Annotated in this window: 110 protein-coding genes and 3 pseudogenes (2 of these 113 only partly in view); 61 read left to right on the top strand and 52 right to left on the bottom strand. The window is 71.9% G+C overall.

What is annotated here, in order from left to right:
- Positions 1-1,272, top strand: partial view of an amidase gene (locus AB8735_RS22955; RefSeq protein WP_372409056.1) — the 3' portion only. Its footprint begins 93 nt before the window's first position; only the last 1,272 of its 1,365 coding nucleotides appear in the window; the start codon falls outside the window, past its left edge; its stop codon occupies positions 1,270-1,272.
- A 16-nt stretch (positions 1,273-1,288) separates the two neighbouring features.
- On the opposite strand, the gene AB8735_RS22960 is transcribed toward AB8735_RS22955, so the two are convergent.
- On the bottom strand, positions 1,289-1,990 hold the full coding sequence (locus AB8735_RS22960) for a FadR/GntR family transcriptional regulator (protein ID WP_372409057.1): 702 nt from the start codon (positions 1,988-1,990) through the stop codon (positions 1,289-1,291).
- A gap of 128 nt (positions 1,991-2,118) precedes the next feature.
- Here AB8735_RS22960 and AB8735_RS22965 point away from each other — a divergent pair, with 128 nt between their 5' ends.
- The 6 genes and pseudogenes from AB8735_RS22965 to AB8735_RS22990 all read left to right on the top strand — a co-directional run bounded on the left by AB8735_RS22965 (position 2,119) and on the right by AB8735_RS22990 (position 6,249).
- Positions 2,119-2,622 carry a gluconokinase gene (locus AB8735_RS22965; RefSeq protein ID WP_372409059.1) on the top strand — a complete coding sequence of 168 codons (504 nt, stop codon included), beginning with the start codon at positions 2,119-2,121 and terminating at the stop codon, positions 2,620-2,622.
- Positions 2,623-2,650: 28 nt separating this feature from the next.
- A complete protein-coding gene (locus AB8735_RS22970; protein WP_372409061.1) occupies positions 2,651-4,048 on the top strand; it encodes a GntP family permease in 1,398 nt (465 codons plus the stop codon).
- A gap of 176 nt (positions 4,049-4,224) precedes the next feature.
- Positions 4,225-5,166: a Scr1 family TA system antitoxin-like transcriptional regulator gene (locus tag AB8735_RS22975; RefSeq protein ID WP_372409062.1), complete on the top strand. Its 942-nt coding sequence runs from the start codon at positions 4,225-4,227 to the stop codon at positions 5,164-5,166.
- Positions 5,120-5,239, top strand: a pseudogene (locus AB8735_RS22980) (DUF397 domain-containing protein); the annotation flags it as partial. The gene AB8735_RS22975 and the pseudogene AB8735_RS22980, both read left to right, overlap by 47 nt.
- Positions 5,197-5,466: a DUF397 domain-containing protein gene (locus tag AB8735_RS22985; protein WP_372409064.1), complete on the top strand. Its 270-nt coding sequence runs from the start codon at positions 5,197-5,199 to the stop codon at positions 5,464-5,466. The pseudogene AB8735_RS22980 and the gene AB8735_RS22985, both read left to right, overlap by 43 nt.
- A 459-nt stretch (positions 5,467-5,925) precedes the next feature.
- Positions 5,926-6,249 carry a hypothetical protein gene (locus AB8735_RS22990; RefSeq protein ID WP_372409065.1) on the top strand — a complete coding sequence of 108 codons (324 nt, stop codon included), beginning with the start codon at positions 5,926-5,928 and terminating at the stop codon, positions 6,247-6,249.
- A gap of 9 nt (positions 6,250-6,258) precedes the next feature.
- Here the strand turns inward: AB8735_RS22990 and AB8735_RS22995 are convergent, their stop codons facing one another.
- Entirely contained in the window at positions 6,259-6,894 is a 636-nt protein-coding gene (locus AB8735_RS22995) for a hypothetical protein (RefSeq protein WP_372409067.1), read from the bottom strand.
- 545 nt (positions 6,895-7,439) lie between these two features.
- Between AB8735_RS22995 and AB8735_RS23000 the strand changes: the two are divergent.
- Positions 7,440-7,982, top strand: a pseudogene (locus AB8735_RS23000) (DUF1707 domain-containing protein).
- 46 nt (positions 7,983-8,028) lie between these two features.
- Here AB8735_RS23000 and AB8735_RS23005 read toward each other — a convergent pair.
- The 4 genes and pseudogenes from AB8735_RS23005 to AB8735_RS23020 form a co-directional block, all read right to left on the bottom strand.
- Positions 8,029-8,504, bottom strand: a pseudogene (locus tag AB8735_RS23005) (GNAT family N-acetyltransferase); the annotation flags it as partial.
- 147 nt (positions 8,505-8,651) lie between these two features.
- A complete protein-coding gene (locus AB8735_RS23010) occupies positions 8,652-8,837 on the bottom strand; it encodes a hypothetical protein (protein ID WP_372409069.1) in 186 nt (61 codons plus the stop codon).
- Positions 8,834-8,980, bottom strand: coding sequence for a hypothetical protein (locus AB8735_RS23015; protein WP_372409070.1), 147 nt, complete (start codon positions 8,978-8,980; stop codon positions 8,834-8,836). The genes AB8735_RS23010 and AB8735_RS23015 overlap by 4 nt, the downstream gene beginning before the upstream one ends.
- A gap of 36 nt (positions 8,981-9,016) precedes the next feature.
- Positions 9,017-9,238, bottom strand: coding sequence for a hypothetical protein (locus AB8735_RS23020; RefSeq protein ID WP_372409071.1), 222 nt, complete (start codon positions 9,236-9,238; stop codon positions 9,017-9,019).
- Between the two features lie 239 nt (positions 9,239-9,477).
- Here AB8735_RS23020 and AB8735_RS23025 point away from each other — a divergent pair, with 239 nt between their 5' ends.
- Positions 9,478-10,452, top strand: coding sequence for a multiprotein-bridging factor 1 family protein (locus tag AB8735_RS23025; RefSeq protein ID WP_372409073.1), 975 nt, complete (start codon positions 9,478-9,480; stop codon positions 10,450-10,452).
- Between the two features lie 24 nt (positions 10,453-10,476).
- On the opposite strand, the gene AB8735_RS23030 is transcribed toward AB8735_RS23025, so the two are convergent.
- Positions 10,477-12,195, bottom strand: coding sequence for an amidohydrolase (locus AB8735_RS23030; RefSeq protein ID WP_372409074.1), 1,719 nt, complete (start codon positions 12,193-12,195; stop codon positions 10,477-10,479).
- Between the two features lie 94 nt (positions 12,196-12,289).
- Entirely contained in the window at positions 12,290-13,723 is a 1,434-nt protein-coding gene (locus AB8735_RS23035; RefSeq protein ID WP_372409075.1) for an FAD-dependent monooxygenase, read from the bottom strand.
- 81 nt (positions 13,724-13,804) lie between these two features.
- On the opposite strand from AB8735_RS23035, the gene AB8735_RS23040 reads away from it, so the two are divergent.
- Positions 13,805-14,449 carry a TetR/AcrR family transcriptional regulator C-terminal domain-containing protein gene (locus AB8735_RS23040; RefSeq protein WP_372409076.1) on the top strand — a complete coding sequence of 215 codons (645 nt, stop codon included), beginning with the start codon at positions 13,805-13,807 and terminating at the stop codon, positions 14,447-14,449.
- A gap of 167 nt (positions 14,450-14,616) precedes the next feature.
- Here the strand turns inward: AB8735_RS23040 and AB8735_RS23045 are convergent, their stop codons facing one another.
- Genes AB8735_RS23045 through AB8735_RS23055 form a run of 3 tightly spaced genes read right to left on the bottom strand, consistent with a single transcriptional unit; the run spans position 14,617 to position 18,043 of the window.
- Positions 14,617-15,726, bottom strand: coding sequence for an acyltransferase family protein (locus tag AB8735_RS23045; protein WP_372409078.1), 1,110 nt, complete (start codon positions 15,724-15,726; stop codon positions 14,617-14,619).
- Positions 15,723-17,081, bottom strand: a complete 1,359-nt coding sequence (locus AB8735_RS23050) for a polysialyltransferase family glycosyltransferase (RefSeq protein WP_372409079.1) — start codon at positions 17,079-17,081, stop codon at positions 15,723-15,725. The genes AB8735_RS23045 and AB8735_RS23050 overlap by 4 nt, the downstream gene beginning before the upstream one ends.
- A complete protein-coding gene (locus tag AB8735_RS23055; protein WP_344023742.1) occupies positions 17,078-18,043 on the bottom strand; it encodes a glycosyltransferase family 2 protein in 966 nt (321 codons plus the stop codon). Before AB8735_RS23055 ends, AB8735_RS23050 begins: the two co-directional genes overlap by 4 nt.
- A gap of 187 nt (positions 18,044-18,230) precedes the next feature.
- Here AB8735_RS23055 and AB8735_RS23060 point away from each other — a divergent pair, with 187 nt between their 5' ends.
- From AB8735_RS23060 to AB8735_RS23110, 11 genes are all read left to right on the top strand, one after another.
- Positions 18,231-19,571, top strand: coding sequence for a DUF6716 putative glycosyltransferase (locus tag AB8735_RS23060; protein ID WP_372409080.1), 1,341 nt, complete (start codon positions 18,231-18,233; stop codon positions 19,569-19,571).
- A gap of 83 nt (positions 19,572-19,654) precedes the next feature.
- Complete coding sequence (locus AB8735_RS23065; RefSeq protein ID WP_372409082.1) at positions 19,655-20,869, top strand: cytidylyltransferase domain-containing protein; 1,215 nt, start codon at positions 19,655-19,657, stop codon at positions 20,867-20,869.
- A gap of 55 nt (positions 20,870-20,924) precedes the next feature.
- Positions 20,925-21,875: an N-acetylneuraminate synthase family protein gene (locus AB8735_RS23070; RefSeq protein ID WP_344023737.1), complete on the top strand. Its 951-nt coding sequence runs from the start codon at positions 20,925-20,927 to the stop codon at positions 21,873-21,875.
- A complete protein-coding gene (locus AB8735_RS23075) occupies positions 21,872-23,038 on the top strand; it encodes a hypothetical protein (RefSeq protein ID WP_372409086.1) in 1,167 nt (388 codons plus the stop codon). Before AB8735_RS23070 ends, AB8735_RS23075 begins: the two co-directional genes overlap by 4 nt.
- Positions 23,039-23,170: 132 nt before the next feature.
- Positions 23,171-24,436, top strand: a complete 1,266-nt coding sequence (locus tag AB8735_RS23080) for an amidohydrolase (RefSeq protein ID WP_344023783.1) — start codon at positions 23,171-23,173, stop codon at positions 24,434-24,436.
- A gap of 132 nt (positions 24,437-24,568) precedes the next feature.
- The gene (locus AB8735_RS23085; RefSeq protein WP_372409088.1) at positions 24,569-25,603 is read left to right on the top strand and encodes a BMP family protein; all 1,035 of its coding nucleotides are present in this window, start codon (positions 24,569-24,571) and stop codon (positions 25,601-25,603) included.
- 162 nt (positions 25,604-25,765) lie between these two features.
- Positions 25,766-27,367 (top strand): ABC transporter ATP-binding protein, encoded by a 1,602-nt coding sequence (locus AB8735_RS23090; RefSeq protein ID WP_372411894.1) that lies wholly within the window; start codon positions 25,766-25,768, stop codon positions 27,365-27,367.
- Positions 27,364-28,470, top strand: a complete 1,107-nt coding sequence (locus tag AB8735_RS23095) for an ABC transporter permease (protein ID WP_344023731.1) — start codon at positions 27,364-27,366, stop codon at positions 28,468-28,470. Before AB8735_RS23090 ends, AB8735_RS23095 begins: the two co-directional genes overlap by 4 nt.
- Positions 28,467-29,756, top strand: coding sequence for an ABC transporter permease (locus AB8735_RS23100; RefSeq protein WP_344023729.1), 1,290 nt, complete (start codon positions 28,467-28,469; stop codon positions 29,754-29,756). Before AB8735_RS23095 ends, AB8735_RS23100 begins: the two co-directional genes overlap by 4 nt.
- Positions 29,753-30,151 (top strand): cytidine deaminase, encoded by a 399-nt coding sequence (locus tag AB8735_RS23105; RefSeq protein ID WP_344023728.1) that lies wholly within the window; start codon positions 29,753-29,755, stop codon positions 30,149-30,151. Before AB8735_RS23100 ends, AB8735_RS23105 begins: the two co-directional genes overlap by 4 nt.
- A gap of 95 nt (positions 30,152-30,246) precedes the next feature.
- Positions 30,247-31,530, top strand: a complete 1,284-nt coding sequence (locus AB8735_RS23110) for a thymidine phosphorylase (protein WP_344023726.1) — start codon at positions 30,247-30,249, stop codon at positions 31,528-31,530.
- Between the two features lie 265 nt (positions 31,531-31,795).
- On the opposite strand, the gene AB8735_RS23115 is transcribed toward AB8735_RS23110, so the two are convergent.
- Entirely contained in the window at positions 31,796-33,088 is a 1,293-nt protein-coding gene (locus AB8735_RS23115; RefSeq protein ID WP_372409090.1) for an MFS transporter, read from the bottom strand.
- 36 nt (positions 33,089-33,124) lie between these two features.
- On the opposite strand from AB8735_RS23115, the gene AB8735_RS23120 reads away from it, so the two are divergent.
- The gene (locus tag AB8735_RS23120; RefSeq protein WP_372411895.1) at positions 33,125-34,165 is read left to right on the top strand and encodes a LysR family transcriptional regulator; all 1,041 of its coding nucleotides are present in this window, start codon (positions 33,125-33,127) and stop codon (positions 34,163-34,165) included.
- 4 nt (positions 34,166-34,169) lie between these two features.
- Here the strand turns inward: AB8735_RS23120 and AB8735_RS23125 are convergent, their stop codons facing one another.
- Positions 34,170-34,925, bottom strand: coding sequence for an alpha/beta hydrolase family protein (locus tag AB8735_RS23125; protein WP_372409093.1), 756 nt, complete (start codon positions 34,923-34,925; stop codon positions 34,170-34,172).
- A 182-nt stretch (positions 34,926-35,107) separates the two neighbouring features.
- On the opposite strand from AB8735_RS23125, the gene AB8735_RS23130 reads away from it, so the two are divergent.
- Positions 35,108-36,235 carry an adenosine deaminase gene (locus AB8735_RS23130; RefSeq protein ID WP_344024616.1) on the top strand — a complete coding sequence of 376 codons (1,128 nt, stop codon included), beginning with the start codon at positions 35,108-35,110 and terminating at the stop codon, positions 36,233-36,235.
- A 177-nt stretch (positions 36,236-36,412) separates the two neighbouring features.
- Positions 36,413-36,859: a hypothetical protein gene (locus tag AB8735_RS23135; RefSeq protein WP_344024614.1), complete on the top strand. Its 447-nt coding sequence runs from the start codon at positions 36,413-36,415 to the stop codon at positions 36,857-36,859.
- 201 nt (positions 36,860-37,060) lie between these two features.
- Here the strand turns inward: AB8735_RS23135 and AB8735_RS23140 are convergent, their stop codons facing one another.
- From AB8735_RS23140 to afsQ1, 4 genes are all read right to left on the bottom strand, one after another.
- Positions 37,061-37,627, bottom strand: coding sequence for a VanZ family protein (locus AB8735_RS23140; protein ID WP_372411896.1), 567 nt, complete (start codon positions 37,625-37,627; stop codon positions 37,061-37,063).
- Positions 37,628-37,695: 68 nt separating this feature from the next.
- Positions 37,696-38,286, bottom strand: coding sequence for a hypothetical protein (locus AB8735_RS23145; RefSeq protein WP_344024610.1), 591 nt, complete (start codon positions 38,284-38,286; stop codon positions 37,696-37,698).
- Positions 38,283-39,971: an ATP-binding protein gene (locus AB8735_RS23150; RefSeq protein WP_372411897.1), complete on the bottom strand. Its 1,689-nt coding sequence runs from the start codon at positions 39,969-39,971 to the stop codon at positions 38,283-38,285. The genes AB8735_RS23145 and AB8735_RS23150 overlap by 4 nt, the downstream gene beginning before the upstream one ends.
- Positions 39,869-40,546, bottom strand: a complete 678-nt coding sequence (gene afsQ1 / locus AB8735_RS23155; protein ID WP_199893074.1) for a two-component system response regulator AfsQ1 — start codon at positions 40,544-40,546, stop codon at positions 39,869-39,871. Before afsQ1 ends, AB8735_RS23150 begins: the two co-directional genes overlap by 103 nt.
- 210 nt (positions 40,547-40,756) lie before the next feature.
- Between afsQ1 and AB8735_RS23160 the strand changes: the two genes are divergently transcribed.
- Positions 40,757-41,479 (top strand): SigE family RNA polymerase sigma factor, encoded by a 723-nt coding sequence (locus AB8735_RS23160; RefSeq protein WP_344024607.1) that lies wholly within the window; start codon positions 40,757-40,759, stop codon positions 41,477-41,479.
- Positions 41,480-41,617: 138 nt separating this feature from the next.
- Here AB8735_RS23160 and AB8735_RS23165 read toward each other — a convergent pair whose 3' ends face one another.
- Positions 41,618-42,295, bottom strand: coding sequence for a uridine kinase (locus AB8735_RS23165; protein ID WP_372409094.1), 678 nt, complete (start codon positions 42,293-42,295; stop codon positions 41,618-41,620).
- An 85-nt stretch (positions 42,296-42,380) separates the two neighbouring features.
- Between AB8735_RS23165 and AB8735_RS23170 the strand changes: the two genes are divergently transcribed.
- On the top strand, positions 42,381-42,863 hold the full coding sequence (locus AB8735_RS23170) for a hypothetical protein (protein ID WP_344024605.1): 483 nt from the start codon (positions 42,381-42,383) through the stop codon (positions 42,861-42,863).
- 60 nt (positions 42,864-42,923) lie between these two features.
- On the opposite strand, the gene AB8735_RS23175 is transcribed toward AB8735_RS23170, so the two are convergent.
- Genes AB8735_RS23175 through deoC form a run of 3 tightly spaced genes read right to left on the bottom strand, consistent with a single transcriptional unit; the run spans position 42,924 to position 46,232 of the window.
- Positions 42,924-43,808 (bottom strand): aldehyde dehydrogenase family protein, encoded by an 885-nt coding sequence (locus AB8735_RS23175; RefSeq protein ID WP_344024604.1) that lies wholly within the window; start codon positions 43,806-43,808, stop codon positions 42,924-42,926.
- Positions 43,801-45,237 carry an aldehyde dehydrogenase family protein gene (locus AB8735_RS23180; protein ID WP_344024603.1) on the bottom strand — a complete coding sequence of 479 codons (1,437 nt, stop codon included), beginning with the start codon at positions 45,235-45,237 and terminating at the stop codon, positions 43,801-43,803. Before AB8735_RS23180 ends, AB8735_RS23175 begins: the two co-directional genes overlap by 8 nt.
- Before the next feature lie 2 nt (positions 45,238-45,239).
- Positions 45,240-46,232, bottom strand: a complete 993-nt coding sequence (deoC, locus tag AB8735_RS23185; protein WP_372411898.1) for a deoxyribose-phosphate aldolase — start codon at positions 46,230-46,232, stop codon at positions 45,240-45,242.
- A gap of 239 nt (positions 46,233-46,471) precedes the next feature.
- Between deoC and AB8735_RS23190 the strand changes: the two genes are divergently transcribed.
- The 5 genes from AB8735_RS23190 to AB8735_RS23210 all read left to right on the top strand — a co-directional run bounded on the left by AB8735_RS23190 (position 46,472) and on the right by AB8735_RS23210 (position 50,568).
- Positions 46,472-47,398, top strand: a complete 927-nt coding sequence (locus tag AB8735_RS23190) for a hypothetical protein (protein ID WP_372409096.1) — start codon at positions 46,472-46,474, stop codon at positions 47,396-47,398.
- A gap of 144 nt (positions 47,399-47,542) precedes the next feature.
- Positions 47,543-48,178 (top strand): PH domain-containing protein, encoded by a 636-nt coding sequence (locus AB8735_RS23195; RefSeq protein WP_344024599.1) that lies wholly within the window; start codon positions 47,543-47,545, stop codon positions 48,176-48,178.
- 88 nt (positions 48,179-48,266) lie between these two features.
- Positions 48,267-48,950 (top strand): DUF6585 family protein, encoded by a 684-nt coding sequence (locus AB8735_RS23200; RefSeq protein WP_372409098.1) that lies wholly within the window; start codon positions 48,267-48,269, stop codon positions 48,948-48,950.
- Positions 48,951-48,988: 38 nt separating this feature from the next.
- Positions 48,989-49,348: a VOC family protein gene (locus AB8735_RS23205; protein WP_372409101.1), complete on the top strand. Its 360-nt coding sequence runs from the start codon at positions 48,989-48,991 to the stop codon at positions 49,346-49,348.
- 158 nt (positions 49,349-49,506) lie between these two features.
- Entirely contained in the window at positions 49,507-50,568 is a 1,062-nt protein-coding gene (locus AB8735_RS23210) for a hypothetical protein (RefSeq protein WP_372409103.1), read from the top strand.
- Between the two features lie 7 nt (positions 50,569-50,575).
- Here AB8735_RS23210 and AB8735_RS23215 read toward each other — a convergent pair whose 3' ends face one another.
- A complete protein-coding gene (locus AB8735_RS23215; protein WP_372409106.1) occupies positions 50,576-51,379 on the bottom strand; it encodes a MarR family transcriptional regulator in 804 nt (267 codons plus the stop codon).
- Positions 51,380-51,692: 313 nt separating this feature from the next.
- Between AB8735_RS23215 and AB8735_RS23220 the strand changes: the two genes are divergently transcribed.
- From AB8735_RS23220 to AB8735_RS23260, 9 genes are all read left to right on the top strand, one after another.
- Entirely contained in the window at positions 51,693-52,211 is a 519-nt protein-coding gene (locus AB8735_RS23220) for a DUF6879 family protein (RefSeq protein WP_372409108.1), read from the top strand.
- 163 nt (positions 52,212-52,374) lie between these two features.
- On the top strand, positions 52,375-52,566 hold the full coding sequence (locus AB8735_RS23225; RefSeq protein ID WP_344024840.1) for a hypothetical protein: 192 nt from the start codon (positions 52,375-52,377) through the stop codon (positions 52,564-52,566).
- Positions 52,550-53,074 carry a DUF6879 family protein gene (locus tag AB8735_RS23230; protein WP_344024585.1) on the top strand — a complete coding sequence of 175 codons (525 nt, stop codon included), beginning with the start codon at positions 52,550-52,552 and terminating at the stop codon, positions 53,072-53,074. The genes AB8735_RS23225 and AB8735_RS23230 overlap by 17 nt, the downstream gene beginning before the upstream one ends.
- Positions 53,071-53,901: a helix-turn-helix transcriptional regulator gene (locus AB8735_RS23235; protein WP_344024582.1), complete on the top strand. Its 831-nt coding sequence runs from the start codon at positions 53,071-53,073 to the stop codon at positions 53,899-53,901. The genes AB8735_RS23230 and AB8735_RS23235 overlap by 4 nt, the downstream gene beginning before the upstream one ends.
- 33 nt (positions 53,902-53,934) lie before the next feature.
- The gene (locus AB8735_RS23240) at positions 53,935-54,207 is read left to right on the top strand and encodes a hypothetical protein (RefSeq protein ID WP_344024580.1); all 273 of its coding nucleotides are present in this window, start codon (positions 53,935-53,937) and stop codon (positions 54,205-54,207) included.
- Positions 54,208-54,261: 54 nt separating this feature from the next.
- A complete protein-coding gene (locus tag AB8735_RS23245; protein WP_344024578.1) occupies positions 54,262-54,492 on the top strand; it encodes a DUF397 domain-containing protein in 231 nt (76 codons plus the stop codon).
- 80 nt (positions 54,493-54,572) lie between these two features.
- Positions 54,573-55,055 carry a hypothetical protein gene (locus AB8735_RS23250; RefSeq protein ID WP_372409111.1) on the top strand — a complete coding sequence of 161 codons (483 nt, stop codon included), beginning with the start codon at positions 54,573-54,575 and terminating at the stop codon, positions 55,053-55,055.
- Positions 55,056-55,204: 149 nt separating this feature from the next.
- Positions 55,205-55,813, top strand: coding sequence for a hypothetical protein (locus tag AB8735_RS23255; RefSeq protein ID WP_372411899.1), 609 nt, complete (start codon positions 55,205-55,207; stop codon positions 55,811-55,813).
- A gap of 168 nt (positions 55,814-55,981) precedes the next feature.
- Positions 55,982-56,629 (top strand): hypothetical protein, encoded by a 648-nt coding sequence (locus tag AB8735_RS23260; protein ID WP_372409112.1) that lies wholly within the window; start codon positions 55,982-55,984, stop codon positions 56,627-56,629.
- 53 nt (positions 56,630-56,682) lie between these two features.
- Here the strand turns inward: AB8735_RS23260 and AB8735_RS23265 are convergent, their stop codons facing one another.
- The 5 genes from AB8735_RS23265 to AB8735_RS23285 all read right to left on the bottom strand — a co-directional run bounded on the left by AB8735_RS23265 (position 56,683) and on the right by AB8735_RS23285 (position 60,789).
- Positions 56,683-57,096, bottom strand: coding sequence for a type II toxin-antitoxin system VapC family toxin (locus tag AB8735_RS23265; protein ID WP_372409113.1), 414 nt, complete (start codon positions 57,094-57,096; stop codon positions 56,683-56,685).
- Positions 57,078-57,362: a hypothetical protein gene (locus AB8735_RS23270; RefSeq protein WP_372409115.1), complete on the bottom strand. Its 285-nt coding sequence runs from the start codon at positions 57,360-57,362 to the stop codon at positions 57,078-57,080. Before AB8735_RS23270 ends, AB8735_RS23265 begins: the two co-directional genes overlap by 19 nt.
- A 100-nt stretch (positions 57,363-57,462) precedes the next feature.
- Complete coding sequence (locus tag AB8735_RS23275; protein ID WP_372409116.1) at positions 57,463-59,151, bottom strand: phospho-sugar mutase; 1,689 nt, start codon at positions 59,149-59,151, stop codon at positions 57,463-57,465.
- Between the two features lie 294 nt (positions 59,152-59,445).
- A complete protein-coding gene (locus AB8735_RS23280) occupies positions 59,446-60,261 on the bottom strand; it encodes a purine-nucleoside phosphorylase (protein ID WP_344024566.1) in 816 nt (271 codons plus the stop codon).
- 90 nt (positions 60,262-60,351) lie between these two features.
- On the bottom strand, positions 60,352-60,789 hold the full coding sequence (locus AB8735_RS23285) for a gamma-glutamylcyclotransferase (protein ID WP_372409119.1): 438 nt from the start codon (positions 60,787-60,789) through the stop codon (positions 60,352-60,354).
- Between the two features lie 130 nt (positions 60,790-60,919).
- Between AB8735_RS23285 and AB8735_RS23290 the strand changes: the two genes are divergently transcribed.
- Together AB8735_RS23290 and AB8735_RS23295 are read left to right on the top strand one after the other, a co-directional pair.
- Positions 60,920-62,359, top strand: a complete 1,440-nt coding sequence (locus AB8735_RS23290) for an NAD(P)H-quinone dehydrogenase (protein WP_372409121.1) — start codon at positions 60,920-60,922, stop codon at positions 62,357-62,359.
- Between the two features lie 168 nt (positions 62,360-62,527).
- Positions 62,528-63,532 (top strand): DeoR/GlpR family DNA-binding transcription regulator, encoded by a 1,005-nt coding sequence (locus AB8735_RS23295; protein WP_372411900.1) that lies wholly within the window; start codon positions 62,528-62,530, stop codon positions 63,530-63,532.
- A gap of 185 nt (positions 63,533-63,717) precedes the next feature.
- Here the strand turns inward: AB8735_RS23295 and AB8735_RS23300 are convergent, their stop codons facing one another.
- Positions 63,718-64,275 carry a helix-turn-helix domain-containing protein gene (locus AB8735_RS23300; protein WP_344024833.1) on the bottom strand — a complete coding sequence of 186 codons (558 nt, stop codon included), beginning with the start codon at positions 64,273-64,275 and terminating at the stop codon, positions 63,718-63,720.
- A gap of 122 nt (positions 64,276-64,397) precedes the next feature.
- On the bottom strand, positions 64,398-66,158 hold the full coding sequence (locus AB8735_RS23305; protein ID WP_372409122.1) for a biotin carboxylase N-terminal domain-containing protein: 1,761 nt from the start codon (positions 66,156-66,158) through the stop codon (positions 64,398-64,400).
- Between the two features lie 504 nt (positions 66,159-66,662).
- On the opposite strand from AB8735_RS23305, the gene AB8735_RS23310 reads away from it, so the two are divergent.
- On the top strand, positions 66,663-67,142 hold the full coding sequence (locus AB8735_RS23310; RefSeq protein ID WP_372409124.1) for a hypothetical protein: 480 nt from the start codon (positions 66,663-66,665) through the stop codon (positions 67,140-67,142).
- Positions 67,143-67,169: 27 nt separating this feature from the next.
- On the opposite strand, the gene AB8735_RS23315 is transcribed toward AB8735_RS23310, so the two are convergent.
- The 5 genes from AB8735_RS23315 to AB8735_RS23335 all read right to left on the bottom strand — a co-directional run bounded on the left by AB8735_RS23315 (position 67,170) and on the right by AB8735_RS23335 (position 71,463).
- Positions 67,170-67,778, bottom strand: a complete 609-nt coding sequence (locus tag AB8735_RS23315) for a Maf family protein (RefSeq protein ID WP_344024556.1) — start codon at positions 67,776-67,778, stop codon at positions 67,170-67,172.
- 19 nt (positions 67,779-67,797) lie between these two features.
- Complete coding sequence (locus AB8735_RS23320; RefSeq protein ID WP_372409125.1) at positions 67,798-69,261, bottom strand: peptidoglycan D,D-transpeptidase FtsI family protein; 1,464 nt, start codon at positions 69,259-69,261, stop codon at positions 67,798-67,800.
- Between the two features lie 107 nt (positions 69,262-69,368).
- Complete coding sequence (mmpB, locus tag AB8735_RS23325; RefSeq protein ID WP_344024552.1) at positions 69,369-69,497, bottom strand: morphogenic membrane protein MmpB; 129 nt, start codon at positions 69,495-69,497, stop codon at positions 69,369-69,371.
- Positions 69,498-69,575: 78 nt separating this feature from the next.
- On the bottom strand, positions 69,576-69,788 hold the full coding sequence (locus tag AB8735_RS23330; RefSeq protein ID WP_344024831.1) for an acyl-CoA carboxylase epsilon subunit: 213 nt from the start codon (positions 69,786-69,788) through the stop codon (positions 69,576-69,578).
- A 64-nt stretch (positions 69,789-69,852) separates the two neighbouring features.
- Positions 69,853-71,463, bottom strand: a complete 1,611-nt coding sequence (locus AB8735_RS23335) for an acyl-CoA carboxylase subunit beta (protein WP_344024550.1) — start codon at positions 71,461-71,463, stop codon at positions 69,853-69,855.
- A 152-nt stretch (positions 71,464-71,615) separates the two neighbouring features.
- Here AB8735_RS23335 and AB8735_RS23340 point away from each other — a divergent pair, with 152 nt between their 5' ends.
- The 5 genes from AB8735_RS23340 (at position 71,616) to hutH (ending at position 77,733) form a co-directional block, all read left to right on the top strand.
- Positions 71,616-72,500, top strand: a complete 885-nt coding sequence (locus AB8735_RS23340; RefSeq protein ID WP_344024548.1) for a biotin--[acetyl-CoA-carboxylase] ligase — start codon at positions 71,616-71,618, stop codon at positions 72,498-72,500.
- 88 nt (positions 72,501-72,588) lie between these two features.
- Positions 72,589-73,692: an adenylate/guanylate cyclase domain-containing protein gene (locus AB8735_RS23345; RefSeq protein WP_344024546.1), complete on the top strand. Its 1,104-nt coding sequence runs from the start codon at positions 72,589-72,591 to the stop codon at positions 73,690-73,692.
- 73 nt (positions 73,693-73,765) lie between these two features.
- Positions 73,766-74,629, top strand: a complete 864-nt coding sequence (locus tag AB8735_RS23350) for an enoyl-CoA hydratase/isomerase family protein (protein WP_372409126.1) — start codon at positions 73,766-73,768, stop codon at positions 74,627-74,629.
- Between the two features lie 152 nt (positions 74,630-74,781).
- Positions 74,782-75,876, top strand: coding sequence for a GGDEF domain-containing protein (locus tag AB8735_RS23355; RefSeq protein ID WP_344024829.1), 1,095 nt, complete (start codon positions 74,782-74,784; stop codon positions 75,874-75,876).
- Positions 75,877-76,185: 309 nt separating this feature from the next.
- The gene (gene hutH / locus AB8735_RS23360; RefSeq protein ID WP_372411901.1) at positions 76,186-77,733 is read left to right on the top strand and encodes a histidine ammonia-lyase; all 1,548 of its coding nucleotides are present in this window, start codon (positions 76,186-76,188) and stop codon (positions 77,731-77,733) included.
- A 30-nt stretch (positions 77,734-77,763) separates the two neighbouring features.
- Here hutH and AB8735_RS23365 read toward each other — a convergent pair whose 3' ends face one another.
- A complete protein-coding gene (locus tag AB8735_RS23365; protein ID WP_344024540.1) occupies positions 77,764-78,054 on the bottom strand; it encodes a hypothetical protein in 291 nt (96 codons plus the stop codon).
- A gap of 431 nt (positions 78,055-78,485) precedes the next feature.
- Between AB8735_RS23365 and AB8735_RS23370 the strand changes: the two genes are divergently transcribed.
- Together AB8735_RS23370 and AB8735_RS23375 are read left to right on the top strand one after the other, a co-directional pair.
- Complete coding sequence (locus tag AB8735_RS23370) at positions 78,486-79,772, top strand: Ig-like domain-containing protein (RefSeq protein WP_372409128.1); 1,287 nt, start codon at positions 78,486-78,488, stop codon at positions 79,770-79,772.
- A gap of 91 nt (positions 79,773-79,863) precedes the next feature.
- Positions 79,864-81,117: a DUF2786 domain-containing protein gene (locus AB8735_RS23375; RefSeq protein WP_372409130.1), complete on the top strand. Its 1,254-nt coding sequence runs from the start codon at positions 79,864-79,866 to the stop codon at positions 81,115-81,117.
- A 4-nt stretch (positions 81,118-81,121) separates the two neighbouring features.
- Here the strand turns inward: AB8735_RS23375 and AB8735_RS23380 are convergent, their stop codons facing one another.
- Positions 81,122-81,394: a hypothetical protein gene (locus AB8735_RS23380; RefSeq protein ID WP_372409131.1), complete on the bottom strand. Its 273-nt coding sequence runs from the start codon at positions 81,392-81,394 to the stop codon at positions 81,122-81,124.
- Positions 81,391-81,744: a DUF6247 family protein gene (locus AB8735_RS23385; protein WP_344020560.1), complete on the bottom strand. Its 354-nt coding sequence runs from the start codon at positions 81,742-81,744 to the stop codon at positions 81,391-81,393. The genes AB8735_RS23380 and AB8735_RS23385 overlap by 4 nt, the downstream gene beginning before the upstream one ends.
- Positions 81,745-81,879: 135 nt before the next feature.
- Here AB8735_RS23385 and AB8735_RS23390 point away from each other — a divergent pair, with 135 nt between their 5' ends.
- Complete coding sequence (locus tag AB8735_RS23390) at positions 81,880-83,133, top strand: glycosyltransferase (RefSeq protein ID WP_372409133.1); 1,254 nt, start codon at positions 81,880-81,882, stop codon at positions 83,131-83,133.
- A 12-nt stretch (positions 83,134-83,145) separates the two neighbouring features.
- On the opposite strand, the gene AB8735_RS23395 is transcribed toward AB8735_RS23390, so the two are convergent.
- Both AB8735_RS23395 and AB8735_RS23400 read right to left on the bottom strand, forming a co-directional pair.
- Positions 83,146-83,481, bottom strand: coding sequence for a hypothetical protein (locus AB8735_RS23395; protein ID WP_344020519.1), 336 nt, complete (start codon positions 83,479-83,481; stop codon positions 83,146-83,148).
- 40 nt (positions 83,482-83,521) lie between these two features.
- Complete coding sequence (locus tag AB8735_RS23400) at positions 83,522-84,772, bottom strand: CynX/NimT family MFS transporter (protein ID WP_372409135.1); 1,251 nt, start codon at positions 84,770-84,772, stop codon at positions 83,522-83,524.
- Positions 84,773-85,110: 338 nt separating this feature from the next.
- On the opposite strand from AB8735_RS23400, the gene AB8735_RS23405 reads away from it, so the two are divergent.
- On the top strand, positions 85,111-86,067 hold the full coding sequence (locus AB8735_RS23405; protein WP_372409137.1) for a LysR family transcriptional regulator: 957 nt from the start codon (positions 85,111-85,113) through the stop codon (positions 86,065-86,067).
- A gap of 15 nt (positions 86,068-86,082) precedes the next feature.
- The gene (locus AB8735_RS23410; protein WP_372409139.1) at positions 86,083-86,319 is read left to right on the top strand and encodes a DUF2180 family protein; all 237 of its coding nucleotides are present in this window, start codon (positions 86,083-86,085) and stop codon (positions 86,317-86,319) included.
- On the opposite strand, the gene AB8735_RS23415 is transcribed toward AB8735_RS23410, so the two are convergent.
- From AB8735_RS23415 to AB8735_RS23425, 3 genes are all read right to left on the bottom strand, one after another.
- The gene (locus tag AB8735_RS23415) at positions 86,288-86,710 is read right to left on the bottom strand and encodes a hypothetical protein (RefSeq protein WP_344020512.1); all 423 of its coding nucleotides are present in this window, start codon (positions 86,708-86,710) and stop codon (positions 86,288-86,290) included. The genes AB8735_RS23410 and AB8735_RS23415 overlap by 32 nt on opposite strands.
- Positions 86,711-86,836: 126 nt before the next feature.
- Complete coding sequence (gene msrA, locus AB8735_RS23420) at positions 86,837-87,505, bottom strand: peptide-methionine (S)-S-oxide reductase MsrA (RefSeq protein WP_372409141.1); 669 nt, start codon at positions 87,503-87,505, stop codon at positions 86,837-86,839.
- 81 nt (positions 87,506-87,586) lie between these two features.
- Positions 87,587-88,675 (bottom strand): hypothetical protein, encoded by a 1,089-nt coding sequence (locus tag AB8735_RS23425; protein WP_372409142.1) that lies wholly within the window; start codon positions 88,673-88,675, stop codon positions 87,587-87,589.
- A gap of 277 nt (positions 88,676-88,952) precedes the next feature.
- Between AB8735_RS23425 and AB8735_RS23430 the strand changes: the two genes are divergently transcribed.
- Complete coding sequence (locus AB8735_RS23430) at positions 88,953-90,098, top strand: cystathionine gamma-synthase (protein WP_344020506.1); 1,146 nt, start codon at positions 88,953-88,955, stop codon at positions 90,096-90,098.
- Between the two features lie 250 nt (positions 90,099-90,348).
- Here AB8735_RS23430 and AB8735_RS23435 read toward each other — a convergent pair whose 3' ends face one another.
- Both AB8735_RS23435 and AB8735_RS23440 read right to left on the bottom strand, forming a co-directional pair.
- Positions 90,349-90,786 (bottom strand): sigma factor-like helix-turn-helix DNA-binding protein, encoded by a 438-nt coding sequence (locus AB8735_RS23435; protein WP_372409144.1) that lies wholly within the window; start codon positions 90,784-90,786, stop codon positions 90,349-90,351.
- Between the two features lie 112 nt (positions 90,787-90,898).
- The gene (locus AB8735_RS23440; protein WP_344020504.1) at positions 90,899-91,399 is read right to left on the bottom strand and encodes a MarR family transcriptional regulator; all 501 of its coding nucleotides are present in this window, start codon (positions 91,397-91,399) and stop codon (positions 90,899-90,901) included.
- A 156-nt stretch (positions 91,400-91,555) separates the two neighbouring features.
- Between AB8735_RS23440 and ilvA the strand changes: the two genes are divergently transcribed.
- The 3 genes from ilvA to AB8735_RS23455 all read left to right on the top strand — a co-directional run bounded on the left by ilvA (position 91,556) and on the right by AB8735_RS23455 (position 94,874).
- Positions 91,556-92,875 (top strand): threonine ammonia-lyase, encoded by a 1,320-nt coding sequence (ilvA, locus tag AB8735_RS23445; protein WP_344020502.1) that lies wholly within the window; start codon positions 91,556-91,558, stop codon positions 92,873-92,875.
- Positions 92,876-93,045: 170 nt separating this feature from the next.
- Positions 93,046-94,017: an ATP-binding cassette domain-containing protein gene (locus AB8735_RS23450; RefSeq protein ID WP_372409147.1), complete on the top strand. Its 972-nt coding sequence runs from the start codon at positions 93,046-93,048 to the stop codon at positions 94,015-94,017.
- A complete protein-coding gene (locus tag AB8735_RS23455; RefSeq protein ID WP_344020498.1) occupies positions 94,014-94,874 on the top strand; it encodes an ABC transporter permease in 861 nt (286 codons plus the stop codon). The genes AB8735_RS23450 and AB8735_RS23455 overlap by 4 nt, the downstream gene beginning before the upstream one ends.
- A gap of 120 nt (positions 94,875-94,994) precedes the next feature.
- Here AB8735_RS23455 and greA read toward each other — a convergent pair whose 3' ends face one another.
- Together greA and AB8735_RS23465 are read right to left on the bottom strand one after the other, a co-directional pair.
- Positions 94,995-95,492: a transcription elongation factor GreA gene (gene greA / locus AB8735_RS23460; protein WP_344020496.1), complete on the bottom strand. Its 498-nt coding sequence runs from the start codon at positions 95,490-95,492 to the stop codon at positions 94,995-94,997.
- Between the two features lie 221 nt (positions 95,493-95,713).
- Positions 95,714-96,124: a DUF4307 domain-containing protein gene (locus tag AB8735_RS23465; RefSeq protein ID WP_344020494.1), complete on the bottom strand. Its 411-nt coding sequence runs from the start codon at positions 96,122-96,124 to the stop codon at positions 95,714-95,716.
- Positions 96,125-96,227: 103 nt separating this feature from the next.
- On the opposite strand from AB8735_RS23465, the gene mca reads away from it, so the two are divergent.
- On the top strand, positions 96,228-97,097 hold the full coding sequence (gene mca, locus AB8735_RS23470; RefSeq protein WP_344020492.1) for a mycothiol conjugate amidase Mca: 870 nt from the start codon (positions 96,228-96,230) through the stop codon (positions 97,095-97,097).
- 7 nt (positions 97,098-97,104) lie between these two features.
- Positions 97,105-97,377 (top strand): hypothetical protein, encoded by a 273-nt coding sequence (locus tag AB8735_RS23475; RefSeq protein WP_344020556.1) that lies wholly within the window; start codon positions 97,105-97,107, stop codon positions 97,375-97,377.
- A gap of 353 nt (positions 97,378-97,730) precedes the next feature.
- Here AB8735_RS23475 and AB8735_RS23480 read toward each other — a convergent pair whose 3' ends face one another.
- On the bottom strand, positions 97,731-101,000 hold the full coding sequence (locus AB8735_RS23480) for a tetratricopeptide repeat protein (RefSeq protein WP_372409150.1): 3,270 nt from the start codon (positions 100,998-101,000) through the stop codon (positions 97,731-97,733).
- A gap of 253 nt (positions 101,001-101,253) precedes the next feature.
- On the opposite strand from AB8735_RS23480, the gene AB8735_RS23485 reads away from it, so the two are divergent.
- Entirely contained in the window at positions 101,254-103,296 is a 2,043-nt protein-coding gene (locus AB8735_RS23485) for a thioredoxin domain-containing protein (RefSeq protein WP_372409152.1), read from the top strand.
- Positions 103,297-103,322: 26 nt separating this feature from the next.
- On the opposite strand, the gene AB8735_RS23490 is transcribed toward AB8735_RS23485, so the two are convergent.
- The 3 genes from AB8735_RS23490 to AB8735_RS23500 all read right to left on the bottom strand — a co-directional run bounded on the left by AB8735_RS23490 (position 103,323) and on the right by AB8735_RS23500 (position 106,667).
- Complete coding sequence (locus tag AB8735_RS23490; RefSeq protein ID WP_344020486.1) at positions 103,323-103,946, bottom strand: TetR family transcriptional regulator; 624 nt, start codon at positions 103,944-103,946, stop codon at positions 103,323-103,325.
- Between the two features lie 10 nt (positions 103,947-103,956).
- On the bottom strand, positions 103,957-105,537 hold the full coding sequence (locus AB8735_RS23495; RefSeq protein ID WP_372409154.1) for an MFS transporter: 1,581 nt from the start codon (positions 105,535-105,537) through the stop codon (positions 103,957-103,959).
- Positions 105,538-105,929: 392 nt separating this feature from the next.
- Positions 105,930-106,667: a hemolysin III family protein gene (locus tag AB8735_RS23500; RefSeq protein WP_344020481.1), complete on the bottom strand. Its 738-nt coding sequence runs from the start codon at positions 106,665-106,667 to the stop codon at positions 105,930-105,932.
- 267 nt (positions 106,668-106,934) lie between these two features.
- Here AB8735_RS23500 and AB8735_RS23505 point away from each other — a divergent pair, with 267 nt between their 5' ends.
- Entirely contained in the window at positions 106,935-108,755 is a 1,821-nt protein-coding gene (locus AB8735_RS23505) for a phosphoenolpyruvate carboxykinase (GTP) (RefSeq protein WP_372409156.1), read from the top strand.
- A 501-nt stretch (positions 108,756-109,256) separates the two neighbouring features.
- Here AB8735_RS23505 and AB8735_RS23510 read toward each other — a convergent pair.
- Positions 109,257-109,745 (bottom strand): hypothetical protein, encoded by a 489-nt coding sequence (locus AB8735_RS23510; RefSeq protein WP_372409157.1) that lies wholly within the window; start codon positions 109,743-109,745, stop codon positions 109,257-109,259.
- 57 nt (positions 109,746-109,802) lie between these two features.
- Positions 109,803-110,545, bottom strand: partial view of a pyridoxal phosphate-dependent aminotransferase gene (locus AB8735_RS23515; protein ID WP_344020475.1) — the 3' portion only. It continues 466 nt past the right edge of the window; 743 of the gene's 1,209 nt are visible here — the last part of the coding sequence; the start codon falls outside the window, past its right edge — the gene reads right to left on this strand; its stop codon occupies positions 109,803-109,805.

Below are 110,545 nucleotides of genomic sequence, written 5' to 3' on the forward strand. Positions count from 1 at the left end.
ACGCGGGACGCCCTGAACGCCTTCCGTTGGGTGCGGGCCGAGGAGGCGCTGCGGGAGGCCGACGCGGCGGACCGGCTGCGGGCGGCGGGGGAGCGGCGGGCGCTGCTCGGGGTGCCGGTGGCGGTCAAGGACGACATGGACGTGGCGGGGCTGCCGACGGCGTTCGGGTGCCGCGGGGAGTTCCCGGCGAAGGAGGCGGACGGCGCGGTCGTCCGCAGACTGCGGGCGGCCGGGGCGGTGATCGTCGGGAAGACGAACACGCCCGAGCTGGGGCAGTGGCCGATGACCGAGGGCCCCGGGTTCGGGGTGACGCGCAATCCCTGGGACCCCGGCCGGACGCCCGGCGGTTCGTCGGGCGGGTCGGCGGCGGCCGTGGCGGCGGGGATCGTGGCGGGGGCGCTGGGCTCGGACGGGGCCGGGTCGGTCAGGATCCCGGCGGCCTGGACGCATCTGGTGGGGGTCAAGCCGCAGCGCGGGCGGGTGCCCACCTGGCCGGAGCGCGAGGTGTTCAACGGGCTGACCTGCCATGGGGTGTTGGCGCGGTCGGTGGCGGACGCGGCGCTGCTGCTGGGGGTCGCGGCCGCCGAACCGTTCGGCGTGCGGGAGCCGCGGCGGCTGCGGATCGCGCTCTCGCTGCGGCCGGCGTACGCGGCGGTCCGGCACCGGCTGGAGCCCGCCGCCCGGGCGGCCGTCGAGCGGACGGCGGCGTGCCTTGCGGAGCTGGGCCACGAGGTGGTGGCCGAGGAGCCGCGCTACGGGCTCGTGGGGCCGGCGTTCGTGCCGCGCGCGATGGGCGGCGTACGGGAGTTGGCCCGGCGGGTGCCGGACCCGGGCCTGCTGGACCCGCGCACCCGGCAGAACGTACGCGGCGGAACGCTGCTCGGCGGCCCCGTGCTGCGGCTGGCGCGGGCGGCGGAGCGGCCCCTGCGGGCGCGGCTGGGCGAGCTGTTCGGGCGGTACGACGTGCTGCTGACGCCGACGACGGCCGCGCCGCCGCTGCCGGTCGGGGCGCTGGACGGGCTGTCGGCCCGGGAGACGGACTCCGCGATGATCACGGCGTGTCCGTACACCTGGCCGTGGAACGTGCTGGGCTGGCCCGCGGTGAACGTGCCCGCCGGGCTCACCGCGGGCGGGCTGCCGCTGGGGGCGCAATTGCTGGGCCCGGCCGGGAGCGAGGCGCTGCTGCTGTCGCTGGCCGGTCAACTGGAGGCGGAGGAGCGGTGGTTCGAGCGGTGGCCGACGGGGCACGAACCGGCGCTGTCGGCCGGCTGACCTTTCCCCGGGACCGCTACGGCGCCAGGATGTCCAGCTCCGCCATCGCCCCCGTGACGATCTCCCGGGTCAGCTCCTCGGCGCGCACCGCGTCGTGGGCGCGGACGGCCTCGGCGACCCGGACGTGCAGGGTGACCGCGGCCGGGTCCGGGTCGGTGAACATCACCTGGTGACGGGTGCGTCCGCTGAGCACCTCGGCGACGACGTCGCCGAGGCGGGCGAACATCTCGTTGCCGGAGGCGCGCAGCACGACCCGGTGGAACGCGATGTCGTGGCGGAGGTAGGCGTCGAGCTGCTGGCCGCGCGAGGTGGCGACCATGCCCAGGGCGTGCTCGGTGAGTTCGGCGCACTGTTCGGGGGTGGCCAGGCGGGCGGCGAGGCCCGCCGCGACGGGTTCGACGGCCGAGCGCAGCACGGTCAGGGAGCGGAGCTGGCGGGGGCGGTCGGGGCCCGCCAGGCGCCAGCGGATCACGTTCGGGTCGTAGACGTTCCACTCCTCGGGGGGCAGGACCGTCACGCCGACCCGCCGCCGGGAGGCGACCAGGTGCATGGACTCCAGGACCCGGACCACCTCGCGGACGACGGTGCGCGAGACGTCGAAGCGCTCCTCCAGCTCGTCCGTGCGCAGGACGCTGCCCGGCGGGTACGCACCGGCCGTGATCGCGGGTCCGAGGGAGTCGAGCACGCGTGCGTGCAGCCCCTGCCCCTGGTTGGTCATGGGATCAGCCTACGTGTCCATGCCGAGTCGGATTAAGTATGACGTTTACGTCACAGGGGCTTGAATACGTCGTACGTCTTGGGTTTCAGTGGGGCGGCAGTCCGCAGGAGACAGTGAGGTACTCAGGCATGGCATCCCCCCACGTCGTCGTGGTGATGGGCGTCGCGGGCACGGGCAAGACCACGGTCGGGCCCCTGGTCGCGGAGGCTCTCGGCGTCCCCTACGCCGAGGGCGACGACTTCCACCCGCCCGCCAACATCGCGAAGATGTCCTCCGGCGTCCCGCTGGACGACGCCGACCGGGCTCCCTGGCTCGACGCGATCGGCGCCTGGGCGCACGGGCGGGCCGGGCGGGGCGGGGTGGTCAGCTGTTCCGCGCTCAAGCGCGCCTACCGCGACCGGCTCCGGGCCGCCGCGCCCGGCCTCGTCTTCCTGCACCTGACCGGGTCCCGCGAACTGATCGCGGCCCGGATGGCGGCCCGCAAGGGCCACTTCATGACGACCCGGCTCCTGGACTCGCAGTTCGCGACCCTGGAGCCGCTGGAGGCCGACGAGGCCGGGGTCGCCGTGGACGTCGCCCCCGCGGCCGCCGTCATCGCCGAACGCGCGGTCACCGGACTGCGCGCTCTCTAGCCCCCCACCTTTCCCTTTAGGAAGCCCCGTGAGCACTCTCAGCGTCGAGATGCTGGCCGCGGCCCCCGCCGGACCGATCACGTCCGCGGGCCACGCACAGCTGGGCATCGCCGTACTCGCCGGCATCGCCGTCATCGTCCTTCTGATCACCCGGTTCCGGCTCCATGCCTTCCTGGCCCTGACCCTCGGGTCACTGGTGCTCGGCGCCGCCGCCGGGGCGCCGCTGGACAAGGCGATCGCCTCCTTCACCACCGGCCTCGGCTCGACCGTCGCCGGGGTCGGCGTCCTCATCGCCCTCGGGGCGATACTCGGCAAGCTGCTGGCCGACTCCGGCGGCGCCGACCAGATCGTCGACACGATCCTGGCGAAGGCGGGCGGCCGGGCCATGCCCTGGGCGATGGTGCTGATCGCGGGCGTCATCGGGCTGCCGCTCTTCTTCGAGGTGGGGATCGTGCTGCTGATCCCCGTGGTGCTGCTGGTGGCCAAGCGGGGCGGGCACTCGCTGATGCGGATCGGTATCCCGGCGCTGGCCGGCCTGTCCGTGATGCACGGCCTGGTGCCGCCGCACCCCGGCCCGCTCGCGGCGATCGACGCGATCGGCGCCAACCTCGGTGTGACGCTGGCGCTGGGCGTGCTGATCGCCCTCCCGACGGCCGTGATCGCCGGACCGCTGTTCTCCCGCGTCGCCGCGCGCTGGGTCGACGTCGCCCCGCCGGAGAAGCTGGTCCCGCAGCGCCCGTCGGAGGAGCTGGAGCGGCGGCCCGGGTTCGGCGTCACGGTGGCGACCGTGCTGCTGCCGGTGGTGCTGATGCTGGCGAAGGCGCTGGTGGACGTCGTGGTCGACGACCCCAAGGATCATGTGCAGCGCGTCACCGACGTCATCGGCTCCCCGCTGATCGCCCTCCTCGCGGCCGTGCTGGTCGGCATGTTCACCCTCGGCCGCGCGGCCGGCTTCGGCCGGGACCGGCTCGCTTCGACGGTCGAGAAGTCGCTCGTCCCGATCGCGGGGATCCTGCTGATCGTCGGCGCGGGCGGCGGCTTCAAGCAGACGCTGATCGACGTCGGCGTCGGCCGGATGATCCTGGACTTCTCCAAGTCCTGGTCGGTCTCGGCGCTGTTGCTGGCATGGCTGATCGCGGTCGGCATCCGCCTGGCGACGGGCTCGGCCACGGTGGCGACGATCTCGGCGGCGGGCCTGGTGGCACCGCTGGCGGCGGACATGTCGACGGCGCACGCGGCGCTGCTGGTCCTGTCCGTGGGAGCCGGGTCGCTCTTCTTCAGCCATGTGAACGACGCGGGGTTCTGGATGGTGAAGGAGTACTTCGGGATGGACGTCGGCCAGACGCTGAAGAGCTGGTCGGTGATGGAGACGATCATCTCGGTGGTGGGGCTGGGGTTTGTGATGCTGCTGTCGTTGGTGGTGTAGCCCACCCTCTGCCCGGGAGCCCCGTCGAACGCGTGCCTGCGTTCGGCGGGGCTTCCGCGTGTCCCGCTCCTGTGTAGCGGGCATCAAACGTGAGGTTCGGATTCCACCCGCTGTGGGGGTGCCGGGAAGGCTATTTTCCCTTCCAGGTGGCGTGGGCAAGCGGGGGAGTTGAACGCATGGCAGGCGAACTCGTCCCTCCGGCCGAGGAGTTCGGACGGGAGATCAGGTACGCCCGGGAGGCCCGGGGGTGGACACAGGAGATGCTCGCGTCCAGGTTGTGGGTCCAGCAGCCGTATGTGAGCAAGGTCGAGAGGGGGCAGCAGCTCGCCAGCCCCCAGTTCGCCGAGCAGTGCGACAAGGCGTTCGGGACGCCGGGGGTGTATGCGCGGATGCGGCAGCGGGCGGCTGACGCGGGGAATCCGATCTGGATGATTCCCTATCTCCAGCTGGAGCGCGGGGCGGTGAGCATCTGCGATTACTCACCTGCTCTGGTCCCGGGCATTCTGCAGACCCCCGAGTATGCGGAAGCCGTGTACCGAGCGGCCTGTCCGGATGACCCGGCGGCTCGGATCGAACAGCGGGTGGAGGATCGTATGCGGCGCCGGGAGCTGTTCGAGGGGCCCAACCCCCCGTCGCTCTGGGTCGTCCTGCACGAGGCCGCGCTGTGGTCCGGCATGGGCGGCCCGGCTGTCATGCGAGGACAGATGCGGCACCTTGTGACGGCAGCCGGGCATCCACTCATCACTGTCCAGGTGTTCCCCCTCGGCGACACCCCGGCGAGGCGGGCGCCGTTCATCCTGCTCAAGCAGCAGAACCGGACCGAAGTCCTTTACGCGGAAAGCTACGTTCAGGGCCATGTGCACGATGCGCCGAAGGAAGTCGCCGAGGCGCGTGCTACGTACGATCGATTGCGTGCCAACGCCCTGTCGCTTCCCGATTCACTCTCCCGCATCCGTCACGTCATGGAGGCGTACGACCATGAATCCCACCCGCAGCCTGGCCCACGCGATTTGGGTCAAGTCCAGCCACAGCGAGGGCAACGGAGGAACCTGCGTCGAATGGGCCCCCGCGTTCGTATCCGTCGGCGCGATACCCGTCCGGGACAGCAAGTGCCCTGACGGACCTGTGTTCACGGTTTCCCTACCCGCATGGTCCTCGTTCGTAGCGGCCGTCAGGGACATGGAACGGTGAACGCTCCTGAGCCACCAGACACGTCCCTTGACCTTCCACACGCGGAGTGGGTCAAGAGCAGCTACAGCCAAGGGAATGGCGGTCAATGCATCGAGTGGGCCCCCGCGTTCGTATCCATCGGCGTCATACCGGTCCGTGACAGTAAGCGTCCTGATGGTCCCGTGTTGACGGCTTCCGCGCCCGCGTGGTCCTCGTTCGTAGCGGCTGTCGGAGACGCAGAACGGTGAACGCGTGCAATTCTCGCGTGCGGAGTCCCGGTCCGTGTCATGACGGGGTCGGCTTTCTCGTCAGATGCCCAGCGCGCTTGCCCGGCACTAGGGCCTGTCCATAGGGTCGCGGATCTAGGCGGGCGATATCGAGGCGGTGCGGTGATGGAGTGCCGGTGTTCTTCGAAGCTCCACTGCCTGCACCGCGCTTCCTGCCTTGTGGGCTGGCACCAGGTGCACCGAATGGTGGGTCAGTCGGCTGATGCCTCTGCCGTGAGGCGGGCCCACCTCACGGCCCCACAAGCCGTAGGCATGTAGGTGTCGGCGGCGGCCCGGTCAGGAAGTAGGGAGACGAGGTCCGTGTCCCCGTCCTCGGCGATCCTTCGACCGCCGCGGCACCCGCACGGCCTGCACCCTCATCTGCCACCGCAGACTCAGGACGACTCCAGGCGCTGTGAAAGCTGCGCCATGATGGTCCGCGTGAGTGAAGAAACTGTGTTTGAGGCCGTATCGCGCCTGTACCAAGAGTTCATGGAATTGCCCTTTCCTCCCAGATTGGGCGGCGCGGAGCGGGCCGGCTTCGACCTGGTGATGCTGGACTCGGAAACCGCAGGCTGGGTTTTCATCTGGGTCAAGAACGGTGGCGAGCTCGAAGCACGGGGTCGAAGCATCCTGCTTCGCTGTATTGTCCGCCTGGACCGGGTCATACCTGCACTCAGCGAGGCGGACGACCCTGAGTACTGGCACCGCCTGCGCGAGATGGCTCAACTTGTCGCGGATTCCCCACACGTTGCGACCAAATGAGATGGCCTCTTAGGGCCGTGCAGCTGCCTGTGCGGGCTGGACCGTGAAGCGGTACCGATCGGTGAAGACGGGCAGCGGGTACGGGTCCTTGCTTCCAGGGACGGGAATGTAACCGGCGGCGGTCAGCATGTACTTGGCGGCAGGCGCGCTCGAGGTGAAACGCACCCGCAGATCAAGGGCGTAGGTGTCCCCCGGCTTGAGCGCGTTGATCGGCGCCGGGCAGTTCAGGCCCCAGGCGTGCGGACCGGCGACCGGGTCGGCCTGCGGGCACACATTGCCGAAGAAGCGGTGGGAATCAAACTGGAACTCCACGGGATGCCAGCGGCCGCCCGCGTAGTACTCCAGCTCGAAGTCGCCGGGCTTGATGTCCTCCTTCGTGCTCCATCCCTGTTGGAACGAGAGCGAGGCGTGGAAGTCGGTCAGCGTCTGCGCGGTGCGGTTCTCCATGGTTATCGAGAAGTTCGACCAGTCGCCGCCCGCGGTGAAGGAGGCCGGGACATTCTTGAAGGACAGGACCGGACTGGCTGCTGCCTCGTCGGCCGCTGCCGTCGGCGCGGCGTCGGCGGCGACTGCCGGGGTGGCGAGGAACAGGGCAGGGGTCATCGTGGCGGCGGCCACGAAAGCCGCGATCCGCTTGAGGTTCATGCGATCACCTTAAGTGGGCCACAGGGGGACACCCAGGCATTTTTCTCGGCACCGTCTCCCTGCGTCCGGGGTACGAGTTCGCGGCATTTCCAGGAGGTGTCCGACGGGTCGCTGATGTGGGGGGGCGTCCAGGGCTCGGGGAAGGTCGTTCGGGACGTTCGGAAGGGAGCCGCTGGCGAGGAGGCCGAAGAGGAGGAGAGCCACGGGCTGTTCAGCGGGCCATGAATGAAGCCGGAGGCGAATGGCCGCGACGGTCATGGTGCCGTGGAAGATGTACGCGCTCTTGTCGCGGCAGGCGACTACGGCACGGAAGCCCTTGAGCGTGGTGATCGTTGGCTCGACTCTGTTGCGGCGCTTGTAGATCGTCCTGTCGAAGCCGGCGGTCCGGCGGGGCGAGTACGCTTTGTCGCCGCCCAAGCGATCGGGCGTGTTCGTGGGTGTCCGCGGCGAGTTGATGGGCGCGGCAGGAGGCCGACTCCTCGTCGGCCGTGCTCCAGGCCAGCGAGGTGGTCGTGCGACCCACCGGAGAGCCCTAGGGCGAAACGGTGACTTCTCTGCCGGAAGACCTGCCGTCACTGTCCAGTGAAGCCGACCGCGACGCGGCCGTGCAGCGTGTACAGGAGGCATACGCCGAAGGGCGCATCTCGCACGAGGAGATGGACGAGCATCATCACTAGGTGCTCACCGTCAAGACGCACAGCGAGCTTGCGTCGGTTCTGGCCTCGCTCCCGGAGGGGAGCGCGGGCGCAACGTCCACGATTGCCGCCGCCAGTGGACGGATCAAGCGGCGCGGCGCATGGCGGGTGCCTCGGGCCCTCAAGGTCACGTCCCCATTCGGAAGGGTGCACCTGGACCTGTCCCGGGCGGTCATCGAGCATCCGGTGGTGGACATCGAGCTGCAACTCGACACCGGCAGAGCCAGGATCACGGTGCCTCGCGACGCGATCGTCGAATTCGACGATCTGCATACCGGGTGGAAGGACACGCGCTACAAGACCCGGCGGCGCTCCCTCCCCGGCGGGCCGAGGATCCGGATATCCGGGACCATGGGGTTCGGACGGTTGAAGGTCCGCCACGCGCGGCGTTGAGGCGCCAGAGGGTCGAGGTGGGCCGAGAACGATGTGGATCGGGGCACGGACGCGCCTCACCGATCTTGCGATACCCCCACGCGCGGTAGGCCGTCGTCGTCGCCGTGCTGCCCGGGTGGACATTGAGCAGCGCCTGGCTCGGCCCGGACGCCGTCGAGCAGTGTTTCGTGCAGGCGGCGCGCGACGCCCTGCCGACGCCATGGCTCGCGCACAGCAAGTTCCATGAGTTCGAAGGTGCGGCGTCCGTCCTCGCGTCGCATCTCGTCGGGCACGGGTTCGGTCAGTTGATCCCACCAGCCCGTGTTGGGGCCCAGGGGGGCAGCCGTACGCCATGCCTACCGGCTCGCCGTTCTCCGCCCGGGCCAGAGCCACGCGGAAGGTGCCTTTGCGAGTCTGGGAGCGGAAGCGCCGGAAGGTTGCTGCTACGTCATCCGCGGTCTCGTCGTACGACGGCTCCGCGAATGCCTCGGCGTAGATCGGCATGAACGCATCCCCTGCCTGAGCAGCCGCAGAGCCGTTCATGTGCTCAACAGCGATGGCCCTTTGCAGCGTCACGCAGTGCCTCCTCGGGCTGTCTTACGGATGCGCTCGCCACACTCGCGGGCCGCTCGCAGTGAAAGGCCCCGCCGAGCCGAGGCAGGCGTACGAGCGGGGCCGTTGCGACATGGTTCAGACGAGGCTGATCCCGGCCTGGGTCTTGATGGTGTCCACGGCTTCATCGGTGAGCCAGCGCAAAGGGACCACGGTCCACCGGTCACGCTTCCGCATGACCACGGACTTGCCGTCCGGCGTGGTTTCACACCGCATGAAGCCCTGTTCCCTCAGGTCCTGGATCAGGTCCTCGCCGTGTTTCATCGTCCGTCCCGGTCCTTGTCGTCGGCGTGCGAACTGTGCACATCCCCGTTCTGGGAGACGCGGGTGTCGGGATCGGTCACCTGCTCCTGGCCGGCGTGCGGGTCCCAAGGTTCCCCGGCGTTCTCGAAATCCTTCTTACCCATCTTCACGCACTCCTTCCTCGGCGACACTGAGCCGAGTCATGTGATGCCCTTGTGGGGGTACTTCCGTTGGTGGTCCGCCTGCTGCGTGCGGTAGAGCTTCGCGTGGGCGATCCGGCCTCCTTGCTCGGCGTCGTCGATCGCGCTGCCGAGACGGCGGCAGATGCCGCACTCGTCAGGAGTCGGGTGGTGGAGCGGGCCGCTCATGTGAGTCCACGGCATGCCGGGCAGGTCCCAGATCGGTGGGGGCAGCGCCGTCATCGGCCCTCCCCTCGGGTGCTGCCACCGCCGTTGCCGCGGGTGCACACCCGACGGCTCTCGGCGACAAGTGCCTTGGTGGGGCTCGGCTCTAGTTCCGGACGCAGCAGCCCAAGTCGTGCGCTGCTGCGTCGAGTCGGCTCGTTCATGCGGTCATGCTCGGCCCATGGACGGCTGACACGGGAGTTGACCGGCCTTGACTACAGTGGGAACCCAGTCGGTCAACCCCACTGAGGTTCACGATGCGTGAAGATGACTTCGCCGACCTCGCCCGCCGAGCTCTGCGGGATGCCGGCTACTCGATGCGGGCTGCTGCACAGGCGATCAACTACGACCTCGCGTACCTGTCCCGGGTGCTCAACGGGAAGCAACGACCGTCGTCCCAACTGGCCCGTTCGCTCGATGACCTGCTCGGGACCGGGGATGCGCTGGCCTCCATCGTGCTCCAGGCCGATGACCGGTCCCGGATGGCCCGCAGCGTCGCCAACCCCTCCCGGCTGGATGCGGGGTCGGTGGAAGCGTTGGCGGGCGTACTCGCCGCGTATCGGCGACTGGACGACACGGTCAGGCCTGAGTCGATGATCCCGGCGACCCTGGTGCAGATGAAGGAGGTGATCCGGCTGCTCAAGGGGGCCAGGGGCCCCCAGCGCGACCGATTGACAGAAGTCGCCTCGGAGTTCGTCCAGTTCGGCGGATGGCTGCTTGCCCAGGAACGACAGGACGCCGGGGCAGTGCAGCTTCTGAACGAGGCGGTGGAGCTGGCCGACGAGGTGGGGAACGGCACGCTGGCCGCACAGGCGCTCAACTTCAAGGGATACCTCGCGCGGCAGCAGGGACGTCCCCAAGGAGTCGCCCGCTGGTTTTCCGCAGCCGCGTACACTCCGGGCGCGCACCCTGCCCAACGTCTCGGGGACATGCTTCAGGCGGCCGCCGGTCTGGCGGAGCTGGGAGCGAGGGACGACGCCCTTCGCATGGTCGAGAACGCGGAAGCCCAAGTCGGACCCGCCGCGGCGCTGCCGCCCCCGAAGACGGCCTACTGGCTGACGCCCGAGTTCAACCGCCTGAACATGGGGCTGGCGAACCTCGGACTCGCTCGCTACGGGGACGCCGTGGACCACATCGAAGCCGGACTCGCCGGGCTGCCCGCCGAGTTGCGGAACGCGCCGTGGACATGGGAACACCGCGAAGCTTTGAAAAGGGCCATGGCAGCGCGGTGAAGCTGCAGCTTGTCGGAGCTGGCGCTATCGCGCCCGATGGACCACCCGCCCGTCGAAGACGGTCATCACCACCGGCACCGTAGCGATCTCGTCCGGCGCCGTCGCCCGCAGATCACCACCCATCACGCACAGATCCGCCACCTTCCCCACGCTCACCGATCCCTTCCACCCCTCCGCGAAGTCCTGCCAGGCACCCGTCGCCGTGTAGGCCGTCAACGCCTGCTCCAGCGTGAGGCGTTGCTCCGGTCCGTGCACCTCCCCGCACGTGCCGCGCCGCGTCACCAGGGCCTGTACTCCGGCCCGCCAGTCCGGTGCGTTCACCGGGGCGTCCGAGCTGCCGAGGAAGGGGACGCCCGCGTCGACCGCCGAGCGCCATGGGAGGAACGCGTCGCCGGACGGCCCCTGGGACGCGCTGTGGACGGCGTTCGCCCAGCTCTGCGGCTGCGGGCCGAGGCCGATTCGATGGCGGGCCATCGTGGGCAGGAGGTCCGGCGTGACGAACGCGCCGTGCATGGCGATGTGCCGGGCGTCGGGCCGCGGATGGCGGCGCGACGCGGCGACGAAGGCGTCCACGACCGTGGACACCCAGCGGTAGCAGTGCACGCCGACCTGATAGCCCGCGGCGTGGGCGAGACGGATCATCTCCGTGAGTTCCGCGGCCCGTTGCTCGTTCGTGTCGCCGGCGACCAGCAGGTCGCCGCCGCTGTCGGAGAACAGCTTGACCCCGCGCACCGCGAGCCGGTGGGGATCCACCCCGGTCGGCGGGGTGAACTCGCCCAGGGCCTTCTCGACCGCGGCGGCCGACCCGCCCGACTGGGAGCAGGGCAGGAACAGCGCGCTCACGCGCGCGTCCAGGGCACCGGAACGCGCCAGGTCCGCGTACGCCTCCAGGGTCTCCGTCCCCTGCGTTCCGCCGCCGAGCCCTTCGCCGCCGGGGCCGAGGCCCGGGTCGGTGAAGCTGGTGATGCCCTGTGCGTGCAGGTGGGTTATCGCGTCCCGGATCGCCTGCTTGCGCTCCTCCCGGGTGCGGGGCGGGAGCAGCAGTTGGACGAGCGCCTGGGCGCCGTAGCGCAGTACGCCGGTGGGGCGTCCGGTGGCGTCGTACTCGACACCGGGCTGGCGGGGTCCCCCGTCGGTGATCCCGGCGAGCGCGAGGGCGCGGGAGTTGACCGCGCTGACGTGATAGCCGTTGTCCTGGAGGAAGACCGGGTGGTCCGGCGCCGCCCGGTCCAAGTCGTCGCGGTTCGGGCCGCGTTGCTCGGACAGGCGGTACGGGTTCCAGCCGGCGCCCCGGATCCACTCGCCCTTCGGGGTGCGGGCGGCCTCGGCCGCCACCGCGGCGACGATGTCGGCGACGGACCGCACCGCGCCCGGACCGAGGTCCAGCGCGTACGGCGGCAGGTTCAACCGGTGGACGGCCGCGTGCAGATGGGTGTCGTCGATGCCGGGCAACAGGGTCCGGCCCCGCAGGTCCACCACCTCGGTGCCGGGCCCGGCGAAGGCGCGGGCCCCGGCGTCGCCGCCCACGTACACGATCCTGCCCGCCCGTACGGCCACCGCCGTCGCTCTCGGCCACCGCGGATCCATGGTGATCACGTCGCCGTTGTGGAACACGAGGCCACCGCCGGATGTGTTGGGCGTGGACGCGGAGGCCCGTCCGGTACCGGTGAGCAGCGCAGCCGCTGTCCCGCCCAGCAGCAGGCCGGCGTTCCGCCGGGACAGCACGGCGTCGGATGCGGACATGGGCGGTCCTCCCGTTCCAGAGGTGAATCAGGGTAATTCAGGGTGATTCGGGGGCTGAAGGGGACGGAGGGAGGATGCCCGTGGGCGCGGTCTCCTACGCCGCCGCCCCGGCCACCGTCCGCAGATACTTCTCCACGTCCCCCGGCTCCTGCGTCGCCAGCCCGACGTACCCGTCCGGCCGGATCACGAACAGTCCGTGCCCGTACGCCGGTGCCTCGTCGAGGGCGTGCGCCCGGACCAGGTCGCCGTCCACCTGCGGCAGTTCGCCGTGCCGGCCGACCGCGAGCAGCGTGAACCGCGTCCCCCGGAACACCTCGAACAGCCGCCCCCCGTCGTCCGTCACCCCGTCCGGCGCCCGGTCACCGGCCCGCAGCGCGCCGTCCGCGAGGCCGGAACGGGCCTCCCAGGACAGCGGGCTCTCCCGGTAGTTGAGGTCCAGCTGATGGGCCTCCTTCCCGCGGCGGCCCATCATCGGGCGGCCGCCGTCGCCCCCGGCGCGGTGGATGCGGGTGCTGAGGCCCAGCACGCCCGCCGCGACGGGCAGCCGCTCCGCCTCGTAGGAGTCGAGGAGCGCGTCGTCCCCGCCCCGCCGCAGGGCGTGCGCCAGCTTCCAGCCGAGGTTGTACGCGTCCTGGATGCTGGTGTTGAGGCCCTGGGCCCCGGCGGGGGAGTGGACATGCGCGGCGTCGCCGGCCAGGAACACCCGCCCCGTGCGGAAGCGTTCGGCCATCGCGGCCCGGGCGCGGAAGACCGACGACCAGTGCACCGTCTCCGCCGTCAGGCCGGTGCGTGCGGCGACCAGCGCCCGTACCCCCGCCGGGGAGGGGTCGGGCTCCCCGGTCGCATAGCCCGCCAGCAGCTGGAAGGCCGTCGTCCGCGGCAGCGGGCAGAGGGCGAGCGCCCCCTCGGGGAGGTTCCAGGTGTGCCAGTGCGTCCGGGCCAGCCCGGGCACCTCCAGATCGGCCACGATCATGGGGGCCGGGTCGACGGTCGCCCCCGTGAACGGCGTGCCCAGCGCGGCCCGTACGGTGCTGCGCCCGCCGTCCGCCCCGACGAGGTACGCCGCGCGTATCGTCCCGCCCCCGTCGAACCGGGCCGTGACCCCCGTCCCGTCCTGCTCGAAGCCGGTCAGCCGGGTGCCGAACTCGACGCTGCCGCCCAGCTCTTCGAGCCGCCGGCGCAGGATCTCCTGGGTGCGCCACTGGGGCAGCAGCCACGGTTCGCCGAACGGGGCGTCGGGCGTCGGCTCCGTCCGCGTCATCATGTCCCACTCCCCGACCTGCCGTCCGTCCTGCCAGGCGCTCATCAGCGGCAGCCGGTGGCCGGACGCCAGCACCGCGTCGAGGATCCCGAGGTCCTCGAAGATCTCCAGGGTCCGCGGCTGGAGGCCCTTGCCCCGGGAGCCGGGGAAGGGGCCGTCGCCGGCGTCCACCAGCCGGTACGGGACGCCCCGGCGGGCGAGCTCGCAGGCCAGGACCAGGCCGGTCGGGCCGGCGCCGACGATCAGGACATCAGTGGCGGCATGCATGGCAGTGCTCCTTAACGGCTTCCTTAACGGCGTTCAATTTAACAACGTTAAGGGTGGGCTGAACACCGTTAAACTGTCAAGGTGGGAACGAGACTGGACCGTGAGCAGGTGGTGGACACCGCCCTGGAGCTGCTGAACGAGGTCGGCCTGGAAGGCCTGACCCTGCGCCGCATCGGCCAGGAGCTGGACGTCCGGGCCCCGGCCCTCTACTGGCACTTCAAGAACAAGCGCGACCTGCTCGACGCCATGGCCACGGAGATGCTGCGGCGCATGTCCCGGGCCGAGGAGTTCGAGGCCCTGCTCCGGATGACCGACTGGCGGGACGCCCTCGCCGGGTTCCACCGCGCCCTGCGCCGGGCCCTGCTCTCGTACCGGGACGGCGCGAAGGTCTACAGCGGCACGCGCTTCACCGACAACTCCTACGCGGAGACGATGCAGGTCTCCCTGCGGGTGCTGGTCGAGGAGGGATTCCCTCCCGGCGCCGCCGCCCGCGCCTTCTACACCGTGTACTGCTACACCATCGGTTACGTCATCGAGGAGCAGTCCACGACCGGGCACCCCGAGCAGGGCGTGGAGGGCATCGACCTCGCCGAGCGCGAGCGGCGGCTGGCGGACTACCCCCTCGCCGTCGCGGCCGGCCCGGAGCTCTTCGGCGACCCCGAGGCCGGTTTCGAGGCGGGGCTGCGCGCGGTGATCGCGGGCGTGGAGGCCGCGGTGCCGCGCTGAGGCGCGGGCGGGGTGGACCGGCGCGGGTCGTGCGGTGCCCGACCGCCGTGGTGCCCGCACCGGCCGCTCGTCTGCGTACGTCCCGAGCGCTCCGCTGGACGTGCGGTCGGTCGGCTGCGGGCCGTCAGTGGCTGGTCGCGCAGTTCCCCGCGCCCCTTTTGGGGCGCTCAGCGATCAAGCGCCCCGCGCAGCACCGGCGTCAGCCGTCGCTCCACCAGGACGTGCAGCCCCCACGCCAGCCCCAGCATCAGCCCGATCGTCAGCCCGAAGACGGCGTACGACGGCAGGCCCAGCCCCCGGTGCAGCGCGCCGACGACCACCCAGCCCAGGTGCTCGTGCACCAGGTAGAAGGGGTAGGTGAGCGCGCCCGCCAGCGGCAGCCGGCGCCAACTCGCCCAGTGCGCGCGGCCCGTGGCGATCAGCGCGACGGCCGCGTACCCCAGCGCCAGCACCGCGATGATGACGGACGGCGAACGGTACGAGAAATAGTGCGGGTTGGGCGGGTGCCACAGGCCCGCCACCGCGTAGTGCTGTCCGATGAGGAAGCTCGACGCGACGATGCCCCAGGACAGGGCCGAGTGCCCGTACCGGTGGACGAGGTAGAGGCCGACGCCGCCGATGAAGAACGGTGCGTGTTCGGGCATGGTGACCACCCGGAGGGACTCGATGTGCCCGGCCGTGGTGATCACCGCGGCGAGCGTCCACACCGCGCAGAAGAGGGTGACGCGCTGCTTCGTCGCGCCCGGCAGGACGACGAAGAGCGCGAAGAGGGCGTAGAACCGCACCTCGGCCCAGAGCGTCCAGCACACCCCGAGCACCCGCTCGGCGCCGACGGGCTGTTGGAGCATCGTGAGGTTGACGAGAGTATCGCTCACGGAGGCGGTCTTGTAGGTGACCCAGGGGAGCGCGAAGACCAGGGTCACCAGCAGGATCGCGGCCCAGTAGGCGGGGTAGAGCCGGGCCGCGCGCGAGGCGAAGAAGGAGCGCAGGGGGCGTCCCCAGCCGCTCATGCAGATCACGAAGCCGCTGATGACGAAGAAGATCTGCACGCCCAGACAGCCGTAGGCGAACGCCGTGGAGAGGCGCGGGAATTCGTGCCGGGGCGAGGCGCCCCAGGCGGTGGCGATCTCGCCGTCCCGGCCGCCGTAGTGGTACAGCGCCACCATCAGCGCGGCGACCAGCCGCAGCCCGTCCAGGGCGTACAGCCGCCCGCCCCGGCGCTTCGGCGGCGGTTCTTCCCTGCGTTCCACGGACGGGGCGGGGGCGGTGGCCGTCATGTCGGCTTCCTCCTGCTCAGCTGGCGCTGCACGGTGCGGGCCCGGCGCGCCAGCCGGCGCACGGTGGGATTGCGGGGCAGGAAGGCGAGTTGGGACGGGATGGCACCGGGGAGCGCCAGGGCGGTGAGGCGGCGGCGTTTGAAGTAGCGCCGGGTGGAGGGGTTCAGGTGGCGGGTCAGGTAGCGCTCGGCGGCCGGGCGCAGATCCGGGTTGATCTGCGGCTGCATCGCGTAGCCGACCGCCGTGAGCAACTCCTGGGTGTCGCCCGCGCGGACGGCCTTCTCCGGGTCCTCCAGCGGCGGGAGGAGCGCGTCGGCGAGGGTCACCGGGACCCGGTTGCTGTTCTGGTACGGCGTGAGCCGCTCCAGCAGCAGGTCGGTGCCGGTGCGGGCGGCCGGGAGGCCGTAGAAGGCGCCGGCGGTCATCAGGGCGGTGGAGAAGCAGCCGACGACGAGGGCGGGCCGCAGGCGCTGGTAGAGGACCTCCGCGAGGGCGGGGGAGTCCACGACCGTGAGGTCCGCCCCGAGCCGGGCGGCCTCCTCCTCCAGCAGCCGCGACCAGCGGGCGGGCGCGGTGGGGTGCGGCTTGAAGACGACGGAGCGGTGGCCGCGCGCGACCGCGCCGCGCAGCATGCGCACGTGCAGCCGTTCCTCCTCCTCGGGGGCGAGGATGTCCAGCGCCGAGAGGTACTGGCCGAGCAGGAGCGCGGACTCCTCGGGAACGGAGGGGAGTTCGGGGGTCGCGTCGGCCACGTCGGCCAGCACCTTGGCGAAGATCTCGCCGGGGATCGTCTCGGCCGTGACGCCGAACTCCCGCAGCAGCAGCGGCCGCAGGCCGGGTACGAGGTCGAGGTGGAGGAGGCGGCGGACGCGGGTGCCGATCAGCGGGTCGAGCTTGTTGCGCGTGGGGCCGTAGCTCATCAGCCCGTCCGCGTAGACGTCCAGGGGTGCCCCGGGGAAGACCTGGGCGAGCGCGAGCGCCGGGTTGACCTGGAGGGACTCCAGGACGATCTCGACGTCGTCGTCGCCCAGCCCCCACAGCAGCCTCAAGTGCCGCTCCCACAGGGGGGAGTCGTCGGGGCGGGGCGACCAGCCGGCGGGGTGGAAAGGGCTGATCGTCGCGTTCCAGGAGAGCACGCCGTCGAAGCGGGCGCGCAGCCGGTCGAAGCCGGGGGCGCGGTCGGGGCCGGGCGTGGTCTCGGGGACGGCGGCGTTGTTGGCGACGAGCAGCAGACGCCGGTCGGCCGGGGGGAGGAGTCCGGCGTCGAGGGCGGCGGCGAGGGTCGCCGTGCCGTAGAGGGTGGAAACGAGGAGGAGTTGGGTGCGCGGCCTGCGGGTCGTCGGGTGCCGGGTCATCGGGCCGCCACCCGCCTCTTGACGCGGCGCAGCCGCCGGGCCCGGTCCGCGTCCATGGAATTCAGGGCGTCGTTCAGCAATCGCGGTGGCATCCGTTTCATGGCGGCGGCGCTCATCGAACGCAGGGACCGGGCGACATCGGGTTCGAATCGTTCGATGGAGCCGAGGTGATGGGAAATGATCGCGCAATAGGTGCGCACGGCTTTCGGGAGAAGGGCCTCGGCGTCCCGGTCGCGGGCCGTCTCTTCGAGCACCTGGTCGAATGCGCGGAGGAAATCGAGTTGGCGTACGTCGCCGATCTGGGTGAGCGAGGAGGCGACGCCCCGGCGGTAGAAGACGCCGAGCAGTCCGGCCACCGCGAAGCTGTCCGCCTCCCGGTGCAGCCGCCAGATCCAGGGCCGGTCCTCGGCCGTGCGCAGACCGTGCCGGAAGTGCAGCAGCCCCGCGTCGAGCAGCCGCCGGTGGTAGATCCCCGCCCAGGCGTAGGGATAGTCCACGGCGGTGGTGCGGTCGGCGGGCAGTATGGCGTCGCGCGGGTCGAGCGGCACGCCGCGGCGGCCGTGCGGGACGCGGTGGACGGTGCGGGTGCGGCCGGTGCACTGGACGTGGTCGGTGCGGACGAAGTCCACGTCCAACTCCTCGATGGCGGCCAGGAGTCGGCGCAGGTGGCCCGGGGCGAGCCAGTCGTCCCCGTCGAGGAAGGTCAGGTACTCGCCGCGCGCCGCGTCCAGTCCGGTGTTGCGGGCGGTGGCGAGGCCGCCGTTGGTGGTGTGGCGGACCAGGACGGCGCCGGGCAGCTCGCGTTCCGCGCGTGCCAGGAGTTCGCCCGTCCCGTCGGTCGAACAATCGTCGACGAGAATGAATTCGAAATCCCGGTGGGCGTTCGCATTCAGGCTCCGCAGGGTGTCCTGCGCGTAGGTCTGCACATTGAAGAACGGCACGATGACGGAGAGCTTGACCACTCGCGTCACGGTAGGTGACGACCCGGCATTCGTGCTGTCCACCGGCACAAGCGGAAGTGAACGACGCACGGCGGAATGGTGAACCCGGTGCGTGCGTCAACCGATTCTCCGGGCGTCGGTGTGCTGTTTACCGATTGTTGAGCTCGCGTTGGTCAGCCAAACCGAATCAATTCCTATCGTCGGTGCCGTGCCCTCTGCGCCTTCGTCCTCAGCGCCTTCGCGTACCGAATCCCCGCCCCGGGTCGCCGTCCTCGCGGATTCCGACACCCGGTGGAAATGGGGAGCGCTCACCGCGCACCGGCTCGCACCCGGCGCCCGCCCGGACGGATTCCTGCTCCGCGGACGCGCCACCCCGACGCCGCGGCAGCTCGCCGAAGTCGGCGTGGACTGGACGCGGTTGACGGAGGTGACGGGGCCGGAGTTCGCCGCTGCCGCCGCCCCGGACCGCTACGACGTCGTCCTGCTCGCCTGCGTCGGCGGCGCGGTGCAGGCCCTGCTGCACGGGCTGGCCCACGCGTGGCGCGGCGCGCCGCGGCGGCCCGCGGTCGTGACCGGATACGTGGGCGTCGTCTACGAAAAGCTCGCCGACGGGCTGCTGTTGCGGCACGGGGCGGACGTCGTCCTGGCCAACTCCCGCCATGACGCGGACCGGTTCCGCGCGGTGTACGAGGGGGTGGGTGCCGATGCGGGGAGCGTCGTCGAGTGTGCGCTGCCCTTCCTGGAAGGCGCTCCGTACGAACCGGCCGCTCCCGAAGTGCGGCCGTACACCGTCGTGTTCGCCGCCCAGCCCTCCGTCCCCGACCGCCGGGAGGACCGGTTGTACCTGCTGGAGCGCGCCGCGCGGCACGCCCGGCTGCACCCGCGGCGCGAGGTCCTGGTCAAGCTGCGCAGCCGCCCCGGTGAACACACCACGCACATCGAGGAGCTGCCGTACCAGAGGCTGGCGTCCCGGGTGACGGGCGGGCTGCCCGCCAACTGCCGCCTCGTCTACGGCAACATGGGCGAGGTCCTGGACCGGACCGACCTGCTGGTGACCGTCAGCTCGACCGCCGCCCTGGAGGCGCTGCACCGGGGCGTGCCCACCGCGGTCCTCACCGACCTCGGGATCCGCGAACAGCTCGGCAATCACCACTTCCTCGGCTCCGGCTGCCTCGCCTCCTGGGACCGGCTCGACGCCGGGCACCTCCCCAAGCCCGAACCGGAGTGGCTGGCCCGCCAAGGGGTGGACACCGAGGGGGCGTTCGAGGCCGCCCGGCAGCGCGTGGCCGGCCTTCTCGCGCCCCCAGGACCGCCGCCCCTCGCGCCGTACTACACGGCGGAGACGGCCCCCGGCTATCTGCCCGGCATCCTCGCCCGCCACGGCTTCGACCCCCGCGGCCGCCCGCTGCCCGGCCGCGCGGCGCGGCCCGCCGACGAGGGCGCCCTGCGCCGCGCGGCCCGGGGCGTCCTGCGGGACGCGGCGCGCGGCGCGTACCGGCACGGCGTCCAGCGGGTGGCGCCGGTGATCCGGCGGATGGGGGACCTGTGAGGGGGGCCGGGCCCGTGCCGTCCGCCGAGCGCGCGCCCGTACCCGTACCCGCGCCCTGCCCCACCGCCCCCGAGGAGCATGCCATGCCCGCCGTCCTGGCCGTCGTCCCCGCCCGCGGAGGGTCCAAGGGGGTGCCGGGCAAGAACCTGGCCCGGGTGGGCGGCGTGCCGCTGGTCGTCCGCGCCGTCCGTGCCTGCCGGGCGGCGGCGCGGGTCACGGACGTCGTCGTCTCCACCGACGACCCCGCCGTCGCGGCCGCCGCGCGGGAGGCCGGCGCCACGGTGGTCGAGCGGCCCGCGGAGCTCGCCGGGGACACCGCGACCAGCGAGTCCGCGGTGCTGCACGCCCTGGACGCCCACGAGGCGGCCACCGGGCGCGCGGTGGACACCGTCCTGCTGGTGCAGTGCACCAGCCCCTTCCTGACCGCCGGGGACATCGACGCGGTGGCCGCCGCCGTGACCGAGGGCGGCGCCGACAGCGCGCTGACCGTGGCGCCCTTCCACGGCTTCCTCTGGCGGGCCGGGGAGACCGCCCCGGAAATGGCCGGAAATCGATGCTCCGGCGACGGCGCCCACGGCGTCAACCACGACAAGAAGCACCGGCCCCGGCGCCAGGACCGGCCCCAGGATCTCCTGGAGACCGGGGCCGCCTACGCGATGCGCGCCGCCGGCTTCCGCGCCGCCCGCCACCGCTTCTTCGGCCGCACCGAGCCCGTGCCCACCGACCCCGCCCGCGTCCTGGAGATCGACGACCCGGACGATCTGGCCCGCGCCCGCGCCCTGGCGCCCCTCCTCGACGCTCCGAACTCCGACGCCCCGGACTTCCCCTCCCGGGACGACATCGACGCCGTCGTCCTCGACTTCGACGGCACCCAGACCGACGACCGCGTCCTCGTCGACGCCGAGGGCCGCGAACTCGTCGCCGTCCACCGCGGCGACGGGCTCGGCGTGGCCGCCCTGCGCCGCGCCGGACTGGCCCTGCTGATCCTCTCCACGGAGGTGAACGCCGTCGTCGCCGCCCGCGCCCGCAAGCTGAGGGTGCCGGTGGTGCACGGCACGGACACCAAGGACGCCGTCCTCAAGCAGTGGTGCGACGAGCGCGGCATCGACCCGGCGCGCGTGCTCTACGCCGGCAACGACGTCAACGACCTGCCCTGCCTCCGTCTCGTCGGCTGGCCCGTGGCCGTCGCCGACGCGCACCCCGCCGTACGGGACGCCGCGCGGGCCGTCACCCGCGCACCCGGCGGCCGCGGCGCCGTCCGCGAGATCGCCGGCCGGCTCCTGGGCCCCGAGCTCTGACCCCCGCTCCGAACCCGGTACCACCCGTCCCCACCCACACGTAAGGAACCGCTCCATGACCCCCACCGGCGCCGCCGCACGCATCCGGCACCTCGGCGACCGTCCCGTAGGCCCCGGCCACCCCGTCTACGTCACCGGCGAGATCGGCATCAACCACAACGGCGACCTCGACACGGCCCTCGCACTCGTCGACGCCGCCGTCGACGCGGGCTGCGACGCGGTGAAGTTCCAGAAGCGCACCCCCGAGATCTGCACCCCGCGCGACCAGTGGGACATCGAACGCGACACCCCCTGGGGGCGGATGAGCTACATCGACTACCGCCACCGGGTGGAGTTCGGCGAGGACGAGTACCGCAGGATCGACGAGCACTGCCGGGAACGCGGGATCGCCTGGTTCGCCTCGCCCTGGGACGTGGAGTCCGTCGCCTTCCTGGAGAAGTTCGGCGTCCCCGCCCACAAGGTCGCCTCCGCCTCGCTCACCGACGACGAACTGCTGCGCACCCTGCGCGCCACCGGGCGCACGGTCGTGCTCTCCACCGGGATGTCCACGCCCGCGCAGATCCGGCACGCCGTCGAGGTGCTCGGCAGCGGGAACGTCCTGCTGTGCCACGCCACTTCCACCTACCCGGCCCGCGCCGCCGAGCTCAACCTGCGGGTGATCCACACCCTCCAGGCCGAGTACCCCAACGTCCCCATCGGCTACTCCGGTCACGAGACGGGCCTGCAGACCACGCTGGCCGCCGTCGCGCTGGGCGCCTGTTTCGTCGAGCGGCACATCACCCTGGACCGCGCCATGTGGGGCTCGGACCAGGCCGCCTCCGTCGAACCGGGCGGCCTGGCACGGCTGGTGCGCGACGTACGGGTCGTCGAGGAGGCGCTCGGCGACGGGATCAAGCGGGTCTACGACAGCGAGCTCGGCCCGATGCGCAAGCTGCGCCGGGTCGCGGGCGTCGTCGAGCCGACCGCCGGCCGCCACCCGGCCGCGGTCCGACGGGCCCGCCGATGAGCGTCCCGGACGACCTCTCCGCCGGCACCCTGGCCTTCGTCGAGAGCCCGGTCCAGCTCCTCAACGTCCTTGAGTGGGCGCACGACCGGGCGCGCGACCGGGCCCACGACGGAGCGCACCACCGGCCGTACGACGACGGCGTCCCCGCCCAGCGCACCAGCGGCTCGGACGTGCGCCGCGCCCCGCTCGAACCGCCCGACATGGTGATCGTCGTCCTCGCCCCGCACGACCCGATGACCCGCGGCCAGCTGCGCCGCATGGCCGAACTCGCCCGCGACCAGGGCCACCGGCTGCGCTGGGAGGAGGCGCGCGGCGGCGTCGGCGCGCCCCTGCGCACCGTCGGCGCCCTCGCCGGGCCGCTGCGCGCTGCGCACCGCGTCGTCATCGGTGACCCGTTCTCACGGTACGTCCAGTTGCTGCTGTCGCTCGCCCGGCCGAGGTCGCTGGTGGTGGTGGACGACGGGACGGCGACGATGGAGTTCGTGGCCCAACTCGCCCGTGGCGAACGGTTCGTGCGGTGGCACCGGCCGTGCGGAGGCCGGGGGGCGCGTGATGTGGCCTTCGCGCCGGTGTCCGCTTCAGCGCGCCGGATGCTCACCCCGAACGACCACCGAAGTGTGCAGCTGTTCACCTCGATGCCGGTCGAACCGCCCCCGGGAGTGACGGTCACCGTCAACGGCTTCGCCTGGACGCGGGCCGCGTTCGGCCCGCCGCGGCTGACCCGCTCCACCGATCTGGTGGGAACCTCCCTGGTCGAGACCGGGGTCGTCGAGGGCGAGCGCTATCTGGAGGCCGTCGGCGCGCTGGCCGCCGCCCACGGCGCGACGCGCTATTTCGCGCACCGCCGGGAGAGCGCCGACAAGCTGCGCCGGATAGCCGGGCGGCTGGGCCTGGAGGTCGTCCGGCCGGAGCTGCCCCTGGAGCTGGTGGCCCGTCGTGGGCCCATAGGGCGTACGGTGCTGAGCTTTCCGTCCACCGTGGTGCACACGCTCCCGCTCGCCCTCGCGGGCACCGAGGTCTCCGTCGCCGTCTGCGACATCGACCCCTCCTGGCTCACCGAGCATGCCTCGCCCCGGGCGCAGGGCTTCCTCTCCCGGGTCACCGGGAGCGCACGGCACGCACGCCGCCTACCGCAGATGTCCGCCCCGGCGCGTACCACCTGACAGTGTCTCGCAAAGGTACGCCGTAAATACGGGTCATACCCCCCTGGTAACCCATCCATGCGGCTGAACTTTTCACGATTGGAGGGCAGTTGCCCTGTGGAGGGCCCTACCCTTCAGAGGGTGAAGCAACTGATGCCCTGTGATGCCGCTCCTGCCACTCCTGTTGGTGATCTCGCCGCTGGTGATCTCGAAGGCGCTCCGGCCGGCTCGCTCCCCGGTCTGCTCCCGGCCGGGCTCGCTGCCGAACTCATCGCCTTCCGCCGGGACTTGCACATGCACCCCGAGCTGGGGAACCGCGAGTTCCGCACCACCGCGGCGATCAGGGCCAGGCTGGAGAAGGCAGGGCTGCGCCCGCGGACGCTTCCCGCGGGCACCGGGCTGATCTGTGACATCGGGCGCCCCCGGGCGGGCGCCGAACGCCGCCCGGCGCTCGCCTTCCGCGCGGACCTCGACGCGCTGCCCATCCCCGACACCAAGACGGTGCCGTACCGCTCGACGGTGCCGGGCGCCGCCCACGCCTGCGGGCACGACGTGCACACCACCGTCGTCCTCGGCACCGGTCTGGTGCTCGCCGCGCTGGACCGGGAGGGGCTGCTGCCGCACCCGGTGCGGCTGGTCTTCCAGCCCGCCGAGGAGATCCTGCCCGGCGGCGCGCTGAAGGCGATCGAGGGCGGGGCGCTGGAGGGCGTCGGCCGGATCGTCGCCGTGCACTGCGACCCCAAGGTCGAGGTCGGCCGGCTCGGGCTGCGCACCGGGGCGATCACCTCCGCCTGCGACAAGCTGGAGGTCGCCCTGGACGGCCCCGGCGGCCACACGGCCCGCCCGCATCTGAGCACCGACATGGTGACCGCCGCCGCCCGGGTGGCCACCGACGTGCCGGCGCTGCTGGCGCGGCGGGTGGACACCCGGGCCGGGCTGGCGGTGACCTGGGGCCGGCTGGAGACCGGGCACGCGGCCAATGTGATCCCGCAGCGCGCCGAACTCTCCGGCACCGTCCGCTGCCTGGACATCGACGCCTGGCGGGACGCGCCCGACCTGGTGCACGCGGCGGTCGACGAGGTCGCCGCGCTGCACCGCGCCAAGTCGCAGATCACCTACATCCGCGGCGTCCCGCCGGTCGTCAACGACCAGGAGACCGCGGCGCTGCTGGGCCGGGCCATGACCGCGCGGCGCGGGGCGGAGGCGGTGGAGGACACCGAGCAGAGCCTGGGCGGCGAGGACTTCTCCTGGTATCTGGAGCACGTTCCCGGGGCCATGGCCCGGCTTGGGGTGCGGCCCGTGGGGGACACCTCGCGCCGTGATCTGCACTGCGGCGACTTCGACGTGGACGAGGGCGCGATCCGGGTCGGTGTGGAGCTTTTTACAGCTGCGGCGCTCCTGGATCGCGCCCTTTTGTAGGATTCGCCAACAACTGTTCGGTTAGCGACGATCCGATAACGGCTTCCGGCTCACCCTTTTCAAGCCATCTACGCGCGTTACGATCCCGTCGAAACCAGCGCCAACGGAGGCGCTTCGAGTGAAGGGACCCTCGTGCGCCGGGTATCCACGATCACTGTTGCGGGCATCGCCACCGCGGCTCTCGCATTCACCCTCACCGCCTGTGGCGAGTCGTCCACGGAGTCCAGCAGCGGCGGCAAGGGGAAGGGCCTCGGCCTCGCCTTCGACGTCGGCGGCCGTGACGACCACTCCTTCAACGAGTCCGCCGCCCGTGGCGCGGACAAGGCGGAGAAGGAGCTGGGCGTCAAGAACAAGATGATGACCGCCAAGAACAGCGAGACCGAGGCCGAGCGCGAGCAGCGGCTGAACTCCCTGGCGGAGGCGGGCTACAACCCCGTCGTCGGCGTCGGCTTCAACTACCAGAAGTCGGTCGAGAAGGTCGCCAAGGACCACCCGGACACCACCTTCGCCGTGGTGGACTCGGTTGCCCAGGGCAAGAACGTGGAGAGCATCACCTTCGGCGAGCACGAGGGCTCCTACCTCGCGGGTGTCGCCGCGGCCCTGAAGTCCAAGTCCCACAAGGTCGGCTTCATCGGCGGCGTCAACAACGCGCTGATCCAGAAGTTCCAGGCGGGCTTCGAGCAGGGCGTCAAGGACACCGACCCCAAGGCGCAGATCACCTCGCAGTACCTGTACCCGAACAACGACAAGGGCTTCAACGACCCTGCCGCGGCCAAGGACAAGGCCAAGGGCATGCTCGACTCGGACATCGACGTGATCTACACGGCCGCGGGTCTCTCCGGCAACGGCTCCGTCGAGGCCATCGCCGGCAAGCAGGGCGCCTGGGCCATCGGTGTGGACTCCGACCAGTACCAGCAGCCGGGCCTGGAGAAGTACAAGGACCACATCCTCACCTCCGTGGTGAAGAACGTGGACGTGGCGGTCTTCGACCTCGTCAAGAGCGTCAAGGACGGCAAGCCGATCACCGGTCCGAAGACCTACCTGCTCAAGGACGGCGGCGTCTCGCTGGCCACCTCGGGCGGCTTCATCGACGACATCAAGGACAAGATCGAGGCCGCGAAGAAGAAGGTCGTGAGCGGCGAGGTCAAGGTCAAGACCCAGCCGTGACCCCGGGCCGGTGACGGCCGGCCGAAACGAACGGTGAGCGGGCCCGGCGGGGGGACTACCCTGCCGGGTCCGCTCATGCGAGGGTCAACGCTACGCGCGTAGCGTCCCGTTGGCCCGTACCGCGCGTCGCCCACCCGCTCCCTTCCCCGAGGAGAGTGCGCCATCAAAGCGTCCAGCAGCAGCAAAGAATCCAGCAGCGGCACCGCCCCCGCCGTCGAACTGCAAGGCATCACCAAGCGGTTCCCCGGCGTCGTGGCCAACCACGACATCCACCTCACGGTCCGCCGCGGCACCGTCCACGCCCTCTGCGGCGAGAACGGCGCCGGCAAGTCCACCCTGATGAAGATCCTCTACGGCATGCAGAAGCCGGACGAGGGCACCATCACCCTCGACGGGGAGCAGGTCGCCCTGCACTCGCCGGCCGACGCCATCGCGCGCGGCATCGGCATGGTGCACCAGCACTTCATGCTGGCCGACAACCTCACCGTCCTGGAGAACGTCGTCCTCGGCGCCGAGAAGCTCCATGGCATCGGCAACGGGGCCCGCGCGAAGATCAAGGAGATCTCCGACGCGTACGGCCTGGGCGTGCGCCCCGACGTCCTCGTCGAGGACCTCGGCGTCGCCGACCGCCAGCGCGTGGAGATCCTCAAGGTCCTCTACCGGGGCGCCCGTACGCTCATCCTCGACGAGCCGACCGCGGTCCTCGTGCCGCAGGAGGTCAGCGCGCTCTTCGACAACCTGCGCGAGCTCAAGGCCGAGGGCCTGACCGTCATCTTCATCTCGCACAAGCTCGGCGAGGTGCTCTCCGTCGCGGACGACATCACCGTCATCCGCCGCGGCACCACCGTCGGCACCGCGGTCCCCAGCGAGACCACGCCCAAGCAGCTCGCCGAGCTGATGGTCGGCGAGGAACTGCCCTCGCCGGAGACCCGCGAGTCCACGGTCACCGACACCCCGATGCTCACCGTCGAGGGCCTGCACCTGTCGGCCACCGACTCCGACGGCGTGGTCCGCACCGTGCTGGACGGCATCGAGTTCACCATCCACAAGGGCGAAGTCCTGGGCCTCGCGGGCGTGGAGGGCAACGGCCAGGCCGAACTGGTCGAAGCGATCATGGGCATGCGCGACCCGGACGCCGGCACCGTCACCCTCGACGGCGCCGAGATCACCCACGCGCCCACCCGCAAGCGGCGCGAGGGCGGCATCGGCTACATCCCCGAGGACCGCCACCGGCACGGCCTGCTGCTGGAGGCCCCGCTGTGGGAGAACCGCATCCTGGGCCACGTCACGGAGAAGCCCAACAGCAAGGGCATGTTCCTGGACAACAAGGCGGCGCGCGCCGACACCGAGCGGATCGTCCGCGAGTTCGACGTCCGCACCCCCGGCATCGAGGTCACCGCGGCCTCGCTCTCCGGCGGCAACCAGCAGAAGCTGATCGTCGGCCGCGAGATGAGCCACCTGCCCAAGCTGCTGATCGCCGCGCACCCCACCCGGGGCGTGGACGTCGGCGCCCAGGCGCAGATCTGGGACCAGATCCGCGAGGCGCGCCGCGAGGGACTCGCGGTGCTGCTGATCTCCGCCGACCTGGACGAGCTGATCGGGCTCTCCGACACCCTGCGGGTGATGTTCCGCGGCCGCCTGGTCGCCGACGCCGACCCCGCCACCATCACCCCGGAGGAGTTGGGCTCGGCCATGACCGGCGCCGCTACCGGCCACCTTGAGCACGAGGAGAGCGAGAACGGGGAAGGGGGCGACAACAAGTGAAGAAGTTCGACAAGAACAAACTGATCCTGGCCGTCGCCGCCCCGGTGCTCGCCATCGTGGCCGCCATCGCGATCACCTCGATCATCATCGCGGCGACGGGCAAGGACCCGTTCCACGCCTACCAGGTGATGGTGGACTTCGGCTCGAAGAGCGACAGCCAGGTCTGGATCATCAACAAGGCGACGCCGTACTACCTGTCCGCGCTGGCCGTGGCCATCGGCTTCCGGATGAACCTCTTCAACATCGGCGTCGACGGCCAGTACCGCATCGCGGCCTTCTTCGCCGCCGTCGTCGGCGGGGCGCTCACCCTGCCGGGCATCATCCAGATCCCGATCATCATCATCGTGGCGATGGCGGTCGGCGCCCTGTGGGCGGGCATCGCGGGTCTCCTCAAGACCACCCGCAACGTCAACGAGGTGATCAGCACCATCATGCTGAACGCCATCGGGGCGTCCGTCATCGGCTACTTCCTCCAGGACGGCCGGCTGGCGAAGAAGGAGGGCAACCTGATCCACACGCCCTACCTGCCGGACTCCGCGCACTTCTTCGAGATCCCGACGACGCCCAAGCCGATCTACGGCTTCGTGGTGATCGCCGCGGTCGCGGGCCTGGCCTACTGGTTCCTGCTGGGCCGCACCCGCTTCGGCTTCGACCTGCGCACCGTCGGCCGGTCCGAGTCGGCCGCCCAGGCCAGCGGCGTCAGCGTCAAGCGCATGGTCATCACCTCGATGGTGCTCTCGGGCGCCGTCGCCGGCCTCGTCGGCATGCCGACCCTGCTCGGCGTCTCGTACAACTACGGCACCGACTTCCCCACCGGCATCGGCTTCACCGGTATCGCCATCGCGCTGCTCGGCCGCAACCACCCCATCGGCATGGCGCTCGGCGCCCTGCTCTGGGGCTTCCTGGAGCGCACCGGCACCCAGCTCGAATTCGAGGGCTACGCCCAGGAGATCGTCGGCGTGATCCAGGGCGTCATCGTCCTCTGCGTCGTCATCGCCTACGAGATCGTGCGGCGCTACGGCCTCAAGACCCAGCAGCGCAAGGTCGGCGAGGAGCTCGCCGCCCAGGCGCGCAAGAGCGACAAGGCGGAGGCAGCCGCATGAGTACGACCTTCACCTCCGGCCTCGCCGAACGGCTCACCGGCAAGAACAAGGGCGACGGCGGCCGGAAGCCGACCTACCCCATGGTCATGCTGATCATCGCGGGCGGACTGATCCTCCTCTCCGCGCTGCGCGCCCTCACCGGCGCCAACGACCTGACCAGCTCGGGCCAGTTCAGCTCCGCCCTCGCGGCGGCCGTGCCGATCGGCCTCGCCGGTCTGGGCGGTCTGTGGGCCGAGCGCGCGGGCGTGGTCAACATCGGCCTCGAAGGCATGATGATGCTCGGCGCGTTCTCCGCCGGCTGGATGGGCTGGCAGCACGGCCCCTGGCTGGCGGCCGTCGCCGGCATCGTCGGCGGCGCGCTCGGCGGCCTCATCCACGCCATCGCCACCGTCACCTTCGGCGTGGACCACATCATCTCCGGTGTGGCCATGAACATCCTGGCCCTGGGCGTCACCCAGTACTTCGCCAAGCTCTGGTTCGGCGCCGAGGGCAGCGCCGCCCAGCAGGCGGGCGGCAACGACAAGCAGTCGCCCGTCATGGACAACATGCCGGACTTCTCCATCCCCGGCCTGTCCGGCTGGCTGCAGTCCGTCGAGAAGCACCACTGGTTCCTCGTCTCCGACGTCGCCGGCGTCCTGCGCGGCCTTGTCACCGACGTCTCCTGGCTGACGATCGTCGCGGCGCTGCTCTTCGCCGGCACCTTCTTCGTGCTCTGGCGCTCGGCCTTCGGCCTGCGCCTGCGCTCCTGCGGCGAGAGCCCGGTGGCCGCCGAGTCCCTCGGCGTGAACGTCTACACCTACAAGTACGCGGCCGTCGTCGTCTCCGGCGCCATGGCCGGCCTCGGCGGCGCGTTCCTCGCCATCGGCACGCACATGTACTCCGACGGCCAGACCGGCGGGCGCGGCTACATCGGCCTCGCCACGATGATCTCCGGCAACTGGCGGCCGGGCGGTGTGGCCATGAGCGCCGGCCTGTTCGGCTTCATGGACAGCCTCCAGCTGCGCTCCGGCGGCCCGACCGTCCACGCGCTGCTGCTGCTCATCGCGGTGCTGCTCGTCGGCTTCGCGGCCTGGCGGTTCAAGGGCGGGAAGACGAAGCCGGCGATCGGCGCCGCCGTGGTGGCCGCGCTGCTGTTCGTCTGGTTCGCGCTGACGAAGACGGTGCCGCTGGAGTTCGTGGACGCCACGCCGTACGTCGTCACGCTGCTGGTGCTGTCCCTGTTCGCCCAGCGGCTCCGCATGCCGAAGGCCAACGGCAAGCCCTACCGGAAGGGTCAAGGAAAGTGACGACCTCCCCCGAACTCTGGGAGGAGCTGCGCGCGCAGGCCCGGGACGCCATGTCCCGGGCCTACGCCCCGTACTCCGACTTCCCCGTCGGTGCCGCGGCCGTCGTCGACGACGGCCGCGTGGTCACCGGCTGCAATGTGGAGAACGCCGCCTACGGCGTCGCCCTGTGCGCGGAGTGCGGTCTGATCTCCGCCCTGTTCTCCTCCGGCGGCGGCCGGCTCACCGCCTTCACCTGCTGCGACCGCAACGGCAACGTCCTGATGCCGTGCGGCCGCTGCCGCCAGCTGCTCTGGGAGCACGGCGGACCGGAGCTGGCCGTCGACACCACCTCGGGCATCCGCCCGCTGGCGGAGCTGCTGCCGGATGCGTTTGGGCCCGCTGACCTGAATCGTTAAAGATGTCCTCAAGCGCCGGACAGGCCGATGCCTCGGCTTGTCCGGGTCACTTTCCGACCCCGGGAAGACTGAGGACGCACGAACCTAAGGAAAATGTGCTGATGGACGCCATTTCCGTCATCCGCGCCAAGCGCGACCGCGGCCGTCTGACCGACGAGCAGATCGACTGGATGATCGACGCCTACACCAAGGGCGTCGTCGCCGACGAGCAGATGTCCGCCCTCGCGATGGCGATCCTGCTCAACGGCATGGACCGCGCGGAGATCGCCCGCTGGACGGCGGCGATGATCAAGTCCGGCGAGCGCATGGACTTCTCGTCCCTGCCCGTCCCGACCGCGGACAAGCACTCGACGGGCGGCGTCGGCGACAAGATCACCCTGCCGCTGGCCCCCCTGGTCGCCGCCTGCGGCGCGGCCGTCCCGCAGCTCTCCGGCCGCGGCCTCGGCCACACCGGCGGCACGCTGGACAAGCTGGAGTCCATCCCCGGCTGGCGCGCCCTCCTCTCCAACGACGAGATGATGGACGTGCTGCGGAACGTCGGCTCCGTCATCTGCGCGGCGGGCGACGGTCTGGCCCCCGCCGACAAGAAGCTCTACGCGCTCCGCGACGTCACGGGCACCGTCGAGGCCATCCCCCTGATCGCCTCCTCGATCATGTCCAAGAAGATCGCCGAGGGCACCGGTTCGCTGGTCCTCGACGTCAAGGTCGGCTCCGGCGCGTTCATGAAGAACATCGAGGACGCGCGCGAGCTCGCCTCCACGATGGTCGGCCTCGGCACCGACCACGGCGTCAAGACCGTCGCCCTGCTCACCGACATGTCGACCCCGCTCGGCCTCACCGCGGGCAACGCGCTGGAGGTCCGCGAGTCGGTCGAGGTCCTCGCGGGCGGCGGCCCGGCGGACGTCGTCGAGCTCACCCTCGCCCTGGCCCGCGAGATGCTCGCCGCGGCCGGTCTGCCCGACGCCGACCCGGCCAAGGCGCTCGCCGACGGCTCGGCGATGGACCACTGGCGCCGCATGATCGCCGCCCAGGGCGGCGACCCGGACGCGACCCTCCCGGTCGCCCGCGAGCAGCACGTCGTCACCGCCTCCGCCTCCGGCGTCCTCACCAAGCTCGACGCGTACGCCGTCGGCGTCTCGGCCTGGCGCCTGGGCGCGGGCCGGGCGCGCAAGGAGGACCCGGTGCAGGCGGGTGCGGGCATCGAGATGCACGCCAAGCCGGGCGACTCCGTCGTGGCGGGCCAGCCTCTGATGACGCTCCACACGGACACGCCGGAGAAGTTCGACTACGCCCTCGCGGCGCTGGAGGGCGGCGTCGACATCGCCCCCGCCGGGACGGACTTCACGCCGAATCCGATCGTGCTGGATCGCATCGCGTAAGCGTTTGGGCGCGGGGGCGTTTGATTTCGCCCCCGCCCCGCCCTTTCACCGTTTCTTGCGCTCCCGCGCGGGGGGGCAACGCGGCTGCGCCGCGTTCGTCCTCAAGCGCCGGACGGGCTGAATAGCCCGTCCGGCGCTTGAGGACACCCGCGCGGAGCGCAAAGAAACGGTGAAAGGGCGGGCCAGGGGCAAAAAACGAAGGGGCCGGCACCCACCAGAACAGGTGGTGGGTGCCGGCCCCTCCGGGTCCGTAAGGGCGCGGGCGCTACGCCCGCACCACCCGCGCCGTCGAACGGCGCTCCACGAGCGCCCTCCGCGTCGCATACAACGTGATCGCCCCAGCAGCCACCATCGCGACCAGACCGAGGACGACCGTCCCGTCCCAGCCCCCCGCCCGGAAGGCCACCGCACCCACCGTGCCGCCCACCGACGACCCCAGGTAGTACGCCGTCTGGTAGAGCGCCGACGCCTGGGCGCGGCCCGTCGTCGCCGTCCGGCTCACGGACGAGGAGGCGACCGCGTGGCCCGCGAAGAAGCCCGCGGTGATCAGGACGAGGCCGAGCAGCACCGCCGTCAGCGAGGACGTCAGGGTCAGGAGGAGACCGGCCGTCGTCGTTCCCATCGCCAGGTACAGCGCCCCGCGCCGCCCGAGGCGGCCGACCAGCTTGCCGGCCGCGGCCGACGAGGCCGTACCGACCAGGTAGACGAGGAAGATCGAGCCGACCAGGCCGGACGGCAGCGAGAACGGGGCCTGTGCCAGGCGGTAGCCGATGACCGTGTAGACCGCGCCGAAGACGGTCATGAAGAGCGCGCCGATGAGGTACAGGCGGACCAGCAGCGGGTCGGAGAGGTGCCGGCCGACCGTGCGGGCCAGGGCCCGGGGGGAGACCGAACCGGGCGTGAAGTGCCGGGCCTTGGGGATCAGCAGCCGGAAGACCACCGCGCACAGCACCGCCAGGACGCCGACCGCCGCCAGGCCCGCGCGCCAGCCCCACGCCTGGGCCGTCCAGCCGGCCAGGATCCGGCCGGACATGCCGCCGATCGAGTTGCCGGCCACGAACAGCCCGACCGCGCCCACCAGGGCCTTGGGCCGGACCTCCTCCGCCAGGTAGGCCATCGCCGAGGCGGGGACGCCCGCCAGCGCGGCGCCCTGCAGCGCACGCAGCCCGATCAGCCAGCCCAGGTCCGGGGCGAAGGGCACCAGCAGCCCGACGAACGCGGCCACGCACAGCGCCTCCGTCATCATCGCCCGTCGCCCGTACCGCTCGGAGAGGGCGCTCAGCGGGACCACCGCGAGCGCCAGCCCGCCGGTCGCCGCGGAAACGGTCCAGCTGGCCTGATCGGCCGTCACCCCGAGCCCGTCCGAAATGGCCGGCAGCAGGGCCTGCGTGGAGTAGAGGAGCGCGAAGGTGGCGATTCCCGCGGCGAAGAGCGCGAAGCTCATCCGGCGGTAGCCGGGATCGCCGGGAAGCAGACGGGAGTCGGAGGCGGGGGACGACGCGGCAGAGGCATCCGCACGCACGATGACGGCGGATGCCCCGGTATCGGCAGGAGGCATGACCACACCGTAGGCACCCTGCAATAAATGCGTCCAATGCATGGAACGGCCATAATCCATTCCGTGAAGCATGAACGCAGGTCAGAGCGGCCTCTGTCACCAGTTGGCAACAGAAAAGACATCCCTGTTACTGGCGAATCCTTGACGGCCGACATGGACGACCTGGGCCCGGACTCCTGGGCGGCCACGCTCACCCCGCGCCTCGCGCAGTTCGCCGTCGTGGCGCGGCACGAGCACGTCACCCGCGCCGCCCGCCAGTTGGAGATGCCCCAGCCGACGCTCAGCCGTTCGCTGGCCCGCCTCGAACAGGACCTGGGTGTCGCACTGTTCGCCCGGCACGGCCGCACCCTCTCGCTCACGGCCGCGGGCCGCACCTTCCTCGCCGCGGTGGAGCGCGCCCTCGCCGACGTGGACCGCGCCGCCGAGTCCGTACGCGCCGACGCCGACCCCGCCGCCGGCAAGGTCGCCTTCGGGTTCCTGCACACCATGGGCTCGGAGACCGTGCCCGAACTCCTCCGCGCCTTCCGCGCCGACCATCCCCGCGTCCGCTTCCAACTCGTGCAGAACTACGGCGAGGCCATGATCGAGCGGCTCCGCGACGGCGACCTCGACCTCTGCCTCACCTCGCCCGTCCCCGATGCGCCCGACCTGGTCGCCCGCCGCCTCGACGAGCAGAAGCTGCGGCTCGTCGTGCCCGAGGACCACCCGCTCGCCGTCCGCCGGCGCATCCGCCTCGCCGAGGCGTCCGCCGAGCTCTTCGTCACCCTCCAGCCCGGCTACGGGCTGCGCCGGATCACCGACGCGCTCTGCGCCGAGGCCGGGTTCAGCCCGAAGATCGCCTTCGAGGGCGAGGACCCCGAGACGCTGCGCGGCCTGGTGGCCGCCGGGCTCGGCGTGGGCCTGCTGCCGCCGCCCGCCGTGGCGCGCCCCGGCGTCGTGGAACTGGCCGTCACCGCGCCGCGCGCCGTCCGCGAGATCGGCGTCGCCTGGCTGGACGGCCACCCCGACACCCCGCCGGTCGCCGCATTCAAGCGCTTCCTGCTCTCGCGGCGCGGCCAACTGCTCCTGCACCGCTGAGCGCTCAGTGCCCGAGCGTCGTACCGAACCCGCAGGCCAGCGGCATCCGCAGGCCCAGCGGCGGCGGCGCGGCCAGCGCGTCGGCCAGCGGCCGGGCGTAGGGGTGGCCGAAGAGCGACCCGCGGACGAAGTCGGCCGTCAGCGCCAGGACTTCGGACCGGTGCTGCTGCAATCCGTGCCCGTCGGAGTGCACTTCGAACCGGCACACGTCCCGGTTGACCTTCTTGGCCCGCTCGGCCAGCCGGTAGGACAGGTCGGGGTCGGTGCGCTCGTCGTCGGTGCCGTGGACGAGCAGTACCCGGCGGCCCTTGAGCTGGCGCACCGGGTCGGGGTCGAGGACGGCCTCCGGCTCCGGCAGCCATGGCGCGAGGGCCACCACGCAGGTGACCGCCGGGTGTTCGGCGGCGCGCAGCGCGGCCCGGCCGCCCAGGTCCGTGCCGACCAGGCACACGGGTACGTCGCCGTAGCGCCGCACCACCTCGTCGGCGGCCCACAGGGCGTCGTGCACGGGGTGGGCCGCCGAACCGTTCCATCCGCGGTGGCGGTAGCGGAGGACGTGGGTGGCCAGCCCCTCGCCGGCGCCCGCCCGCTCCAGCCGGCGGGCCAGCCGCCGCTGGGCGGCCGGGGTACGGGCCGGGGGCCGGCGCGTACCCGACGGGCGGCCGCCGGGAAGGAGCAGCGCGACCCCGTTGACGGTGTCCCCGGGACGGCCCGCGCCGAGGGGGCCGCCCAGCTGGGGAGTGGGACTCTGGAGCCTCAAAAACCTCAAGGGCCTCTGTGGTCCCACCGGACCCTGTGATTCTGTTGGCTCCGGCTGCGGCAACGCTTGCTGAACCATGGCAGACAACGATGGCAGAACGACGCACGCTGTCCACCCCGCCGACGGGTCACCGTTCCGTATCGTTCCGCCCCATCTACGCGCGTAGGGGCTACAGTGCCGAAATGACGAGCGAGACCACCAACCTCCCCGGGACCGTTCCCACGCCCGAACAGATCCGTCGCGCCCCGAAGGTGCTGCTCCACGACCACCTCGACGGCGGGCTGCGTCCCGCCACGATCGTCGAGCTGGCCCGCGAGACCGGTTATGACCGCCTCCCCGAGACCGACCCCGAGAAGCTGGGGATATGGTTCCGCGAGGCCGCCGACTCCGGCTCGCTGGAGCGCTATCTGGAGACCTTCGCGCACACCTGCGCCGTCATGCAGACCCGCGAGGCGCTGGTCCGGGTCGCCGCCGAGTGCGCCGAGGACCTGGCCGCCGACGGCGTCGTCTACGCCGAGGTGCGCTACGCCCCCGAGCAGCACCTGGAGGCCGGGCTCACCCTCGAAGAGGTCGTCGAGGCCGTCAACGAGGGCTTCCGCGAGGGCGAGCGCCGGGCGAAGGAGAACGGCCACCGCATCCGCGTCGGCGCGCTGCTGACCGCCATGCGGCACGCCGCCCGCGCCCTGGAGATCGCCGAACTCGCCAACCGCTACCGCGACTCCGGCGTCGCCGGCTTCGACATCGCGGGCGCCGAGGCGGGCTTCCCTCCCACCCGCCACCTCGACGCCTTCGAGTACCTCAAGCGCGAGAACAACCACTTCACCATCCACGCGGGCGAGGCCTTCGGCCTCCCGTCGATCTGGCAGGCGCTCCAGTGGTGCGGTGCCGACCGGCTCGGCCACGGCGTGCGGATCATCGACGACATCGAGATCGCCGAGGACGGCACGGTCAAGCTCGGCCGGCTCGCCTCCTATGTGCGCGACAAGCGCATTCCCCTGGAGATGTGCCCCACCTCCAACCTCCAGACCGCGGCGGCGACTTCCTATGCGGAGCACCCGATCGGCCTGCTGAGCAAGCTGCGGTTCCGCGCCACCGTGAACACCGATAATCGGCTCATGAGCGGGACCAGCATGACCCGTGAATTCGAGCACCTGGTGGAGGCGTTCGGCTACACGCTCGACGACATGCAGTGGTTCACCGTCAATGCGATGAAGTCCGCCTTCATTCCTTTCGACGAGCGACTCGCCATGATCAACGATGTGATCAAGCCGGGTTACGCCGAGATCAAGTCGGAGTGGCTGTTCCGCTAGGGCGGAGCCGCCGGTACGACTGACCGTCTATCGGCCCTGAATACAGCGGCAGTTGAATGACACGGCCGGGAATTCAAATCTCCCGGCCGTGTCATTCGGCGCCGGCCCCTCGTTGTCGTGACTAGGTTGCAAAGCCGCCCGGAATTCATCCATCACCGTCACGAGGACAGATCGCAGATGAAGCAGGGAACCATCAAGACCATCGGTGCCGCGGCCCTCGGAGCGGCCATCGCCGTCGCCACGGCGGGCACCGCGTCGGCCGCGGCTCCCCACGCGGGCCCGCTGGAGCGGGCGACCGGCCTGGCCGCGGGGACGAGCCGCAGCCTTCCGATCGAGCAGGTCGCGCCGCTGCTGCCGGGCGGGCCGCTGATCGAGGCGGGGAACCGTGCGCTGGGGTCCTCGGCGATGAAGTCCACGGCCATGGCGCTGGACAAGGCGTTCTTCCCGGCGCCCGCGCCGAAGGCGCCCGAGGCGGCGCCGCAGTCGGCTCCCCAGGCGGCCCCTGCCGCCGAGGCCGCTCCCGCGGACAACAAGGGCAATGGCGGGCTGCTGGGGCTGGTGCCGGCGGGTGGTCTGCCGAAGGGTCTGTCGACGCCTAATCTCTTGGGCGGCAACCGGGGCTGAGGCCGGTGGGGGTGCTCCGCGAGGGATTGCCCCTGTCCCGCCCTTTCACCGTTTCTTTGCGCTCCGCGCGGGTGTCCTCAAGCGCCGGACGGGCTGATTCAGCCCGTCCGGCGCTTGAGGACTTCGCCCGAAGGGCGAATGGGGGTCCGGGGGTCTCCCCCGGAAGAAACGGTGAAAGGGCGGGACAGGGGCAACAACCGCCTACGGCGCAACCCCCACCCGCGCGCGCCGTGCCACCGGCGCCAGCCCTGTCGACGGCGTCGTCGACGACGCCGTCGCAGCCGGCGGCGGAACGGCCGAGGAACGGCGCCGCAACCGGGCGCGCACGGCCGGGACCACCGCCACATGCGCAAGAACAACCCCCGCCACATTCAAAAGCAGCGCATCCAGATCCAGCACCTGCCCCACCACCCCACCCCGCACCACCTGCAACACCAACGCGATCATCGCGCTCGTGAAGACCGTCCGGGCCAGCGAGCCCAGCGGGGACGCCACGACGCGGCCGCCCGCCCAGGGCAGCAGTACGCCGAGGGGGGCGAACGGAAGCACCGCCGACGCGATCGTGCGCGCCGCCTCCCAGGGGCCGAGCGCCAGGTCCGCACGGAGCGTGGCGAACGGCTCCAGGTGCGCGGCGGACACCCAGGGGGCGGTCAGGGGGCGTACGGCCAGCCAGCCCACCACGACCAGGTGGGCGGCGAGGAGCACGCAGCCCGCGAGGCGGTAGCGGTGTCGTAGGGCGGGCGTACCGCCGTAACCATGACGCTGCACGCCCCACAGGACGCGATGCGCGGGGCGCGCGGTTCCGGCCACGGTGAGCGCCCCGTGCGTCGGCCGTGTCAGGCGCCCGGGGCGCCCGGTGCGCTCTCCGGGTGGGCGCGCGTCTCGTCCGTGCAGGGGTACGCGCGCGGCGCCTCGCCGCCCGGCCCGCCCAGCAGCACCGTGTCCCGGCCGCCGGCCGCCGCCGTGCCCGCGAAGGTGCACACGATCTGTGACAGGGCCTTCGTCGAGAGGGCGTCCGGCGCGGTGCTCAGGCGCAGCGTCCCCGTCGGGTCGTCCCGCCGCCCGCCGGAGACGGTGAGGTGCTGCGGCACCTCGCTGGAGAAGCCGGCGGACTCCTCGGCGGACGAGAGCGGGCGGCGCAGTTCGTCCAGGAGCACCTGGGCGACGCCCAGCGCCCCGTCGCGGCCGGGCGCCGCGACCGGCCGGTCGACGGCCACCAGCTGGGAGGCGCACAGCAGTTGCACGGGCAGCGTCGTACCGGCCCGCGGGGTGGCGGCCGTGGCGCCGGGGCGCACCAGGCACGTCGCCCGTGAGGGCGCGCTGCCGGCGTCGACGGGCACCGCGGTGCCCCGGATCCCGCAGCCGGTGCTCAGGGCGAGCGCGCACACCGCGGCGACGAGCGCGGCTCCGCGCGCCGCGCGCCTCACTGTGCGCTCCCTCGGGCCGGGCCCTCCGCGTCCCCGTCGCCCGCCGACGCCGCGGAGACATCGCGGGGCAGGGTCAGGGTGAAGACGGCGCCGCCCTCGGGCGAGTTGGCGGCGGTGATCTCGCCGCCGTGGATGTGGGCGTTCTCCAGGGCGATGGACAGGCCCAGCCCGCTGCCCTCGGAGCGCGGGCGCGAGGCGCTCGCCTTGTAGAAGCGGTCGAAGACGTGCGGCAGGACGTCCTCGGGGATGCCGGGGCCGTGGTCGCGGACGTCGATGATCAGCAGGTCGTCCACCGGGCGCACCCGCACCCGCACCGGGGAGCCGCCGTGCTTGAGGGCGTTGCCGATCAGGTTGGCCAGGATGACGTCCAGGCGGCGCGGGTCGAGCCGGGCCATGATCCCGCGCTCGGCGTCCAGTTCGACGGCGTCCAGCCAGGCGCGCGCGTCGATGCAGGCGGTGACCTGGTCGGCGACGTCCACGTCGTCCAGGACGAGCCGGGCCGTGCCCGCGTCGAAGCGGGTGACCTCCATCAGATTCTCCACCAGGTCGTTCAGCCGCCGCGTCTCGCTGACCACGAGCTGCACCGCGGGCGCGATCATCGGGTCGAGGGAGTCGGCCTCGTCCTCCAGCACCTCCGTGACCGCCGTGATCGCGGTCAGCGGGGTGCGCAGCTCGTGCGACATGTCCGCGACGAACCGCCGGCTCGCCGACTCCCGCGCGCTCAGCTCCTCCACCCGCTTCTCCAGCGATTCGGCGGCCCTGTTGAACGTGCGGGACAGCTCGGCCAGTTCGTCGGTGCCCGACACCTGCAGCCGGGTGTCCAGCTTGCCCTCGCCGAGGCGGCGCGCCGCCTCCCCGAGCCGCTGCACGGGCCGCAGCACCGTCGAGGCGGCGGCCTGGGCGAGCAGGGCCGAGCCGATCAGGGCCAGGCCGGTGGCGATCCCCAGCGACCAGGCGAGCGAGTTGAGGTCCTGGCGCTCGTTCTCCAGCGACTTGAGCAGATAGCCGGTGGGCCCGCCGCCGATCACCTTCGCCCCGCCGACCAGGTAGGGCTTGCCGTCGAGGGTGATCCGCTGCCAGTACAGGTGGTACGGGTACGGGTTCGAGTCGTCGACCTTGCGCTCCCGGTTCACCGCGGTGACCAGCGACTTCGGCACAGCCTTCAGGGTGAACAGGTCGCGGTTGGAGGGCGCGGCGCAGTCGCCGCCGCCCTTGACCCGGCCGATCAGCAGCACCTCGTACTTCTGCGAGGTCGCCGCCATCCGGTCCGCGGCCTCCTGGAGCTCGGGGCAGGTCGGGGTCAGCGGGAGGGTGCCGGTGTTGTCCTGGAGCGACTTGCGGAAGTCGTCCAGCGCCGCGTTCTGCGTCCTCGTCAGGACCGCGTCGCGGTTGAGCCAGTAGGCGATGGCGGACGCGGACACGGCGGCGGCCAGCGCCACCAGGGCGAAGACCAGCATCAGCCGCAGCCGCAGGCTGATCCACCGCATGCTGAGCCGCATCAGATTCCTGACCGCCGACCGGCCCCGTACCCGTCCGGGCCGTTCCGTCACTGTCCCGCCGACCTCGTCGTCGTTCACTGCCGTCACTGCGGCGAGTCGAGGCGGTAGCCGACGCCCCGGACCGTACGGATCAGGGTGGGGGAGGACGGCACGTCCTCGACCTTGGCGCGCAGCCGCTGCACACAGGCGTCCACCAGCCGCGAGTCGCCCAGGTAGTCGTGCTCCCAGACCAGCCGCAGCAGCTGCTGGCGGGAGAGCGCCTGCCCGGGGCGGCGGCTCAGCTCCAGCAGCAGCCGCAGCTCGGTCGGCGTGAGCTGAAGGTCCTCCCCGTTCTTGGTGACCGTCATCGCCGAGCGGTCGATCACCAGCGAGCCGAAGGTCGCCGAATCGCTGGACTCGCGCTCGCCGCGGCGCAGCACCGCGCGGATCCGGGCGTCCAGCACCCGGCCCTGCACGGGCTTGACCACGTAGTCGTCCGCCCCGGACTCCAGGCCGACCACGACGTCGATGTCGTCGTTGCGCGCCGTGAGCAGGATGATCGGCAGCTGGTCGGTGCGCCGGATGCGGCGGCAGACCTCGAAGCCGTCGATCCCGGGCAGCATCACGTCCAGCACGATCAGATCCGGCCGCTGCTCGCGCAGCAGCTTCAGGCCGTCCTCGCCCGAGGCAGCGGTCACCACGCGGTGACCCTGACGCGACAGGGAGAACTCGAGGGCCGTGCGGATGGCGTCGTCGTCCTCGATCAGCAACAGGAAAGGCACGGTGGTCATTCTGGCCTACGTCAGGGCGGTAGTTCGACTTCCGCTCCGGGGGCCCCGCCACAGGCCCCGTGACAACGGCCCCGGCCGCTGTTGCACGGCTGTGACAGTCGGCGGACAGCGCCATGAAACTGGCCCGGCAGGCTTCTGTTCACCGGGCGGAGAGCGGTCCGGAACCACGGACCAACGGGCACCACCGACGGGGGGCGCAAGATGAACGCACTGCACACGATCACCACGGGCGCAGTTCGCACGCGCCTTCACGACGCCGCGACGAACGGGCGGGGATACGCCCGGGGCGCCGGCCGGGCCCGTACGCCGGGCGTGTACCTCACCGCCATCGACGCCGCCGTCTACGGCGAGCCCGCCGCACCGGCGGAGGCGCCGCAGGCCACGGGCAAGGAGATGTCCCGCGCCGAGGCCGAGTTCACCGCCTACGTCCAGGAGCGCCGCGCCTCCCTCTACGCGACCGCCTACCACCTCACCGGCGACCGCCATGAGGCCGAGGACCTGCTGCAGAGCGCCCTGTTCTCCACCTTCCGCGCCTGGGACCGCATCACGGACAAGGCCGCGGTCGGCGGTTACCTGCGCCGCACGATGACCAACCTGCACATCAGCGCCTGGCGGCGCCGCAAGCTCAACGAGTACCCGACCGAGGAGCTCCCGGAGACGGCCGGCGAGCAGGACGCGATGCGCGGCACCGAGCTGCGCGCGGTCCTGTGGCAGGCGCTTGCCCGGCTGCCCGAGCTCCAGCGCACGATGCTGGTCCTGCGCTACTACGAGGGCCGCACCGACCCGGAGATCGCCGAGATCCTGGGCATCAGCGTCGGCACGGTCAAGAGCAGCATCTGGCGCTCGCTGCGCCGGCTGCGCGAGGACGAGGCCATCGGCTCCGGCCGGGGCGTCGAGGAGTCGTTCGGCGAGCTGGTTGCCTAGGACGACGGGGGACCCGCGAGGACCACGGGGGAAAGAGGGGGAGGGGAAAGAGGGGGGAACGGGGGAAAGGGAGCGGGCGGACGGCCGGGGGGTCCGTCCGCCCGCTTCCGCGTTCTCCCCGTTTCCCGCAGGGGTTTCCTACCGGGCGCTCTGCACGGGTTCGGCCGGGGCCTCCGCCGCCTGCGCCGTGACCTTCTCGCACCGTCCGGCCGCCGCGGCCGCGATCCGGCCCATGGCGGTGTCCCGCCCGCAGGGGAACGCGCCGAGCGCGGTCTGCCGGGCCACGATCCCGCGCTCCTCGCGCATCAGCCGCAGGCCCCGGCGCACCAGGTAGAGCACGGGCTTGCGGGCCTCGCGCAGATCGCGGGCGAGGCGGCGGCGGAACGTCGTCGAGGGACGGCCGCGCAGGCACAGCGCATCGGCCAGGACGCCCAGTTCGCGGCAGCGCTCGATGACGTCGGCGGCGAAGATGCCCTCCGCGACGAAGAGCGGGGTGCGGCCGATCTCCAGCACGCTCGCGCCGGTCCGGGAGCTGGTGCCGATGTCGTACACCGGCACCGCGGTGCGGGACGTCCGGCAGAGGTCCGCGATCGCGGCCACCGCCGCGTCCCCGTCCCAGGACAGCGGCGAGTCCCAGTCGGCGCCCGAGCCGTCGGGGAGCTGGGGGAGCGTGGGGTCCGTGCCCTCCTTGTAGAAGTCGTCGAGGTTGAGGACCGGCAGCCCGGTCAGGGCGGCGAGGGACGACTTTCCGGAGCCGGACGGGCCGGCCAGCAGGATGACGCGCGCGTGCGGCGCGGAAGGCGGGAGGACAGTCACGGAACACCAGTGTGACGCATTGACCCGCAGGGGGGATCCCCCCGGGTACGGATGTGCGCTGTTCGTGACGGTTCGGATACGCTGCGTGGCTGAACGGTTTCCGCTCACGCCCCGGCAGGTGGTCATGGCCTCGCACGCACGTCACGCACTCCGCTCCCCCTCGCGCCTCCCGCGCTCGCTGACGCGGGCGGGCGTCACCCTCTCCGCGTCCGCCGCGCTCGCCGTCGGCGCGGCGTCCGCCGCGAGCGCCGACCCCGTGACCCCGTCGGCCGGGCCCACGCTGCACACCCCGGCCTCGCCCGCCCGGGCCCAGCTCGGGCAGCTCGACCTCGTGGCCGCCCGCGACGGCGCCATGACCGGTCTCCAGCACGCGGCGGCGCCGCTCGCCCCGATCCTGGGCCGGCTGCCGGTCAACCCCTTCGCGCGCACCGGGATCGACCCGCTCAACAACACCGTCGGCACCAAGATCGGCGACTTCAGGCCGGTGAGCACCCGGCAGGTGACCGGGACGCTGTCCGACGGGGGCAAGGTGCACGACGTGCCGGGGCTGAACCTGCTGCCGCACTGAGGCCGGGTACGCCCGAGGGGCGGACGGGATTCCTCCCGTCCGCCCCTCGTCTGCGTCGGATCAGTACGACGAACCGCCCGCGCCCAGCGACCCCGTCGGGTGCCAGACGGTCTTCGTCTCCATGAAGGCCAGCAGACGGCCGGTGCCCGGCGCCGCGGACCAGTCCACAGGCTGTGGACGAAGAACGCGCTTGAGGTTGTCCGCCGCGGCGGTCTCCAGCTCCTTGGCCAGCTCCGCGTCCGCGCCCGCCAGGTCGATCGCGTTGACGTCCTGGTGCGCCGCCAGCGACGGGGCGATCTCGGCCGCGCGGCCGGACAGGATGTTGACGACGCCGCCGGGCAGGTCCGAGGTGGCCAGCACCTCGCCCAGCGAGAGCGCCGGCAGCGGCGCCTTCGCCGAGGCGACGACGACCACCGTGTTGCCGGCGGCGATCACCGGGGCGATCACCGAGACCAGGCCCAGGAACGAGGACTCCTGCGGGGCCACCACGGCCACCACGCCGGTCGGCGCGGGGGAGGAGACGTTGAAGAACGGCCCCGCCACCGGGTTGGTGCCGCCCGCGATCTGGGCGATCTTGTCGGTCCAGCCCGCGTACCAGACCCAGCGGTCGATCGCGGCGTCCACCTGTGCGGCGGCCTTGGCCTTCGACAGGCCCTCGGCGTCGGCCACTTCGGCGGTGAACTGCTCGCGGCGGCCCTCCAGCATCTCGGCGATGCGGTAGAGGATCTGGCCGCGGTTGTACGCGGTCGCGCCGGACCAGGCGCCGAACGCCTTGCGCGCGGCGACGACCGCGTCACGGCCGTCCTTGCGGGACGAAAGCGGCGCGTTCGCCAGCCAGTTGCCCTTGGAGTCGGTCACCTCGTACACCCGCCCGCTCTCGGACCGGGGGAACTTGCCCCCGACGAACAGCTTGTAGGTCTTGAGAACACTGAGTCGCTCAGACACTGAGGTACGCCTCCAGACCGTGGCGGCCGCCCTCGCGGCCGAAGCCCGACTCCTTGAAGCCGCCGAACGGCGAGGTCGGGTCGAACTTGTTGAACGTGTTGGCCCAGACGATGCCGGCACGGAGCTTGTCCGCGACCGCGAGCATCCGCGAGCCCTTCTCGGTCCAGATGCCCGCCGACAGGCCGTACTGCGAGTTGTTGGCCTTGGCGACGGCCTCCGCCGGGGTGCGGAAGGTCAGGACGGAGAGCACCGGGCCGAAGATCTCCTCGCGGGCGATCCGGTGGGCCTGGGTGACGTTCGTGAACAGCGTCGGCGCGAACCAGTAGCCCTGGGAGGGGAGTTCGCAGGACGGGGCCCAGCGCTCGGCGCCCTCCGCCGTGCCGCTGTCGGCCAGCGCCGTGATCCGGGCCAGCTGCTCGGCCGAGTTGATGGCGCCGACGTCGGTGTTCTTGTCGAGCGGGTCGCCGACGCGCAGCGTGGACATGCGGCGCTTGAGCGCGTCCAGCAGCTCGTCCTGGATCGACTCCTGCACCAGCAGGCGCGAACCGGCGCAGCAGACCTGGCCCTGGTTGAAGAAGATGCCGCCGACGATGCCCTCGACGGCCTGGTCGATCGGGGCGTCGTCGAAGACGATGTTGGCGCCCTTGCCGCCCAGTTCGAGCGTGAGCTTCTTGTCGGTGCCGGCGACCGTGCGGGCGATCTGCTTGCCCACGGCGGTGGAACCGGTGAACGCGACCTTGGCGATGCCCTCGTGGGCCACCAGCGCGGCGCCCGTCGACCCGTCGCCCGTCAGGATGTTGACGACGCCCTTGGGCAGCCCGGCCTGGCGGCAGATGTCCGCGAAGAACAGCGCCGACAGCGGGGTCGTCTCGGCGGGCTTGAGGACGACCGTGTTGCCCGCGGCCAGCGCCGGGGCGATCTTCCACGCCAGCATCAGCAGCGGGAAGTTCCACGGGATGACCTGCCCGGCCACGCCCAGCGGCTTGGGGTTCGGCCCGAAGCCCGCGTGCTCCAGCTTGTCGGCCCAGCCCGCGTAGTAGAAGAAGTGCGCGGCGACCAGCGGGAGATCGGCGTCGCGCGTCTCCTTGATCGGCTTGCCGTTGTCCAGCGTCTCCAGGACGGCGAGCTCGCGGCTGCGCTCCTGGATGATGCGGGCGATGCGGAAGAGGTACTTGGCCCGCTCGGAGCCGGGCAGCGCCGACCACTTCTCGAAGGCCTTGCGGGCGGCCTTCACCGCCGCGTCGACGTCCTCGGAGCCCGCCTGCGCGACCTCGGAGAGGACCTCCTCGGTCGAGGGGGAGACGGTCTTGAAGACCTTGCCGTCCGCGGCCTCGCGGAACTCTCCGTCGATGAACAGCCCGTAGGACGGGGCGATGTCGACGACGGCGCGCGACTCGGGCGCCGGTGCGTATGCAAAGGACATGGCCATGGTCAGTCCACCGTCACGTAGTCGGGACCGGAGTAACGTCCGGTGCTCAGCTTCTGACGCTGCATCAGCAGGTCGTTGAGGAGGCTGGAGGCGCCGAAGCGGAACCACTGGTTCGTCAGCCACTCCTCGCCCACGGTCTCGTTCACCAGCACCAGGAACTTGATCGCGTCCTTGGTGGTGCGGATGCCGCCGGCCGGCTTCACGCCGACCTGGACGCCGGTCGTGGCGCGGAAGTCGCGGACCGCCTCCAGCATCAGCAGGGTGTTCGCCGGGGTGGCGTTCACCGCGACCTTGCCGGTCGAGGTCTTGATGAAGTCGGCGCCCGCCAGCATGCCGAGCCAGGAGGCGCGGCGGATGTTGTCGTACGTCGACAGCTCGCCCGTCTCGAAGATCACCTTCAGCCGGGCGGCGGTGCCGTCCGGGCGGCGGCAGGCCTCCTTGACCGCCTTGATCTCCTCGAACACGGAGAGGTAGCGGCCCGCGAGGAACGCCCCGCGGTCGATCACCATGTCGATCTCGTCCGCGCCCGCGGCCACGGCGTCCGCCGTGTCCGCCAGCTTGACGGGGAGCGCGGCGCGCCCGGCCGGGAAGGCGGTGGCGACCGAGGCGACCTTGACGTCCGAACCCTTCAGGGCCTCGGCGGCGGTGGCCACCATGTCCGGGTAGACGCAGATCGCGGCGGTGCGCGGGGAGGTGCGGTCCGTCGGGTCCGGGTTGAGGGCCTTGGCGCACAGCGCCCGGACCTTGCCCGGGGTGTCCGCGCCCTCCAGGGTCGTCAGATCGATCATCGAGATGGCCAGGTCGATGGCGTACGCCTTCGCCGTGGTCTTGATCGAGCGGGTCCCGAGCGCCGCGGCGCGGGCCTCGAGCCCGACCGGGTCCACTCCGGGAAGCCCGTGCAGGAATCGGCGCAACGTGCCGTCGGAGGCGGTCACGTCGGCCATCGACGCCAGTCGCTCCGCGGCTTCATTGCCATGGGAAGGAACAGTGGGCATGGTCACCAGCCGAGCATATCTACGCGCGTAGCGCGTGTCACCCCCCGGTTATGCGAATGGAAGGGGTCGATCGCCTTCCATTCGCTGTCGCGGGCTCGTGACATTCGAAAGACTCCGCGATGACACAAGATCAATAACTTCTTTCTCAGCAGCACCGCCCGACTCGACGGCCCCACCCGAGAGAGAAAAGCGGCATGCGGATCGTCCATCCTCCAGCGCTCGTTCACCAGGAGCCACGCATGTCCCGTCGCCGTACCGCCACCCGCACCACCCTGCGCATCGCCCTCGCCTCCGCCGCCGTGGCGGGAGCGGTCCTCGCCCCGGTCTCGTCCGCGTTCGCCACGCCCCAGACCTCGTCGGTGGCCGCCGCCCACAAGTCCGGCCCGATCCGTACGTACAAGCTCCCGGACGGCAGCCGGGCCGGCGTCCACGAGCCGAAGGCCGGGCACTTCCAGGTGGCCGTCTCCAAGGGCGACATCATGCTCGCCCTCCTCGACGACAAGCGGCCGTACGCGACCGTGCACAACCTGTTCGTCGAGATGGACACCCGCAACGGCAGGGTCACCTGGGTCGAGCAGAAGAACATCGGCCTGGGTACGGACAAGGGCAACCGCTACACCCGTGGCAAGTTCGTCACCAACCGGCTGCTCCCGGGCGGCAACCGGGCTGTGGTCTACCAGCAGTCGCAGTACGCGTACACGGCCTACGTCATCTGGGACGGCAAGCTGGCGAAGGTTCTCGACCGCGCGCACCCGACCGTGCTGACCGGCAAGCACGGCGACTACCTGGTCCGGCTCAACCCGCGCCTCGGCCAGGTCACGGCGGTGAAGGACAAGGGCAGCAACGGCCAGGGCCCGGTCACCCCCGTCTGCTTCGTGGAGAAGAAGCAGGACATCGGCGCCGGCACCCTCGCGGTCCTGACCAACTCGGCCAAGGGCCCGGAGGTCTGGCTCAAGGACATGGGCGACCGCAGCGTGATCGTGGGCCACCTGGACCGCAAGCACCCGTCCCTCCCCAAGAGCGCGGGCATCATCGCCAAGATCACCGACATCAACACCGCGCAGCCGAAGCTCATCACCAAGGTCGAGGGCGGCAGCGCCCGCTACGCCACCACGCTCTTCCCGAAGCTGCCCAAGGGCTGCACGGTCGTGAACCACGTCAAGTAACACCCCTCGGGGCGGGGCGGGCCGTCGTCACCGGCGGCCCGCCCCGCCGTTGGCATTTCCGCTGGTACGAGGGGGTGCGGGCGTTGCCGTACTGCAACCTCCGGCCGCCCTCCGGGCCGGTAGAGGTCCGGCAGAATCGGCCCCATGACGAGCTCTCCCGAGGCACCGCAGCAGCCGTCCTACGCGGACCGGCGCTACCGCTCCTCCGCCGGCATCGCCAGCGGCGTCCTGCTGCTGGCGCTCGGCGCCTGGCTGGGCGGCGACGCGATCGTGCGCGGCGAGGGCCGGGCGCCCTGGCTCGCGCTGGCCGGGCTGCTGTGCCTGGTGCCCCTGGTGATCGCGTTCACGCTGCGCCCCGCGGTGTGGGCGGGCGAGGACCGCCTCCTTGTCCGCAACCCGTTCCGGACGATCACGCTGCCGTGGGCGCGCGTCGCGACCGTCCGCGCCGGCTACTCCAGCGAGGTCCTCGCGGAGGACGGCGCGAAATACCAGCTCTGGGCCATTCCCGTCTCTCTGCGGCAGCGCAAGCGCGCGGCGCGCCGGGTGCAGCGGGACGCGGCCGAGGACGTGACGGGCCGCGCGTCGCTCCTGACGCCCGCCCCGTCGGGCCCCCTGCGCGCCCCCTCCGACCAGGCCATCGAGGACCTGCGCGAACTCGCGGAGCGCGGCGCGAAGCGGGACGGTGCGCAGGGCGCGGCGGTGGTGCGCTGGGCGTACGAGCTGATCGCGCCGTCGGTGGTGGGGCTGGTGCTGTTCGTGGTGCTGTACGCGACGAAGTGAGGCGAGCCGCACAACAGTGATCTCTGCCGTTCGACACGGGGCTGAATTACTTTGAGCCGACCCGTCGTCGAACCGAGGAGTCCCCGTCATGGACGACCAGCTGTTGTCCGAGCCGCCGACCGCGTCGGCCGCCGCACTCGCCCAGCAGCGCGGCCTCGGGGAGTGGACGGGCCGGACGTACGCCACGAACCAGGGCTGGCGGTACAGGAAATGGCAGGGCTGGCGGCTGTACGTCTATGTCGGCGGCGTGATCGTGACGGCACCCGACGGCTACGAGGCCGCGTACGACTGGGGGACGACACGGGTCCTCCAGTACCGCCGCAGCGTCAACGGCGCGCTGAGGGACGCCCGTTACACCCTCATCGATCCGAGCGGAAACGCCGTGAACATCGGGCCGGGCATGCGGGGCATGCTGAACAAGGAGAAGCAGCGGCTCGGCATCACCTCGATGGTGAACGGTGCCCCGTTCTCCTACCCGGGCGACTGGGGCGACCCCATCGAGCGCGGCATCACGCGGGCGCAGCTGCCGGGCGTGGTCGAGCGCATCCAGCGCGGCGGGACGGTGGAGTTCGGCCCCTACAAGGCCGACCGCAATGGGCTGGCGAGCAAGAAGCGTACGGCCACCTGGGCGGAGATCGACCAGATCAGGGTGTACGACGGGATGGCGAGGTTCTGGGCCTCCGACAACCGGACGCTGGTGGATTCGCAGTTCACGCATGACATACCCAACGTCAATCTGTTCCTCAACCTGTGCCACTACTTGAAGGGCTGACCTGAGCCCCTTGGGCAGGACGGCATAGTCTTCTGATCGTGCGTGTTCGTGTGGGTGAAATCGTCGTGGACTGCCGGGACCCTCAGCGCCTGGTCCGCTTCTGGGCCGGGCTGCTCGGCGGCGAGCCGGTGGACCGTACCCCGGACTGGTCCTATGTGGATCCGCCGGAGTTCGTCCGGCTGGCCTTCCAACAGGTCCCCGAGAGCAAGCAGGTGAAGAACCGGCTGCACCTCGACCTGGAGGTCGACGCGGCCGACGCGGCCGTCACCGAAGCGCTGCGGCTGGGGGCTACGCGCCTGGGCGAGCCGGTGACCGACGACCACGGCAGCTTCCAGGTCATGGCCGACCCCGAGGGGAACGAGTTCTGCTTCCTCTGGGGTTGGGGCGGGAATAGCTGAGAAGTCCCGCCCATACGGAGGCAATTCGTAGTCCGGCAGAGGCCGGGGCGGGAGGGATGGCAGGCGCCGGATGCCACGGAGCTTGAGTACCCCTACTCAGCTCCGATTGAGCACGTCGTCTCTGTCGACGAGTCCGCTCCATGGCGTGGGATCGTCCCATGGAGATCAACCCGCCCCAGGAGCCGGCCGCTGCTTCCACGGACACCTCGACCACAGGGGTGAGCCGCAAGGTGGTGGTGCGGCGTTGGCTCATCTGCCTGGCCGCAGTCGCGGTGATCTTCTGGGTGTACTCCGCGGTCTCCGACTTCTTCGAGAACCTCGGGGGCGGCCCTGTGCGGTCCGCGGCGGACTACCGCATGCAGGACATCAAGACCCGGGAGGCCGGAAAACGAGCCGTCGGCGGCCTGCGGCCGGGCGCCGGTGACGCCGGCTGGATGCAGGAGGAAGGCAGCACCTCGTGCGTCGACGACCTGGGGTTCGACGGTGACGGTGTGACCAGGAAGCAGCCTCACTACAAGTGGAAGCTCCAGTACTCCGGCAAGGCCGACTACTTGACGGATCTGGGCAGACTCCGGGCCGAATGGCGGCGCCGTGGCTGGAAGACCGAGGACACGTCGGCACCGGAGACTCTGAATCCCCAAAACCCGATACCGCAGTGGCCGGGCATGCGGACCACCGACGACCACGGTGTGGATATCGCCGTCGGCATTGACTGGTACACCGGCAAGCCCGTTCTGTCGACGGACGGCGGCTGCATCCGCTACAGGCGCGACGACGGGGTCACCGCACGCGATCGCACGGGCGCGGCAGCCGCCGACAAGTCTCCGGCCAGGGAGGGGACCGTTGTTTACGACGACGGCGTTCAGGTCTCCATCGGCCCCCTCCGGCCGATCAGCCTGCCCAAGGAGGACCTGACAGGCGGCGATGCGACGGCCGCGCACACCTACCGTGTGCCCGTCACCGTCACGAACCACAGCGGTGCGCCAGCGGAACTGCGCAGCTACGACCTGGGAAGCCACGCAGGGGAGAACCCGGGCGTCAGATGGCTCACGGGCTATCCGACGGTGCTCAATTCCGGTCGGGACGAAAAGGTGTCGGAGGGCGAGTCGACGCGGCTGGAGTATGTGTTCACAGCGGAGACGAAGCCCTCGCGGCTGGAGCTCACGTACGGCCCCGGTGAGCTCCACACGTCCTATACGTGGCAGCTCTCCGTCCCTTAGATCTGACCTAAGCCGCTGCTGTTTCTCCTCTGCAGTCCCGGCAGAGTCCGGGATCAGGCGAACGGAAGGCCCGTTCACAGCCGTTGCAGTTCTGGAGGGGGTGGGGGCGGGGCGGCGCCTCGGGTTGTGGTTCGAGGGGTGTGGTGGGGAGCTGGGGCGGCAGCCAGTTGGTGAGGCGGTAGTCGAGGAGGCGGGCGGGCCAGGGGATGCGGCCGGTGGGTAGATCGCTGGTCAGGGTGCGGGCGATCTGGCGGGGGCCGATGTCGCGGTCGAGCCAGGCGCGTACGGCGGGGGCGAGGCGGCGTACGTCCTTCGACGGGAGCGTCAGCCGGGGGTCGAGGCGGCGGAGCGCGGCGAGGATGTCGGCGGCGGGCTGGTCGAGGGGCGGGAGCGGGGGTTCGGGCTCGCGGTCCGGGGCGGGGGCCTGGGCCGGTTCGGGTACGGGGGCGAGGCGGGGCTCGACCGCGTGACGAATGGCGGGTTGTGGGCACTCGTGCCACCGGGTGACGGTGACAACTCTCCCCCGGTCGGTGCGTACGCGCTCCCGCTCCAGGTATCCGGCCTTCTCCAGCTCTCGCAGGGCGGCGGAGATGGTGTCCGCGCCCTCTTTGAAGCGACGGGTGAGGTCCTTGATGCCGATGGTGACGCCGTCGGGGAGTGACTGCACGTAGACGGCCAACCCCCTTGCCACCAGGGAGAGGTGGGGGTGCTGGGCTAGGTGGTTGCCGATGACGACGAAGTGGGAGGTGTGGCGGTGTCGGATGTGTACGACGCCGGCGCGCGAGGGCGCGCTAGACTGCGCGACAGTCATGGGGAAGGTTTCCTCTTCCTCGATGATCAGGCCCTCGCCCGGGATTGCCCGTCCCGGCGGGGGCCGTCTTCGTTTGTGGTTGTTGGCGCGACCGTACCGCGCCGTTCCCGGCACTTGCCACCGCGTCACCCGATGGGGTGAGAGGGGAGGGGGAGGGGTTGGGAAGGGTTCTTCCTCCGGTTCTTTAAAGGGGAGTTGGGGGTTACCGGGTCACGGTTCTCCGGGATGCGGTGGGGTGTGGTGCGGGAATGCGCCTGCCTCTGCCCTTGAACGGCCAGGTACGTTCTTGGATACGTTGCGAAGGAGGATGCCTGTGCTGTCGGACGGTGAATGGCGAGAGGTGTTCGACTCGTTTCAGCGCAATGCCTGGCGCTTCGAGGTGCAGCCCGCGTACACCATGCCCAAGGAGGCGGCGAACGTGGAGCGGTTCCTCCGGGGAGAGCCGAAGCCGGTGGACCACAACTCGGCCTGGCATGCCAGAGTTCAGGGGTATCGCGCGGCGGGCAAGCGCATCGGACGGGTTCGCGTCGTACGGCGGCCACTCACGAACTACCAGCGGTATCAGTTCGCTTGGGGCATCCCGGGCAACGTGGCAGCCGGGGAAGACATCCGTATCCTCGATGTCACCGACAACGACCATGGGCTTCCGCTCGGCGGCCGTGACTGGTGGCTGTTCGACGATTCGACCGTCGTCCACCTGAACTACCGTGCCGACGGTACGCAGATCGGGCGGGCTCTCCATGCCGGGGACCCGGAGCCTTACCGGAGATGGAGGCAGACCGCTGTCTCGGCATCCGTATCGTTTGCGGAGTACGTGGACGAGTCGGCGTGACGGGGCCCTCCACTCTCGAAGTCGGGCGCGGAGCCAGCGCGTGCTCCGGTCGGCCAACGGTTTCCCGTTCGCTCAACTGCCTCACCTTGACCCTTGGTTACGTCTTCGGGAGCATCGGTGTCACACAGAGGATCTGTGCCAGGGGAGAGGGGAACCGATGGCCCTGAAGGTGACCATGCTGGTCAGTACGTGCGACATCACCGACTGTCCGACGCTGTACGCGACGAACCGTGACACTCTCCTGGTCCAGGGAGAGACGCCCACCGACCATGGTCTGCAGATTCCCTCGCACGAAACCCTTGTGGAAATCCCGATGGACCTCATCCGGAAGGCCATTCGTGACAAGCTCATCTAGGAACCTTGGCGACCTCTTCGACTCCTTCGAGCGAGAGGCGTTTCGGCTGGAGACCCTGGACGACTACAGCAGGTCCGGCAACGTCGAGGCCTACCAGACGTTCACCTCCGGAGGTCGACAGCCCGAGGACTACAACTCCGACTGGGTGCGGACCCTTCGGACGTATGCGAGTCAGGGAAAGCGTGTCTACCGCGTGCATGTCCTGACCCGTCCCCTGACGGACTACCTCCAGTTCGAACTTGGCTGGGGGTACCAGAAGAACATGTCCGGTGGGGAGGAGTTCTACATCCTCGATGTAACAGGAAGGCCCAACCCCTTGGAAGGGGTCCCGGATTTCTGGCTCTTTGATTCGGAGACCGCTGCTGTCATGCGATACGATGACCAAGGGGGCTTCCTCGGAGCAGATGTAGCGACTCCGGACGCCGTATCGGAGCTCATCCGTCACCGGGACGAGGCGCTCGCTCATGCGGAGCCGTTTACCGACTGGTGGGCCAAGTACGGCGGGTGAACAGAGCCCAGCTCGGAGCTGCGTTGAGGGCGCTGCGAGAGGCTTCCGGGATGGAGGCCAAGGCCGTGGCTCGCAGCGCTCTCATGTCTCCTTCCAAGTTGTCCAAGATTGAGCACGCGAGACTCTCTCCGAGCGCGACAGACGTAGAACGCATCCTGACCGCCATCGGTGTATCGGGTGCGGTCAAGACGGAGTACATGGAGGCGGCACGGGCCGTGGCCACGGAGGCCACGGCCTGGCGGCTTTTGAAGCGAACCGGTGTTCACAAGGGCCAGGAGGCAGTCAAGGCCCTCGAAGCGCAGATGTCGGTGCTGCGGCTGTTCCAGCCGGCGCTGGTACCCGGTCTGCTCCAGACACCGGAGTACATCAGGGCCGTGCTGCGGCGACATGATCTGAGTGAAGACTCCCTCGCCCGCACCATCAACGGTCGGCTCGAACGTCAGGCCGTTCTGTACGACAGCAAGAAGGCACTGCATTTCGTCATCACGGAACCCGCCCTCCGATGGCAGATCGTTGCTCCGCAGATGATGGCTGCGCAGCTCGACAGGATCGTTTCGATCTCCCGCCTTTCTCATGTCGACATTCGTGTGGTTCCACTCGGAGCGAGACAGACCGATATCGCGAACCATGCCTTCGTGATCCGGGACGACCGGTTGGTCACGGTAGAGACGGTCCACGCCGAATTGGTCGTCACTGACCCGAGAGACGTGGACCTGTACGTCAAGAAATTTACGGGTTTCGGTCGAACGGCCCTTCTGGGTGATGAGATGCGGAGCATGGTCGAGGCGATCCGAAACGAGTTCTTGCGGGAACAGGAAACCCACTAGCGCCGCTCCCGGCACCGACTTCACGATGTGCCAATGACAGCGGACACCGAAGCAGTCGCGCAGCCGTCCGATGCCTTCGTGGCAGGCAAGAAGCGTGCGGATGACACGGCCTTCATGCTGGATCGGGTGCTGGCGGAGATGGGCATCAGGGTGGGGGACCGGGATTCTTGGCCGCAGTTGCAGGGGCGGGCGTCTCTGTCCGGCGAGCCGTATGTGTATCTGGGCACTGTGCCCATGGCCACGGCCCGGAAGCTGCTCGATGCCCTCATCTATGCCCACTCCGAGAAGCGCATGAGGGAGCACTGAGGTGCGGCGGCGGCTGACAACCGGTGTCCTTCCGGCGCTCAGGAAGGCATATTCATGAGTGGAATGGACCTGTACGGGCTCTCCATCAACGGTGCCCGGTTCTCCCGGGCTTGTGGGGGCAACACCCATCCCGACGGCGAGGCCTGCGTAACCCTCGCACGGATCGGTGACGACGCCTGGGCCATGGGTGACAGCAAGCGCCCGCACGCCGAACCGCTGCGGTTCACCACGGCCGAATTGGACGCGGCCGGGATCGACCCGGCCCGCTTCGGCCTTTCGGCCTGACCCCCTTGGAACGGCGGCTCCCGGTCTTCTGTTCCCCGGAAGACCGGGAGCCGTCCCCGACGCGCGCAGGACGGACACCCGTGCACTTTCACGGATACCAATGGGTCGGCGACAAAGCCGACTTCGACAAGGAGCGCCTCCGCCGCCCGCCCTCGCTGGTCGAGCCGACAGTGACCAGTCCGCCAGAGGTCCTGGAACGCTACCGGGAAGCCGTGGCCGAATGGCCGGTGACGGGTGTCCCGCCCCTCGAAACGGCGTACTGGCTGATCAAACCGGCCAAGCTGATCCGAGGTACTTGGGATCATCCAAAGCGTGCGGCTGATTGGGCCGTTGACCGTCTTGTCGAGTACGCTCCGCGTCTTGCGTCGCTTGCCGACCGGAACCGTGCTCGGTGCGAGTGGATGGCCAGGTACATCACCCACACCCTGGTCGATGGGCAGGACGTATCTGTCGGCTACTACTTGGCGCGTCCGCAGTTTCTCAGTTTGGCCGTGGTGGCCTGTTCGCCGAACCGCGCTCTCGCCGAACTGCACTGTCCTGTCAGGGATTCGGAGGCGCGATGACCTGCTCGGCATCCAGCAGGAAGTCTGGCGCATCGAGGCCCGTCCTTCGTCGAATACCAGCGAATCGCGGTTGAGGAATCCGTGCTGATCCTGTGAGTATGTGCGGGGCCGGGCGGACAGGGAAGGGCGGGGGTGCACAAGTGATCGCGATGCAGGCCGTGCTTGAGGTGCGCGTACCCGCCGACGGATTTACCCTCTGGCCGGTCGCCGGGGTCGAACCGTATGCGCTCCTTCCCCTCGGCGGCGGGCTCGCCTCCGCCGAGGTCGGCGCGGCGGTGATGTCGGTCGCCGGCTGCAACGCCGACGCGGGCGAAGGGGTGGCGCCCGACGAACCCCTCGGATCCTTTCTGCACGGACTCCTCACGGCGGAGGTCCCGGTCGCGCTCGGTGGGCTGCGGGTCGTCGACACGGTCACCGGGGTCACCTTCCGGCCCGGCTGCTGCGAAGGGCTGGAGGAATGGCGGGCGTGGTTCGACGTCGTGGACGGCGGAGGTACGGCCGGGTTCGGGCATGATCCCTGGCCGCTTGCCGAACGGCTCGGCGATACGGTCCGGTTGACCGTGGACTGCGAGCAGGACGGCAGTCCGGTGATCGAGCTTCCCGTCGGCGAACTGCGGCGTCTGCTGGCCGGTGTGGAGCGGGAGTTGGGTGACTTCCTCCGGGTGGTGCGTACGTGGGCTGCGCGGTACGCGCCCGGGCAGGCTGCCGGTCTCGGTGCGGCGCTGGCGCAGGCGCTGGACATGCCGGAGCGGCGGTAGGCCGGGCGAAGTCCGGGGGCGTGACCCCGGTGCCGGGCGAGCGAACGCGCCAAAGTGCGGCCCGGCGCTTGCGCCTTCCCGGCGCGCGGGACTGGAATGCGCACGAACGCACGAACGGAACGCTCCACGCCGACCACTGCGAGAGGTGGGAGTCACCGCGTGATTCACATGACCGAGACGCTGGCCGTCCATACCGTCGAGGGGTTCCTCACGCCCGACGAGACCGTCCAGGTGATCAAGATTCTGGACGAGTACCTCGCCGTGGCGGGGCGGATTCCCGCACGTCCCGAGGACGGTGTGCGGGCGCCCGAGGACGTCCAGGAGATCCTGAACGCCGCCGTCGAGCGCGCCCTGCCGTCCATCCGGCGGGTGTTCCCGTCCGTCGCCGGGCCCACACCGTGGGACTACCACGACTTCGGGCCGGGGCGCGGCATTCAGCCGCACCTCCACGGTGCGGACGAGCCCCGGGCGCGGCAGCAGCGCGTCGCCCGGGTGGCCTTCCACCTCCAGGAGGCCGAGCGGGGCGGGGAGTTCTTCGTCGACACCTCCGCCTCCGAGGCGCTGTGGACCGACCGCTTCGCGGGGGCGGGGAGCGGGTTCGTGCCCGGTACGCGGTTCGCCCGGGAGATCTCGCACGATGCCTCGCCGGAGGCCCTCGCCGAGTTGCGGGCCGTTCCGCGTACGCGCTGGACGAGTGCGCCGCCGGCCGGGACCGCGATCGTTTATGGTGCGCAGCTTGTGCACGGCGTACTGCCGGTCGTCGAGGGGCGGTTGCGCAAGCTGATCACCAACTTGGTGGCCGATCCCTCCCGTTGAGCCGGGATCTCGGGGCGTGTGCCGCGGGGTCGGTTGCCCGCGGCCCGCGTCACTCACACCGCAACAAGCCGGACCCGGCCGCCGCACAGCTTGGTCATGTCATCGACGTCGGAAGTGAGCATGACCACGGGGCGCTGCTGGGCCATAGCCGTTGTCGCCACAGCCGCGTCGATGGCGTACTTGTGGCCGTGCAGCCCGGCAGTCATCAGCAGCGCTGAAGCCGCTTTCGCTTCTTCGTCCCCGACGGCGATCACTCTCAGGCCGGACAGGACCCAGGCCAGCCGGGCCTTGTTCGTGCCGGGGTGCACGGCCTCGATGATGGTCAGCGCACAGATCACCGCTTCCATGCCTCGCCGACGGGCCTCCGCCACCATGGCCACGACCTGCTCGTCGTCGCCGAGGAGCTTGGACAGCCCCTCGCTGTCCAGGACCAGGGTCCCTTCGTGACTCAGCTTGCGGCGGGCCACTGCTCCTCTTCCGCGAATACCTCGTCGAAGACCTGCCGGGCCCGTTCCTGGGCCGGCTCGGGGAGCGGGCCGTTGCGCTCTTCGTAGTCGGCCAGATACTCGTCCAGGATCCGGCCCCGGAGCTCGCGTTCCACCGCGGCTGCGATGAACGAGGAGAACTCCCCCTTGCCGACCCGCGCGCGGATCGCCTCGGCCGTACCCTCCGGCAGTGAGAGGCTCACCCGCGTCGCGGGGCCCTCTCCGATGCTGTACGTCGATTCCGCCATGACTCCATGGTGTCAAACATGGAGGAAGCACGGGCGGTGAACGGGCGGAGGCCCCGCACCCGGCGCGACCGGGAACGGGGCCTCCAGGGGGTGCCGCGGATCAGATCCCCGCGGCCCGGGCCAGGTCCGTCTTGATCGAGGCCAGGACCTCCGCCGCGTGGGTGCGGGCGTCGGTCAGGGCCGCGGACGAGGCGACCGGGACGACTGCCTCCAGGTAGCACTTGAGCTTGGGCTCGGTGCCGCTGGGGCGGACGATGACGCGGGCGGCGGAGACCGTGCCCGCCTCGTTGCCGGAGAGGTGGTAGCGCAGGCCGTCCGTCGGGGGGAGGGACTCCGAGCCCTTGGCGAGGTCGTCGGCGGTCGTCACCTGGAGGCCCGCCAGGACCGTCGGGGGCTGCTCGCGGAGGCGGCGCATGGCCGCGGCGATCAGGGAGAGGTCCTCGACGCGGACCGAGAGCTGGTCCGTGGCGTGGAGGCCGTGCTCGACGGCGAGGTCGTCGAGGAGGTCGGAGAGGGTGCGGCCCTTCTCCTTGAGCTCGGCGGCCAGTTCGGCGACGAGGAGGGCGGCGGTGATGCCGTCCTTGTCGCGGACGCCCTCGGGGTCGACGCAGTAGCCCAGCGCCTCCTCGTAGGCGTAGCGCAGGCCGTCCACCCGGGCCAGCCACTTGAAGCCGGTGAGGGTCTCCTCGTAGGGGGTGCCGGTGCTCGCCGCGGCGATGCGGGAGAGGAGGGAGGAGGAGACGATGGTGGTTGCGAAGGTGCCTGCGGCGTTCTTGTGGACGAGGTGTTCGGCGAGGAGGGCGCCCACCTCGTCGCCGCGGAGCATGCGCCAGCCCTCGACGTTGTCGGGGTCGGGGACGGCCACGGCGCAGCGGTCGGCGTCCGGGTCGTTGGCGATGATGATGTCCGGCGCCTCGCCCCGGGCGGCCGCGTCGCGGGCCGTGGCGAAGGAGAGGTCCATCGCGCCGGGCTCTTCGGGGTTGGGGAAGGCGACGGTCGGGAAGTCCGGGTCCGGGTCGGCCTGTTCGGCGACGACGAGGGGGGCCGGGAAGCCGGCGCGCTCGAAGGCGGCGGTGAGGACGGTGCGGCCGACGCCGTGCATGGGCGTGTAGACGACGCCGACGTCGCGGGCCGAGCCGTTGGTCAGGACGGCGTCGGTGCGCTCCAGGTAGGCGTCCAGGACGGTGTCGCGGAGGGTTTCCCAGCCTGCCTCGGGGCGGGGGACGTCGTGGAGGCTCCCGATCGCGGCGATCTCGGCGGCGATGCCCGCGTCGGCCGGGGGGACGATCTGGGAGCCGTCGCCCAGGTAGACCTTGTAGCCGTTGTCGCGGGGCGGGTTGTGGCTGGCCGTGACCTCGACGCCGGCGACGGCGCCGAGGTGGCGGATCGCGAAGGCGAGGACGGGGGTGGGCAGGGGGCGGGGGAGGACCGCCGCCTTGAGGCCGGCGCCGACCATGACCGCGGCGGTGTCGCGGGCGAAGTCCGCGCTCTTGTGGCGGGCGTCGTAGCCGATGACGACGGTGCCGCCCGCGTGGCCCTGCTTCTTGAGGTAGGCGGCCAGGCCCGCCGCGGCGCGGATGACGACCGTGCGGTTCATGCGCATCGGGCCGGCGCCGATCTCGCCGCGGAGGCCGGCGGTGCCGAACTGGAGGGTGCCGGCGAAGCGGGTCGTGAGTTCGGGCAGGTTCTCCGCGTCGATGAGGGCGGCGAGCTCTGCGCGGGTCTCGGGGTCGGGGTCCTCGGCGAGCCAGGTCCGGGCTCGGGCGAGGAGGTCTCGCTCCTGCTCCACGGGTTTCCTCCGGAGGTTGTCTGGGGGTGCGGTGCGGGTGGTGGTGGGTCGGGGGCGGGGCGGGACGGGGTCTTCCGGGGCTGCATTATTTACGGCCGTGCGGGCCCTATGGATGGGTGCCGTGTCCTTGGCCGCAAATAACGCTTTACGCCCTCTCCAGACCCCGTCCCGCCCCGCCCCCTTCGGCCGTATGCCGTCTGCCGGATGCATGGGGTTGCGTGGGTGGGCAGACGTGCCGAAGGCGCGCGTCGGGCCACTGGGGTCGTGGGGACGCGCGCCTCGGGGCGGTGCTTCTTACAGGCGCGGGAGCACCTGGGCCAGGAGGGCGCCCATCTGGACGGCCGAGTCGCGGCCGGCCTGGAGGACCTCCTCGTGGTTCAGCGGCTCGCCGGTCATGCCCGCGGCGAGGTTGGTGACCAGGGAGATGCCCAGGACCTCGGCGCCGGCCTCACGGGCGGCGATCGCCTCGAGGGTGGTGGACATGCCCACCAGGTCCGCACCGAGGGTGCGGGCCATGCGGACCTCGGCCGGGGTCTCGTAGTGCGGGCCGGGGAACTGCGCGTAGACGCCCTCCTCCAGGGTGGGGTCCACCTCCTGGCAGAGGGTGCGCAGGCGCTGCGAGTACAGGTCGGTGAGGTCGACGAAGTTGGCGCCGACGATCGGCGAGGTCGCCGTGAGGTTCAGGTGGTCGCTGATCAGCACCGGCTGGCCGGGGCGCATGCCGTCGCGGAGACCGCCGCAGCCGTTGGTCAGGACGACGGTCTTGCAGCCGGCGGCGACGGCGCTGCGCACGCCGTGGACGACGGCGGCGACGCCGCGGCCCTCGTAGTAGTGCGTACGGCCGAGGAAGACCAGTGCGCGCTTGTCGTTGACCTTGTACGAGCGGACGGTGCCCGCGTGGCCCGCGACGGCGGCGGCGGAGAAGCCGGGGAGCTCGGTGACGGGGAACTCGGCCTCGGGGGTGCCGAGCGCCTCGGTGGCGGGGAGCCAGCCGGAGCCCATCACCAGGGCGACGTCGTGGGTCTCGGCGCCGGTGAGCTCGCGGAGGCGGGCCGCGGCGGCGTCGGCCGCGGCGTACGGGTCGGCCTGGGGGGTAACTGATGCGTTCACGCGGACGAGGGTAACCGGTCGCGGCCTACGCGCGTAGATGTGGCAGGTTACGGTCCTGCGGCGATCGCCTCGTGCGTTGTGACGAATGGGCTAGCAGGGGCGCTTGCGGAGCTCCATGACGTAGTCGTGGGGGGCGCCCGCGGATTCGGCCGCGTCGGCGATCTCGCCCAGGTAGCGGGCGGAGGGGAGGCCGCCCTCGTAGCCGTTGAGGACGTAGGTCCAGGCCGTCTCCTCGCCGTCCAGGGTGTGGACGCGTACGCGGAGGCGGCGGTAGATGCCGAGGCCCACCCCTTCCCAGCGGTCCATCGACTCCTCGTCCATCGGGGCGATGTCGTAGAGGGCCACGAAGACCTGCGAGTGGGGTTCCTCCACCACGGTGGCCAGGGCGCCCTCCCAGCCCATCTGCTCCCCGCCGAAGGTCAGGCGCCAGTCGGCGAGCCAGCCCGTGCCGCGCAGCGGCGAATGGGGGGCGCGGCGCGTCATCAGCCGCGCATCGAGGTTGCCGGCGTACGCGGCGTAGAGCGACATGGTTCTGAGGGTACGGGAGTGAGGCGGGACCGCATTTGGGATGGCAGGCTCGAAGGGAGTGCGGGGCGCGACGTGCGCCGGGCGGAGTGGGGGAGGACCCGAGAGGAGTCGCTTTGATGGGTGCGGGACAATGGAGTACGTGACTCGGATCGTGATCATCGGTGGCGGACCCGGCGGCTATGAGGCGGCGCTCGTCGCCGCGCAGCTCGGTGCGGAGGTGACCGTCGTCGACTGCGACGGTCTGGGCGGGGCGTCGGTGCTGACCGACTGCGTGCCCTCGAAGACGCTCATAGCGACGGCTGAGGTGATGACCTCCTTCGACTCGTCGTACGAGGAGCTGGGGATCACCGTCGAGGACGGGGTCCGGGAGGACGGCACCGTCATCGGGGTGGATCTGGGGAAGGTGAATCGACGGGTCAAGCGGCTTGCGCTGGCGCAGTCGCACGACATCACGGCGTCCGTGACCCGGGCCGGTGGGCGGGTGCTGCGGGGGCGTGGGCGGCTGGATGCCGAGCGTTTCGCCGATGGCACCCGTCGGGTTGTTGTGCGGGTGGCCGACGGGACGGAAGAGACGCTCGTTGCCGATGCCGTGCTGGTGGCCACCGGGGCGCATCCGCGGGAGATTCCGGACGCGCTGCCGGACGGCGAGCGGATCCTGAACTGGACGCAGGTGTACGACCTGGAGGAGCTTCCGGAGGAGCTCATCGTGGTCGGGTCCGGTGTCACCGGTGCCGAGTTCGCGGGTGCCTATCAGGCGCTGGGGTCCGAGGTGACGCTGGTGTCGTCGCGTGATCGCGTGCTGCCGGGCGAGGACCCGGACGCGGCCGCGGTGCTGGAGGACGTCTTCCGGCGGCGCGGGATGAATGTCATGTCGCGCTCGCGGGCGGCCGCCGCCAAGCGGGTCGGCGACCGGGTGGAGGTGACCTTGGCCGATGGGCGGGTCATCAGCGGGACGCACTGTCTGATGGCGGTGGGGTCCATCCCGAACACCTCGGGGATGGGTCTGGAGGAGTCCGGGGTCCGGCTGACGGAGTCGGGGCACATCTGGACGGACAAGGTGTCGCGGACGAGTGCCCCGGGTGTCTACGCCGCTGGTGACTGCACCGGTGTGCTGGCGCTGGCGTCCGTTGCCGCGATGCAGGGGCGGATCGCGATGTACCACTTCCTGGGCGATGCGGTCGCGCCGCTCAATCTCAAGGCTGTATCCGCGAACGTGTTTACGGATCCGGAGATTGCCACGGTCGGGTATTCCCAGGCGGACGTGGGCAAGGGGCTGATTGACGCACGGGTCGTCAAGCTGCCGTTGCTGCGTAATCCTCGCGCGAAGATGCAGGGAATCCGGGACGGATTCGTAAAGATGTTCTGTCGGCCCGGGACCGGCATCGTCGTGGGTGGTGTGGTCGTTGCGCCGCGGGCCAGTGAGCTGATTCATCCGATCTCGATCGCGGTCGACAACAATCTGACCGTCGAACAGATCGCGAACGCGTTCACGGTGTATCCCTCCTTGTCCGGGTCTGTCGCAGAGGTGGCGCGACAGCTGCACACCAGGAAGGCGCAGAGGGAGAGTTGAGGCGTGGGGGGCCGGATGGGGTGGCTCTCCTTCCGGTTCCCTATACCACTTCTTGGGTTGCGCAGCGAACAACTTCCGTTAATTGAAGCAACCTGCTGAAAACAGATGGTCGTTGGCGTTACTGTCGGTTTCGTGTTCGCTGCAGAACGTCGTCAATTGATCCTCGAAATGGTGCGCGCCAACGGGGCGGTCTCGCTCCGTGAGCTCGCCCGCGTCGTCCAGACCTCCGAAGTGACCGTACGGCGTGACGTGCGGGCCCTCGAAGCGGAAGGACTGCTCGACCGCCGGCACGGCGGTGCGGTGTTGCCGGGTGGTTTCACCAGGGAGTCCGGCTTCCCGCAGAAATCCCATCTAGCGACCGCGGAGAAGACGGCCATCGCCGATCTCGCGGCGAGCTTCGTCGAGGAGGGCGAGGCCGTCGTCGTGGGCGCCGGTACGACCACGCAGGAGCTGGCCCGCCGGCTCGCGCGGGTCCCGGGGCTCACCGTGGTGACCAACTCCCTGCTCGTCGCCCAGGCGTTGGCCCATGCCAACCGGGTCGAGGTCGTGATGACCGGCGGTACGCTCCGGGGCTCCAACTACGCGCTGGTCGGCAGCGGTGCCGAGCAGTCGCTCCAAGGGCTGCGGGTCTCCCGGGCGTTCCTGTCCGGGAGCGGTCTGACCGCCGAGCGCGGGCTCTCCACGTCCAACATGCTCTCCGCGAGCGTGGACCGGGCGCTGGTGCAGGCCGCGGCGGAGGTGGTGGTCCTCGCGGACCATACGAAGCTCGGCACCGACACGATGTTCCAGACGGTGCCGACCGATGTCATCACGAGACTCGTGACCGATGAGCCGCCGGGGCACGACGACCGCGCGGCCACGGAGCTCCAGGCGCTCGCCGATCAGGGCGTGCACATCTCGGTCGCGGGGCCCGGCGCGGGGTCGGGCCCGGGGGCCGGTGCCGCCGCGCACGGCGAGGTACCGCCGCCGCGGCGGCGGGACGTGGCGCCGCTGCCCGGGCAGCGGCGGGGGCACCCGATGGGCGACGGTCGTCCGCCCGGGCCGCACGGTCAGGGTTATCCCGGGCCGGAGCGGGGTGGTCCGCCGGGTGGGCAGTTGCGGGGGGCTGTGCCGTTGGAGGGGGCGCAGGGGGCGGCGGCGCGGGTGGCGGATCTGGCGCCGCGGAGGCGGTGATTCTGCCCCTGCCCCGCCCTTTCACCGTTCCTCAAGCGCCAGACGGGCTGATTCAGCCCGTCCGGCGCTTGAGGACAGCGCCCGGAGGGCGCTTCGGGGTCCAGGGGGCGAAGCCCCCTGTGGGGTCGCGCAGGGGCGCAGCCCCTGTGAAAACGGTTTAGGGCGGGGCGGGGAGAAACCCCCCGTCACAGCACACGCTGCGGCTTCATGCCCTCCAGCGTCAGCCTCAGCAGCCGGTCGCCCAACTCCGGGTCGCCCGGTGCCTCTTCGACGGCCAGGGCGATCGCGTTCGTCAGCTGCATCAGGTCGGTGATGCCCACGTCGGGGCGGACCGTGCCCGCCCGCTGGGCGCGGGCCAGCAGGGTGCTGCCCGCCTCGCGCATCGGCACGTTGCAGCGGGCCAGGGCCGACGCCTCGTCGCTCTGGGCCGCCATCAGGGCCCGGGACAGGCCGCGGTAGGTCGCGGCGTGGGCGATGACGGCGCGGAGCCAGTCGACCAGGGCCCGGCAGGGCTCCTCGGCGGCGAGGAGCTCGCGGGAGCGGGTCAGCAGGCCGTCCACCTCGCCCTGGAAGACCGCGCACATCAGGGCCGTGCGGTGCGGGAAGTGCCGGTAGAGCGTGCCGATGCCGACGCCCGCGCGGCGGGCGATGTCCTCCAGCGAGGCGTCCGTGCCGTGCTCGGTGAAGGCCGTGCGGGCCTCGGTGAGCAGCCGCTCGTAGTTGCGCCGGGCGTCCGCGCGCATCGGCCTGGGCGGCGTCGTCGTCATGAGCCTCCGTCCTCCCGCTCGCTCCCCGTTCAAGGATGCCATCAACACCGAGGGCCCCGGCCGTGGTCGGCCGGGGCCCGTGCGGCATGACGCGGGCGTCAGTCCTTGATCTCGCAGATGACGGCGCCGGAGGAGACGGAGGCGCCGATCTCGGCGGTGATGCCCTTGATCGTGCCGGAGCGGTGCGCGTTGAGCGGCTGCTCCATCTTCATGGCCTCCAGGACCACGATGAGGTCGCCGGCCTCCACGGCCTGGCCCTCCTCGACCGCGACCTTGACGATCGTGCCCTGCATCGGCGAGGTCAGCGCGTCGCCCGAGGCGGCCGAGGCGCTCTTCTTCGCCGCGCGGCGCTTGGGGCGGGCGCCGCCGGCCGCGGCGGTGCGGGCGATGGTCATGCCGAGCGAGGACGGGAGGGAGACCTCCAGGCGCTTGCCGCCGACCTCGACGACGACGGTCTCGCGGCCGGGGGCCTCCTCGTCGTCCTCCGCCGCGGCGCCCGCGAAGGGCTCGATGGTGTTGGTGAACTCCGTCTCGATCCAGCGGGTGTGGACGTGGAACGGGCCCTCGGCGGGGGCGAAGGCGGGGTCGGTGACCACGGCGCGGTGGAAGGGGATGGCCGTGGCCATGCCCTCGACGCGGAACTCGCCCAGCGCGCGGGCGGCGCGCTGGAGGGCCTGCTCACGGGTGGCGCCGGTGACGATCAGCTTGGCGAGGAGGGAGTCCCAGGCGGGGCCGATGACGCTGCCGGACTCCACGCCGGCGTCCAGGCGGACGCCCGGGCCGGTGGGCGGCTCGAAGCGGGTGACGGTGCCGGGGGCCGGCAGGAAGTTGCGGCCCGGGTCCTCGCCGTTGATGCGGAACTCGAAGGAGTGACCGCGCAGCGCCGGGTCCTCGTAGCCGAGCTCCTCGCCGTCGGCGATGCGGAACATCTCGCGGACCAGGTCGATGCCGGTGACCTCCTCGGTGACCGGGTGCTCCACCTGGAGGCGGGTGTTGACCTCCAGGAAGGAGATCGTGCCGTCCTGGCCGACGAGGAACTCGCAGGTACCGGCGCCCTCGTAGCCGGCCTCGCGCAGGATGGCCTTGGAGGCGCGGTACAGCTCGGCGTTCTGCTTGTCGCTCAGGAACGGCGCGGGGGCCTCCTCGACGAGCTTCTGGTGGCGGCGCTGGAGGGAGCAGTCGCGGGTGGAGACCACCACGACGTTGCCGTGCTTGTCGGCCAGGCACTGGGTCTCGACGTGCCGGGGGCGGTCGAGGTAGCGCTCGACGAAGCACTCGCCGCGGCCGAAGGCGGCGACGGCCTCGCGGACGGCCGACTCGTACAGCTCCGGGACCTCTTCGAGCGTGCGGGCGACCTTCAGGCCGCGTCCGCCGCCGCCGAAGGCGGCCTTGATGGCGATCGGCAGGCCGTGCTCCTCGGCGAAGGCGACGACCTCCTCGGCCCCGGAGACGGGGTCGGCGGTGCCGGCCACCAGCGGGGCGCCGGCGCGCTGGGCGATGTGACGGGCCGCCACCTTGTCGCCCAGGTCGCGGATGGCCTGCGGCGGCGGGCCGATCCAGGTCAGCCCGGCGTCGATGACGGCCTGCGCGAACTCGGCGTTCTCGGAGAGGAAGCCGTAACCGGGGTGGATCGCGTCCGCCCCGGACTCGGCCGCGGCGGCCAGCACCTTGGCCATGTCGAGATAGCTGGTCGCAGGAGTGTCACCACCCAGCGCATACGCCTCATCCGCCACCCGGACATGCACGGCGTCCCGGTCCGGATCCGCGTAGACCGCCACACTTGCGATCCCGGCGTCCCGGCACGCACGAGCAACGCGGACAGCGATTTCGCCACGATTGGCGATGAGCACCTTGCGCACGATGGCTCCCTCCTTGAAACAAGGTGAGTTTAGGTACTGGCGACACTCCGTGCCGACCCGACGTCCAGGGTGACCTTGCCCACACGGAGGGTGAGACGCATCACCCGCGCGGACCGAAGTTCCCTGCTCTCCCACGGTACGCCGCCCCTGCCCCGGCGCCGCCGGGGCTTGGGTGTGGCCAAGGTCTCGGTGATCTTCGGGGAGCAAGGGGGCGGAATCTTTGTGGGGAACCTACGAACGGGTGAAGGAAAGTTTGCGGTAGCGCGTGGCGGGACGGGTCCGCGGAGGGGTCGGTTACCAGCCGGTATGGGAGGGGCGGGCGGGAGCGGGGGGTCAACTGGTCGGTGGGGTGCGGGAGTACGGGGGGTGTCCGGGCGCGGTCATTCGTACGTACCCGGGTGTGGCCCGAAGTCCGTGCGAATCCTGGGGTGTTCCAGGGGAGGGCGGGATTCCCGGAGCCGATGGGAAGGGTGACCGATATGGAGTGACATCGTTGAAGAAGTCATGATCAAGCGCATCGCAGCGGCCGCCGCCCTGGCCGGGGCCGCCCTCTCCGTGACCTCCGCCGCCACCGCCTCCGCAGCGCCCCTGCCCCTGCCGCAGCCGAAGTCGCCCACGGCGAGCGCCGGGGACGTCACCGCCCCGCCCGAGGCCGGCACCCCGGCGGCGACGACCACGGGGAAGGGCCGCATGACGCCCATGAAGGGGCACCCCGCCGCTCCCGCGAAGGGGCACGCCGCTCCGGCGAAGGGACGCCCCGCCGCGCCGAAGGGGTCCGCCGCCGCGCCGTCCACGACCGCCGCCCCGCCGCAGGCCGTGACCCCGCCCAAGGGCATGACGCCGCCGAAGGGGATGACCCCGCCCAAGGCGCCCCCCACCAGCCTCTACCCGGACGCCGTCAACGAGCTCGGCAAGCTCAAGCAGCTCAACGAGCTCGGCCAGCTCAAGCAGGTCGGCCAGGTCGCCAGCAAGCTGCCCCTCTGACCGCCGCGCACACCCGCGGTTCGGGCGTTACGCCCACAGATCGGTGATCGTGGTCCCGAGCTCCGCCAGCAGCCTGCGGAGCAGGGGCAGCGACAGGCCGATCACGTTTCCCGGATCGCCGTCGATGCCCTCGACAAAGGGGGCGGAGCGGCCGTCCAGCGTGAAGGCCCCGGCGACGTACAGCGGTTCGCCGGAGGCCACGTAGGCGGCGATCTCGGCATCGGTCGGCTCACCGAAGCGGACCGTGGTCGAGGCCGTCGCGGAGGTGCGGCGTCCGGTCGCCGTGTCGATCACACAGTGGCCGGTCCGCAGCACTCCCGAACGGCCCCGCATGGACTTCCAGCGGGCCGTGGCGTCCTCGGCGTCCGCCGGCTTGCCCAGAGCCTGCCCGTCCAGCTCCAGCACCGAGTCGCAGCCGACGACCAGCGCGCCCGCCGCCTCCGGCCGGGCGGCCACGGCCGCGGCCTTCGCCTCGGCCAGCACCAGCGCCAGCGCCGCCGGGTCCGCGGCGGTGAGCGCGTCCTCGTCCACCCCGCTCACGATCACCTCCGGCGCGAGCCCGGCCTGGCGCAGCAGGCCGAGGCGGGCCGGGGACTGGGAGGCGAGGACGAGGCGGCGGGCAGGCGTTGCGGTCATGGGGGCCAGCGTACGTGGCCTACTTGGCGAGCACCGCCTGCATGATCTTCTTCGCGATCGGGCCGGCGAGGCCGCCGCCGGAGACGTCGTCGCGGTCGACGCCCGAGCCCTCCGGGTCGATGAAGACCGCCACCGCCACCGGGGAGCCGTCGGCCTGCTTGGCGTAGGAGACGAACCAGGCGTACGGGATCTTGTCGTTGTTCACGCCGTGCTGCGCGGTGCCGGTCTTGGCGCCGACGGTGGTGCCGTCGATCAGCGCCGCCTTGCCGGTGCCCTCCTTGGCCGTGAACTCCATCATCTCCTGGAGCTTCTTCGCGGTCTCGGGGGAGACGGCCTGGTCCATGGTCTCGGGCTTGGTCTGCTCGACCGTGGACAGGTCCGGGCCGCGCAGCTTGTCCACCAGGGTCGGCTTCATCAGCTTGCCGTCGTTGGCGATGGCGGCGGTCATCATGGCGATCTGGAACGGGGTGGCCCGCAGGTCGCCCTGGCCGATGCCGGTGAGCGCGGTCTGCGGGCGGTTGAGCTTGCTCGGGTAGACGCTCTTGACGACCGAGACGGGCATGAAGACGTCCTTGTCGAAGCCGAACTTCTCCGCGGTCTCGCGCATCTTGTCCTGGCCCAACTCGGCCGCGATCTTGGCGAAGACGTTGTTGCAGGAGTACTGCATCGCGACCTTGAGCGAGGCGTTGCGGCAGGGCGCGCTCTCGTTCTCGTTCTTCATGGGGGTCACGGTGTCGGGGAGGTTCCACGGGTACGGGGAGTCCGTGGGGGCGTTGATGTCCGTGTAGAGGCCGTGGTCGATGGCGGCCGCGGCGGTGAGGATCTTGAAGGTGGAGCCGGAGGGGTAGAGCTCCTTGATCGCCCGGTTGGAGAGCGGCTTGTCCTTGTCCTTCTCCAGCTTCTCCCAGGCCTTCTGGTCCTTGGAGCTCTCCCCGGAGAAGACCGAGGGGTCGTACGAGGGCGTCGAGGCCAGGGCGAGGACCCTGCCCGTGGAGGGATCGATCGCGACCGCCGCGCCCTTGTACTTGGCGAGCCCCTCGTAGGCGGCCTTCTGGGCCTTCGGGTCGATGGTGGTGACCACATCCCCGCCCTGGGGCTTCTTCCCGCTGAGCATGTCGGTGGCGTGCTGGAGGAAGAGCTTGTCGTCGGTGCCGGTGAGGAACTTGTTGTAGACGTACTCCAGTTGGTTGCTGCCGTAGATCTGCGAGGTGTAGCCGGTGATCGGGGCGTACATCGGCCCGTTCTTGTACGTGCGCTTGTACTTCAGGTCGCTGCCCGTGGTGGGCGTGGAGCCCGTGACCGGGTCGCCGCCGACGACGATGTCGCCGCGCGGCTGCGCATAAGTGTTGATCTTCACTCTGCGGTTGTGGTCGTTGTTGGCGAGCTCGTCGGCCTGGGCAAACTGCAGCCATGTGCTTCTGACCAGCAGCGACAGCACCAGCAGTCCGCTGAAGAGCGCCACATGTCGCACGGGCTTGTTCATGACGTAACTCCCCGGTTCGCAGCAATTCACCGGGGAAGATGCGAAAACGGACAGTTGCGGTTGCGGCGGAGGGGAACCTGTGAGGTGCCTGTGGGGTACCTGTGCGATCAGGGAATGCCCAGGACGAGGAAGAGCAGGACCATCCCGACGGCGAGCACCAGGCCCGCCCGCCGGAGCATGGCCTGGGCCTCGCGCAGCTCGTCGGGGGGTTTGTCGGACGGGTCGGACCAGAGCACACCCCCATGGTCCGCCGGGCAGGGCCGGACGGCCTGAGTACGGGTACTCAGGCGCGGTGTGACACGGCTCTCCCGGCGCTACGCCGGCCAGTAGGACGTGCGCCAGGCCCGCGGGCCCGGCGCGTGCGCCCGCGCGTTGCGGGCCCGCCGGGCCGGGCTGGCCCACTCCGGGCGCAGCGCCTCGTCCCCGGGCCCGGCGGCGGCCGCGCGCGCGGCAGCGCGGGCCTGCACCACCGCCAGCGCGGCGGCCAGCTCCTCGGGCGTGGGGTTGCCGCGTACGACCTTGATCACCAGGTGCTCCTTCTCTCCGCCGTGCGCGTCCATCGGTATCGGCCCCCTCCGTGATGACCGATCGCTACAGCGGAATGTTCCCGTGCTTCTTCGGCGGCAGGACCTCGCGCTTGTCCCGCAGCGCCCGCAGTCCGCGGACGATGTGGCGGCGGGTCTCCGAGGGCAGGACCACCGCGTCCACGTAGCCGCGCTCGGCCGCCGTGTAGGGGGTGAGCAGCGCGTCCTCGTAGTCCGCGATCAGCCGGGCGCGCAGCTCCTCGCGCTCCTCGTCCGACGTGGCCGCCGCGAGCGCCCGGCGGTGCAGGACGTTGACCGCGCCCTGGGCGCCCATGACCGCGATCTGGGCGGTCGGCCAGGCCAGGTTGAGGTCCGCGCCCAGGTGCTTGGAGCCCATGACGTCGTAGGCGCCGCCGAACGCCTTGCGGGTGATCACCGTGATCAGCGGGACCGTGGCCTCCGCGTATGCGTAGATCAGCTTGGCGCCGCGCCGGATGATGCCGCCGTACTCCTGGTCCACGCCCGGCAGGAAGCCGGGGACGTCGACGAAGGTCAGCACCGGGACGTTGAACGCGTCGCAGGTGCGCACGAAGCGGGCGGCCTTCTCGCTGGCGTCGATGTCCAGGCAACCGGCGAACTGCATCGGCTGGTTGGCGACGACGCCCACCGGGTGGCCCTCGACGCGGCCGAAGCCGGTGAGCATGTTCGGCGCGAACAGGGCCTGGGTCTCCAGGAACTCGCCGTCGTCCAGGACGTGTTCGATGGCCGTGTGCATGTCGTACGGCTGGTTCGCCGAGTCCGGGATCAGCACGTCCAGTTCGAGATCGGCGTCCGAGATCTCCAGGTCGGCCTCCTCGGGGTAGGAGGGCGGCTCGGAGAGGTTGTTGGACGGCAGGTACGACAGCAGCGCCTTGACGTACTCGATCGCCTCCTTCTCGTCCCCCGCCATGTGGTGGGCGACGCCGGAGGTCGCGTTGTGGGTGCGCGCCCCGCCGAGCTCCTCGAAGCCGACGTCCTCGCCGGTGACCGTCTTGATGACGTCCGGGCCGGTGATGAACATGTGCGAGGTCTGGTCCACCATCACCGTGAAGTCGGTGATCGCGGGCGAGTAGACCGCGCCGCCCGCGCAGGGGCCGACGACCAGCGAGATCTGCGGAATGACGCCCGAGGCATGGGTGTTGCGGCGGAAGATCTCGCCGTACATGCCGAGGGCCATCACGCCCTCCTGGATGCGGGCGCCGCCGGAGTCGTTGATGCCGACGACCGGACAGCCCGTCTTCAGCGCGAAGTCCATCACCTTCATGATCTTCTGGCCGAAGACCTCGCCCAGCGAGCCGCCGAGCACGGTGAAGTCCTGCGAGAACACGGCCACCGTGCGGCCGTCGACCGTGCCGTAGCCGGTGACGACGCCGTCCCCGTACGGGCGGTTCTTCTCCATGCCGAAGCTGGTCGACCGGTGCCGGGCGAACTCGTCGAGCTCGACGAACGAGCCCTCGTCCAGCAGCAGCTCGATCCGCTCACGGGCCGTCAGCTTTCCCTTGGCGTGCTGCTTCTCCACCGCCCGGGCCGAACCGGCGTGCGTGGCCTCGTCGATCCTGCGCCGGAGATCCGCGAGTTTGCCCGCGGTGGTGTGGATGTCGGCCCCCTCGGAGCCGGGGGCGGTGGCTGTCTCGGACATCGGGCTGCGGCTCCTGCTCGTCCTGGGCTGGGCGATGGCTGTCCTGCAACGGGCGGTCCCGCCGTGGGGCTACCGGGTCGTAGCGTATCGGCGGGGATGCGTTCCGGCAGTGCGTCGTTGGCCACACCCGCGGCCCTTCTAGGGTGGCTGTCATGACGCCCTCCCCCGACAACCGCGGCCGCTGGTCCGACCTGGACCGGCCCCCGCTCAACGCCACCGGGCTGCGCCGCGCGCTGCTGCGGCCCGGCGGCCTGTGGACCTCCCTGGACGTGGTCGAGCGCACCGGTTCCACCAACACCGACCTCGTCGCGGCCGACGGGCCCGAGGGCGCCGTGCTCGTCGCCGAGGAGCAGTCCGCCGGGCGCGGCCGGCTGGACCGCACCTGGTCCGCCCCCGCCCGCTCCGGCCTCTTCCTCTCCGTCCGGCTCACCCCGGGGCCCGGCGTGCCCGTCGCCCGCTGGGGCTGGCTGCCGCTGCTCGCCGGCGTCGCCACCGCGACCGCGCTCTCCCGTGCCGCCGGCGTGGACACCGCCCTGAAGTGGCCCAACGACCTGCTGGTCACTGTTGACGGGCAGGAGCGCAAGGCCGGCGGCATCCTCGCCGAGCGCGCCGGGGACTCCGTCGTCGTGGGCATCGGCCTCAACGTCTCGCTGCGCGCCGCCGAACTGCCCGTCCCCACCGCCGGCTCCCTGGCCCTCGCGGGCGCCGCCGTCCTCGACCGCGACCCGCTGCTGCGCGCCGTGCTCCGCTCCCTGGAGGAGTGGTACCTCCGCTGGCGCGACGCCGGCGGCGACCCCGGGCCCAGCCGGCTGCAGGAGGCGTACGCGGCCGGCTGCGCCACCCTCGGCCGCACCGTACGGGCCGAACTGCCCGGCGACCGCGCGCTGGTCGGCGAGGCGGTGGCCGTGGACGGGGACGGGCGGCTGGTCCTCGCGACCGGGGACGGGGTGCAGGAGCCGGTGGGCGCCGGGGACATCGTCCACCTCCGTCCCGCTTCGTCCGGGCCGACGGAGGCATCGGCGCCGTCGGGAGAGTGAGCTAGGGCACACCTGCCGTATCGTTGTGCCCGGAAAGCGGGCGAGCGATCGGCAGGGCAGTGCGCACGGATCGGACAGGGGGCGGGCGGTGACCGCCGAGGACGGGGAGGCCCTCCGTCCCGTTGAACCGGAGAAGGTCCCGGAGGAATTCGACGCGGGCGACGAGGAGGGAGACCCTCTCGCACTCCGTCTGGAGGCGCTGATCCTCGGCGCGGAGCGGCGGTACACGCCCTTCCAGGCCGCCCGCGCGGCGGGCGTCTCCATGGACCTGGCCGCCCGCTTCTGGCGCGCCATGGGCTTCGCCGACATCGGCCAGGCCAAGGCGCTCACCGAGGCGGACGTCCTCGCGCTGCGGCGGCTCGCGGGCCTGGTCGAGGCGGGGCTGCTCAGCGAGCCCATGGCCGTGCAGGTCGCCCGCTCCACCGGGCAGACCACCGCCCGGCTCGCCGACTGGCAGATCGACTCCTTCCTGGAGGGCCTGACCGAGCCTCAGGAACCGGGCCTGACCCGGGCGGAGATCACCTACCCGCTGGTCGAACTGCTCCTGCCCGAGCTGGAGGAGTTCCTCGTCTACGTCTGGCGCCGTCAGCTCGCCGCGGCGACGGGCCGGGTCGTCCAGGCCCAGGACGACGCGGAGATGGTCGACCGGCGCCTCGCCGTCGGCTTCGCCGACCTGGTGGGCTTCACCCGGCTCACGCGGCGGCTGGAGGAGGAGGAACTCGGCGAGCTGGTCGAGGCGTTCGAGACCACGGCCGCGGATCTGGTCGCCGCGCACGGCGGCCGTCTCATCAAGACGCTGGGTGACGAGGTCCTGTACGCGGCCGACGACGCGGGGACCGCGGCCGAGATCGGCCTGCGGCTGATCGAGACGCTCGGCCACGACGAGACCATGCCGGAGCTGCGGGTCGGCATCGCGTTCGGGACGGTGACGACGCGGATGGGCGACGTCTTCGGCACGACCGTCAACCTCGCGAGCCGGCTCACTTCGATAGCGCCGAAGGACGCGGTCCTGGTCGACAGCGCGCTGGCGGAGGAGCTGGCGCGGAACGGGGACGCGCCGAAGTCGGAGGCGGAGGTGGGTGCGGGGGAGCCGGGGGAGGGTACGTACCGGTTTGCGCTCCAGCCGATGTGGCAGCGGCCGGTGCGGGGGCTGGGTGTGGTGGAGCCGTGGCTGCTGACGCGGCGGGGGTGAGTGTGCCCCCGCCCCTCCGGGGGAGGGACCGGGGCACCCCACCCGGGTATGGCTAAGCGCCGCGTCCCCGTGCATGATCGGTTCATTCGCAGCGCAGCACCGGGAGGACGAACCGATCGTGAGCGAGCAGCAGCACCAGCAAGAGCAGCGCCACGGCGAGTGGGTGGCCGTCCGCCGGCACGAAGGCGGCCGCGTCGCCGAGCTCGTCCTCGACCGGCCGAAGGCCATGAACGCCGTCTCCACGGCCATGGGCCGCGCCATCGCCGAGGCGACCGCCGCGCTCGCCGCCGACACCGCCGTCCGCGCCGTCGTCCTCACCTCCACGAACGAGCGGGCGTTCTGCGTCGGAGCCGATCTCAAGGAGCGCAACTCCTTCACCGACGCCGACCTCGCGCGTCAGCGCCCGCATGCCCGCGCCGCCTACACCGGCGTCCTGGAGCTGCCGGTGCCCGCGATCGCCGCCGTGCACGGCTTCGCCCTCGGCGGCGGGTACGAGCTCGCGCTCTCCTGCGATCTGATCGTGGCGGACGAGACGGCCGTGGTCGGCCTGCCCGAGGTGTCCGTCGGTGTGATCCCCGGCGGTGGCGGCACCCAGCTGCTGCCGCGCCGTGTCGGCGCGGCCCGCGCGGCCGAGATCATCTTCAGTGCCCGGCGCGTGGAGGCGGCGGAGGCCCGGGAGTTGGGGCTGGTGGACCGGGTCGTGCCCGCGGGGCGCGACCGGGAGGAGGCGCTCGCGCTGGCCGCCCGGATCGCCGCGCACTCGCCCGTCGGGCTGCGCGCGGCCAAGCGGGCCCTGCGGGTGGGGCACGGCCTCGACCTGCGGGCCGGGCTGGAGGTCGAGGACGCCGCCTGGCGTTCGGTCGCCTTCTCCGCCGACCGCGCCGAGGGCGTCGCGGCGTTCAACGAGAAGCGCACCCCCGACTGGCCCGGCCTCTGACAGCACGTCCGGCTCGGCCAGCGGAAAGCGCGCGGCGTTCCTACGCTGGAGGTGCGAGGGCCGCCGCGCACGGCGGGGAATGTGAGGCTCGGGTGGTGGACGACGGGGAGCACGACGACCGCCTCTCCGCGGTGGTGGCGCTGGCCCAGGCGATGGCGGCCGAACCGGACCTGCCGGGCGGCGTCGCGGCCGCGGCGGAGGGCGCGCTGCGCGCCCTGCGCGGCAGCTTCGCCGCGGTCTCGGTGTGGGAGCGCGAGCGCGGCCGGCTGCGGGTGCTCGTCAACGCGGGGGAGCTGGACGAGGACGAGGAGCGGCTGCCGGCCGACGAGTCGTACCCGGTGCACAACTTCCCGGAGATCGCCGAGTTCCTGCACGAGGAGTGGGTGGGCGGGCGGCCGCACGCCTGGGTGGAGCGGGCGGACGGGCCCGACGAGTGCGCGGTGTACACGGGCCACCGCGTCGCCTCCCTCCGGCGCCACCGCCGCAGCAGCTGCGTCATCGCGCCGATCGTGCTGCACGGGCGGGCCTGGGGCGAGCTGTACGTGGCGCGGCCGGAGGGCGCGCCGGTCTTCGACCGCAAGGACGCGGACTTCGCCACGGTCCTGGCCGCGGTCACGGCGGCGGGCATCGTCCAGACGGAGCGGCTGGAGGAGGTCCGCAGGCTGGCCTATACGGATCCGCTGACCGGTCTCGGCAACCGCCGCGCCGTCGACGCGCGGCTGGACGAGGCGGTGGAACGGCACCTGGCGGAGGGCGTGGTCGTCAGCCTCGTGGTGTGCGACCTCAACGGGCTCAAGCGGGTCAACGACACCCTCGGGCACGCGCAGGGCGACCGGCTGCTGGAGCGCTTCGGCTCGCTGCTGTCGCTGTGCGGCGCCCGGCTGCCGGGCGCGCTGGCGGCGCGCCTGGGCGGGGACGAGTTCTGTCTGCTGAGCGTCGGCCCGCCGGCGGACGAGGTGGTGCGCGCGGCCGAGGAACTCTGCCTGTCCGCCGGGCGGTTGGAGCTCGGCGAGGGCGTCGCGTGCGGCATCGCGTCGACGGGCGATCCGATCGGCGAGGTGCGCAGCGCCCGGCGGCTCTTCCGGCTCGCGGACGCGGCGCAGTACCGGGCGAAGGCGGCGGGGTCGCGCAAGCCGGTCGTCGCGGGGCGGGACGGGGGGCTCGCGGATCCGGTGGTCCGGCTCGCCGATCGTCCGCCGCGGCCGGCGGCGGCGGAGCGGCGCCGCTTCCGCGGGCGGCGGGGGTGAGTTGTGCCCCGGTCCCGCCCTTTCACCGTTTCTTGCGCTCCCGCGCGGGGCAACGCGGCTGCGCCGCGTTCGTCCTCAAGCTCCCCGGAGGGGGCAACCCCCAGACGGGCTGGTTTCCGCGCCCGGGCGCGAATTCAGCCCGTCCGGCGTTTGAGGACACCACCCGAAGGGTGGTTCCGGGCGGAGCCCGGCGAGAAACGGTGAAAGGGCGGGACAGGGGCACAACTCCCCCCACCACGGCGTTGCACTGAACACAAACTCACCTAGTGACAGGTGGCGATTCAGTCTCTAGGGTGCCTGAATATGGATATGCAGATGCAGGGCGAAGTGGTGGTGGGCACGTCCGGGACGACCGCGGACGACGTAATCGCCGTGGCACGCCACGGCGCCCGCGTCGTCGTGTCCGACGAGGCCCTCGCCGCCGTGGCCGCCTCCCGCCGGGTCATCGAGGACCTGGCCGCCAAGCCGGATCCCGTCTACGGCGTCTCCACCGGCTTCGGCGCCCTCGCCGTCCGCCACATCAGCCCCGAGCTGCGCGCCCAGCTCCAGCGCAACATCGTCCGCTCGCACGCGGCCGGCATGGGCCCCCGCGTGGAGCGCGAGGTCGTCCGCGCCCTGATGTTCCTGCGGCTGAAGACCCTCGCCTCGGGGCACACCGGCGTCCGCCCGCTCGTCATCGAGACGATGGCCGCCCTGCTCAACGCCGGGATCACCCCCGTCGTCCACGAGTACGGCTCCCTCGGCTGCTCCGGCGACCTCGCGCCGCTCTCGCACTGCGCGCTCACGCTCATGGGCGAGGGCGAGGCGGAGGGCCCGGACGGCACCGTCCGCCCCGCCGCGGAGCTGCTCGCCGCGCACCGCATCGAGCCCGTCGAGCTCCGCGAGAAGGAGGGGCTCGCGCTGCTCAACGGCACCGACGGCATGCTCGGCATGCTCGTCATGGCCTGCGCCGACCTCGCCCGGCTGATCACCTCCGCCGACATCACCGCCGCGCTCTCCCTGGAGGCGCTGCTCGGCTCCGAGAAGGTCCTCGCCCCCGAGCTGCACGCCATCCGCCCGCACCCGGGCCAGGGGACCAGCGCCGCCAACATGCTGGCCGTGCTGGCCGGTTCGGGCCTCACCGGCCATCACCAGGACGAGGCGCCGCGCGTCCAGGACGCGTACTCGATCCGCTGCGCGCCCCAGGTCGCGGGCGCCGGGCGCGACACCCTCGCGCACGCCCGCCTGGTCGCGGACCGCGAGCTCGCCTCCGCCGTGGACAACCCCGTCGTCCTGCCCGACGGCCGCGTCGAGTCCAACGGCAACTTCCATGGCGCGCCCGTCGCGTACGTCCTCGACTTCCTCGCCATCGCCGCCGCCGACCTCGCCTCGATCGCCGAGCGCCGCACCGACCGGCTGCTCGACAAGAACCGCTCGCACGGCCTGCCGCCGTTCCTCGCGGGCGACCCGGGCGTCGACTCCGGCCTGATGATCGCCCAGTACACGCAGGCCGCCCTGGTCAGCGAGATGAAGCGGCTCGCCGTGCCCGCCTCCGTGGACTCGATCCCGTCCTCCGCCATGCAGGAGGACCACGTCTCCATGGGCTGGTCGGCGGCGCGCAAGCTGCGCACGGCCCTGGACGCGCTGGCCCGCGTCGTCGCCGTCGAACTGGTCGCCGCCACGCGCGCCGTGGAGCTGCGCACCGGCCTGACGCCGTCCCCGGCCACCGCCGCCGTGCTGCGCGCGGTGCGCGGGGCGGGTGTGGAGGGGCCGGGGGAGGACCGGTTCCTCGCCCCCGACCTGGCGGCCGCCGAGGCGTTCGTCCGCTCCGGGAAGCTCGTCGAGGCCGCGGAGCGGGAGACCGGGCCGCTGGGCTGAGCGGGCGGTTGCCTCGGACACGCCCTGGGGTCAGTTGCCGTACGCCGTGCGCGACCGGCGTGCGGCGACGGCCACCAGTGCCCCGCCCGCCGCGACGAAACCGAGGCCGCCGAGGACGTACGGCGTGGTGTCCACGCTTCCCGTGTCCGCGAGCCGGGTGCCGGCCGCGGCGTCCCGTGCCTTTTCCGGCACGGTGTGCCGCGCGGGCGGCGAGGGGTGTTCCGGGGCCGCGTGGGCGTTCGGCACCAGCCAGCCCGCGCACAGCAGCGCTCCGGCGGCGACGGCGGTCAGTAGCGGGCGCAGCGGGCGGCGTGCGGTCACGGCGCATCCCCTCGGCGGAGCTCGGGACGAAGGCGGGGGCGAGCGGGGGCAAGGGAGTTGACCACGGCTCATGGAGCGGCGTCGTGGACCCGCGCGTTCCCGATGGACCGTCAACGGATCCGGACCGAACAGATGGTAGTGACCCGTACGGGTGATGGGGAAGCCGTGGGCCCGTCGGAACCCGTACGGGGCCCGGAGTTCCCGAGCGGACCCCGGCTTGGGCGGGGGCGCCTCTAGGGTCTTTACTGGCGTGGTCTTCCCCACACTTTTCCCGATGGTGGAACGGGCGATTCGGGTCGGGCGTTCCCTAGTGCATGACCGGGACGGCCGGGCGCCCGCAGGGTGCTCCGGGCGGTGGCCGGGGGAACCGAGGGGCGGAGGCGCCTCCGCGGTCCGGTTCGGGGATGTCGGGGTCCAGAGGGTCCAGAGCGATGGAGATGCGTGTGATGAAGGACGGCAAGCGCCGCAAGGGCCTGGTGGCCGCGGCCGCCGTGCTCGGTGGTGTGCTCACCCTCGCCGCCTGCGGTGGCGGCGACGGCGACGACGGCAAGGGCGGCGGCAAGGACAAGTCGCAGAGCAAGGTCGACGCTGCGGCCGCCAAGGAAGCCTCCAAGGCGCAGATCAAGATCGCGACCAAGACCGGGACGGCCAACGCCGGTGTCACCGCGGACGAGGCCAAGGTCACCGTCAGTGACGGCGAGCTCGTCGGCGTCAAGATGACGTCGGTCGACGAGAAGTCGGGCAAGCAGAGCCCGGTCGAGGGCGAGCTGTCGGCGGACAAGAAGTCCTGGCTGCCGAAGAAGAACCTCGAGCGCTCGACCAAGTACCAGATCGTCGCCGAGGCGAAGGACAGCGAGGGCCGCAAGGCCGTGTCCAACTCGTCCTTCTCCACCGTCTCGCCGAACAACAGCTTCATCGGCTCCTTCACCCCTGAGGACGGCTCGACCGTCGGCGTCGGCATGCCGGTGTCGATCAACTTCGACAAGCCGATCAAGGACCGGAAGGCCGTCCAGTCCCACCTGGAGGTCACCTCCAGCAGCGGCCAGAAGGTCGTCGGCCACTGGTTCAACGACCAGCGCCTCGACTTCCGCCCGGAGGACTACTGGAAGGCGAACTCCGAGGTCACCCTGAAGATGAGCCTCGACAAGGTCGAGGCGGCCCCGGGCATCAAGGGCATCCAGAACAAGACGGTCAAGTTCCAGATCGGTCACTCCCAGGTCTCCACGGTCGACGCCAAGACCCACCAGATGACCGTCGTCCGGGACGGCAAGGTCATCAAGACCATCCCGATCTCGGCGGGCAGCCCGTCCAACCCGACGTACAACGGCAGGATGGTGATCTCCGAGAAGTTCAAGGAGACCCGCATGGACGGCTCGACCGTCGGCTTCACCAAGGGCGACGGCAAGGGCGAGTACGACATCCCGGACGTCCCGCACGCCATGCGCCTGTCCACCTCCGGCACCTTCATCCACGGCAGCTACTGGGGCGGCGGCGTCTTCGGCAACGAGAACACCAGCCACGGCTGCGTGGGCCTCAAGGACGTTCAGGGCGCGAACGACCCGAACACGCCGGGCTCCTGGTTCTTCACCAACTCCCAGGTCGGTGACGTGGTCGTCGTCAAGAACTCCGACGACAAGACGATCGCCCCGGACAACGGCCTCAACGGCTGGAACATGAGCTGGTCGGAGTGGGTCAAGGGCAGCGCCACCGGCGCCTGATCCCCTCCCCTCCCCGCTCCTCCCGCCGGGCGGCGGCCGCCGATCGCTGCGGCCGCCGCCCGGCGCGTCGTTCACCGAAGGAAGTCCCCCCATGGGCAAGCGCCGGGAAGCACCGGAGGAGACCGCGCTCCGCGAGGCCGTCGAGGCGGCCGTACGGAGGCTGCGCGCACTCCCCGCCGCGGACGCCGAGGACGCCGCCGACGCCTCGGCCTCGGCCCTCGCCGCCTCCCCCGCCGGGCCCCGGGCGCTCGGCCGGGCGCTGCTGCGCGCCGCCGAGGCCGCGGTGCGCGGCGCCTGGGAGCGCGGCTGGCAGCCCGCGGACGCCGTCCGGCTCGCCCGGCGGGACGCCGCGCCCGCCGCGGCCCGCTTCGTCGTCGACGCCGTCGCGGCGGAGGCCCGCCGGTATCCGTCCGGCACCCTGCCCGGCCGCTGGCAGCGGCAGCTCGACGAACTGGACGCCACCGTGTGGTGGGACGGCGACGGCGCGTTCCTGGACGGCTTCGCCCGGCGCGAGCGGATCGCCCGCTTCGAGGCCGTCGCGGTGGCCCTGGCGGCGCTGCGGCTGGTCGAGGGCCTGCCGCGCATCGAGCCGGCGGGCCCCGTACCGTCCCGCTCCGGGCGCCGCCCCGCCGCCCCGCCCCTCTGCGCCCCGCCTGTCGGTGCCCCGCCTGTCGGTGCCCCGGCGAAGACCCTCGGCCGGATCCGGGCGCTGCTCGCCAAGGCCGAGTCCACGGACTTCCCCGAGGAGGCCGAGGCGTTCTCCGCCAAGGCGCAGGAGCTGATGGCGCGCCACTCCATCGACGCGGCGCTGCTCCCGGCCGCCGACGCGGCCGCGGACGGCGGCCCGGTGTCCTGCCGGCTCGGCGTCGAGGGCCCCTACGAGTCCGCGAAGGCGCTGCTGCTCGGCGCGGTCGCCGAGGCCAACCACTGCCGCGCGGTGTGGTCGTCCGAGCTCGGCTTCTCGACGGTCGTCGGCTTCGATGCGGACCTGGAGCTCGTCGAGCTCATGTACACCTCGCTCCTCGTCCAGGCCGACACCGCCATGCGCCGCGCCGCCGACGCCCACCATCAGGGCCGCCGCTCGCGCCGCACCCGCGACTTCCGCGAGTCCTTCCTCATCGCCTACGCGTCCCGCATCGGCGACCGCCTGTCGACCACGGCCCGCGACGCGACGGCCCGGCAGGCCCCCTCGGAAGTCCTCCCCGTCCTGGCCGCCCGCGACCTCGCCGTCGGCGAGACCGCCGACCGCCTCTTCCCCACCACCACCTCGCACCGGCTGCGGGGGCGCGACGCGGAGGGCTGGGCCCGGGGGCGGGAGGCGGCGGACGAGGCGCGGTTGCGGTAGGGGTCTACAACCCGTCGTACGGCGGGACGATCCGGACCACGACGAGCAACTGGTCCCGTGGAGAGGCGAGAAAGTAGAACCAGCCGCCTGCCGCGTCCATGCGGCGAAGGCCGCCCGGCCGGGGGCCGTTCCCCAAGTCGCCGATGTCCACGCCCATCTGGGCCAGGTCCGTCAACTGGCCGGCGAGGCGCTCCACTTCGGTCACGACCCCGGCGGGCACTCCTCCGGTGACGTGTTCGGCGTCGGGGTCGTACTCCCGGCGCCAGGGGCGGCTCACCGCGGGAGAAGGGACAGGGCCGCGTGCGCGTCGTCCAGCATCCGGCCGATCTCCGATGCCGCGCCCCGCACCTGGGCCGTGTCGCCGGTCGCCGCCAGGTCCTCCAGTTCCCGGAGCCGGGCGGCGAGCCGGGGCTGCCGCTGGATGTGCACATAGACCGCCCACTGGGCGACGAACCGCTGCAACGGCGCCAGGTCCGAGCCCTGTCGGGACTGGTCCGCAGCCTGATCCAGCTCGCGGGTGAAGGCGGGAAGTGCCACCGGAGCGATCTGTGCGACCGCTTGCCGCAGAGCCGTCACCGTCGCGGGAGGCTGGGGAATGAGGGGTTGCCCGGCGGCCGACGTGGTCATTGCTTCTCCCATGGGAGCGATCCTTGTGCTCCTCGCCAGCCTACCCAGGGGTATCGTGCCCCCGCCCTCCGAACGGGTGACGCTGTTCGCTCGGGGCGGGCGTCCGTCGCCGTCACCCACGGCATACTGCCGCCCATGCGAGTGGCCCTGATGACCGCCGGTTCGCGTGGTGACGCGGCTCCCTACACCGGGCTGGGACACGCCCTGACGCGGGCGGGGCACCAGGTCACCCTGGTCACGCACGCCCGCTTCGCCCCGCTGGCCGGGGCCGCGGGGCTCGCGTTCCACCCGCTGTCCACCGACCCGCGCGAGGCCATGGAGTCCGAGAAGGGGCGTGCCCTGCAGCGGTGTTCCACCGGTGCCGGGCAGCTGGCCCGGGTGGTGGCGCTGGCCAGGTCCTGCGTCGACGAGATGGCGGAGGACCTGCTGAAGGCCGCGCAGGACGCCGATGTCCTGCTGGTGTCGAGCTCGTTGGGCCTGCTCGGGTACACCCTCGCCGAGGGGCTCGGGCTGCCCGGCATGGGTGTGTACCTCCAACCCCTCGCGCCCACCGGCGAGTTCGCCTCCTGTGTCACGGGCACCCGCTCCTGGGGCGCGGCCGGCAACCGGCTCACCGGGCGGGCCGTCAACGCCGCCGTGGACGCCATATTCGCCGGGGCCATCCGGTCCCTGCGGGTCCGCCTCGGCCTCCCGCCGGGCAGCACCCGCGCCGCCCGGCGCGCCCGCGAACGGCGGCGCTGGCCGGTCCACCACGGCTTCAGCCCGCTCGTCGTCCCCCGCCCCCGCGACTGGCGCCCGGAGCTGACCGTCGACGGCTACTGGTGGCAGCACGACCCGCCCGGCTCCGGCGAACTGCCGCCGCGCGTACGGGATTTCCTCGCCGCCGGACCGCCGCCCGTCTTCGTCGGACTGGGCAGCGCCACCGTGCCCGGGGCGGCGCGGCTGAGCGCCACGTTCGTACGGGCCCTGCGCGCGGCCGGGCTGCGCGGGATCGTCCAGCGCGGCTGGAGCGGCCTGGAGGCCCACGGCGACAGCCTGCTCACCGTCGGCGAACTCCCGCACGCCGCGCTCTTCCCGCGGGTCGCCGCCGTGGTCCACCACGCCGGGGCCGGCACCACGGCGGCGGCCCTGCGCGCGGGAGTGCCCGCCGTGCCGCTGCCGCTCCAGTTCGACGCCGGCTTCTGGTCCGCCCGCCTCACCGCCCTCGGCGTCTCGCCCGGCCCCGTACCGCTGCGCCGCCTCACCGCGGACGCCCTGATCGCCGCCCTGGTGCGCGTCACCACCGACCCGTCCTACCGCGAGCGGGCCCGCGTGCTGGGGGCCCGCATCCGTGCGGAGGACGGGACGGCTCCGGTGGTCGCCGCGGTGAACCGGCTGGCGGGGCTGTGAAGGGCGGCCGCCTCAGCCCCGTTCGAGGAAGCGCGGCTCGGGCCATGCGGTGACCGGTCCGTCGATCCCGTACGCCTCCAGGAGCGAGAGGTAGCCGTCCCGCGCGAAGACCATGACCCCGGTGCCCTCCGGCGCGGCGTACCACCCGTCGGCCACCGGATTCCCCGCCGCCGGGGCCGGCGCCACCGCCGTGCGGTCGACCGCGAGGTCCACCGTCACGCACCCGCACCCGCACCGCCCGGCCACCCGGGCGTAGGGCACCTGTGCCCGCAGCGCGGGATCGGCCCCGGCCAGCAGGGCCTCCAGGGTCGCCCGGGCCGGGGGCGGCAGGGGCTCGTCGCTTTGCACTGCTTCTTCTTCTTCCGGGTCGGGGCGGGGCTCGACGACCTTACGCGGCGCCCCGCCCGACGCGGCGCCCGCGGCCCGCCACCGCCCCCGTGATCCCCATCGGCACCGCCAGCACCACCAGGGCGACCAGCCCCGCGGTCCAGCCGCCGGTGAGGTCACGGGCGGCACCGAAGGCGACAGGGCCCGCGGCGGCCAGCAGATAGCCCACGCACTGGGACATCGCGGACAGGAGTCCCGCCTCGTGCGCGGTGCGGGCGCACAGCGACATATAGGTGATGCCCAGGGAGAGCACGGCCCCCAGGCCGAGGCCCAGCAGGACGGCCCACACCACGGCGGCCGGTCCGGCCGGTGCCGTGAGCATCCCGGCGAACGCGGCGACGCACAGCGCGGTGCCCGCCACCGCCAAGTGGCCCTGCCGCCGCGCGCGTTGGGCCAGCACCGGCACCAGCAGCGAGGTGATCACGGCGGAGCCCATGCAGACCGCCAGCAGGGCCCCGGCGCCGCTCTCCGACCAGCCGTGGCCGACGGCGAACGACGGCAGCCACGTGGTGGCCGTGTAGTACAGCAGGGACTGGAACGCGTAGAACAGGGCGACCGCCCAGGCCGTTCCGCTGCGCCACACCGAGCCGCCGTCCGGCCGTGCCGGGGCCGCCGGCCGCTCCCGCCGGTGCCGGAGCCGCGGGGCCCAGACCGCCAGCGCCACCAGCGCCGGGACGCTCCAGAGGGCGAGACCGCCGGCCCAGGACAGCGACAGGGCGTCGCGCAGCGGGACGGTCGTGGCGGCCGCGACCGCGCCGCCGCCGACGAGCATGGTGGTGTGCAGGCCGGACATCAGCCCCACACGGTGGGCGAAGTCCCGCTTGATCAGCGCGGTGACGACGACGTTGGCGACCGCCACCGCCGTACCGGCCAGGAACGATCCGGCGAACAGCGGGAACGGCGCCGGGACGAGGCGCACCGCCGTGCCGCAGAGCAGCACCGCCAGCACCGCGACCAGCGTGCGCTCCATGCCCCAGCGGCGGGCCAGCCTTGGCGCGAGCGGGGCGAAGACGCCGAAGCAGACCAGCGGCAGGGTGGACAGCGCGCCGGCGCCGCCGTTGGACAGGCCGGTGGCGTGGCGGATGTCGTCCAGCAGCGGGGAGACGGCCACGATGGCGGGCCGCATGTTGATCCCGACGAGGAGCACCGCCAGGGCGTAGGGGAGCAGGCGGCGGTGAGGGGGAGCGCCGGGGACGGGGGCGGCGACGGCGGGCGGGGTCGCCGCCTCGCGGGATACGAGGGGTGGGGTCATGGGCCGTCCTTCCCGGGCGTGCGAAGTCGCTGTCTGAACAGGGCAGTTGGATGTGCGTGGCGCTTGATCGTCCGTGGGGCAGCGACAGTTGCACGGTGGGTGTCGGGCGTCCAATAAAGACCTTCTATTGATCGCTAGTTGATCGCTAAGGGGGCAGGTGGGGTGCTCTTCCGCAGCCCTACCGGTGCCGGGGTGGTGTGTGTCACGGCGCCGGAGGCTTGTTTGGACTCTGTCTAAGTTGCAACGCTGTCCAAAGTTGCTACGCTCTCTGACGTAAGAAAGTCATGCTTGCGGCAGCTTTGTCGCGTTTCTTTGTCGTGTTTCTTTGCCATGTATCGATGTGCCGGGACGGGGAGGTCGAGCGCGTGCGGTGCGACGAAGAGCCCTCGCTCGCCCTATCCGGTCTGCTGCGCCGCCTCGAGTACTTCGTCGTGGTGGCCGACGAGCTCCACCTGGGGAGGGCGGCCCTTCGCTGCGGAGTCAGCCAGCCGACGCTCTCGCACCAAATGAAGGTGCTGGAGCAGGAGTTGGGCGCCCAGCTGCTGAGCCGCGACAACCGCAGGCTGTCGCTCACCCTCCCGGGCGAGGAGCTGCGGGAGGAGGCGCCGGGGCTCCTGCGGCGCACCTATGCGATCAGGGGCCGGATCAAGGACGCGGCGGCCGGCCGCGCGCGCCCGGTCCGGGTCGCCTTCAGCGGCTCGGGCCACGCCCTGCGCCAGCGGGAGATGGTCGCGGAGTTCCGGGCGCGCGAAGGCGTCCCGGTCTCCGTGGAGTCCGGCTGGTCGGCGCGGAACGCCGAGCTGGTCCGCGCGGGCCGCGTCGACCTGGCGTTCGTCAGGCCGCCCCTCGGGGCGGACGGTCTGTGCGTGACGGTGGTCGGCGAGGAGGAACTCGTCCAACTCCGCCCGGGAGGCGCCTCCCCGGCGGACGCGGACCTGCCGCTCGTCATGTGGCCCCGCCCGCTCGCGCCCGGCCTCCACGACAGGATCATGGACGTCGCCCGGCAGGACGGCGGCTCCTCCCGGCCCCTGCGGGAGGAGCCGGACGACGTCAACGTGGCCGCGGCCGTCGCCTCCGGAGCGGGAGTGGCGTATCTGGACCGTGGCGTGGCCGAGTGGCTCGGCCGCGGCGCGGACCTCCGCATCCGCCCGCTGGGGCCGCCCGCGCCCCGGACGGAGATCGCCGTGGTCCGGCGCGCCGGCCCGGACGAGGACGTGGCCTTACGGTTCGTCGCCGCCTGCCGCCGCATCGGGAACGGCCGCGCGTCGAACACCCCGGCCATAGAGGAACGTTGAAGGAGAACACCGACCATGAACTGCTACGACTGCCATGCCGCCGACGGCACCGGCACCCCCGCTGTCGCCGTCTGCCACGGCTGCAACTCCGGCCTCTGCCCCGCCCACCTCCGCGTCACCCGCCCGGAGCTCCGCCGCCCCAGCGGCCTGGGCGCCTCCCACGCCCCCGCGCGGGTACGGCGGCTGTGGTGCGCCACCTGCCACGCCGCCTCCGCCCCGGTCACCGCAGGGCATACGTCTCCATCAGCCTGACGAGCGTCCGGCCCTGCGCCGCGTCGATGGCGCACGCGTAGTACTCGCAGCCGTGCCCCTCCACCATGGCGCTCGACGACCGGGCCCCCGGCGGCCCGCCCACCGCCGTGAACCCCACCGGCGTTCCCGCCATTTGATAGCGGAGCGTGGCCGCCCCGGACTCCCAGGGGAAGTGGACCGAGTCGACCCGGAAGGTGTCGGACTCCCCGGGACGCAGCACATGCCCCTTGCCCGGCGCCTCCTCGAAGGAGCCGCTCACGTCCGCGGACGTGAGCACCAGCGAGTGCATCGTCTCATTGGCGACCGTGACCTCGTAGTGCTCGCACGCGGGCGTCGGGCACCCGGTGGCTATGGCCATGTCCCTGAGTTCGGTGAGATAGCTCTTGTCCATGGAGCCAGGGTGCGGGCGGGAGCGCCCGCCCGGGGTCGGCCGGTCGCCGGGACGGGCGGTGGGGGAGGGGGTCCCCCGATCGGTGGCCTCCGGTCCGCGCCCGCGACAACTGCCCGCCTCAGCCGGTCAGTTGCCGTCCGCCGGGGCGATCCCCACCGGGCAGGAGACGCCCGTCCCGCCGATCCCGCAGTAGCCCGTCGGGTTCTTCTCCAGGTACTGCTGGTGATAGTCCTCGGCCGGGAAGAACGGGCCCGCCGGGCGGATCTCCGTCGTGATGGCGCCGTAGCCCGAGCCGCGCAGGACGGACTGGTAGGCGTCGCGGGAGGCCTCGGCCTCCGCCTGCTGTTCCGGGGAGTGGGTGTAGACCGCCGAACGGTACTGCGTGCCGCGGTCGTTGCCCTGGCGGAAGCCCTGGGTGGGGTCGTGGGACTCCCAGAAGAGCTTGAGGAGGGCGGTGTAGGGGACGAGGGAGGGGTCGTAGACGACGCGGACGGCTTCCGTGTGGCCCGTCAGGCCGCTGCAGACCTCCTCGTAGGTGGGGTTCGGGGTGTGGCCGCCCTGGTAGCCGGCCAGGGTCGTCCAGACGCCGGGGGTCTGCCAGAAGCGGCGTTCGGCGCCCCAGAAGCAGCCCAGGCCGAAGTCGGCGACGGCCAGTCCCTCGGGGTACGGGCCGGCGAGCGGGGTGCCCAGGACCGCGTGGCGCCCGGCGAGCGGGAAGGCGGGCTCGGGGCGGCCCGCCAGGGCCTCCTCCTCGGCGGGCAGGCGAAGATCGTGGCGGAGGTGGGGGAAGAGCATCACGACTCCAGGTCCGGGGAGACGGCGGTTCACCGGCGACAACGTGCGGTCGCCGGGGGGAATTCCCGCTTCGGGAGGGGCTCAGCGCCGGTGGCTCTGCTCCCAGCCCGCGACCGCCCGCGCGCGGTATGCCGCGTACGCCGCGGCCGGGTTCTGCTCGTACGTCCACGGGATCGCCCCGATGTGGCCGTCCACCGCGCGGAACTGCTCCAGCGCCGGGCCGTACTGCTCGCCGTTGACCAGGAACCAGGCCAGCAGATGCCGGACGTGCGGGAGGACGGGGTGGTCGGCGGGGGCGTGGGCCACGGCGTAGAGGGCGGCCTCGACGGCCCGGCGGACCACGACGCCGTCGAAGAGGCTGCGGACCAGGACGACGTCGGGCAGGTGGTCGTGGACCGCGAAGAGGGGGAGCGCGGGGAGCAGACTGCCCGCGGGGGCGCCGCCGGCCGCGCGCTGGGCGAAGGCGTCCGCCTCCTCCTGGGAGCCGTGCCACTTGGCGCTCCAGTAGCGCAGCGCCGCCAGGTGCGCCCCCATGTGCTGCGGTGCGCGGGAGACCACGGTCTCCCAGACGGACTGGAACTCCGCGGCGCTCGCGCCGAGGCCACGGGCCACGCCCAGTTCGACGATGTAGGGCGTCGGGTCGCCGGGGGCGAGGAGGGCGGCCTCGGCGCAGACCGTGCGGGCCTCCTCCAGGATCATGCGGTAGTCCTGCGAGGACGGGTCGCGCAGCGCCTGCTGGACGAGGAACTCGGCCTGGACGGCCGCCCCGCCCGCGTCCTTGGGCGCCACCACCCGCCAGTGGCGCAGCCACATGCCGCCGGTGCCGGGCGCCTCGGCGAGCTCCTGCGCCGCCGCCCCGGCCAGCGTCTGCACCCGCTGCCAGCGCAGCTCGGCGGCGGTGCCGGCGGGCGTACGGGCCAGCAGCTCGGCGGCCGGCTTCCAGTCCTGGGTGCGGCGGGCCTCCTCGACGGCGGCGAGCAGCTCCGGGTCGGGGCCCGGGAGGCGGACGTCCAGGCGCTCGACGGGGACGAGGCCATGGCCGTGCGCCGGGTCCACGGCCGCGCCCGCGCCCCGGAGCGCGTCCTGCTCCGCGCGCCGACGGCGCATCGCGGGCACGACGACGATGCCGCAGATGATGACGAGGGCGAGCAGGATCGCCAGAAACTCCATGAGCTGTCCCGGTTCGAGGCTGTACCCGTTGAGAGGCCGTGCCGTTGAGAAGGCTGTGCTGTTGAGAGGCTGTGCTTGTCGATGTCGAGGGTTTGTTGATGTCGAGGTTTGTCGAGAAGAAGTGACGTAGTAAGGACGAGGGAGGGGCGCCGAACGTTCCGGAGGGGCGCGGCCCCGGGGCGTTCCCGCAGGTCGTCGTGGACACCGGACGATCGTTCATGTGCCGGTTACAAGTGAACAGCAGTATTCCGGTAATGCGGGTACTACTCTCGGGTCAATGAGCGACCAGCATGCCTTCGAGACCCTCGCCATTCACGCCGGGCAGGAGCCGGACCCGCTGACCGGGGCCGTCGTGCCGCCCATCTACCAAGTGTCCACCTACAAGCAGGACGGCGTCGGCGGCCTGCGCGGCGGCTACGAGTACAGCCGCAGCGCCAACCCCACCCGCACCGCCCTGGAGGAGAACCTGGCGGCGCTGGAGGGCGGCGCCCGGGGCCTCGCCTTCGCCTCCGGCCTGGCTGCCGAGGACTGCCTGCTGCGCACCCTGCTCAGCCCCGGTGATCACGTGGTCATCCCGAACGACGCCTACGGCGGAACGTTCCGGCTGTTCGCCAAGGTCGTCAGCCGCTGGGGCGTCGAGTGGTCCGTCGCCGACTCCTCCGACCCGGCCGCCGTCCGCGCCGAGCTGCGGCCGAACACCAAGGTCGTCTGGGTCGAGACCCCCTCCAACCCGCTGCTGGGCATCACGGACATCGCCGCCGTCGCCCAGGTCGCGCACGAGGGCGGGGCGCGGCTGGTGGTGGACAACACCTTCGCCAGCCCCTACCTCCAGCAGCCGCTGTCGCTCGGCGCCGACGTCGTCGTCCACTCGACCACGAAGTACATGGGCGGCCACTCCGACGTGGTCGGCGGTGCGCTCGTCACCTCCGACACCGGCCTGGCCGAGGAACTCGCCTTCCACCAGAACGCGATGGGCGCCATCGCCGGGCCCTTCGACTCCTGGCTGACGCTGCGCGGCATCAAGACCCTCGCCGTCCGCATGGACCGGCACAGCGCCAACGCCGCGCGCATCGCGGAGCTGCTGGTCGCGCACCCCAAGGTGACCGAGGTCTTCTACCCGGGCCTGCCGGAGCACCGGCTCCACGAGGTCGCGGCCAAGCAGATGCGGGCCTTCGGCGGCATGATCTCCTTCCGCGTCCAGGGCGGCGAGGAGGCGGCGGTCGAGGTCTGCAACCGCGCGCAGCTGTTCACCCTCGGCGAGTCGCTGGGCGGCGTCGAGTCGCTCATCGAGCACCCGGGCCGGATGACGCACGCGTCCACGGCCGGCTCCCAGCTGGAGGTTCCGGCGGACCTCGTGCGGCTCTCGGTGGGCATCGAGTCGGCCGACGACCTGCTGGCGGACATCAAGCAGGCGCTCGGCTGAGCCGGAGGGGCCTCACGGGGCGGGGCGGTGTCCGCGGGGTGCACCGCCCATGGCCCGGCGAGCGCGGCCCGGACGCAGAACGCGACGGCCGCCGCGACCAGCAGCGTCCAGCCCAGCGCGCGCAGCGCACGCCGCCCGCGCAGCAGCCGGCGGCCGCGCCCGGCGGCCCGTGCGGCCAGCCCGGGCGGGACGGCCGGACGGCAGGAGTCCAGCAGCCGGCGGACGGCCTCGCGGTCGCGCTCGTAGGAGTTCACGGGGCGCCCCGGGGCCGCGCGCACAGGGCGGCGACCGCCCGGGCGCAGACCGCCCGGACCCGGTCCGCCGACAGTCCCAGAGCGGCCGCGGCCTGCTCCTCCGCGAACCCCTCGTGCAGCCGCAGGACGACGACGAGGCGCTCGCGCGGGGTCAGCCGGCCCAGGACGCCGTCGTGGGCGCGGCGGTGCCGCCGGGAGGAGCGCGCGAAGCGGGCGACGAGCTCCTGCCGGGCCAGGTCGTACGGATCGTCGCCGCCGAGGCGGTCCCAGGCGGCGTAGGTGCTCGCCAGGGACAGGGTGAGCAACTGCTCGGCGGCGGCCGCGTCGCAGGTCAGCAGCAGCGCGGTGCGCAGCAGCCGGCCGCCCGCGCCGGCGACGAAGGCGTCGAACTCCCGGTCGCGGCGCGCCGCGACGGCCGCCCGCCCCTCGCGCATCCGGTGCACCCCCGCGCGCCTCGGTGACGCCCCCGGTGCGGATGCCCGGTGTCGACGTCCGGTGCTGTCCGGCGGGGGACACCTTCATGACAAGCGCGGGCGCCCGGCGGGGTCAAGAGGCCGGCGGCACCTGCGGCAGCGCGCTGTGGACGTCGGAGAGCGCGGAGTTGAAGCGGGTGAGCAGGGTGCAGAACAGCGCGCGCTCCTCCTCGGTCCAGCCCTCGGTGCACAGCTCCATCAACTGCCGTCGCGAGGCGCGGACCTCGTCGAGGCGGGCCTTGCCGCGGGGCGAGAGCTGGAGGACGACCGCCCGGCCGTCCTCGGGGTGCGAGGTGCGCTTGACCAGCCCGGTGTCGACGAGCGGAGCCACCTGGCGGGTGACCGTCGAGGAGTCGATGCCCATGCCCGCGGCGAGCGCCTTGACGCCCATCGGGCCTTCCTGGTCGAGGCGGTTGAGCAGCAGGTAGGCGGCGCGGTCCATCGAGTTGTGGATCCGGCCGACGCCGCCGAGGCGGGTCTGTTCTGCACGGCGGGCGAAGACGGCAACCTGGTGCTGGAGAGTGTCGAGGACACCTGGTGCGAGGTCGGTCGTCATGTCCGGAGGGGTGGGCATGGCTGGGGACTCACTTCGTGCGGCGGGCTGGAATTGCTCGTGAATGGGGGACAGAGTACGCGGCCCGGCGGGCGTGCGTACCGTCGCTCGGCAAACCGGTCGATTGGTGGGGGCAGGGGGGTCCATGAGGGGCCCGGGCCTGCGAGACTGGGCGGCATGGCTGCACGAGTTGGTGACGGGGACGGCACGGTGACGTCCCCCGCTTCCGCCCCCGCGTCCGGACCCCGCCCGCAGGACGGCCCGGAGCCCGGCCCTCCGCCCGGCGGGAGCCCGCTGTCCGTGACGCTCGACGCCGTGCGCCAGGCGCAGAAGGTGCTCTCGGGGGTCTCGCGGACGACTGCCCTGGAGGGCAGCCGGCACCTGTCCGCCCTGATCGGCGCCCCGGTCCACCTCAAGTGCGAGAACCTGCAGCGCACCGGGTCGTTCAAGGTCCGCGGCGCCTATGTGCGCATCGCGGGGCTGTCCGCCCGGGAGCGCGCGGCCGGCGTCGTCGCCGCGAGCGCCGGCAACCACGCGCAGGGCGTCGCGCTCGCCGCCTCCCTGCTGGGCGTGCGGTCGACGGTCTTCATGCCCGAGGGGGCGCCGCTGCCGAAGGTGGCGGCCACCCGGGAGTATGGAGCCGAAGTGCGGTTGCACGGACAGGTGGTGGACGAGACGCTGCGCGCCGCGCAGGAGTACGCCCGGCGCACGGGCGCGGTCTTCATCCACCCCTTCGACCACCCCGACGTCATCGCGGGGCAGGGCACCGTGGGGCTGGAGATCCTGGAGCAGTGCCCGGAGGTGCGCACCGTCGTGGTGGGCATCGGCGGCGGCGGTCTGGCGGCCGGGATCGCGGTGGCGGTCAAGGCGCTGCGGCCGGACGTGCGGATCGTGGGCGTGCAGGCGGCGGGCGCCGCCGCGTATCCGCCGTCGCTGAAGGCGGGCCACCCGGTGACGCTGGAGGCGCCGGCGACGATGGCGGACGGGATCAAGGTCGGGCGGCCGGGCGACGTGCCGTTCGGGATCGTCGAGCGGCTGGTGGACGAGGTCCGCACGGTCTCGGAGGACCAGATAGCCGCCGCGTTGCTGCTCTGCCTGGAGCGGGCGAAGCTGGTGGTGGAGCCGGCCGGGGCGACCCCGGTGGCGGCGCTGCTGGCGGCCCCCTCGTCCTTCGAGGGGCCGGTCGTCGCGGTGCTGTCGGGCGGGAACGTGGACCCGCTGCTGATGCAGGGCGTCCTGCGGCACGGCATGGCGGCCGCGGGCCGCTATCTGTCGCTGCGGCTGCGGCTGACCGACCGGCCGGGGGCGCTGGCCGCGCTGCTGGAGGTGCTGTCGGCGGCGGACGCCAACGTCCTGGACGTCAGCCATGTGCGCACCGATCCGCGGCTCGGGCTCACCGAGGCGGAGGTCGAGCTGCACCTGGAGACGAAGGGGCAGGAGCACTGCTCGGCCGTGCGCGCGGCGCTGCGCGAGGCGGGGTATCTCGTCATGTCCTGAGGACTGGCGCCATGTCCTGAGGACTGTCGCCCGTACAACCCGTACGAGCTGTCGCCCGCACAAGTGGAGTGGAATATCCGGAATTTCCGTTCAGAAGGCGGAATGCGGTCGGTGACCGTAAAGTTCAGTATGACGTCACCGAGCGGGTTCACCGAACGGGGAGAAGCTCCATGCCGGGCGCGATATACGCCGAAGGCCTGGTCAAGGCCTTCGGCGAGGTAAGGGCTCTGGACGGCGTCGACCTCGACATCCCGGAGGGGACGGTCCTGGGGCTGCTCGGTCCCAACGGCGCGGGGAAGACCACCACCGTGCGCGTGCTGACCACGCTCATCCGGCCCGACCACGGGTCGGCCTCCGTGGCCGGCATCGACGTGCTCAAGCGGCCCGACGCGGTGCGGCACAGCATCGGAGTGTCCGGCCAGTTCGCCGCTGTGGACGAGTACTTGACGGGGCGTGAGAACCTCCGCATGGTCGGCCGGCTCTACCAGCTCGGCGGCCGGGAGGCGAAGAAGCGGGCGGGGGAGCTGCTGGACCGCTTCAACCTCGCCGACGCGGCCGACCGGCCCGCCAAGACCTACTCGGGCGGCATGCGCCGCCGGCTGGACCTCGCGGCGGCGCTGGTCGTCAGCCCGCCGGTGATGTTCATGGACGAGCCGACCACCGGTCTCGACCCGCGCAACCGCCAGCAGTTGTGGGAGGTCATCGAGGAACTGGTCGCCGGCGGAACGACGTTGCTGCTCACCACCCAGTATCTGGAGGAGGCCGACCGACTCGCCCACGACATCGCCGTCGTCGACCACGGCCGGGTGATCGCCCGGGGCACCTCCGACCAGCTCAAGGCGCGGACCGGCGGGGAGCGCGTCGAGGTCGTCGTGCACCGGCGCGAGCACATCACCACCGCGGACGAGGTGCTGCGCCGGTTCGGCGACGGCGACTGCGCCGTCGAGGAGCACACCCGCAGGATCACCGTGCCGGTCTCGGGCGGCGCCCGGCTGCTCGCCGAGATCATCCGCGAACTGGACGCCCGCGGCATCGGGATCGACGACATCGGCCTGCGCCGCCCGACTCTGGACGACGTCTTCATCTCGCTCACCGGCCACGCCGCCGAAGCGGAGGAGCGGAAGGAAGGGGCTGTCCCATGAGTGTCGTCGGCGGTGCCCGGCACCGTGCTCCGGTGCCCTCCCGGGGCGGGGTCGTCACCCAGTCCGTCCGGGATTCCTTGGTCGTCGCCCAGCGCAATCTGATCCGGATGATCCGGATTCCGGAGGTGGTGGTCTTCGGGCTGGTCCAACCGATCATGTTCGTGGTGCTGTTCAGCTATGTCTTCGGCGGCTCGATCGCCGTGGGCGGCAGCACGAAGTCCTCGCTCTACCGCGAGTTCCTGATGGCCGGCATCTTCGCGCAGACGGTGACCTTCGCCACCGCCGGTGCGGGCGCGGGCATCGCGGACGACATGCACAAGGGGCTCATCGACCGCTTCCGCTCGCTGCCGATGGCGCGCGGCGCGGTCCTCACCGGGCGGACGCTCGCCGATCTGGTGCAGACCGCGCTGACGCTGGTGGTGCTCGCGGTGGTCGCCGTCATCGTGGGCTGGCGGATCCACGAGGGCGTCCTGAAGGCGCTGGCGGGCTTCGCGCTGCTGCTCCTGCTCGGGTACGCGTTCTCGTGGATCGGCGCCGTGATCGGGCTGACGGTGCGGACCCCCGAGGCGGCCACCTCCGGCGGGCTGATCTGGCTCTTCCCGCTGACGTTCATCTCGAACGCCTTCGTGCCGTCCGGCAACATGCCGACGGTGCTACGGGTGATCGCCGAGTGGAATCCGTTCAGCGCCACGGTGCAGGCCGCGCGCGAGCTCTTCGGGAACCTGCCGCCGGGCTATCCGGTGCCCTCGGCCTGGCCGATGCAGCACCCGGTATGGGCGTCGCTGATCTGGTCGGCGCTGATCATCGTGGTCTTCCGGTGGCTGTCGGTGCGCAAGTACCGCTCGGCGACGGGATGACCGGCCGCAGGGTGACCGGCCGCAGGGTGACCGGGGGGCGCGGGCCGATCGACAAGTGCCGTGAACGTCGTACGGCCCCGGACCGTCACGCGGTCCGGGGCCGTACGGCGGCGTCGGGGCTCAGCCCTGGTAGGGCTTGGCGTCCAGGATGCGGACCTTGGCCTTCTTGCCGTTCGGCAGCTCGTACTCGGCGTCCTCGCCGATCTTCTTGCCGTTCACACCGGTGCCCAGGGGCGACTGGGGGGAGTACGTCTCGATGTCCGAGCTGGCGTACTCGCGGGAGGCGAGCAGGAACGCCAGGGTGTCCTCGGGGTCCCCGTCGAAGGCGATGGTGACGACCATGCCCGGGGCGACCACACCGGTGGCGGCCGGGGCCTCGCCGACCTTCGCGTGCTCGAGCAGCTGGGTCAGCTGACGCACACGGAGCTCCTGCTTGCCCTGCTCCTCCTTGGCCGCGTGGTACCCGCCGTTCTCTCGCAGGTCACCTTCCTCGCGCGCCGCGGCGATCTTGGCCGCGATCTCCGTGCGAGCGGGACCAGACAGGTACTCCAGCTCGGCCTTGAGCTGGTCGTACGCCTCCTGAGTCAGCCAGGTGACGTTGTCGCTGGTCTGGGTCACAGGTGCTCCTCGTCGGTGCTGGGGAAAACTTGGGGGTCACGGATACAAATGAACGCCCTACTCAGAAGGGTGCACCTCCAAAGGCGGGCGAAACCACGAGCCTAACAATTACGTCCGGAATGGGGGAAGGAGCTGAGGGGAGAAAACGCGCAAGAAGCGCATCAACGCAGGTCAATGCGTGTGTGTCCTGGATCGCTCCCGGGTGTTTCCCACCCCGGCGATCAGTTCTGCACGGTGCGGCAGCCCTCGAGGTCCGTGAAGCGGGCCCGGGCGGTGGTGCGGAGCGTGACCCGCTCGGTGAAGTGCTCCTCGGCGCGGTCGAGCGGCACGTCCAGACGGGAGACCTCGGAGCCGTCGTAGGCGCGGGAGCGCAGGGTGCACACGGCCTTCTCGTCCTTGCCCTTGCGCACCTCGATGACCGCCTGGACCGAGGTGTCGGACATGGTCTTCGACCGGATCAGCTGGGCGTTCACCTCCGACGACTTGGTGATGTAGTGCACAGCCATCCACCCGACGAGGGCGAGCAGGACCGCGCCCAGCACACCGCCGACGATCTTCAGCTTGCGGTCGGCGCGTTCGTCCGCCGAGCGGCCGTAACGCCCCTCGGGCAGGGCCTCGCGCTGCGCAGCCATGATCGTTTCCTCCTGGGTGCGATGTGTGAACGCGGAATGAAATGCCTCCCGCTTCGGTCACTATAGGAGGCGTCTGCCGAGACGAGTGACTGAGGATCGAGCCTTGACTGAGCAGCTGCGAATGATGGCCGTTCACGCCCACCCCGACGATGAGTCGAGCAAGGGCGCGGCCACGATGGCCAAGTACGTGTCCGAGGGGGTGGACGTGCTGGTCGCCACCTGCACGGGTGGGGAGCGCGGTTCCATCCTCAACCCCAAGCTCCAAGGGGACCCTTACATCGAGGAGCACATCCACGAGGTCCGCGCCAAGGAGATGGCGGAGGCGCGGGACATCCTCGGCGTCAAGCAGGAGTGGCTGGGCTATGTGGACTCCGGGCTGCCCGAGGGCGACCCGCTGCCGCCGCTGCCCGAGGGCTGCTTCGCGCTGGTGGACGTCGAGGAGGCGGCGGGGACGCTGGTGAAGCTGATCCGCGAGTTCAAGCCGCACGTGATCACCACGTACGACGAGAACGGCGGCTATCCGCACCCCGACCACATCATGACCCACAAGATCTCGATGGTGGCCTTCGAGGCGGCCGGGGACCCCGAGCGCTACCCCGAGGCGGGCGAGCCCTGGCAGCCGCAGAAGCTCTACTACAACCAGGGCTTCAACCGGCAGCGCACCCAGGCCCTGCACGACGCGCTGATCGAGCGCGGCATGGAGTCCCCGTACGGCGAGTGGCTGGAGCGCTGGGACAGCATCGGCCGCGACCGCGACCTGACAACCTTCGTCCCGTGCGGCGACTTCTTCGAGATCCGTGACAAGGCGCTGATCGCCCACGCCACGCAGATCGACCCGGACGGCGGCTGGTTCCGTGTGCCGCTGGACATCCAGCGCGAGATCTGGCCGACCGAGGAGTACGAGCTCGCCAAGTCCCTCGTGAGCACCTCCCTCCCCGAGGACGACCTCTTCGCGGGCATCCGCAACAATTGACCCCATGATGAGCGCGACTGCCTCCCTCGCTGTCACTCACCTCGTGCCCCTCGCGGGCGAGGAGCTTGACAAGAACAAGGTCACCCCCGGTGTGCTCGGCTTCATCGTCTTCGCCGTCATCGGCGCCGCCGTCTGGCTGCTGATGAAGTCGATGACCAAGCACATGAAGAAGGTCGACTTCGTGGAGGCGCCGGAGACCTCCGCCGCCGGTGCGGGCCTGGCGGCGGCCGCCGCCGACCCGTCGGCCGACGCGTCGGGGGCCAAGCCCGCCAAGGGCTGACCGGCTCCGGCCGGTCCGGTCCGGAGGCACCCCCCAAGGTGCCGCCGGACCCTTTGGCGTGCCCCGGTCTTTTGGCGTGCCGCCCGGCCTGCCCGGCGCCGGCCCGGCCTTTCCGACGCCCAGCCTTTCCGACGGTCCGGTGGTCCGGCCCGACAGTGCACGGAGTGCCCGGTCCCGAGCAGGCCCGCGGACGTCCCGGTGCGGTGCCGTGTCCCGCGTAGGTCGCGAGGCTCTTCCGGTGTGCGGCTCCGCCGCGATGGGCGCGAGCGGCCACGGACGGCCCGTATCCGACCGGCGGCATCTACGACCATCTACGGCCGACCGCACCTCCGCCGGAGCGCTCCGGCGGAGTGTCAGCGCGGCAGCACGGCCACCACCTCCCGCGCATGCCGGCCCGGCACCATCCCGAGGCGCCACGCCTGCCAGCCGGACTCCGGCTCCACGCCCCGCTCCAGCACCAGCGCGAACGCCTCCGCGTACTGCTCCAGCGACGGATCCACCGCCCAGTCGGCGGACCGCAGCTCGCCCCGCAGCCGGGCGAGCTCCTCCTCGGCGACCGCCGTCCCCACCACCGAACCGCCCGGTGACGCCAACGGCAGCAGGGTGCAGCGCAGGAATCGCGCCCAGCTCTCCCCGCGCCGGTCGCCCAGCGCCCCGAACAGCCGGGCCGCCCCGTCCACCAGCTCCAGCGCCTGCGCCGCACGGCCGTTGCCCGCGTCGATCACGGCCAGCTCCACGCAGGACCACGCCTCGCCGTGCTCCACGCCCACCCGCTGGAAGTCCAGCCGGGCGTCCTGGAGGAGCTGCCGGGCGAAGCCGCTGTTGCGCAGACTGCCGGTCTGGGCCGCCCGCTGGTCCCGGGTGACCCGCGCCGAGTGGTGCCGGGCGCACGCCAGCCCGTAGACGTCGCGCATGCGATTGAACATCGTGCGCGCCCGCTCCAACTCCCGCAGCGCCGCCGGGAGATCGCCCGACTCCTCCAGCGCCTGCCCCAGGTGGAACAGCGTCCATGCCTCGCCCCGCGCGTCCTCGTGCTCCCGGTGCAGGGCGGCCGCCTGCCGCAGCCCGTCCGCCGCGGCCGGCGCGTCCCCGGCGGTCAGCCGGGCCCGCGCCAGCTGGGTCAGCGCCCAGGCCGCGCCCCGGCCGTCCTGGGTGCGCCCGTACAGCTCCAGGGCCTCCCGCAGCTCCTCCTCGGCCTGTGCCGCCCGGCCCATGCGCAGCAGCACCTGGCCCCGGTGGAAGTGCGCCCACGCCTGGCCGTGCAGGCTCTCGCTCTCCAGGTGCAGTGCCAGCGCCGGCGCCAGCAGGTCCAGCGCCTCCGCGAGGCGGCCGCGGTCCCGCTCGACCGCCGCCAGCGCGTGCATCGTCCAGGCCCGGTCGCCGCTCAGCTCCGGCGCGGTCTGCAACTCCAGCGCCTCGCGCAGCTTTTCGGCCGCCTCCCGCATGTGGCCCTGGTGCTGGAGCGTGATGCCCAGGTCCCGCAGGGCCCGGGCGGCGCCCGCCGGGTGCTGTGCGTCGAAGTACAGATCCACGACCGAGGTCAGCGTCGTACGGGACTTGTCCAGCTCGCCCAGCTGGCGGGCCGCGACACCGGTGCGCCATTGCACCGAGCGGTTGAGCAGCTCCCGGTCCGTGGACTGCGTCAACTCGCTGAGCTCGCCCAGCCGGTAGAGGTCGCCGCGCAGCAGGCAGTAGTCGCACAGGGCGCCCAGCAGGTGCAGCACCGCCGACTGGTCCACGCCCTCGGTGTGCCGCAGCGCCGCCGTGATGAAGCTCGACTCGTCGTCCAGCCAGCGCAGCGCCGCGTCCAGCGAGGCGAAGCCGTGGCCGCCGCCGGCGCCCCGGGCGAACGCGTCGGCGCGGGTGGAGGTCTTGCCGTCCACCATGCGGATCACCGAGTCGGCCAGCTCCGCGTAGCTGCGGATCAGCCGCTCCTGGGCGGCGCCCCGCTCGGCGGGGGGCTCCTCCTCGTGCAGCCGGGAGTGGGCGAAGTCGCGTACCAGGTCGTGCATCCGGAAGCGGCCCGGGCGCACCGGCTCGATCAGGCCCGACCGGGCCAGCTCCGTCAGGGTGCGGGCCGCCTCCTTCTGGTCCGCCCCCAGCAGTGCCGCCGCCGCGGCCGCGCCCAGCGAGGCCCGTCCGGCCAGTGCGAGCCGGCGCAGCAGTTTGCGGGCGTCCTCGTTCTGGTCGAGGTAGCGCAGCCACAGGGCCCGCTCGACCGGGCCGGTCTGCCCGGCGGCGGCCAGCTCCGCGGCCAGCGTCCGCGCGGTGCGCGGGCCCAGCGAGGAGCCCGCCACGCGCAGCGCCAGCGGCAGCCCGCCGCACAACTCCCCGACATCCGCCAGGACTTGATCGTCACCGGGCCCGCCGCCGCCCTCCTCCTCGGCCACCGACCGCAGCAGCTCCCGCGCCGCCGCCCCGTCCAGCGGGCCGACCTCCAGCTGATGGGACCAGGCCACCAGATCCACCGGCAGAGCCAGCGGGGCGCGGGCCGTGACCAGCACCAGGCTCTCGGAGCGCTCGGGCACCAGCGCGCGGACCTGCTCCACGTCCGAGGCGTCGTCGAGCACGATCGTGACCGGCAGCCCCGTCAGGTGCTGGTGGTACACCTCCGACAGCCGCTTGAGGTGCTGGTCCTGCGAGGACCGCTCCCGGAAGAGGAGCTGGTCGCGCGGGGCGCCGAGCCGGTTGAGCAGGTGCAGCAGCGCGTCCCGGGTGGCCAGCGGCGGCTCGTCGTGGCTCTCGCCCCGCAGGTCCACCACGCACGCGCCCCGGAACTGGTCGCGCAGCTGCTGGGCGGCGTGCAGCGCGAGGGTGGAGCGGCCCGAGCCCGACGGGCCGTGCAGCACCACGACCACCGGTTTGGTCTCCGTGCTCGCCCGGGCCTGGTGCACCCACTGGGCGATCCGGTCGAGCTGCTCCTTGCGGCCGGTGAACCGGCCCTGGTCGGCGGGCAGATCGTCGAAGGAACGGGCCAGGACGCTGCGCCGGCGGGCGGCCGCGCTGCGGTCGCCGCCGCGCAGCGGCAGGGTGGAGGCCGTGTCCTTGCCGGACTTGGCCTCGGTGGAGGGGCGGGCCGTCCCCCGGAGCATCCGCTGCTGGTCGAGGAACGGCCTTATGCCGCGCACCTCCACCGCCGTCAGCCACTGGAGCCGCAGCTGCTGGGCGCCGCCCGGCTGCCCGCGCAGCCCGGCGCGCCGGTGGACGGCCGGCCAGTGACCCGCCGTCAGCTTCAGGAGCGTCGTCACCGCACCGGCCAGGGCCACCGCCACGCCGGTGCTCAGCGCCGTGCCCGTCGAGGTGCCGTACCCCAGGTCGGCGACGGACGCGGTGACCGCGGCGACGGCCGTCACCAGCGCGGGGGTGCCCAGCGCGGGCCCCGACAGCCGGGCCGACAGCGGCGCGACGGACGCCGCCTCCTCGTCCAGCGCATGGACATAGGTGCCGTACTCCTCGGCGGCGGCCGCGGCGAGCACGTCCAGCTCGTCGCGTGCCCGGCGCAGCAGCGCTCCGCCGTCCGCGCGGCCGCCGGAGCGGCGCACCTCCTCCTCGACGGCCCGTTCCAACAGGCTCTCGACGTCTCCCCGGTGGCCCTGCCGCAGGGCGGGCAGCGAGCTCTGCATACGTCGTCCCCCTTCGACCAGCAAACTTCGACCAGCGAACTTCACGCAGCACACTGCGGCCAGCGGACTGCGACGGGCGAACTTTCCGTCGGCGAATGCCAAGGCGTTCAGTCTTCCGCCTAGGAGGGATTTCCGGCAGCCCTGTGGATAACCCGCCTGTGGAGAACCTGGGAGAACTCCGCACGGGTGTTGCTGACGGAGATCGGAGCATCGGGTGGGGAAGTCGGGGTCCCTGTTGGTGAAGGATGGGGCCATGCCGAACCGCCTGGCGCACGAGACGTCGCCCTACCTCCTCCAGCACGCGGACAACCCGGTCGACTGGTGGCCCTGGTCGCCCGAGGCGTTCGAGGAGGCGCGCCGCCGCGACGTGCCCGTCCTGCTGAGCGTCGGGTACGCGAGCTGCCACTGGTGCCATGTGATGGCGCACGAGAGTTTCGAGGACGCGGAGACCGCCGCGTACCTCAACGAGCACTTCGTCTCCGTCAAGGTCGACCGCGAGGAACGGCCCGACGTCGACGCCGTCTACATGGAGGCCGTGCAGGCCGCCACCGGCCAGGGCGGCTGGCCCATGACCGTCTTCCTCACCCCCGATGCCGAGCCCTTCTACTTCGGCACCTACTTCCCGCCGGCGCCGCGGCACGGCATGCCCGGCTTCCGTCAGGTGCTGGAGGGCGTCACGGCCGCCTGGACCGGACGGCGCGAAGAAGTGGGCGAGGTCGCGGGGCGGATCGTGCGCGACCTCTCCGAGCGCACCCTCACCACGACCGGCGAACGGCCGCCCGGCGCCGAGGAGCTGCACCTGGCGCTCATGGCGCTGACCCGCGACTTCGACGCCGTGCGCGGCGGTTTCGGCGGCGCGCCCAAGTTCCCGCCGTCCATGGTGCTGGAGTTCCTGCTGCGCCATCACGAGCGCACGGGGTCCGCGGCCGCGCTCGACATGGTGACGGCCACCTGCGAGGCCATGGCCCGCGGCGGCGTCTACGACCAGCTCGGCGGCGGCTTCGCGCGCTACGCGGTGGACAGCGGCTGGGTGGTGCCGCACTTCGAGAAGATGCTCTACGACAACGCCCTGCTGTGCCGGGTGTACGCGCACCTGTGGCGGGCCACCGGCTCCGGCCTCGCCCGCCGGATCGCCCTGGAGACCGCCGACTTCCTCGTCCGCGAAATGCGCACCGCCCAGGGGGGTTTCGCCTCGGCGCTGGACGCCGACAGCGAGGACGCCGACGGGCGGCACGCCGAAGGCGCCTACTACGTCTGGACGCCCGCCGAACTGCGCGAGGTTCTGGGCGAGGCCGACGCGGCGCTCGCCGCCCACCACTTCGGCGTCACTGAGGACGGCACCTTCGAGGAGGGCGCCTCCGTCCTCCAACTCCCGGACACCGAGAGCCTGGTGGACGCCGCCCGCATCGCCTCGGTCCGTGAGCGCCTGCTCGCCGCGCGGGACCGCCGGCCGCGGCCGGAGCGCGACGACAAGGTCGTCGCCGCCTGGAACGGCCTGGCGATCGCCGCGCTCGCCGAGACCGGCGCCTACTTCGACCGGCCCGACCTCGTCCAGGCCGCGACGGACGCCGCCGACCTGATCGTCCGCGTCCACATGGACTGGAACGCCCGGCTCTTCCGCACCTCCCTGGACGGCGTCGCCGGTGCCCACGCGGGCGTCCTGGAGGACTACGCCGATGTCGCCGAGGGCTTCCTCGCGCTGTCGGCCGTCACCGGCGAGGGGGTGTGGGTCGACTTCGCGGGCCTTCTCCTCGACACCGTCCTGATCCGCTTCCGGGACGAGGACGGCGCCCTGTTCGACACCGCCGACGACGCCGAGACCCTCATCCGCCGCCCCCAGGACCCGACCGACAGCGCCGCGCCCTCCGGCTGGACGGCCGCCGCCGGCGCGCTGCTCACCTATGCGGCGCTGACCGGCAGCGCACCGCACCGGGACGCGGCCGAACGGGCGCTGGGCGTGGTGCGGATGCTGGGCGGCAAGGCGCCGCGTTTCATCGGCTGGGGCCTGGCCGTCGCGGAGGCGCTCCTGGACGGGCCCCACGAGGTCGCCGTCGTCGGCCCGGCCGACGACCCGGCCACCCGCGCCCTGCACCGCGTCGCCCTGCTCTCCCCGCGGCCCGGGGCGGCGGTCGCCCTGGGCGAGCCGGCGTCGGCCACGGCGGCGGAGGTGCCGCTGCTGGCGGACCGGCCGCTGGTCGAGGGGCGGCCCGCGGCGTATGTGTGCCGGAACTTCGCGTGCGAGCGGCCGACCGGCGATCCGGCCGCGCTGGCGGAGAAGCTGGGCGTCAGGGAGTGATGGGCGTCAGGGAGTGACGGGCGTTTTCAGAGGGTGAGGCCGCGCTCCAGCACGTCCAGCGCGCGGCCGAGGTAGGCCAGCGGGTCGTCCTTCTGGCCTCCGTCGACCCAGACCATCAGCGCTTCCTGCATCGCCGCCAGCACCGCCGCGGTGACCACGCGCACCTCGATGTCGTCCGCCCGCCGGCCGGTGCGCTCGGCCAGCACGCCGCAGATCATGCCGACCGACTCGGCCATGCCCTCGCCCGAGCGGGCGCGCAGCGCGGGCACGTCCCGGATCAGGCGCATGCGCACCCGCATCTCGGGGGTGTCGTCGCCGAGGATGTGGCGCAGCCCGTCGACGACGGCGTGGCGGACGGCCGTCAGCGGCGGCTCGTCCGCCGGGCGCCCCCGGAGGACGGACTCCAGCAGCGGGTCGTACTCGTCCGTGAGGACGATGTCCTCCTTGGTCGGGAAGTAGCGGAAGACCGTGCTCGGGGAGACGTCGGCGGCGTCGGCGATCTGGTCGACGGGGGTCGCGTCGTACCCCTGCTCCTCGAAGAGGCGGTAGGCGGCGCTGCGGATCGCCTGCCGGGTCTGGATCTTCTTCCGCTCGCGCAGCCCGAGCCGGGGGCCGGGCTTCGCGGCGGGGGAGGTCTGTGCCGATGCCATGACGGCATTGTCAGGCATCGGACGATTCGACGGCGACCGGGCCGGAAGCGTCCGGCCGTGTACGGGAGTCGGGCAGGAAGGCGCCCACCAGCAGTGCGGCGGCGAGGGCGGTGCCGCCGCAGACGGTCAGGGCCAGGTCCATGCCGTGGACGTACGCGGCGTCGGCGGACCGCAGCAGCGCCGCGTCGCCCAGTTTCGCGGCCGTGGCGTGGGCGGCCATGACGGATTCGCCGGCCGTCCGCGCGGCGGCGGGCGGCAGCCCGTCCGTGTCGAGCCGGCGGGTGTAGGCGCCGGCGATCAGGCTGCCGCACACGGCGAGGCCGACCGCCGCGGAGACCTGACGCAGCGTCGTCAGCAGGCCGGAACCGACACCGGCGCGGTGCCGGGGCAGGGTGCCGAGCGCCTCGGACATGGCGGGGATGATGGCGAGTCCGAAGCCGATGCCGACGAGGGACAGCCACAGGGCCGTGAAACCGTAGCCGTCGCCGGGGTCCGTCCGGCTGCCGAGCAGCGCGGCCAGTGCCATGACGGCCAGGCCGCCGCCGATGACCGGACGCGGGCCCAGCCGCCGGAGCAGTGGAGCGGTGGCGCGCGAGGAAAGCAGCATCCCGGCCGGCATGGGCACCATGCGCAGACCGGTGCCGAAGGCGTCCTGGCCGAGGACGGTCTGCAGGTACGGGGGCAGGACGAAGAGCAGCCCGGTGAGGGTGAACATCACCAGCGAGGCCGCGACCGTGTTCCACAGGAAGCCCCGGTGGCGCAGGAGTACGAGGTCGAGCATGGGCCGCTCCTGCCGCCGGGAGCGCACCACGAGCAGGGTGATCAGGAGGGCGGCGGCGGTCAGGGTGCCGAGGACGGGCGGGGAGCTCCAGCCGCGTCCCGGGCCCTCGGTGACGCCATAGACCAGGGCGCCGAGGCCGCCGACGGCGAGGGCGGTGGCGAGGACGTCGACCGTGGGGGAGGCCGGGTCGGTGGTCTCGGGGAGGAGGAAGAGACAGGCGGCGACGGCGAGGCCGATGAGGGGCACGTTGACGAGGAAGACCGAGCCCCACCAGAAGTGGTCGAGGAGGAGCCCGCCGACGAGCGGGCCCAGCGGCATCCCGAGCGCGGCGGCGCCGGAGACCGCGCCCATGGCCTTGGTGCGCTCGTCGGGGCCGAAGAGCGAGGGCAGGACGGCCATGGCCAGCGGCATGATCAGCGCGGCCCCGGCGCCCATGACGCAGCGGGCCGCGACGACGGTCGCCGTGTCCTGCGCGAACGTGCCGGCCAGGGAGCCGGCGAAGAAGACGGCGAGGCCGGTCACCAGCATGCGACGGCGGCCGAAGCGGTCGCCCAGCAGGCCCGCCGGGAGCATCAGGGCGGCGAAGACGACCAGGTAGGAGTCGGCGATCCACTGCAACGCGCCGGTGCCGGCGTGCAGTTCGGAGGCCATGGTCGGCAGGGCGACGTTGAGGATCGTGCCGTCGAAGCCCAGGACGAGCATGCTCGTGACGATCGCGCCCAGGGCCCACCAGCGGCGGGGATCGGGGTGGGGGCCGGAGCGGGGACCTGTGGTGCGCGGTGGGGTCCGGGGGACGGCGGCAGGCGGCATGACGCACTCCTTTGAGAGTTGAAGTCAAATGACAGTAACTCTCAAAAGAGTGGGGGAGTCAACTCTTGATGTCCTGCCTGCTCGTCCTTGATGGAGCGCTGATTGTCAGTGGGGTGTGTGACCCTGTGGGCAGGGCAGGGGACGGTCAGTGTCAACGACCGAAAAGGGGTGGGTGATCCGTGATGGGTGCAGCGGCGCACGCGCTGGTCGCGCTGATCGGCGCGGTGTGCGTGGGGAGTTACGTTCTCGCCGGTGAACTGGCGGTGCTGGTGGTGGTGCTGGCGAGCGTCGGGGGCCTGACATGGCGAGTGGCCGCGGCCTCCCGGCCACGGCCACTGCGTTGGGGGCGCCATGGGCGCCCGGTGTCGGAGATGTCTGGGGTGTCGGGGGTGTCAGGGGTGCGAATACGCCACCAGGGAGATGCCCACGTAGTGCACGACGAAGGCCGCCAGCGTCAGTGAGTGGAACACCTCGTGGAAGCCGAACCAACGGGGCGACGGATTGGGGCGCTTGATCCCGTAGATCACGCCGCCCACGCTGTAGAGGAGGCCGCCGACGATCACCAGTACCAGGACGGCGATGCCGCCCTTGCGCAGGAAGTCGGGCAGGAAGAAGACGGCGGCCCAGCCCATGGCGATGTAGCAGGGGGTGTAGAGCCAGCGCGGCGCGCCGACCCAGAAGACGCGGAAGGCTATGCCGGCCGCTGCCGCGGCCCAGACCGCCCACAGCAGCAACTGGCCGCGGCCGCCCGGGATCAGGAGCATGGTCAGCGGGGTGTAGGTGCCCGCGATGATCAGGAAGATGTTGGCGTGGTCGAGGCGGCGCAGCACCGCGGTCGCCCGGGGGCTCCAGTTGCCGCGGTGGTACAGCGCGCTGATGCCGAACAGCAGGCAGGCGCTGAGCACATAGACGGCGCAGGCGATCCGGCCGCGGGTGCTGTCGGCCAGGGCCGTCAGGAAGACGCCGGAGATCAGCACGGCGGGGAACATCCCGGCGTGCAGCCAGCCGCGCAGCCGGGGCTTGGCGGCGGCCGGCTGTGCGTCGGGGCGGGGGTCGGACGAGGGCGCGGCGGTCGCGGCACCGGCGGAAGTGGCGGGCGCGACGGGCGCCGCGTCGGGCGCGGGTGTCATGGCGCCATGCTACCTACGCCACCGTAAGTTACGGATCAGTACCACGTGGCGATGGTCACGGGAGTGCCCCCTGGACAGAACCGAAACGGAGTCGGATGATCAAATGAGTGCGGGCGGCACCGGATGAGCGGTCGCGAAGCGTCTGGGTCGCAGCCCCCAAGGGGCGAATGCAGAGACGGACCCGCTGCCGGTCAGGCAGGCGGACGGTCCGTTCCACCCTCAATATGCGACGCCGGGCGCCGTGGCCCCCGGCGGGACGGAGCGATCGTGGCGCGCGCAAATGCGGCTCCCACCACCCCCACCAACCACCAGGAACTCATCTCCTGGGTCGATGAGATCGCCGCCCTCACCCAGCCGGACCGGATCGTCTGGTGCGACGGCTCCGAAGCCGAGTACGAGCGCCTGTGCGAAGAGCTCGTGGCCAAGGGCACGTTCCGGAAGCTCGACCCGGTCAAGCGCCCCAACTCGTACTACGCGGCCTCCGACCCCACGGACGTGGCCCGCGTCGAGGACCGGACGTTCATCTGTTCCGCCAAGGAGGAGGACGCCGGCCCGACGAACCACTGGAAGGCCCCCGCGGAGATGCGGGAGATCTTCGCCGGTGAGAAGGGTGTCTTCCGCGGCTCCATGCGCGGCCGCACCATGTACGTCGTGCCCTTCTGCATGGGCCCGCTCGGCTCGTCGCTCTCCGCCATCGGCGTCGAGATCACCGACTCCGCCTACGTCGCCGTCTCCATGCGCACCATGACCCGCATGGGACAGCCCGTCCTCGACGAGCTCGGCTCCGACGGCTTCTTCGTCAAGGCCGTGCACACCCTCGGCGCCCCGCTGGCCGAGGGCGAGGCGGACGTGCCCTGGCCGTGCAACACCACCAAGTACATCTCGCACTTCCCCGAGGACCGGGAGATCTGGTCCTACGGCTCGGGCTACGGCGGCAACGCCCTGCTGGGCAAGAAGTGTTACGCCCTGCGCATCGCCTCCGTCATGGCCCGCGACGAGGGCTGGCTCGCCGAGCACATGCTCATCCTCAAACTCACCCCGCCGCAGGGCGAGGCGAAGTACGTGGCCGCCGCCTTCCCGTCCGCCTGCGGCAAGACCAACCTCGCCATGCTGGAGCCGACCGTCTCCGGCTGGACGGTCGAGACCATCGGCGACGACATCGCCTGGATGCGCTTCGGCGAGGACGGCCGCCTCTACGCGATCAACCCCGAGGCCGGCTTCTTCGGCGTCGCCCCCGGCACCGGCGAGCACACCAACGCCAATGCGATGAAGACCCTCTGGGGCAACTCCGTCTTCACCAACGTCGCGCTCACCGGCGACGGCGACGTCTGGTGGGAGGGCATGACCGAGAAGACGCCCGCGCACCTGACGGACTGGAAGGGCAACGACTGGACGCCGGAGTCCGGCACCCCGGCCGCCCACCCCAACGCCCGCTTCACCGTGCCGGCTTCGCAGTGCCCGATCATCGCGCCGGAGTGGGAGGACCCCAAGGGCGTGCCGATCTCGGCCATCCTCTTCGGCGGCCGCCGCGCCTCGGCCGTCCCGCTGGTGACCGAGTCCTTCAGCTGGAACCACGGCGTCTTCATCGGGGCCAACGTGGCCTCCGAGAAGACCGCCGCCGCTGAGGGCAAGGTCGGCGAGCTGCGCCGCGACCCGTTCGCCATGCTGCCGTTCTGCGGCTACAACATGGGCGACTACATGGGCCATTGGGTCAACGTCGGCAAGGACAAGGACCAGTCCAAGCTGCCGAAGATCTACTACGTCAACTGGTTCCGCAAGGACGCGGGCGGCCGCTTCGTGTGGCCGGGCTTCGGCGAGAACAGCCGGGTCCTGAAGTGGATCGTCGAGCGGCTGGACGGCCGGGCGGAGGGCGTCGAGACGCCGATCGGCGTGCTGCCGACGCGGGACGCGCTGGACCTGGAGGGTCTCGAACTGCCCGAGGCGGACCTGGAGTTGCTGCTCTCCGTCGACAAGGAGGTGTGGCGGGAGGAGGCAGGGCTGATCCCCGAGCACTTCAACACGTTCGGCGACCACACGCCGAAGGAGCTGTGGGACGAGTACCGGGCGCTGGTGCAGCGGCTGGGGTGACGGGTGGGGGTTGGGGGGGGCGGGGGTTTCTTCTCCCCGCCCCGCCCTAATCCTCCCCCAGAGGGGGTGCCCCCACGCAGGGGGCTGCGCCCCTGCGCGACCCCGCGTGCGCGCTGCCGCGCGCGGGGCCGCCGCGCTCCGCGCGGTGGGGCCGGGCCCGCGCTCCGCGCGGGTGGCGGGGCTTCGCCCCTGCGCCCCACCGGGGGCTTCGCCCCCTGGACCCCGAGGGGGGCGCACCCGCTCGGGCCCCGAGGGGCTTGGCCCCTTGGGCCCCGAAGGGGTTCAGCCCGCTGGGCTCCGACCGGGGCTGAGCCCCGGGCCCGATGGGGGCTTGGCCCCCTGACCGAGGCCGGCCCCTGGCCCCGAAGCGCCCTTCGGGCTCCCCCGGAGGGGGCACCCCCAGTCCTCAAAGTCCCCGGAGGGGGCAACCCCCGGACGGGCTGGGAGAGATGCCGGACCGACTGGACGGATCGTCCTCAAGCGCCGGACCGGCTGGACGGGTCAAGCGTCGGACGGGCTGGATGTGCCGGCCAAGCCGGACGGGTCGGACCGTCCGGGTCGGCCGGTCGGGCCGTCCGGAGCGGGTGCGATGGCCTCGTCATGTGCCCGCAGGCGTTCCGCCGCCAAGGCCATGCCCTCCTCGTCGCCGCGCGAGGACGCGACGACCAGGGCCTGGCCCGCCAGCATGTGGGCCCGGTGGTGCAGGGCGCGGACGCGGGACGGGTCGGAGATCAGGATCGTCGGGACGGCGCGCAGCGGGGCGTCCCCGCCGCGCAGGCGCTCGATCCGGGTGGCCAGGCGCCGCGCCGCGTCGTCCAGGCCGGCGGAGGGAGCCAGGGCGCGCAGCTCGTCGGTCACCGTGAGCAGTGCGGTCAGATGGCCCGCGAGGCGGATGTCGAGTTCCTGCTCGCGGGAGCGGGCCGGGCCGTGCGCGGCCCGCGTCGGGTCGGCCATGGTGTGGACCGACGGGGAACGGATCGGCTCGTACATGGGATGGCCTCCTGCGTGTCCTACAGAAGGCCATCCTAACTTAGACTCTGTCTAAAGTTATTGCGCGTAGCCTTCCAGGAAGTCCCCGATCCGGGTCACCGCGTCCGCCAGGTCCTTGGCGTTCGGCAGCGTGACCAGGCGGAAGTGGTCCGGCTCGGGCCAGTTGAAGCCCGTTCCGTGGACCACCATGATTTTTTCCGCGCGGAGCAGATCGAAGACCATCTGCCGGTCGTCCTTGATCTTGTAGACCTTGGGATCCAGCCGCGGGAACGCGTACAGCGCGCCCTTCGGCTTCACACAGGTCACGCCCGGGATCCGGGTCAGCATCTCGTGCGCGACGTCGCGCTGCTCCAGCAGCCTGCCGCCCGGCAGCACCAGGTCGTTGATCGACTGCCGGCCGCCGAGGGCGGTGGCCACCGCGTGCTGGGCGGGCATGTTGGCGCACAGCCGCATGTTGGCGAGGATCGTCAGGCCCTCGATGTAGCTGTCGGCGTGCGCCTTGGGGCCGCAGACCGCCATCCAGCCGCTGCGGTAGCCCGCCACCCGGTACGCCTTGGACAGCCCGTTGAAGGTGAGGGTCAGCAGGTCGGGGGCGATGGCGGCGGTCGGGGTGTGGGTGACTCCGTCGTAGAGGATCTTGTCGTAGATCTCGTCGGAGCAGACGATCAGGTTGTGGCGGCGGGCGATCTCCGTGAGGCCGCGCAGCATCTCGTCGTTGTAGACGGCGCCCGTGGGGTTGTTGGGGTTGATGATGACGAGCGCCTTGGTGCGGTCGGTGACCTTGCGCTCGATGTCGGCCA

This window comes from Streptomyces luteireticuli (assembly GCF_041519305.1).
GTDB lineage: Bacteria > Actinomycetota > Actinomycetes > Streptomycetales > Streptomycetaceae > Streptomyces > Streptomyces luteireticuli.

Excerpts from the sequence above, each read along its gene's own strand:
- AB8735_RS22960 (WP_372409057.1), bottom strand. The coding sequence starts at position 1,990 with ATGACCAACCAGGGGCAGGGGCTGCACGCACGCGTGCTCGACTCCCTC.
- AB8735_RS22965 (WP_372409059.1), top strand. The coding sequence starts at position 2,119 with ATGGCATCCCCCCACGTCGTCGTGGTGATGGGCGTCGCGGGCACGGGC.
- AB8735_RS22975 (WP_372409062.1), top strand. The coding sequence starts at position 4,225 with ATGGCAGGCGAACTCGTCCCTCCGGCCGAGGAGTTCGGACGGGAGATC.
- AB8735_RS22985 (WP_372409064.1), top strand. The coding sequence starts at position 5,197 with ATGGTCCTCGTTCGTAGCGGCCGTCAGGGACATGGAACGGTGAACGCT.
- AB8735_RS22995 (WP_372409067.1), bottom strand. The coding sequence starts at position 6,894 with ATGAACCTCAAGCGGATCGCGGCTTTCGTGGCCGCCGCCACGATGACC.
- AB8735_RS23010 (WP_372409069.1), bottom strand. The coding sequence starts at position 8,837 with ATGAAACACGGCGAGGACCTGATCCAGGACCTGAGGGAACAGGGCTTC.
- AB8735_RS23015 (WP_372409070.1), bottom strand. The coding sequence starts at position 8,980 with ATGGGTAAGAAGGATTTCGAGAACGCCGGGGAACCTTGGGACCCGCAC.
- AB8735_RS23020 (WP_372409071.1), bottom strand. The coding sequence starts at position 9,238 with ATGACGGCGCTGCCCCCACCGATCTGGGACCTGCCCGGCATGCCGTGG.
- AB8735_RS23025 (WP_372409073.1), top strand. The coding sequence starts at position 9,478 with ATGCGTGAAGATGACTTCGCCGACCTCGCCCGCCGAGCTCTGCGGGAT.
- AB8735_RS23030 (WP_372409074.1), bottom strand. The coding sequence starts at position 12,195 with ATGTCCGCATCCGACGCCGTGCTGTCCCGGCGGAACGCCGGCCTGCTG.
- AB8735_RS23035 (WP_372409075.1), bottom strand. The coding sequence starts at position 13,723 with ATGCATGCCGCCACTGATGTCCTGATCGTCGGCGCCGGCCCGACCGGC.
- AB8735_RS23045 (WP_372409078.1), bottom strand. The coding sequence starts at position 15,726 with ATGACGGCCACCGCCCCCGCCCCGTCCGTGGAACGCAGGGAAGAACCG.
- AB8735_RS23050 (WP_372409079.1), bottom strand. The coding sequence starts at position 17,081 with ATGACCCGGCACCCGACGACCCGCAGGCCGCGCACCCAACTCCTCCTC.
- AB8735_RS23065 (WP_372409082.1), top strand. The coding sequence starts at position 19,655 with ATGCCCGCCGTCCTGGCCGTCGTCCCCGCCCGCGGAGGGTCCAAGGGG.
- AB8735_RS23070 (WP_344023737.1), top strand. The coding sequence starts at position 20,925 with ATGACCCCCACCGGCGCCGCCGCACGCATCCGGCACCTCGGCGACCGT.
- AB8735_RS23075 (WP_372409086.1), top strand. The coding sequence starts at position 21,872 with ATGAGCGTCCCGGACGACCTCTCCGCCGGCACCCTGGCCTTCGTCGAG.
- AB8735_RS23080 (WP_344023783.1), top strand. The coding sequence starts at position 23,171 with ATGCCCTGTGATGCCGCTCCTGCCACTCCTGTTGGTGATCTCGCCGCT.
- AB8735_RS23100 (WP_344023729.1), top strand. The coding sequence starts at position 28,467 with ATGAGTACGACCTTCACCTCCGGCCTCGCCGAACGGCTCACCGGCAAG.
- AB8735_RS23115 (WP_372409090.1), bottom strand. The coding sequence starts at position 33,088 with ATGCCTCCTGCCGATACCGGGGCATCCGCCGTCATCGTGCGTGCGGAT.
- AB8735_RS23120 (WP_372411895.1), top strand. The coding sequence starts at position 33,125 with ATGCATGGAACGGCCATAATCCATTCCGTGAAGCATGAACGCAGGTCA.
- AB8735_RS23130 (WP_344024616.1), top strand. The coding sequence starts at position 35,108 with ATGACGAGCGAGACCACCAACCTCCCCGGGACCGTTCCCACGCCCGAA.
- AB8735_RS23135 (WP_344024614.1), top strand. The coding sequence starts at position 36,413 with ATGAAGCAGGGAACCATCAAGACCATCGGTGCCGCGGCCCTCGGAGCG.
- AB8735_RS23160 (WP_344024607.1), top strand. The coding sequence starts at position 40,757 with ATGAACGCACTGCACACGATCACCACGGGCGCAGTTCGCACGCGCCTT.
- AB8735_RS23180 (WP_344024603.1), bottom strand. The coding sequence starts at position 45,237 with ATGGCCATGTCCTTTGCATACGCACCGGCGCCCGAGTCGCGCGCCGTC.
- deoC (WP_372411898.1), bottom strand. The coding sequence starts at position 46,232 with ATGCCCACTGTTCCTTCCCATGGCAATGAAGCCGCGGAGCGACTGGCG.
- AB8735_RS23190 (WP_372409096.1), top strand. The coding sequence starts at position 46,472 with ATGTCCCGTCGCCGTACCGCCACCCGCACCACCCTGCGCATCGCCCTC.
- AB8735_RS23195 (WP_344024599.1), top strand. The coding sequence starts at position 47,543 with ATGACGAGCTCTCCCGAGGCACCGCAGCAGCCGTCCTACGCGGACCGG.
- AB8735_RS23200 (WP_372409098.1), top strand. The coding sequence starts at position 48,267 with ATGGACGACCAGCTGTTGTCCGAGCCGCCGACCGCGTCGGCCGCCGCA.
- AB8735_RS23210 (WP_372409103.1), top strand. The coding sequence starts at position 49,507 with ATGGAGATCAACCCGCCCCAGGAGCCGGCCGCTGCTTCCACGGACACC.
- AB8735_RS23215 (WP_372409106.1), bottom strand. The coding sequence starts at position 51,379 with ATGACTGTCGCGCAGTCTAGCGCGCCCTCGCGCGCCGGCGTCGTACAC.
- AB8735_RS23240 (WP_344024580.1), top strand. The coding sequence starts at position 53,935 with ATGACAGCGGACACCGAAGCAGTCGCGCAGCCGTCCGATGCCTTCGTG.
- AB8735_RS23245 (WP_344024578.1), top strand. The coding sequence starts at position 54,262 with ATGAGTGGAATGGACCTGTACGGGCTCTCCATCAACGGTGCCCGGTTC.
- AB8735_RS23255 (WP_372411899.1), top strand. The coding sequence starts at position 55,205 with ATGCAGGCCGTGCTTGAGGTGCGCGTACCCGCCGACGGATTTACCCTC.
- AB8735_RS23260 (WP_372409112.1), top strand. The coding sequence starts at position 55,982 with ATGACCGAGACGCTGGCCGTCCATACCGTCGAGGGGTTCCTCACGCCC.
- AB8735_RS23270 (WP_372409115.1), bottom strand. The coding sequence starts at position 57,362 with ATGGCGGAATCGACGTACAGCATCGGAGAGGGCCCCGCGACGCGGGTG.
- AB8735_RS23285 (WP_372409119.1), bottom strand. The coding sequence starts at position 60,789 with ATGTCGCTCTACGCCGCGTACGCCGGCAACCTCGATGCGCGGCTGATG.
- AB8735_RS23290 (WP_372409121.1), top strand. The coding sequence starts at position 60,920 with ATGGAGTACGTGACTCGGATCGTGATCATCGGTGGCGGACCCGGCGGC.
- AB8735_RS23295 (WP_372411900.1), top strand. The coding sequence starts at position 62,528 with ATGGTGCGCGCCAACGGGGCGGTCTCGCTCCGTGAGCTCGCCCGCGTC.
- AB8735_RS23300 (WP_344024833.1), bottom strand. The coding sequence starts at position 64,275 with ATGCGCGCGGACGCCCGGCGCAACTACGAGCGGCTGCTCACCGAGGCC.
- AB8735_RS23310 (WP_372409124.1), top strand. The coding sequence starts at position 66,663 with ATGATCAAGCGCATCGCAGCGGCCGCCGCCCTGGCCGGGGCCGCCCTC.
- AB8735_RS23315 (WP_344024556.1), bottom strand. The coding sequence starts at position 67,778 with ATGACCGCAACGCCTGCCCGCCGCCTCGTCCTCGCCTCCCAGTCCCCG.
- AB8735_RS23320 (WP_372409125.1), bottom strand. The coding sequence starts at position 69,261 with ATGAACAAGCCCGTGCGACATGTGGCGCTCTTCAGCGGACTGCTGGTG.
- AB8735_RS23335 (WP_344024550.1), bottom strand. The coding sequence starts at position 71,463 with ATGTCCGAGACAGCCACCGCCCCCGGCTCCGAGGGGGCCGACATCCAC.
- AB8735_RS23340 (WP_344024548.1), top strand. The coding sequence starts at position 71,616 with ATGACGCCCTCCCCCGACAACCGCGGCCGCTGGTCCGACCTGGACCGG.
- AB8735_RS23350 (WP_372409126.1), top strand. The coding sequence starts at position 73,766 with ATGATCGGTTCATTCGCAGCGCAGCACCGGGAGGACGAACCGATCGTG.
- AB8735_RS23355 (WP_344024829.1), top strand. The coding sequence starts at position 74,782 with ATGGCGGCCGAACCGGACCTGCCGGGCGGCGTCGCGGCCGCGGCGGAG.
- hutH (WP_372411901.1), top strand. The coding sequence starts at position 76,186 with ATGCAGATGCAGGGCGAAGTGGTGGTGGGCACGTCCGGGACGACCGCG.
- AB8735_RS23370 (WP_372409128.1), top strand. The coding sequence starts at position 78,486 with ATGGAGATGCGTGTGATGAAGGACGGCAAGCGCCGCAAGGGCCTGGTG.
- AB8735_RS23375 (WP_372409130.1), top strand. The coding sequence starts at position 79,864 with ATGGGCAAGCGCCGGGAAGCACCGGAGGAGACCGCGCTCCGCGAGGCC.
- AB8735_RS23385 (WP_344020560.1), bottom strand. The coding sequence starts at position 81,744 with ATGACCACGTCGGCCGCCGGGCAACCCCTCATTCCCCAGCCTCCCGCG.
- AB8735_RS23390 (WP_372409133.1), top strand. The coding sequence starts at position 81,880 with ATGCGAGTGGCCCTGATGACCGCCGGTTCGCGTGGTGACGCGGCTCCC.
- AB8735_RS23400 (WP_372409135.1), bottom strand. The coding sequence starts at position 84,772 with ATGACCCCACCCCTCGTATCCCGCGAGGCGGCGACCCCGCCCGCCGTC.
- AB8735_RS23405 (WP_372409137.1), top strand. The coding sequence starts at position 85,111 with ATGTGCCGGGACGGGGAGGTCGAGCGCGTGCGGTGCGACGAAGAGCCC.
- AB8735_RS23410 (WP_372409139.1), top strand. The coding sequence starts at position 86,083 with ATGAACTGCTACGACTGCCATGCCGCCGACGGCACCGGCACCCCCGCT.
- AB8735_RS23415 (WP_344020512.1), bottom strand. The coding sequence starts at position 86,710 with ATGGACAAGAGCTATCTCACCGAACTCAGGGACATGGCCATAGCCACC.
- msrA (WP_372409141.1), bottom strand. The coding sequence starts at position 87,505 with ATGCTCTTCCCCCACCTCCGCCACGATCTTCGCCTGCCCGCCGAGGAG.
- AB8735_RS23425 (WP_372409142.1), bottom strand. The coding sequence starts at position 88,675 with ATGGAGTTTCTGGCGATCCTGCTCGCCCTCGTCATCATCTGCGGCATC.
- AB8735_RS23430 (WP_344020506.1), top strand. The coding sequence starts at position 88,953 with ATGAGCGACCAGCATGCCTTCGAGACCCTCGCCATTCACGCCGGGCAG.
- AB8735_RS23435 (WP_372409144.1), bottom strand. The coding sequence starts at position 90,786 with ATGCGCGAGGGGCGGGCGGCCGTCGCGGCGCGCCGCGACCGGGAGTTC.
- AB8735_RS23440 (WP_344020504.1), bottom strand. The coding sequence starts at position 91,399 with ATGCCCACCCCTCCGGACATGACGACCGACCTCGCACCAGGTGTCCTC.
- ilvA (WP_344020502.1), top strand. The coding sequence starts at position 91,556 with ATGGCTGCACGAGTTGGTGACGGGGACGGCACGGTGACGTCCCCCGCT.
- AB8735_RS23450 (WP_372409147.1), top strand. The coding sequence starts at position 93,046 with ATGCCGGGCGCGATATACGCCGAAGGCCTGGTCAAGGCCTTCGGCGAG.
- AB8735_RS23455 (WP_344020498.1), top strand. The coding sequence starts at position 94,014 with ATGAGTGTCGTCGGCGGTGCCCGGCACCGTGCTCCGGTGCCCTCCCGG.
- AB8735_RS23465 (WP_344020494.1), bottom strand. The coding sequence starts at position 96,124 with ATGGCTGCGCAGCGCGAGGCCCTGCCCGAGGGGCGTTACGGCCGCTCG.
- AB8735_RS23475 (WP_344020556.1), top strand. The coding sequence starts at position 97,105 with ATGAGCGCGACTGCCTCCCTCGCTGTCACTCACCTCGTGCCCCTCGCG.
- AB8735_RS23480 (WP_372409150.1), bottom strand. The coding sequence starts at position 101,000 with ATGCAGAGCTCGCTGCCCGCCCTGCGGCAGGGCCACCGGGGAGACGTC.
- AB8735_RS23485 (WP_372409152.1), top strand. The coding sequence starts at position 101,254 with ATGCCGAACCGCCTGGCGCACGAGACGTCGCCCTACCTCCTCCAGCAC.
- AB8735_RS23490 (WP_344020486.1), bottom strand. The coding sequence starts at position 103,946 with ATGGCATCGGCACAGACCTCCCCCGCCGCGAAGCCCGGCCCCCGGCTC.
- AB8735_RS23495 (WP_372409154.1), bottom strand. The coding sequence starts at position 105,537 with ATGCCGCCTGCCGCCGTCCCCCGGACCCCACCGCGCACCACAGGTCCC.
- AB8735_RS23500 (WP_344020481.1), bottom strand. The coding sequence starts at position 106,667 with ATGACACCCGCGCCCGACGCGGCGCCCGTCGCGCCCGCCACTTCCGCC.
- AB8735_RS23510 (WP_372409157.1), bottom strand. The coding sequence starts at position 109,745 with ATGTACGAGCCGATCCGTTCCCCGTCGGTCCACACCATGGCCGACCCG.